The sequence below is a fragment of the Corallococcus sp. Z5C101001 genome (assembly GCF_007352635.1).
Taxonomy (GTDB): Bacteria; Myxococcota; Myxococcia; order Myxococcales; family Myxococcaceae; genus Corallococcus; species Corallococcus silvisoli.
The window spans coordinates 57,196-172,538 of record NZ_VKLU01000001.1; the positions used below are offsets into that span (position 1 = coordinate 57,196).

Annotated in this window: 95 protein-coding genes and 1 pseudogene (2 of these 96 only partly in view); 48 read left to right on the forward strand and 48 right to left on the reverse strand. The window is 71.1% G+C overall.

Translation table 11 applies throughout. The annotated features are described in order from the left end of the window. Positions 1–680 carry the 3' portion of an alpha/beta fold hydrolase gene (locus tag FOF48_RS00235; protein ID WP_186001708.1) on the forward strand. 442 nt of this gene lie to the left of the window's left edge, so only the last 680 of its 1,122 coding nucleotides appear in the window; its start codon lies off the left edge, out of view; it ends in the stop codon at positions 678–680. 21 nt (positions 681–701) lie between these two features. On the opposite strand, the gene dtd is transcribed toward FOF48_RS00235, so the two are convergent. The 4 genes from dtd to FOF48_RS00255 all read right to left on the reverse strand — a co-directional run bounded on the left by dtd (position 702) and on the right by FOF48_RS00255 (position 4,645). Beyond that, positions 702–1,163, reverse strand: a complete 462-nt coding sequence (gene dtd, locus FOF48_RS00240; protein WP_143897563.1) for a D-aminoacyl-tRNA deacylase — start codon at positions 1,161–1,163, stop codon at positions 702–704. Between the two features lie 53 nt (positions 1,164–1,216). Then, the gene (locus tag FOF48_RS00245; RefSeq protein WP_143897565.1) at positions 1,217–2,050 is read right to left on the reverse strand and encodes an ABC transporter permease; all 834 of its coding nucleotides are present in this window, start codon (positions 2,048–2,050) and stop codon (positions 1,217–1,219) included. Further along, positions 2,047–2,961, reverse strand: a complete 915-nt coding sequence (locus FOF48_RS00250) for an ABC transporter permease (RefSeq protein ID WP_143897567.1) — start codon at positions 2,959–2,961, stop codon at positions 2,047–2,049. The genes FOF48_RS00245 and FOF48_RS00250 overlap by 4 nt, the downstream gene beginning before the upstream one ends. Before the next feature lie 85 nt (positions 2,962–3,046). After that, positions 3,047–4,645 (reverse strand): ABC transporter substrate-binding protein, encoded by a 1,599-nt coding sequence (locus tag FOF48_RS00255; protein ID WP_143897569.1) that lies wholly within the window; start codon positions 4,643–4,645, stop codon positions 3,047–3,049. Between the two features lie 134 nt (positions 4,646–4,779). Between FOF48_RS00255 and dacB the strand changes: the two genes are divergently transcribed. Both dacB and FOF48_RS00265 read left to right on the forward strand, forming a co-directional pair. Continuing rightward, a complete protein-coding gene (dacB, locus tag FOF48_RS00260) occupies positions 4,780–7,017 on the forward strand; it encodes a D-alanyl-D-alanine carboxypeptidase/D-alanyl-D-alanine-endopeptidase (RefSeq protein WP_143897571.1) in 2,238 nt (745 codons plus the stop codon). 240 nt (positions 7,018–7,257) lie between these two features. Beyond that, positions 7,258–7,779, forward strand: a complete 522-nt coding sequence (locus FOF48_RS00265; protein ID WP_143897573.1) for a single-stranded DNA-binding protein — start codon at positions 7,258–7,260, stop codon at positions 7,777–7,779. 111 nt (positions 7,780–7,890) lie between these two features. On the opposite strand, the gene FOF48_RS00270 is transcribed toward FOF48_RS00265, so the two are convergent. Continuing rightward, positions 7,891–8,574: a succinate dehydrogenase gene (locus FOF48_RS00270; RefSeq protein WP_143897575.1), complete on the reverse strand. Its 684-nt coding sequence runs from the start codon at positions 8,572–8,574 to the stop codon at positions 7,891–7,893. A 273-nt stretch (positions 8,575–8,847) separates the two neighbouring features. On the opposite strand from FOF48_RS00270, the gene FOF48_RS00275 reads away from it, so the two are divergent. From FOF48_RS00275 to FOF48_RS00295, 5 genes are all read left to right on the forward strand, one after another. Beyond that, the gene (locus tag FOF48_RS00275) at positions 8,848–9,741 is read left to right on the forward strand and encodes an Hsp33 family molecular chaperone HslO (RefSeq protein WP_143897577.1); all 894 of its coding nucleotides are present in this window, start codon (positions 8,848–8,850) and stop codon (positions 9,739–9,741) included. Between the two features lie 165 nt (positions 9,742–9,906). Beyond that, entirely contained in the window at positions 9,907–10,602 is a 696-nt protein-coding gene (locus FOF48_RS00280) for a phosphoribosyltransferase (RefSeq protein ID WP_186001709.1), read from the forward strand. A 27-nt stretch (positions 10,603–10,629) separates the two neighbouring features. After that, positions 10,630–12,558 carry a selenocysteine-specific translation elongation factor gene (selB, locus tag FOF48_RS00285; protein WP_143897579.1) on the forward strand — a complete coding sequence of 643 codons (1,929 nt, stop codon included), beginning with the start codon at positions 10,630–10,632 and terminating at the stop codon, positions 12,556–12,558. Then, a complete protein-coding gene (locus FOF48_RS00290) occupies positions 12,555–15,074 on the forward strand; it encodes an ATP-binding protein (protein WP_143897581.1) in 2,520 nt (839 codons plus the stop codon). The genes selB and FOF48_RS00290 overlap by 4 nt, the downstream gene beginning before the upstream one ends. Then, positions 15,071–16,504: a sigma-54 dependent transcriptional regulator gene (locus FOF48_RS00295; protein WP_143897583.1), complete on the forward strand. Its 1,434-nt coding sequence runs from the start codon at positions 15,071–15,073 to the stop codon at positions 16,502–16,504. Before FOF48_RS00290 ends, FOF48_RS00295 begins: the two co-directional genes overlap by 4 nt. 613 nt (positions 16,505–17,117) lie before the next feature. Here FOF48_RS00295 and FOF48_RS00300 read toward each other — a convergent pair. From FOF48_RS00300 to nuoE, 7 genes are read right to left on the reverse strand one after another with little or no spacing between them, the layout of a single operon-like run. Further along, positions 17,118–18,677, reverse strand: coding sequence for an NADH-quinone oxidoreductase subunit N (locus FOF48_RS00300; RefSeq protein ID WP_143897585.1), 1,560 nt, complete (start codon positions 18,675–18,677; stop codon positions 17,118–17,120). A 15-nt stretch (positions 18,678–18,692) separates the two neighbouring features. Next, positions 18,693–20,384, reverse strand: coding sequence for a NuoM family protein (locus FOF48_RS00305; protein ID WP_143897587.1), 1,692 nt, complete (start codon positions 20,382–20,384; stop codon positions 18,693–18,695). Further along, positions 20,381–22,606 (reverse strand): NADH-quinone oxidoreductase subunit L, encoded by a 2,226-nt coding sequence (gene nuoL, locus FOF48_RS00310; RefSeq protein WP_143897589.1) that lies wholly within the window; start codon positions 22,604–22,606, stop codon positions 20,381–20,383. The genes FOF48_RS00305 and nuoL overlap by 4 nt, the downstream gene beginning before the upstream one ends. Before the next feature lie 25 nt (positions 22,607–22,631). After that, on the reverse strand, positions 22,632–22,934 hold the full coding sequence (nuoK, locus tag FOF48_RS00315; RefSeq protein ID WP_143897591.1) for an NADH-quinone oxidoreductase subunit NuoK: 303 nt from the start codon (positions 22,932–22,934) through the stop codon (positions 22,632–22,634). Between the two features lie 25 nt (positions 22,935–22,959). Then, positions 22,960–23,466, reverse strand: coding sequence for an NADH-quinone oxidoreductase subunit J (locus tag FOF48_RS00320; protein WP_143897593.1), 507 nt, complete (start codon positions 23,464–23,466; stop codon positions 22,960–22,962). Then, entirely contained in the window at positions 23,463–24,803 is a 1,341-nt protein-coding gene (nuoF, locus tag FOF48_RS00325) for an NADH-quinone oxidoreductase subunit NuoF (RefSeq protein ID WP_143897595.1), read from the reverse strand. The genes FOF48_RS00320 and nuoF overlap by 4 nt, the downstream gene beginning before the upstream one ends. A 40-nt stretch (positions 24,804–24,843) precedes the next feature. After that, positions 24,844–25,332: an NAD(P)H-dependent oxidoreductase subunit E gene (nuoE, locus tag FOF48_RS00330; protein ID WP_120559403.1), complete on the reverse strand. Its 489-nt coding sequence runs from the start codon at positions 25,330–25,332 to the stop codon at positions 24,844–24,846. 104 nt (positions 25,333–25,436) lie between these two features. Here nuoE and FOF48_RS00335 point away from each other — a divergent pair, with 104 nt between their 5' ends. The 19 genes from FOF48_RS00335 to FOF48_RS00425 all read left to right on the forward strand — a co-directional run bounded on the left by FOF48_RS00335 (position 25,437) and on the right by FOF48_RS00425 (position 47,396). Next, positions 25,437–26,189 (forward strand): TIGR02266 family protein, encoded by a 753-nt coding sequence (locus FOF48_RS00335; RefSeq protein WP_143897597.1) that lies wholly within the window; start codon positions 25,437–25,439, stop codon positions 26,187–26,189. Positions 26,190–26,258: 69 nt separating this feature from the next. Next, complete coding sequence (locus tag FOF48_RS00340) at positions 26,259–27,890, forward strand: serine/threonine-protein kinase (protein ID WP_143897599.1); 1,632 nt, start codon at positions 26,259–26,261, stop codon at positions 27,888–27,890. 75 nt (positions 27,891–27,965) lie between these two features. Beyond that, positions 27,966–29,171 (forward strand): phosphoserine phosphatase SerB, encoded by a 1,206-nt coding sequence (gene serB / locus FOF48_RS00345; protein ID WP_143897601.1) that lies wholly within the window; start codon positions 27,966–27,968, stop codon positions 29,169–29,171. Between the two features lie 554 nt (positions 29,172–29,725). After that, a complete protein-coding gene (locus FOF48_RS00350) occupies positions 29,726–30,484 on the forward strand; it encodes a hypothetical protein (RefSeq protein ID WP_143897603.1) in 759 nt (252 codons plus the stop codon). Between the two features lie 35 nt (positions 30,485–30,519). Beyond that, positions 30,520–31,362 carry a hypothetical protein gene (locus FOF48_RS00355; protein ID WP_143897605.1) on the forward strand — a complete coding sequence of 281 codons (843 nt, stop codon included), beginning with the start codon at positions 30,520–30,522 and terminating at the stop codon, positions 31,360–31,362. A gap of 126 nt (positions 31,363–31,488) precedes the next feature. After that, the gene (locus tag FOF48_RS00360; protein ID WP_186001710.1) at positions 31,489–32,412 is read left to right on the forward strand and encodes a beta-ketoacyl synthase N-terminal-like domain-containing protein; all 924 of its coding nucleotides are present in this window, start codon (positions 31,489–31,491) and stop codon (positions 32,410–32,412) included. Between the two features lie 9 nt (positions 32,413–32,421). Further along, positions 32,422–32,700, forward strand: a complete 279-nt coding sequence (locus FOF48_RS00365) for an acyl carrier protein (RefSeq protein WP_143897609.1) — start codon at positions 32,422–32,424, stop codon at positions 32,698–32,700. Next, positions 32,697–35,159: a hypothetical protein gene (locus FOF48_RS00370; RefSeq protein WP_143897611.1), complete on the forward strand. Its 2,463-nt coding sequence runs from the start codon at positions 32,697–32,699 to the stop codon at positions 35,157–35,159. Before FOF48_RS00365 ends, FOF48_RS00370 begins: the two co-directional genes overlap by 4 nt. A 3-nt stretch (positions 35,160–35,162) precedes the next feature. Continuing rightward, a complete protein-coding gene (locus tag FOF48_RS00375; RefSeq protein ID WP_143897613.1) occupies positions 35,163–35,663 on the forward strand; it encodes an SRPBCC family protein in 501 nt (166 codons plus the stop codon). After that, positions 35,650–37,872 (forward strand): hypothetical protein, encoded by a 2,223-nt coding sequence (locus FOF48_RS00380; RefSeq protein ID WP_143897616.1) that lies wholly within the window; start codon positions 35,650–35,652, stop codon positions 37,870–37,872. Before FOF48_RS00375 ends, FOF48_RS00380 begins: the two co-directional genes overlap by 14 nt. Positions 37,873–37,877: 5 nt before the next feature. Beyond that, positions 37,878–38,975 carry a S9 family peptidase gene (locus tag FOF48_RS00385; RefSeq protein ID WP_143897619.1) on the forward strand — a complete coding sequence of 366 codons (1,098 nt, stop codon included), beginning with the start codon at positions 37,878–37,880 and terminating at the stop codon, positions 38,973–38,975. After that, positions 38,972–40,807 carry a hypothetical protein gene (locus FOF48_RS00390; RefSeq protein ID WP_143897621.1) on the forward strand — a complete coding sequence of 612 codons (1,836 nt, stop codon included), beginning with the start codon at positions 38,972–38,974 and terminating at the stop codon, positions 40,805–40,807. Before FOF48_RS00385 ends, FOF48_RS00390 begins: the two co-directional genes overlap by 4 nt. Beyond that, entirely contained in the window at positions 40,804–41,580 is a 777-nt protein-coding gene (locus FOF48_RS00395; protein WP_143897623.1) for a cyclase family protein, read from the forward strand. The genes FOF48_RS00390 and FOF48_RS00395 overlap by 4 nt, the downstream gene beginning before the upstream one ends. Continuing rightward, positions 41,577–42,653, forward strand: coding sequence for a c-type cytochrome (locus FOF48_RS00400; protein WP_143897625.1), 1,077 nt, complete (start codon positions 41,577–41,579; stop codon positions 42,651–42,653). Before FOF48_RS00395 ends, FOF48_RS00400 begins: the two co-directional genes overlap by 4 nt. Continuing rightward, a complete protein-coding gene (locus FOF48_RS00405) occupies positions 42,650–43,897 on the forward strand; it encodes a beta-ketoacyl synthase (protein WP_143897627.1) in 1,248 nt (415 codons plus the stop codon). The genes FOF48_RS00400 and FOF48_RS00405 overlap by 4 nt, the downstream gene beginning before the upstream one ends. A 4-nt stretch (positions 43,898–43,901) precedes the next feature. Next, positions 43,902–45,056 carry a multicopper oxidase family protein gene (locus FOF48_RS00410; protein ID WP_161663636.1) on the forward strand — a complete coding sequence of 385 codons (1,155 nt, stop codon included), beginning with the start codon at positions 43,902–43,904 and terminating at the stop codon, positions 45,054–45,056. Between the two features lie 159 nt (positions 45,057–45,215). Continuing rightward, positions 45,216–46,175, forward strand: coding sequence for a sigma 54-interacting transcriptional regulator (locus tag FOF48_RS00415; RefSeq protein WP_161663637.1), 960 nt, complete (start codon positions 45,216–45,218; stop codon positions 46,173–46,175). Between the two features lie 72 nt (positions 46,176–46,247). Then, positions 46,248–46,766 (forward strand): SRPBCC family protein, encoded by a 519-nt coding sequence (locus FOF48_RS00420; RefSeq protein ID WP_143897632.1) that lies wholly within the window; start codon positions 46,248–46,250, stop codon positions 46,764–46,766. 93 nt (positions 46,767–46,859) lie between these two features. After that, a complete protein-coding gene (locus FOF48_RS00425; protein ID WP_143897634.1) occupies positions 46,860–47,396 on the forward strand; it encodes a DUF3052 family protein in 537 nt (178 codons plus the stop codon). Between the two features lie 15 nt (positions 47,397–47,411). Here the strand turns inward: FOF48_RS00425 and FOF48_RS00430 are convergent, their stop codons facing one another. Further along, positions 47,412–48,269 carry a general secretion pathway protein GspE gene (locus FOF48_RS00430; protein WP_143897636.1) on the reverse strand — a complete coding sequence of 286 codons (858 nt, stop codon included), beginning with the start codon at positions 48,267–48,269 and terminating at the stop codon, positions 47,412–47,414. Positions 48,270–48,351: 82 nt separating this feature from the next. Between FOF48_RS00430 and FOF48_RS00435 the strand changes: the two genes are divergently transcribed. Together FOF48_RS00435 and FOF48_RS00440 are read left to right on the forward strand one after the other, a co-directional pair. Beyond that, positions 48,352–48,546 (forward strand): CPXCG motif-containing cysteine-rich protein, encoded by a 195-nt coding sequence (locus FOF48_RS00435; protein WP_143897638.1) that lies wholly within the window; start codon positions 48,352–48,354, stop codon positions 48,544–48,546. Positions 48,547–48,787: 241 nt separating this feature from the next. Next, positions 48,788–49,231 carry an Hsp20/alpha crystallin family protein gene (locus FOF48_RS00440; protein WP_370456548.1) on the forward strand — a complete coding sequence of 148 codons (444 nt, stop codon included), beginning with the start codon at positions 48,788–48,790 and terminating at the stop codon, positions 49,229–49,231. Between the two features lie 148 nt (positions 49,232–49,379). On the opposite strand, the gene FOF48_RS00445 is transcribed toward FOF48_RS00440, so the two are convergent. The 6 genes from FOF48_RS00445 to FOF48_RS00470 all read right to left on the reverse strand — a co-directional run bounded on the left by FOF48_RS00445 (position 49,380) and on the right by FOF48_RS00470 (position 55,554). Then, positions 49,380–50,009: a response regulator gene (locus FOF48_RS00445; protein ID WP_143897642.1), complete on the reverse strand. Its 630-nt coding sequence runs from the start codon at positions 50,007–50,009 to the stop codon at positions 49,380–49,382. A gap of 44 nt (positions 50,010–50,053) precedes the next feature. Continuing rightward, the gene (locus FOF48_RS00450) at positions 50,054–50,629 is read right to left on the reverse strand and encodes an HAD family hydrolase (RefSeq protein ID WP_186001785.1); all 576 of its coding nucleotides are present in this window, start codon (positions 50,627–50,629) and stop codon (positions 50,054–50,056) included. Between the two features lie 23 nt (positions 50,630–50,652). Further along, positions 50,653–51,489 (reverse strand): 3-deoxy-8-phosphooctulonate synthase, encoded by an 837-nt coding sequence (kdsA, locus tag FOF48_RS00455; protein ID WP_143897646.1) that lies wholly within the window; start codon positions 51,487–51,489, stop codon positions 50,653–50,655. After that, the gene (locus FOF48_RS00460; RefSeq protein ID WP_143897648.1) at positions 51,486–53,135 is read right to left on the reverse strand and encodes a CTP synthase; all 1,650 of its coding nucleotides are present in this window, start codon (positions 53,133–53,135) and stop codon (positions 51,486–51,488) included. The genes kdsA and FOF48_RS00460 overlap by 4 nt, the downstream gene beginning before the upstream one ends. Before the next feature lie 87 nt (positions 53,136–53,222). Then, entirely contained in the window at positions 53,223–53,456 is a 234-nt protein-coding gene (locus FOF48_RS00465) for a hypothetical protein (RefSeq protein WP_120560722.1), read from the reverse strand. Positions 53,457–53,781: 325 nt separating this feature from the next. Further along, complete coding sequence (locus FOF48_RS00470) at positions 53,782–55,554, reverse strand: ABC transporter ATP-binding protein (RefSeq protein ID WP_143897650.1); 1,773 nt, start codon at positions 55,552–55,554, stop codon at positions 53,782–53,784. A gap of 117 nt (positions 55,555–55,671) precedes the next feature. Between FOF48_RS00470 and FOF48_RS00475 the strand changes: the two genes are divergently transcribed. Then, on the forward strand, positions 55,672–56,520 hold the full coding sequence (locus tag FOF48_RS00475) for an aldo/keto reductase (protein WP_143897652.1): 849 nt from the start codon (positions 55,672–55,674) through the stop codon (positions 56,518–56,520). A gap of 22 nt (positions 56,521–56,542) precedes the next feature. Here the strand turns inward: FOF48_RS00475 and kdsB are convergent, their stop codons facing one another. Beyond that, a complete protein-coding gene (gene kdsB / locus FOF48_RS00480) occupies positions 56,543–57,280 on the reverse strand; it encodes a 3-deoxy-manno-octulosonate cytidylyltransferase (protein WP_143897654.1) in 738 nt (245 codons plus the stop codon). 105 nt (positions 57,281–57,385) lie between these two features. On the opposite strand from kdsB, the gene wecB reads away from it, so the two are divergent. Both wecB and FOF48_RS00490 read left to right on the forward strand, forming a co-directional pair. After that, positions 57,386–58,507: a non-hydrolyzing UDP-N-acetylglucosamine 2-epimerase gene (wecB, locus tag FOF48_RS00485; RefSeq protein WP_143897655.1), complete on the forward strand. Its 1,122-nt coding sequence runs from the start codon at positions 57,386–57,388 to the stop codon at positions 58,505–58,507. A 109-nt stretch (positions 58,508–58,616) separates the two neighbouring features. After that, positions 58,617–59,663: an RluA family pseudouridine synthase gene (locus FOF48_RS00490; RefSeq protein ID WP_143897657.1), complete on the forward strand. Its 1,047-nt coding sequence runs from the start codon at positions 58,617–58,619 to the stop codon at positions 59,661–59,663. Positions 59,664–59,667: 4 nt separating this feature from the next. Here the strand turns inward: FOF48_RS00490 and FOF48_RS00495 are convergent, their stop codons facing one another. The 6 genes from FOF48_RS00495 to purF form a co-directional block, all read right to left on the reverse strand. Next, entirely contained in the window at positions 59,668–62,802 is a 3,135-nt protein-coding gene (locus FOF48_RS00495; protein WP_143897659.1) for an efflux RND transporter permease subunit, read from the reverse strand. 28 nt (positions 62,803–62,830) lie between these two features. After that, positions 62,831–64,024: an efflux RND transporter periplasmic adaptor subunit gene (locus FOF48_RS00500; protein WP_143897661.1), complete on the reverse strand. Its 1,194-nt coding sequence runs from the start codon at positions 64,022–64,024 to the stop codon at positions 62,831–62,833. Positions 64,025–64,123: 99 nt separating this feature from the next. Next, positions 64,124–65,449 carry a TolC family protein gene (locus tag FOF48_RS00505; RefSeq protein WP_235685273.1) on the reverse strand — a complete coding sequence of 442 codons (1,326 nt, stop codon included), beginning with the start codon at positions 65,447–65,449 and terminating at the stop codon, positions 64,124–64,126. Positions 65,450–65,616: 167 nt separating this feature from the next. Then, complete coding sequence (locus FOF48_RS00510) at positions 65,617–66,984, reverse strand: sigma-54 dependent transcriptional regulator (RefSeq protein ID WP_143897665.1); 1,368 nt, start codon at positions 66,982–66,984, stop codon at positions 65,617–65,619. Continuing rightward, the gene (locus FOF48_RS00515; protein ID WP_143897667.1) at positions 66,981–68,651 is read right to left on the reverse strand and encodes a sensor histidine kinase; all 1,671 of its coding nucleotides are present in this window, start codon (positions 68,649–68,651) and stop codon (positions 66,981–66,983) included. The genes FOF48_RS00510 and FOF48_RS00515 overlap by 4 nt, the downstream gene beginning before the upstream one ends. Next, the gene (gene purF, locus FOF48_RS00520) at positions 68,629–70,014 is read right to left on the reverse strand and encodes an amidophosphoribosyltransferase (RefSeq protein ID WP_143897669.1); all 1,386 of its coding nucleotides are present in this window, start codon (positions 70,012–70,014) and stop codon (positions 68,629–68,631) included. The genes FOF48_RS00515 and purF overlap by 23 nt, the downstream gene beginning before the upstream one ends. A gap of 167 nt (positions 70,015–70,181) precedes the next feature. Here purF and FOF48_RS00525 point away from each other — a divergent pair, with 167 nt between their 5' ends. Next, positions 70,182–71,498, forward strand: coding sequence for a neutral/alkaline non-lysosomal ceramidase N-terminal domain-containing protein (locus FOF48_RS00525; RefSeq protein WP_143897671.1), 1,317 nt, complete (start codon positions 70,182–70,184; stop codon positions 71,496–71,498). 151 nt (positions 71,499–71,649) lie between these two features. Then, the gene (locus FOF48_RS00530; RefSeq protein ID WP_143897673.1) at positions 71,650–72,507 is read left to right on the forward strand and encodes a neutral zinc metallopeptidase; all 858 of its coding nucleotides are present in this window, start codon (positions 71,650–71,652) and stop codon (positions 72,505–72,507) included. A gap of 10 nt (positions 72,508–72,517) precedes the next feature. Here the strand turns inward: FOF48_RS00530 and FOF48_RS00535 are convergent, their stop codons facing one another. Beyond that, positions 72,518–72,958 carry a hypothetical protein gene (locus tag FOF48_RS00535; RefSeq protein WP_143897675.1) on the reverse strand — a complete coding sequence of 147 codons (441 nt, stop codon included), beginning with the start codon at positions 72,956–72,958 and terminating at the stop codon, positions 72,518–72,520. A 348-nt stretch (positions 72,959–73,306) separates the two neighbouring features. Between FOF48_RS00535 and FOF48_RS00540 the strand changes: the two genes are divergently transcribed. Both FOF48_RS00540 and FOF48_RS00545 read left to right on the forward strand, forming a co-directional pair. Further along, complete coding sequence (locus FOF48_RS00540; RefSeq protein WP_143897677.1) at positions 73,307–74,851, forward strand: parallel beta-helix domain-containing protein; 1,545 nt, start codon at positions 73,307–73,309, stop codon at positions 74,849–74,851. A gap of 39 nt (positions 74,852–74,890) precedes the next feature. Then, positions 74,891–76,120 (forward strand): SO2930 family diheme c-type cytochrome, encoded by a 1,230-nt coding sequence (locus FOF48_RS00545; RefSeq protein ID WP_255441784.1) that lies wholly within the window; start codon positions 74,891–74,893, stop codon positions 76,118–76,120. 3 nt (positions 76,121–76,123) lie between these two features. Here FOF48_RS00545 and FOF48_RS00550 read toward each other — a convergent pair whose 3' ends face one another. Further along, positions 76,124–77,401, reverse strand: coding sequence for a dicarboxylate/amino acid:cation symporter (locus FOF48_RS00550; RefSeq protein ID WP_143897681.1), 1,278 nt, complete (start codon positions 77,399–77,401; stop codon positions 76,124–76,126). 325 nt (positions 77,402–77,726) lie between these two features. On the opposite strand from FOF48_RS00550, the gene FOF48_RS00555 reads away from it, so the two are divergent. The 3 genes from FOF48_RS00555 to FOF48_RS00565 all read left to right on the forward strand — a co-directional run bounded on the left by FOF48_RS00555 (position 77,727) and on the right by FOF48_RS00565 (position 79,466). After that, entirely contained in the window at positions 77,727–78,371 is a 645-nt protein-coding gene (locus FOF48_RS00555) for a hypothetical protein (RefSeq protein WP_143897683.1), read from the forward strand. Between the two features lie 146 nt (positions 78,372–78,517). Continuing rightward, a complete protein-coding gene (locus FOF48_RS00560) occupies positions 78,518–78,709 on the forward strand; it encodes a hypothetical protein (RefSeq protein WP_143897685.1) in 192 nt (63 codons plus the stop codon). A 40-nt stretch (positions 78,710–78,749) separates the two neighbouring features. Further along, complete coding sequence (locus FOF48_RS00565; RefSeq protein ID WP_143897687.1) at positions 78,750–79,466, forward strand: S8/S53 family peptidase; 717 nt, start codon at positions 78,750–78,752, stop codon at positions 79,464–79,466. Here the strand turns inward: FOF48_RS00565 and FOF48_RS00570 are convergent. After that, a complete protein-coding gene (locus tag FOF48_RS00570; protein WP_143897689.1) occupies positions 79,456–81,273 on the reverse strand; it encodes a S8 family serine peptidase in 1,818 nt (605 codons plus the stop codon). The genes FOF48_RS00565 and FOF48_RS00570 overlap by 11 nt on opposite strands. Before the next feature lie 120 nt (positions 81,274–81,393). After that, on the reverse strand, positions 81,394–83,508 hold the full coding sequence (locus FOF48_RS00575; RefSeq protein ID WP_186001711.1) for a catalase: 2,115 nt from the start codon (positions 83,506–83,508) through the stop codon (positions 81,394–81,396). Between the two features lie 340 nt (positions 83,509–83,848). On the opposite strand from FOF48_RS00575, the gene FOF48_RS00580 reads away from it, so the two are divergent. From FOF48_RS00580 to FOF48_RS37675, 3 genes and pseudogenes are all read left to right on the forward strand, one after another. Next, positions 83,849–84,403 carry a Uma2 family endonuclease gene (locus tag FOF48_RS00580; protein ID WP_143897691.1) on the forward strand — a complete coding sequence of 185 codons (555 nt, stop codon included), beginning with the start codon at positions 83,849–83,851 and terminating at the stop codon, positions 84,401–84,403. Between the two features lie 122 nt (positions 84,404–84,525). Continuing rightward, complete coding sequence (locus FOF48_RS00585; protein ID WP_143897693.1) at positions 84,526–85,083, forward strand: Uma2 family endonuclease; 558 nt, start codon at positions 84,526–84,528, stop codon at positions 85,081–85,083. Positions 85,084–85,326: 243 nt separating this feature from the next. Beyond that, positions 85,327–85,467 (forward strand): annotated as a pseudogene (locus FOF48_RS37675) (metallophosphoesterase); the annotation flags it as partial. Here FOF48_RS37675 and FOF48_RS00595 read toward each other — a convergent pair. Beyond that, positions 85,445–86,563: an alpha/beta fold hydrolase gene (locus FOF48_RS00595; RefSeq protein ID WP_143897695.1), complete on the reverse strand. Its 1,119-nt coding sequence runs from the start codon at positions 86,561–86,563 to the stop codon at positions 85,445–85,447. The pseudogene FOF48_RS37675 and the gene FOF48_RS00595 overlap by 23 nt on opposite strands. A 138-nt stretch (positions 86,564–86,701) precedes the next feature. Here FOF48_RS00595 and FOF48_RS00600 point away from each other — a divergent pair, with 138 nt between their 5' ends. Then, on the forward strand, positions 86,702–89,122 hold the full coding sequence (locus FOF48_RS00600) for a YfhO family protein (RefSeq protein ID WP_143897697.1): 2,421 nt from the start codon (positions 86,702–86,704) through the stop codon (positions 89,120–89,122). Between the two features lie 38 nt (positions 89,123–89,160). Here FOF48_RS00600 and FOF48_RS00605 read toward each other — a convergent pair whose 3' ends face one another. From FOF48_RS00605 to FOF48_RS00630, 6 genes are all read right to left on the reverse strand, one after another. Beyond that, positions 89,161–90,027: a ChaN family lipoprotein gene (locus FOF48_RS00605; RefSeq protein ID WP_143897699.1), complete on the reverse strand. Its 867-nt coding sequence runs from the start codon at positions 90,025–90,027 to the stop codon at positions 89,161–89,163. Between the two features lie 145 nt (positions 90,028–90,172). Next, entirely contained in the window at positions 90,173–91,060 is an 888-nt protein-coding gene (locus FOF48_RS00610; RefSeq protein ID WP_143897701.1) for a hypothetical protein, read from the reverse strand. After that, positions 91,057–91,275, reverse strand: coding sequence for a hypothetical protein (locus tag FOF48_RS00615; RefSeq protein ID WP_143897703.1), 219 nt, complete (start codon positions 91,273–91,275; stop codon positions 91,057–91,059). Before FOF48_RS00615 ends, FOF48_RS00610 begins: the two co-directional genes overlap by 4 nt. Positions 91,276–91,461: 186 nt before the next feature. Further along, positions 91,462–91,818 carry a ribosome assembly RNA-binding protein YhbY gene (gene yhbY / locus FOF48_RS00620; protein WP_143897705.1) on the reverse strand — a complete coding sequence of 119 codons (357 nt, stop codon included), beginning with the start codon at positions 91,816–91,818 and terminating at the stop codon, positions 91,462–91,464. Positions 91,819–91,851: 33 nt separating this feature from the next. Then, positions 91,852–94,566, reverse strand: a complete 2,715-nt coding sequence (locus tag FOF48_RS00625; protein ID WP_143897707.1) for a DnaJ domain-containing protein — start codon at positions 94,564–94,566, stop codon at positions 91,852–91,854. Positions 94,567–94,674: 108 nt separating this feature from the next. Next, positions 94,675–95,487 (reverse strand): hypothetical protein, encoded by an 813-nt coding sequence (locus FOF48_RS00630; RefSeq protein ID WP_143897709.1) that lies wholly within the window; start codon positions 95,485–95,487, stop codon positions 94,675–94,677. 86 nt (positions 95,488–95,573) lie between these two features. Here FOF48_RS00630 and FOF48_RS00635 point away from each other — a divergent pair, with 86 nt between their 5' ends. Then, entirely contained in the window at positions 95,574–96,359 is a 786-nt protein-coding gene (locus tag FOF48_RS00635; protein ID WP_143897711.1) for a TSUP family transporter, read from the forward strand. Between the two features lie 4 nt (positions 96,360–96,363). Here the strand turns inward: FOF48_RS00635 and FOF48_RS00640 are convergent, their stop codons facing one another. The 5 genes from FOF48_RS00640 to FOF48_RS00660 form a co-directional block, all read right to left on the reverse strand. Next, on the reverse strand, positions 96,364–96,885 hold the full coding sequence (locus FOF48_RS00640) for a YfbM family protein (RefSeq protein WP_143897714.1): 522 nt from the start codon (positions 96,883–96,885) through the stop codon (positions 96,364–96,366). A 35-nt stretch (positions 96,886–96,920) separates the two neighbouring features. Next, positions 96,921–97,430: a biotin/lipoyl-containing protein gene (locus FOF48_RS37470; RefSeq protein ID WP_143897716.1), complete on the reverse strand. Its 510-nt coding sequence runs from the start codon at positions 97,428–97,430 to the stop codon at positions 96,921–96,923. A 40-nt stretch (positions 97,431–97,470) separates the two neighbouring features. Beyond that, positions 97,471–98,985, reverse strand: coding sequence for an acetyl/propionyl/methylcrotonyl-CoA carboxylase subunit alpha (locus FOF48_RS00650; RefSeq protein WP_143897718.1), 1,515 nt, complete (start codon positions 98,983–98,985; stop codon positions 97,471–97,473). Positions 98,986–99,025: 40 nt separating this feature from the next. Continuing rightward, entirely contained in the window at positions 99,026–99,640 is a 615-nt protein-coding gene (locus tag FOF48_RS00655) for a hypothetical protein (RefSeq protein WP_143897720.1), read from the reverse strand. Positions 99,641–99,760: 120 nt separating this feature from the next. Beyond that, positions 99,761–101,323, reverse strand: a complete 1,563-nt coding sequence (locus tag FOF48_RS00660) for an acyl-CoA carboxylase subunit beta (RefSeq protein WP_143897722.1) — start codon at positions 101,321–101,323, stop codon at positions 99,761–99,763. A 165-nt stretch (positions 101,324–101,488) separates the two neighbouring features. Between FOF48_RS00660 and FOF48_RS00665 the strand changes: the two genes are divergently transcribed. Further along, the gene (locus FOF48_RS00665) at positions 101,489–102,637 is read left to right on the forward strand and encodes a site-2 protease family protein (protein ID WP_143897724.1); all 1,149 of its coding nucleotides are present in this window, start codon (positions 101,489–101,491) and stop codon (positions 102,635–102,637) included. Between the two features lie 7 nt (positions 102,638–102,644). On the opposite strand, the gene FOF48_RS00670 is transcribed toward FOF48_RS00665, so the two are convergent. Both FOF48_RS00670 and FOF48_RS00675 read right to left on the reverse strand, forming a co-directional pair. Next, a complete protein-coding gene (locus FOF48_RS00670) occupies positions 102,645–104,024 on the reverse strand; it encodes a hypothetical protein (protein ID WP_143897725.1) in 1,380 nt (459 codons plus the stop codon). A gap of 91 nt (positions 104,025–104,115) precedes the next feature. After that, positions 104,116–104,532, reverse strand: coding sequence for a hypothetical protein (locus tag FOF48_RS00675; protein WP_143897727.1), 417 nt, complete (start codon positions 104,530–104,532; stop codon positions 104,116–104,118). Between the two features lie 452 nt (positions 104,533–104,984). Between FOF48_RS00675 and FOF48_RS00680 the strand changes: the two genes are divergently transcribed. From FOF48_RS00680 to FOF48_RS00690, 3 genes are all read left to right on the forward strand, one after another. Beyond that, complete coding sequence (locus tag FOF48_RS00680; protein ID WP_143897729.1) at positions 104,985–105,980, forward strand: class I SAM-dependent methyltransferase; 996 nt, start codon at positions 104,985–104,987, stop codon at positions 105,978–105,980. A 95-nt stretch (positions 105,981–106,075) separates the two neighbouring features. Further along, the gene (locus tag FOF48_RS00685; protein WP_143897731.1) at positions 106,076–106,888 is read left to right on the forward strand and encodes a hypothetical protein; all 813 of its coding nucleotides are present in this window, start codon (positions 106,076–106,078) and stop codon (positions 106,886–106,888) included. Between the two features lie 47 nt (positions 106,889–106,935). Next, positions 106,936–108,462 (forward strand): WS/DGAT domain-containing protein, encoded by a 1,527-nt coding sequence (locus FOF48_RS00690; RefSeq protein WP_143897733.1) that lies wholly within the window; start codon positions 106,936–106,938, stop codon positions 108,460–108,462. Positions 108,463–108,468: 6 nt separating this feature from the next. Here the strand turns inward: FOF48_RS00690 and FOF48_RS00695 are convergent, their stop codons facing one another. The 4 genes from FOF48_RS00695 to FOF48_RS00710 form a co-directional block, all read right to left on the reverse strand. Continuing rightward, the gene (locus tag FOF48_RS00695) at positions 108,469–109,812 is read right to left on the reverse strand and encodes an FAD-binding oxidoreductase (protein ID WP_143897735.1); all 1,344 of its coding nucleotides are present in this window, start codon (positions 109,810–109,812) and stop codon (positions 108,469–108,471) included. A gap of 181 nt (positions 109,813–109,993) precedes the next feature. Further along, positions 109,994–111,376 carry a sigma-54 dependent transcriptional regulator gene (locus tag FOF48_RS00700; protein ID WP_143897737.1) on the reverse strand — a complete coding sequence of 461 codons (1,383 nt, stop codon included), beginning with the start codon at positions 111,374–111,376 and terminating at the stop codon, positions 109,994–109,996. Then, positions 111,373–112,905, reverse strand: coding sequence for an ATP-binding protein (locus FOF48_RS00705; RefSeq protein ID WP_143897739.1), 1,533 nt, complete (start codon positions 112,903–112,905; stop codon positions 111,373–111,375). Before FOF48_RS00705 ends, FOF48_RS00700 begins: the two co-directional genes overlap by 4 nt. A 16-nt stretch (positions 112,906–112,921) precedes the next feature. Continuing rightward, positions 112,922–115,343: the 3' portion of a FrgA protein gene (locus tag FOF48_RS00710; protein WP_143897741.1), read on the reverse strand. It continues 641 nt past the right edge of the window; the window shows 2,422 of its 3,063 coding nt (coding positions 642–3,063); its start codon lies beyond the right edge, outside the window; its stop codon occupies positions 112,922–112,924.

Consider the following 115,343-nt stretch of genomic DNA (forward strand, 5'->3'; position numbering starts at 1 on the left):
ACACGAGTCCGGAGGGCTTCGCGCGGGCCTACGAGCGGCCGCGGGACTTCACGGTCATCCTCGACCACCTGCTGAAGGACGCGACGTGGGGGCCGCGAGTGGATCCGGAGCGCATCGGCGCGTCGGGGCACTCCATGGGGGGCTACACGGCGCTGGCGCTGGTGGGGCTGAACCTGAACCTGGAGTGGATCGCGCGGCGCTGCAAGACGCCGGGCACCCGCGAGGAGATTGGCTGCGAGGGGTTGCGCGACGTGGACTACGACCGCATCGACATGAAGGTGTCGCGGGCTTCGTACCAGGACCCGCGCGTGAAGGCGGCCTTCGCGATGGCGCCAGGGATGGCGGCCTCCTTCGAGGCCCGGGACACCGCGGACATCCAACGGCCGGTGGAGCTGGTGCTCGCGAAGGGCGACGAGCTGATGCCGCACGCGCGGCACGGCCTCCACCTGTCCGCGCTGCTGCCGGTCGCCTCCACGACGACGGTGGTCCTGGAGGACGCGGGCCACTTCAGCTTCCTGCCCGAGTGCTACCCCAAGGGCTTCGACGTCATCGCCATGCTGTGCAAGGACCCCGTGGCCGGGACGCGCGCGGCTTCGCATGCGCGCACGAGCGCCGAGGGCGTGGCGTTCTTCCGCCGCACGCTGGACGTGCGCCAGCAGGCCGCCGGGGCGCTCCGCTGAGGCGGACGCTGGGGCCGGTGGCTAGGCCGGGGCCGCGGCCTTCGGCGGGCTCTCCAGCAGGAGGGTGACGGGCCCGTCGTTGACGAGCGCGACCTTCATGTCCGCGGCGAAGATGCCGGTGCCCACGGTGAGGCCGCGCTGGCGCAGCGCTTCGCACGCGCGCTCGTAGAGGGCCTTGGCCGCCACCGGCTCCATCGCGTCGGTGAAGCTGGGCCGGCGGCCCTTGCGCGCATCCCCGTAGAGGGTGAACTGGCTGACGACGATGAGGTGCTTGGAGGTGTCCTCCAGCGACAGGTTCATCTTCCCGTCGGCGTCCTCGAAGATGCGCAGCGTGGCCAGCTTCTCCACCATCCACGCGAGGTCCGCGTCGGTGTCGCCCTTGCCCACGCCCAGGAGCACGAGCAGGCCCGGGCCCATCTCGCTCACGCGCTGGCCGTCCACCGTCACCGACGCTTCCAGCACCCGCTGCACCACGGCCTTCATGTCTTCGTCACCTCCGTCCCTGCTTCCTGCCAGGGACGCCCGGTGCCTTCAAGTCACCGGCCTTCGTGGCGTGGATCCATCGCGTCGCGGAGCGCGTCGCCCAACAGATTGAAGCCCAGCACCGTGACCGCCAACGCGATGCCGGGGAAGAGCGCCACATGCGGCGCCACCAGCAGGTACTGCGTCCCCTGGTCCACCAGCGCGCCCCAGGACGGTGTGCCCGGTGGAACGCCCAGCCCCAGGAAGCTCAGCGAGGCCTCCGCGACGATGGCCCCCGGCAGCGCGAACGTCGCCTGGACGAGCAGGGGCCCCGCGGCGTTGGGCAACAGGTGCCGCACGAGGATCCGCCCCGGGCCACTGCCCAGGGCGCGCGCCGCCTGCACGTAGTCGCGCTCGCGCAGGGTGAGCACCTGTCCGCGCGTCAGCCGCGCGTAGCCCGTCCATCCCGTGAAGGAGAGGGCGAAGACGACGTTCGCGAGGCTGGGGCCCAGCACGGCGGTGATGAACAGCGCCAGCAGGATGCCGGGGAACGCGAGCAGCACATCCACCAGCCGCATCAGGCCCTCGTCCACGAGCCCGCCCGCGTACCCCGCGATGCCGCCCAGCGTGATGCCCACCGCGGCCGACAGCACCACCGCGAAGAAGGACACCTCCAGCGACACGCGCGCGCCGTACAGCACGTGGGTGAGCACGTCGATGCCATTCTCCCCCGTCCCCAGCAGGTGCCCCGACGTCGGCGGCGACAGCTCGCGCGTGAGGTCGATGGCGTCCGGCGAGGAGGGGCTGAGCCACGGCGCGAACAGCGCGGTGAACACCCAGACGCACGCCACGGCGAGCCCGAACTGGGCGCCCCAGGAGCGCAGCCGGAGGCCGCGGGGCCCGCTCACGAGCGCCTCCGCACGCGGGGATCCACCCACGTATAGGCCGCGTCGGTGAGCGTGTTGACCAGGACGTAGCAGAAGGTGAAGAGCAGCACCGTGGCGCGCACGGTGTTGTAGTCGCGCTTCTCGATGGCGGTGAGCAGCAGCGTGCCCATGCCCGGCCACGCGAACACCTTCTCCGTCACGATGGCGCCGCCCAGCAGCGCGCCGAACTCCAGGCCCAGCACCGTCACCAGCGGCAGCAGCGCGTTGCGGAACGCGTGCTTCCACAGCACCACGCGGGGGGACAGGCCCTTGGACCGGGCCACGGTGACGTAGTCCTCGCGCAGGGCCTCCAGCATCGTCGCGCGAGTCATCCGCGCGAGGAACGCGGCCAGCGCCGTGCCCAGCGTGAACGCGGGCAGCACCAGGTGCCGCCAGGACTCCGCGCCCGACACCGGCAGCCAGTCCAGCTTCAGCGCGAAGAGGATGATGAGCACCGGGCCCAGCCAGAAGCGGGGCAGGGCCACGCCCGCTACGGACACGCCCATCGCCGCCGCGTCCACGGGCGTGCCCCGCCGCGCCGCCGCCATCACGCCCAGGGGCAGCGCCAGCACCAGCGACACCGCCATCGCCGCCACCGTGAGCAGCAGCGTGTACGGCAGCGCCGCGCCCAGGGCCGGCAGCACCTTGCGCTGGAAGGGAGGCAGTGATGTGCGCAGCTCCCCCGTGGCCAGGTCCCTGGCGAACGTCCAGAGCTGCGCGTACCACGGCAGGTCCAACCCCACCGCCCGCCGCAGCGCCGCGCGGTCCACCTGGGTCGCCTGCTCGCCCAGCATCACGTCCACCGGGTCCCCCGGCACGAGGTGCAGGAACAGCGACACGAGCAGCAGCGCGCCCACCAACGCGATGACCGCCGACACCAGCCGCCGGCTCACGGGGCCCTCCCGGGGGGCATGGCTCGGGCCCGCGACGGTCGCGGACCGCCGCTCACGTGCGCGCTCCCCAGCACCAGGTGCCTGCTCACGGCGTCACCTCCCGCGCCTTCGCCAGCGGCAGCAGCAGGCCGTGCGCGCTGGGCTCGAAGTCCGCCAGCCTCGAGGACACCACCGCGATGCTCGCCTCGTGCCACAGCGGGATGACGGGCATGTCCGCGTCCAGCTCCCGCTGGGCCTGCGCGTAGAGCGCCCGCCGCTCCTCGGGGGACGCCTGCGTCGCCGCCTCCAGCACGCGGTCCAGCGTGGGGTCCTTGAGCGCGCCCCGGTTGAAGCCGCCCCAGTGGTTCTCCGGCCCGGGGATGTTCGCGGAATGGAACGCGCCCCGCAGCAGATCCGGCTCCATCACCGCGGCCCACTTCAGCGTGAACAGCTCGAAGCGGCCCCGGCGCACGTCCTCGAAGAAGGTGCCGAACTCCAGCGCCCGCACCTCCACGGCCACGCCGCCCTTCGCCAACTGCTCCTTGAGCACCAGCGCCACCGCGCGCCGGAAGCGGTCCGTGCTCGTCTTGAAGGTGAAGGACAGGCGCGGCCTTCCCCCGGGCCCGTCCGGATCCGGATACCCCGCCGCATCCAGCAGCCGGGCCGCCTCCTCGGGCGCGTAGCCGCACCCCGGCGTGGCCGTGAAGGCCCAGTGCTCGCGGGGCAGCATGCTGGAGGCGGGCTCCGCCAACCCGTGCAGCTTGTGCTCCACCAGCGGGCGCACGTCGATGAGGTGGCAGAGCGCCTGGCGCACGCGCACGTCCGCGAGCGGCCCTTCGCGCAGGTTGAGGCCCAGGTAGGTGAAGCCCGTGCCCGGCTTCGTCACCACGCGCAGGTGGGGCGCCTCGCGCAGCGCGGGCAGCACCGCTGGGGACACGCCGTTGACCACCAGGTCCGCCCGGCCCTTGAGCAGCTCCAGCACCCGGGTCGTCTCGTCCCGCACCACGCGGAACGTCAGCCGGGACATGGCGGGCGCTCCTCCGTGCCAGCCCGCGAAGGGGACGAGCGTCAGGTGCTCCTCGTCCGGCCAGGACTCGAAGCGGAAGGGCCCCGCGCCCACCGGGTGCGCCGCCTGCGCCTCGATGCCGCCCGGCCCGGCGCGCCCGGCGGGGAGGATGGCCGCGGACAGCTCCGCGAGCAGCGGCGCGTACGGCCGCTTCAGGTGGAAACGGACCGTGCGGGCGTCCACCACCTCCACCCGCTCCAGGGGCTCGTACCTTTCGCGCTTGGGGCTGCCCAGCTTCGGGTCGCGCAGGCTGTCGTAGCTGGCCTTCACGTCCCCGGCGGTGACGGGGCTCCCGTCGTGGAAGGTGAGCCCCGGGCGCAGGATGAACTCCACCACCGTCGGGGACACCTCCCGGAAGGACTCCGCCAGCTGGGGCACGGGCCGGCTGGCGTCGTCGAAGGTGAGCAGGCCCGGGCTGATGAGCTGCGCCAGGCGCTGTCCATGGGCCGTGAGGGCGAAGCGGTCATCCAGGCTGTCCGGCGGCGCCTCCAGCAGCATCGTGATGCCGGCCGGGGGAGTGGGGGCGCGGCAGCCGGCGTCAAGCACCAACGCCAGCGCGATGACGAACACCCACGGGCCGTGGGAGGGCAGGGGAGGCATGGCGTCTGTCACGGGGTGGATGTCAGGCGGAGCGCCCATGCTGCGACAGCCTTCTCTCTGTTTCCAGGAAGCAGGCAGGCGGGCAAGTTGAAGGCGGTGATGCATCCACCCCCCGCCCTTGCCGCCCCTTTCCTCCCTTCTTCATAATGGAACGCGACTTCCCCGGAGCGTGCGTGCAGGTTTTTCGAACCAGACCCTTCTGGGCAGCGGCCGCCATTGCCTTGTGGCTGCCGTCCGCCACCCTTGCCGCGCCGCCGTCCACCGACAAAAAGGCTGAACGCGAGGCGTTGAAGAACGCGCTCGTGCAGGTGATGCAGCGCACCGCGCTCAAGAGCAGCCGCGTCGGCGTGCACATGCAGAGCCTGGACGACGGCACGGTGGTGTTCAGCCACAACGCGGACGAGCTGCTCAACCCCGCCTCCAACGTGAAGCTCGTCACGTCCTCCGCGGCGCTCGTGTCCCTGGGGCCGGAGTTCCGCTACGACACGGAGTTCCTCGTCGAGCCGGAGCTGCCCGCCGACGGCAAGGTCAAGACGCTCTACGTGCGCGGCAAGGGCGACCCGACCATCACCACCGAGCGCCTCTACGGCATCACCTCCGAGCTGCTCCACGCGGGCCTCAAGGAGGTGCAGGACATCGTCGTGGACGACTCCTGGTTCGACGCCGAGCGCACCCCGCCCGGCTACGACCAGGAGGACTCCGACCGCGCGTACATGGCGCCCACCGGCGCGGTCAGCCTCAACTGGAACGCGGTGGCCGTCTATGTGCGCTCCGCTCCCGGCGGCAAGGCCGTGGTGGACATGGAGCCGCCCAGCGACTTCTTCATCGTGGACAACACCGTCACCAGCGGCCCCGGCCGCGCGCGGCGCGTGTCCGTGAAGTCCGACGCGTCCGGCGACAAGCAGAAGATCGTCGTGAAGGGCCAGGTGCCCGACGAGCGCGGCGCGGTGAGCGTGTGGAAGAAGATCGACAGCCCGCCCCTGTACTTCGGCGGCACGCTCAAGCAGCTGCTCGTCTCGCGCGGCGTGAAGGTGAAGGGGAAGGTGAAGCTGGGCCTCACGCCCTCGCGCGCGCGCATGGTGTACGTGTCCCAGTCCGACACGTTCGACATCGTCCTCAAGCGCCTCAACAAGCTCTCCAGCAACTTCGTCGCGGAGACGCTGCTCAAGACGATGGGCGCGGAGCTGCGGGGCGCGCCGGGCTCGTTCGCCAAGGGCATCGACGTGGTGGAGGAGTTCCTGGCCCGCGACGTGGGCATCGCGCGCGGCACCTACGTGATGAAGAACGGCAGCGGCCTCAACGACGCCAACCGCTTCTCCACCGCGCAGGTGGACCGGCTGCTGCGCCACATGTACGAGCGCTTCCCGCTGGCCCCGGAGTACCTGTCATCGCTGGGCATCGCTGGCAAGGACGGCACGCTCAAGTATCGCTTCGACGGCACGGACGCCGTGGGCCGGCTGCGCGCCAAGACGGGCACCCTGGAGGGCGTCTCCGCGCTCAGCGGCTACGTGCAGTCCGCGGGCGGGGAGAAGTTCTCCTTCTCCATCATGGTCAACGACTACGCGGGCCGCGCCGGCCCGGTCGTCGCGGGCATGGACGCCCTGGGCGCGGCGGTGGCCGCCACCGGCTCCACGCTGGGGCCGGGCACCGCGCTGGCGTCGCTCAATGACGGCCAGAAGGCCCAGGGCGGCGCGCCGGACATCGTCAACCGCGTGAAGACCTACCTGGAGCTGGGCAAGCAGCACGACCAGCGCAACATCGGCTTCCTGCGCACCGCGTGGCGCAGCGAGCGCGACCCCGCCGTGCGCGCCGTGCTGGCGGAGGGCCTCTACCAGTCCAACCCGCACGACTACCTGGGCACGCGCACGCTGCTGGACAGCTACTCCTCCACGGATGACGTCTACGGCCGGCTGCGCGAGGTGGCCCGGGTCCTGTCGGTGGGCGTCCCCGGCGTGAGCAGCATGGTGGAGCTGGCCGCCAGCGGGAACACGGAGGCCCTGGCCCGCGTGCTGGAGCTGTGCCGCGCGGCGGGCACGGCCCGCGATGCCCAGGCCCAGGATGAGCTCAGCGACGGCCTGGGCGAGGTGGCCCGCACCGCCCCCGAGGAGCTGGTGACCGCCCTGCGCACCGCGAGCGCCGGCGAGCGCGACGCGACCGTCACCCTGCTGGCCCAGGGGCTGGTGAAGGGCGGGGACACCACCCATCCCTTCTGGAAGTCCCTGCGCAAGCTGGGCACCGGCGGCGCGGATCCGCAGCTCACCGCCTTCGCCAAGGGGCTGGACTCCACCCTCACCATCAAGACCGCCGAGGCCCGCACCACCCAGCGCGCCCAGCCGGTCCAGGTGGTGGCGCCGGGCTCCGCCTCGCCCGACGCCGTGCCCGCCTCCGGCGTCCTCCGCCCGGGCGGGTAGGCTCCCGCCGCCGGCCTCCGCCGCCCGGGACGCACGGCCCCGGGCGGCCGCCCTCCCAGCACCCGCGCAACCCCCTGGAATCCCAGCGCCTCCCGACCAGGGAGCAGGCGGGCGTGCGCCCTGGCCGGAATCTGGCCGGGGGAATGTCAGTGGTGGATGCTATGGGCTGAAGGACCTGTCAGGGCGTCTGGCCCCGCGGGTTGTGCCGGGCCCTTGGTGGGCCGGGTTTCGGGAGGAAACATGGCTGGTGGCGTGAACAAGGTCATTCTCATTGGCAACCTCGGGGCGGACCCCGAAGTGCGCTTCACCCCGGGCGGTCAGGCCGTGGCGAACTTCCGCATCGCGACGAGCGAGAGCTGGAACGACAAGAACGGCCAGAAGCAGGAGCGCACCGAGTGGCACCGCATCGTCGTCTGGGGAAAGCTCGCGGAGCTGTGCGGCGAGTACCTCAAGAAGGGGCGGCAGTGCTTCGTCGAGGGCCGTCTGCAGACGCGTGAGTGGATGGATAAGGAGAACAAGAAGAACTACACCACCGAGGTCGTCGCCACCTCCGTCACCTTCCTCGGCGGCCGTGACGCCGGCGAGGGCTACAGCGGCGGCAGCGGTAGCGGCGGCGGACGCCGGCAGCAGCAGGGCGGTGGCAACGGCGGCTACTCGCAGGGCCGGGACGACTACGGCCAGCCGCCCCCCATGGGCATGGACGACGGCGGGAACATGGGCGGTGGCCACTCCGGCGGCACGGACGAAGACATCCCGTTCTGACGCGCGGGGGCCCACCCCTGAAAAGCGAACCGGCCGCTCCTGGACGTCAGGGGCGGCCGGTCGTGTTTTCAGGGGGCGCCCCGTCGGAGCGCCCCGGCCTCGGCGCTGCCTTCAGCCGACGTCCATGCCGCCCGGGCCGTACGCCGCGCCCGCCGTGTAGAGGGCGTAGATGGCGCCCCAGGACATGGCCAGCAGGACCAGGAAGATGAGGATGGTGAAGGGCTCGAAGCGGCGCATGGAGCGGTCGCTGGCGAAGATGCCCCAGCCCATGGCGAACGTCTGGAGGCCGTTGGCCAGGTGGAACGCGGTGCCCAGCGTGCCCAGCAGGTAGACCATCAGCGTGGGGCCGTGGAAGCGCATCTCCCGCGCGATGTCCGCGAAGGGCTCCGCGTGGCCCTCCACCAGGCGCGGGTGCAGGAAGGCCAGCCAGATGTGCGCGCCCAGGAACGCGAGCACGCCCAGGCCCGCCACGCGCTGCACGAGGAACTTGAGGTTGCCGTAGTTGTTGTAGGCGAGGTTGTTCGGCTTGAAGCTGAACATCCGCACCATGCCCCACGCGGCGTGGATGAGCAGCGGCAGGATGACGATGATGAACGTGAACGCCTGGGCGAACGGGTTCGCGTACTCCGTCACCGACTTTTCCCAGGCCGCCGCGCCGTAGAAGGCGGACAGGTTGTTCCACAGATGGTTGATGACCCAGATGCTCAGGGGCATCACGGCGAGGAACGACCCCAGCCGAGACTTCAACAGGGGCGTCCGGTCGGTGATGGCTTCGGCGGTGGCTTGGGTGCTCATCGAGTCTCCAGCGCGGGCACGCGGATGGGTGGGGTGGAGAACCCCCGCGAGCCCAAGTCAGGGCCGGTGATGACGGCCAGGGGGCGGTTTATAGCCGTTCCTTCCCTCCCGCTGGATTTCTTCCGCATCCGCCCGTGCCAGCCGGGGCACACCGACTCATAAGCGCTGGCGATGCCAGCCCCCCGCCCTGACTGCTGGCCGGCGAGCGGCCGTCCCGCCCCCGCCCCTCTTCCGTTGGCGGGCGCCACCGGCTGGGGCACGCTAACCCACCCTATGCCCGATGAGCTTGTCAGTGGATTGTTGAAGGCGTCGGACCTGCGTCTGGTCCTGGCCACCACCGGGGCCCTGTCCCGCCAGGCCCGCGCCTCGCACCAGAGCATGCCGGCCTCCGCCGCCCTCCTGTCCCAGGGCCTCACCGCCGCCGCCCTCATGGGCGCGCTCCGCAAGGGCACGGACTCCCGGATCAACCTGCAATTGGAGTGCGACGGCCCCCTGCGCGGCCTCTTCGTGGACGGCGACGCGAACGGCGTCGTGCGCGGCTACGTGAAGAACACGCTGGTGGAATACGTGGGCACCGAGGGCCACTACCACTGGCGGCCGGTGCTGGGGAACCACGGCTTCCTGTCCGTGCTGCGCGACCAGGGCGGCGGCGAGTACTACCGCTCCTCCGTGGAGCTGGAGCACTTCGACCTGGTGGCGGACCTGGAGCGCTACTTCCACCAGTCCGATCAGGTGCCCTCGCACCTGCTGATGACGCAGCTGCCCGGCGTGGTGGATGGCCAGGAGGACGCGCTGGGGACCGTGGTGGGGCTGCTCGTGCAGCCCCTGCCCAACGGGGACAAGGACGCCTTCCACGCGCTGGGCACCCGGCTGCGGGCGCAGTTCGAGACGGCGGTGCGGGCCCACGCCCGGGACGGGGCGCTGACGCTCCTGCGGTCACTGGTGCCGGAGGCGGACCTGGAGGTCATGTCGCGCTACCCCCTGCGCTTCACCTGTTCGTGCAGCCGCGACCGCGTGAAGCTCGCGCTGCTGGCCATGGGGCGCGAGGAGCTCCAGGACCTGCTGGAGAAGGAAGGCCAGGCGGAGGCCACCTGCCAGTTCTGCACGACGCGCTATGTCATCCCGGGCGCGGAGATCCAGCAGATGCTCACGGAGGGAAGCGCCTGACGGTGGAACCCGGGGGCAGCCCCCTGTCGTGAAGACAGACATCCCCCCGTCCCGGAGGATGTTTCAACGCTTCACACCGTTCAGGAAAGCAGGCGCGGCGGTTGTGGCGGGGTCGCGATGCTCGGGATATGACAGGGCCGCCTCACCTCACCCGGAGCTTTCGTCGTGGCCATCAAGCGGGCAGCGCCGCCGAAGTCCCAGGACCAGCGCAAGCCTTCCCCGAAGTCCGCCGTGCCCTCCGCGTCCCAGAAGAAGGACGCGGAGAAGCTGGTCTCCATTCCCACCGACCTGGTCCTGGCGCCGCAGGTGGAAGCGCCGCGCCAGCCCACCGGGCGCGACCAGTCCCGGCAGAAGTCCACCGGCGTGGTGGAGCTGTCGTGGGCGGAGTTCGACCGCTCGGTGCAGAAGCTGGCGCGCGCCATCCGTCAGGCGTGGGAGCCGCAGGCGGTGGTGGGCGTGGCCCACGGCGGCGTGTTCGTGGGCGGGGCGCTCGCGGGCGCGCTCGGCTGCGAGTTCTTCCCCGTGCGCATCAGCCGCCGCAGCCGCGACAAGGCCGAGCGCACCAAGGAGCGCGGGCAGCCCCAGGTGGGCGGGGAGATGCCCTCGGAGCTCAAGGGCCGCCGCGTGCTCATCGTGGACGACATCGCCTCCAGCGGGGACACGCTGGAGCTGGCGACGACGCTGGCGCGCAAGGTGGGCGCGAAGGAGATCCGCACGGCGTGCCTGGTGGCGCGGCCGGAGGGCTTCACGCCGGACCACGTGGGGCTGTCCACCGACTCGCTCTTCGTCTTCCCCTGGGACTACGAGCCGGTGATGGGCGAGGCCCACTTCGACGACGACCCGGACAAGGCCGGGGCTTGAGCCCGGGACCCGGGCGCTGACGCGGCGATGATCATCGGGACGGCGGGGCACATCGACCACGGCAAGACGTCCCTGGTGAAGGCGCTGACGGGCATCGACACCGACCGGCTCCCGGAGGAGAAGCGGCGGGGCATCACGCTGGAGCTGGGCTTCGCCCACCTGTCCCTGGCTGGCGGCCAGGAGGCGGGCGTGGTGGACGTGCCCGGCCACGAGCGCTTCGTGAAGGCCATGGCCGCGGGCGCGGGCGGCGTGGACCTGGCGGTGCTGGTGGTGGCCGCGGACGAGGGCGTCATGCCCCAGACCCGCGAGCACCTGGACATCTGCCGGCTGCTCGGCGTGAAGGCCGGCGTCGTCGCGCTCACCAAGGCGGACCTGCTGGACGCCCTGGGCGACGACTGGCGCGCGCTGGTGGAGGCGGACCTCGCCTCGCTCACCACCGGCACCTTCCTGGAGTCCGCTCCCGTGGTGCCGGTGTCCGCGAAGACGGGCGCGGGCCTGACGGACCTGAAGGCGGCGCTCGGCCGCGCGGGCGCCACGCTGCCGCGGCGGCCCTCCGAAGGGCCGGTGTTCCTCCCGGTGGACCGGGCCTTCACCATCAAGGGCTTCGGCACGGTGGTGACGGGCACGCTGCTGTCCGGCGCGCTGGCGGTGGATGAAGCGGTGGCGTTCCTTCCGGGGGCGCCCGGGGCCCGTCCGGGGCCGTTCCGCGTGCGGGGCGTGCAGGTGCACGGGCAGCCGGTGCCTCGCGTGGAGGCGGGGCAGCGCGCGGCGGTGAACGTGGCGGACGCGCAGACGGAGGACCTCCACCGGGGCATGGTGCTCACGCGCGCGGGTGAGCTGCCGGAGACGTCCATGCTGGACGTGGAGCTGACGCTGCTGCCCGCGGCCGAAGCGCCGCTCGCGAAGCGCCGCAAGCTGCTGCTGCACCTGGGGACCGCGCAGGTGGAGGCCACGGTGGCGCTGCTGGACCTGGACTCGCTTTCGCCCGGGGAGACGGGGCTCGCGCAGCTGCGGCTGGAGTCCCCGGTGGGGGCGCTCGTGGGTCAGCGCTTCATCCTGCGCGGCTCGCGCGCGCTGCCGGGGCGGGGCGCCACGGTGGCCGGGGGGCGCGTGCTCTCCATCACCCCGCCGCGCCGTCGCCGGGGCGCGTCCGCGGTGGTGCGGCCGCTGCTGGAGGCGGACGCGGCCGGACAGGTGGCCTGGCTGCTGCGGCAGGCGGGCTACGCGGGGCTCACGCAGACGGAGCTGTTCGGCCGCTCGGGGCTGGGGCCGAAGGTGCTCGCGCGCACGCTGGAGCTGCTGGGCGCGAAGGGGCAGGTGCTGCTGGTGGACCGCGACAAGCGGCTCTACGTGGCGCACGACGTGTTCGACGGGCTGCGCCAGCGCGCGCTCGCGTTGCTCGCCGCGTTCCACGAGCGCGAGCCGATGCGCGAGGGCCTGCCGCGCGAGGAGCTCCGCCAGCGGCTCTCCTCCGGGCTGGACGCGCGGCTGTTCCAGCGCGTGGTGCAGGCGCTGGTGGACGCGGGGCAGGTGGAGGCGGAGAAGGACGTGGTGCGCCTCCAAGGCCGGGGCCGCACGCTGACCCTGGGGGACGAGGCCGCGCGCACGCGCCTGTCCGCGGAGCTGTCCGCGGCGGGGCTGGCGCCGCCCACCGTCACGGAGCTGGCGCTGAAGCTGTGCCTTCCCCCCGCGAAGCTCCAGGAGCTCTTGAAGGTGCTGGTGGCCACGGGCACGGGCGTGCGCGTGAGCGAGGAGCTGTGCTTCGACGCGGGCGCGCTCGACGAGCTGCGCGCGCGGCTGGTGACGTACCTGAAGGAACAGAAGGAGATCACCACGCAGGACTTCAAGGAACTGGTGGGGCAGAGCCGCAAGTTCACCATCCCCCTGTCGGAGTACTTCGACCGGGAGAAGGTGACGCTGCGGGTGGGTGACAAGCGGGTCCTGCGTCGCGGATGAGTCCCAAGGCCTACAGCGTGGGGGCGTTGCGCGCCCTGGTGGAGCCCTTCTCCAATCCCATGTTGGTGCTGGAGGGGGAGGGGCGCGTCTGGGTGGCGAACGACGCGTACGCGCGGCTCCTGGGCCTGCCCCTGGAGCAGGTGGAGGGCCACTCCTTCCTGGACTTCGTGCAGCCCGAGGAGCGCAGCCGGCTGGCGGACCGCTACCAGCGGCTGGCCGCGGGCTCGCCGCTGGATGGGCGCATGCAGCTCTACCGGGTGAGCAGCCTCCAGGGCCAGCTGAACGAGGTCTGCGTGCAGGGCTCGCGGCTGCTGCTGGAGGGCGGCGGCCACGGCCTGCTCCTCAACTGCATCGTCCAGCCGGACCGCCCCCTGGAGCTGGCGGTGGCGGAGCGGCTGGTGGACACCTCCGCGGGGCTGGTGTCCGCGCGCTCGGAGGAGGCGGTGCGGCGCGTGGCGCTGGCGGGCCTGGAGGCCGCGGGCTTCCGGGCGCGGCTCCTGCGCTGGGAGGGCACGCGGCTGGTGGTGCGCGACGGCGTGCCCCCGCCCGCGGACGCGCACCTGGCGCTGGAGGCGCTGTCGGATGGCCGGCCGGTGTTCGGCGGCGCGGACCAGGCGCAGCCCACGCACGCGTACCTGCCGGTGGGCGGGCCGCGGTCGGAGGTGCTGTGGGTGACGGGCCCGTGGGTGGCGCCCCGGCACGGCTCGGTGCTGACGCTGTTCGCGAAGGTGGTGGGCGCGGCGCTCGCGGACGCGAACCTCCAGGCGGACGGCGTGCGCAGCCGCTGGGAGGTGGAGGCGGTGGCGGAGATGGCGCGCTTCGTGGCGCAGCCCGTGCCCCCGCCGCCGGAGACGTTCCTCGCGCGGGTGGCGGAGCTGCTCCAGGCCCGCGCGGTGGCGCTGCACGTCGTCCCCGAGGCCGGCCAGGGCCCCCGGCTCCTCGCCCACGTGGGGCTGGAGGAGGGGAGCCCCATGGGCGTGGACGCGGGCCGCATCACGGGCGTGCTGCTGTCCGCCTCGCTCCAGGAGGACGGGGGCGTGCTGTCCTCGGAGGCCCAGGGGCGCGCGCTGGAGATGCTGTCCGCGGGCCGCTTCGGCGGTGGCACGGCGGCGCGGCTCACCCGGGGCGGGGAGGCCGTGGGGGTGGTGCAGGCGCTGCGTCCGAAGGAGCGCCCCTTCGACGAGCGCGACGCGCGGCTGCTGGCCGCGCTCGCGGAGCTGCTGGTGACGCTGCTGGAGCAGCGCCGCCTGCGCGCGGAGGCCGCGCGCCAGCTCACCGAGTCGCGCCTGCTCTTGGACCTGGCGCGCACCACGGCCGGCGTGCTGGAGACGGCGAGCATCCTGGACGTCGCGTCCGACTTCCTGGTGAACCTGCTGGACGTGTCCAACTGCTTCATCCTGCTCTACGACGAGCAGGCCAAGCTGCTCCGCGGCGCGGCGGCGTCGGCGGCCCACCGGGACCTGTTCCGCACGGTGGTGGTGCCGCTCGACAGCCAGGACCTGGCCGCGCGCGTGGCCCGCGAGCGCAGGCCCATCGCCATCGAGGACCTGACGTCCGGGGGAGAGGCCGCCAGCGCCGCGCTCGTCGAGCGCCTGGGGGAGAAGGCCCTGCTGGGGCTGCCGCTCACCTCGCGCGAGGAGCTCATCGGCGTGGTGATGGTGGACGACGTGCGGGGGCCGCGCCCCTTCGGCCCGGAGCTCATCGACCTGGCGGAGGCGACGTGTGGCCAGCTCGCGCTGTCCATCGCCAACGCGCGCCTCTACGAGTCCCTGTGGGCGAGCTACGCGGAGCTGGCGGCCACCCGCGCGGAGATGGTGAAGCGCGAGCGGTTCACCGCGCTGGGCGAGCTGTCCGCCATCGTCGCGCACGAGGTGCGCAACCCCCTGGGCGTCATCTTCAACGCGGTGGCCTCGCTCCGGCGCATCATGAAGCCTGAGGGGGACGCCGCCATGCTGCTGGACATCCTGGGGGAGGAGAGCGACCGGCTCAACCGGATGGTGGGCGACCTGCTGGACTTCACCCGCCCGCGCAACCCGGTGCTCCAGCCGGAGGACCTGCAGCGCGTGCTCCAGGACGCGCTGGAGGCCGCGAAGGCCCAGGGGACCACGGAGCGGCCGGTGTCCATCCACCTGGACGTGGAGCCCGACATGCCTCCGGTTCCCATGGACCGGCGGCTCATCCGCCAGGCCTTGTTCGACGTGGCCGTCAACGCCATCCAGGCCATGCCCCAGGGAGGCCAGGTCCAGGTGCGTGCGCGCCGAGAGGCGCACGGCGGCCGCGAGCAGCTGCGCATCGACGTGGTGGATCAAGGCCCGGGCATCCCGGCCGAGCTGCTCCACCGCGTCTTCGAACCCTTCTTCACCACCAAGGCCCAGGGCACGGGCCTGGGGCTCGCGGTGGTGAAGCGCATCCTGGAGGAGCACCGCGGCGAGATCGCCGTGGAGAGCAGCGTCCCGGGGCGCGGTACGACCTTCACTTTCTGGCTGCCGCTCATGCAGCCCCTGTCCTTCCCATGACCGACGCGACCACCCCGATTCCCCGAGGACGCATCCTCGTGGTGGACGACCAGCGCAACATGCGCGCCACGACCGCGCTGCTCCTGCGCGCGGAGGGCTACACCGTCTCCGAGTCCGCCACCGGCGAGGAGGCCCTGGGCGTGCTCGCCCAGGGGCGCGTGGACCTGCTCCTCACCGACCTGAAGATGGAGCCCATGGACGGGCTCACGCTGCTGAAGCGGGCGCTGGAGGTGGCCCCGCGCCTCCAGGTCATCATGATGACGGCCTTCGGCTCCATCGACAGCGCGGTGGAGGCCATGCGCCTGGGGGCGTACGACTACGTCACCAAGCCCTTCAAGGAAGGGGAGCTGCGCTACCGCGTGGAGCGCGCCCTGGACCGGGCGAAGCTCCAGGCGGCGGTGGACAACTTCGCCACGGAGTTCAACCAGCGCCACGGCCTGTCCGCGCTGGTGGGCCGCAGCCAGGCGATGCGGGACCTCACCACGCGCCTGCTGCGCGTCGCGCAGAGCGACGCCACCGTCCTCATCCAGGGCGAGAGCGGCACGGGCAAGGAGCTGGTGGCCCGGGCGCTCCACGCGCACAGCCGCCGCAGCAACCAGCCCTTCGTGCCCGTCAACTGCGCGGCCATCAGCGAGACGCTCCTGGAGAGCGAGCTCTTCGGCCACGCCAAGGGCGCCTTCACCGGCGCGGTGAAGACGCGCCGGGGCCTCTTCGAGGAGGCGGACGGCGGCACGCTCTTCATCGACGAGGTGACGGAGACGAGCCCCACCTTCCAGTCCAAGCTGCTGCGCACGTTGCAGGACGGCGAGGTGCGCCGCGTGGGCGAGTCCACCGCGCTGCGCGTGGACGTGCGCATCGCCGCGGCCACCAACCGCGACATCGAGCTGGAGGTGAAGGAGAAGCGCTTCCGCCAGGACCTCTACTACCGCCTCAACGTGGTGATGCTGCGCGTGCCCCCGCTGCGCGAGCGCCTGGAGGACGTGCCCGCCCTGGCCGAGCACTTCCTGGAGCGCGCCAACGCCCGCAGCCCCCGGCCCCGGCGCCTGTCCGCCTCCGCCGTCGACCACCTGATGACGTACAGCTTCCCCGGCAACGTGCGCGAGCTGGAGAACCTGGTGGAGCAGGCCGCCGCGCTCGCGGAAGCGGACGAGCTGCTGCCAGAGGACTTCCCGCTGCGCCCCCAGGGTCGCGTGCTCCCGGCGTCCCCCGGCCTGCCGCCCACCGACGCGCGGTCGCCCTCCGCGGAGGCGACCGGCCCCACGCTGGCGGAGGTGGTGGAGGAGGCCGAGCGCCGCGCCATCGTCCAGGCCCTGGAGCGCCACGGCGTGGACCTGGCCCGCGTGGCCGACGAGCTGGGCGTCTCCTCCACGACGCTGTGGCGGAAGATGAAGCGGCTCAACCTCCGGCCGCCCGCCGGTGTCCGTGAGTAGGGCCCCGGCGGCGCCTCGCACCACCTTCCAGGGTGAGTGCAGATCCGAAATCCGCCACGTTCAGGGATGAAAAAAACAAGTCCCTGATTTCGTTCAGCGTTTTCATCCCTGAAACGCGATTGCAGCCTTGCAATGGGGGAGGGTGGGGGTGGGAGTGTCGTCCGGTCGTCCAAGTGCCTGAGAAGTCTGGAGTTTTGATCCGCGCGGGCACTGGCATGGCACCTGCTAAAGGTTACGGCGGGACGCATCGAAGCGAGGTTGAAAGTGGTTCCCCCCCACCCTTTCAGCACTTCCGGTGTGTCACCTTGAGAAGACCCGCGGCCCGACACCCTCACGGGTGCCGGGCCGCCTTCTTTTCCCCCTCCCTCCTGCCTCGCTTCCGCCGCGCGTGACGCCTCGGGCGTCCGGGAACGGGCTCATGACGCCGTGAGCCACGCGGGGGAGCCATTTCACTTCTGAAATGCGGCGCGGGGGCGGGTACTCCAGCCCTCCATTTCATTTCTGCAATGGACGTGGGTCCATGACGCCACGGGCCAGGCCCGCAACGACAACGCCCGCCAGGGCCGGGGGGGGCCGAGGCGGGCGTCGGGTGCCGCGAGCTGCCGGCGGGAGGCTACTGGCCGAACAGCGTGCCGGCCTGGGCGAGCCAGTCGGTGACGTGGCCGGGGAGGATGCCCAGCAGGACGACGGCGACGGTGGAGATGACCAGCGCGGCCTCGGTGCCCCAGTTGCGCTCCAGCGGCTGCGCGCCCTCGGGGATGGGGTGCATGAACATGTAGACGACGACGCGCAGGTAGTAATACGCGCCCGCGGCGCTGGAGAGCACCGCCACCACGGTGAGGCCCACGAGGCCCACGTCGATGGCCGCCTGGAAGATGAGCAGCTTGCTCATGAAGCCCACGGTGGGGGGGATGCCGCCCAGGGACAGCATGAAGGCCGCCATCGCGAACGCCCAGCCCGGACGGCGCTGCGCGAGGCCCGCGAAGCGCTCCAGGTCCCAGGCGGTTCCCTTCTCCTCGTCCTCGCGGCGCTCCAGCGCGGACACCATCGCGAACGCGCCCGCCGCGCTGAAGGTGTACGCCAGCAGGTAGTAGAGGATGCCGCGCAGCGCGTCGGAGCGGGCCACGTCCAGCGGCGTCCCACCCGACAGCGAGGACGCGGACAGCAGGCGGAAGTGCTCGCCCGGCGCCGCGACGAACAGCGCCGCCACGCCCAGCAGCAGGTAGCCCGCGTGCGCGATGGACGAGTACGCCAGCATGCGCTTCACGTTGCGCTGCGGGATGGCCATCAGGTTGCCGGCGACCATCGTGAGCAGCGCCAGCGTGGCGAACAGCATCAGCGGCAGCTTCGGGTCCATGCCCTTGCCCACCGTGAGGAACACGCGCACCAGCGACGCGAACGCCGCCGCCTTCACGCCCGCGCTCATCAGCGCCGTCACCGGCGTGGGGGCACCCTCGTACACGTCCGGCGTCCACATGTGGAACGGCACGGCCGCCACCTTGAACGCGAAGCCCGCGGCGATGAGCACCGCGCCCACGTAGACGAGCGCCGGCGACGTGGCCAGCGCCTGCTGCAGCGGGCCCACCATGTCGTTCAGCTTCGTCGTGCCGGTGGCGCCGTACAGCAGCGCCGTGCCGTACAGCAGGATGGCGGAGGAGAAGGCGCCCAGGATGAAGTACTTGAAGCCCGCCTCGCTGGGACGGGTGCCGCGGCGCAGGTACGCCGTCAGCGCGTACGTCGCGATGGAGAGCACCTCGATGTTGACGAAGATGGTGATGAACTCCGACGACATCGCCAGCAGGCTCATGCCCGCCGAAGCGAAGAGCATCAGCGCGTAGAACTCACCGCGCTCCGCGCCGCGCTTGCGCAGGAAGCCCACCGCGCTCAGCGCCGCCAGCGCCAGGCCCACGCTCACCACCAGGGTGAGGAAGCTGGAGAAGGGGTCCAGCACGCCGAAGCCGAGGAACACCTCGTGCGGCGGCTCGAACATCAGGCCCACGGCCACGGCGCCGCTGGCCGCCGCCGCCACGACGGTGAGCACCGCCTGGTAGCCGCGGGACGCCGTCGCGGAGAGGAACACCTCCGACAGCAGCAGGACGGAGGCCGCCACCACCATGATGATGGCGGGCAGCAGGGGGAGGAAATCCGCCAGGGTGAGATTTGGCAGGTTCATGGAGTCTTTCGGGGCCTACTCGCGCACGGCGAGCGGCGCGGCGGGAACGGAGGGGCGGGCCGCGGCGGCGGTGGAGGGCAGCGACATCACCTCCACGCGCAGCTGGTCGTCCTTCGCCTGAGGGGCGCTCGGAGCGCCCACGCTGGCGCGCGCCACGTAGCGGTCCGTGGACGGAGCGATGCGGTCCAGGAAGGGCTGCGGCATCAGGCCCATCACCGCCACCAGCACGATGAAGGGGGCCGTGGTGAGCATCTCGCGCAGGTTCATGTCGCGCAGGTGCTGGTTCTCCCGGTGCGTGATGCCGCCGAAGAACACCTTCTGCACCATCCACAGCATGTACGCCGCGCCCAGGATGACGCCCAGCGTGGCGAACACGCCGAAGGGCAGGGGCAGGGTGCTCTTGAAGGTGCCCATCAGCACCAGGAACTCGCCGATGAAGCCGTTGGTGCCCGGCACCGCCACCGACGAGAACGTGATGATGACGAACGCCGCGGTGAACACCGGCATCACCTTGGCGATGCCGCCGTAGTCCGACATCAGGCGCGTGTGGCGGCGCTCGTAGAGGAAGCCGAACAGGAGGAACAGCGCGCCCGTGGACACGCCGTGGTTGAGCATCTGGTACGCGCTGCCCGTCGCGCCCTCACCCGTGACCGCCAGCAGGCCCAGCATGCAGTAGCCCAGGTGGCTGACGGACGAGTACGCGATGAGCTTCTTGATGTCCCGCTGCGCCAGGCACATCAGCGCCCCGTACACGATGCCGATGACGGACAGCACCGCCAGCACCGGCCGCGCCGCGTGCGCCGCCACCGGGAACAGCGGGATGGCGAAGCGCCAGAAGCCGTAGGTGCCCATCTTCAGCATCACGCCGGCCAGGATCATGGAGCCCGCCACCGGCGCCTGCACGTGCGCGTCCGGCAACCAGGTGTGCACCGGCCACATGGGGACCTTGATGGCGAACGCCAGCGCGAACGCGGCGAACATCCACGGCCCGTAGGTGTACAGCGTGGCGGCCAGGCCCGTGAGCGACGCGCACGCGCCCTCCGGCCCGCTGCTGCACGCGGCCAGCTGCTGATTGGCGGCGAGCAGGTTGTTGTAGAGCTGCCCGTAGTCGAACGAGCGCGTGCCCGGCCCGCCGCTGATGAAGTACACGGCCACGATGGCCACCAGCATCAGCAGGGAGCCCACGAGCGTGTAGAGGAAGAACTTCACCGCCGCCATGCGCCGGTCCTCGGCGCCCCACACACCCACCATCAGGTACATGGGGATGAGCATGGCCTCGAAGAAGATGTAGAAGAGCAGGACGTCCATCGACGCCAGCGCGCCCAGCATCGTCGTCTGGAGCACCAGCAGCGCCAGGTGGAACTCCTTGATGCGGTGCTGGATGTACGTGGTGGAGGCGAGCACCACCAGCGGGCCCAGGAACACCGTGAGCAGCAGCAGGCTCACCGCCAGCCCGTCCACGCCCAGGTGGTAGCTCATCCCGAACTGCTGGAACCAGGGGACGCGGTACTCCATCTGGAACTCCGCGCCGGAGGGCTCGAAGCGGAAGTACGCCCAGACGCCGAACGCCAGGTCCAGCAGCATGCCCACGAAGGTGATGGCGCGCACCTGCCCGTGTTCGGAGGCAGGCAGCATCAGCACCAGCGCCGCGAAGACGAGCGGCAGGTAGATGACGACGTTCAACAGGTGGGTGTCGAAGAAGCTCATGAAAGCACCTGCAGGAGGGCGTAGACCGCGCCGCCCAGGATGGCGAGCGCCATGATGGCGGCGTAGGCCTGCGCGTCGCCCGTCTGGAGGCGGCGCAGCCCCAGGCCCACCTTCTCCGTGACGTAGGCGGTGCCGCGCACCAGCACCGTGTCGATGACCAGCGCGTCCACCACGCGGAAGAGGATGAAGGCCACGAACTTCACCGGCCGGATGAGGATGAACTCGTAGAGCTCATCCACGTAGAACTTGTTCTGGGCGGTGCGGCGCACCGCGCGGGCGAACGCCGGCACGGGCTGTCCCGCGCGCGAGGGGAAGTACTTCAGGTAGGCGAACGCCGCCGCCGCGCCGCCGGACAGCGCCACCAGCCACGCGAAGAGGTAGTCCGTGATGGCCGGCGTGCTGGTGTCCAGCTTCACCGTCTCCGCCGCGCGCGCCACCGCCTCCGCGGGGCGGAGCACGGGGCTGAGGAAGTTCTCGAACACCGGCTGCATCCCGCCGCCCGTGCGGGGCATCAGGGGCAGCGCGTAGGCGAACGTCACGAAGCTGAGGAACGCCAGGACGACCAGCGGCAGCGTCATGTGCCACGCGCTCTCATGCGCGTGCGGCACCTTGGCCTCCTTGGAGCGCGGGCCCGTGAAGGTCAGCAGGTACACGCGCGACATGTAGAACGCCGTGGACGCGGTGATGAGCAGGCCCATCACGTAGACGAAGGTGGAGACCCACTCCAGCCCGTGCAGGTGGTTGTGGTGCACGCCGTGGAAGATGGCGTCCTTGGAGAAGAAGCCCGACATGATGGGGAAGATGCCGGTGATGGCCAGCGTGGCGACGAGGAACGTGCCGTGCGTCCAGGGCATCTCCTTCCACAGGCCGCCCAGCTTCTTGATGTCCGTCTCGTCCGCGTTGCCGTGCATCACGCTGCCGGCGCCCAGGAAGAGGCAGGCCTTGAAGAACGCGTGCGTCATCAGGTGCATCTCGGCGGCCCAGAAGACGCCCATGCCCACGCCCATGAACATGATGCCCAGCTGCGACACCGTGGAGTAGGCGAGCACCTTCTTGATGTCGTCCTGCGCGAACGCGATGAGCGCCGCCAACAGCGACGTGAGCGCGCCCACGATGGCGATGGTCGCCATGGCCGTGGGGGAGAGCACCAGCAGCGAGCTCATGCGGCAGAACAGGTACACGCCCGCCGTCACCATCGTGGCGGCGTGGATGAGCGCGGACACCGGCGTCGGGCCGGCCATCGCGTCCGGCAGCCAGACGTACAGCGGCAGCTGCGCGCTCTTGCCCGCGGCGCCCAGCAGGAAGAGCAGCATGATGGCGGTCATCACGCCGCCGAAGGTGTAGCCGGACAGCGGCCCGGCCTCGATGGGCGTGGCCAGCGACACCGCGCCGCCCGTGCCCTCCGGCAGGGCCAGGGCCATCTTCTCCAGGCCCTTGAAGGTGACGGGCCCCTTCTGCTCGATGCCCTGCGCGTAGCGGGCCCGCGAGCTGCTGGCGGCGTTGAAGTCGCGCGCGTCCGCCTGGCGGTTGAAGGCGCCCACCGTGAGGATGAGCAGGAACGTGGCGATGAGGAACGCGAAGTCACCGATGCGGTTGGTGACGAACGCCTTGCGGCCCGCCCACGCCTTCGCGCTGTCCGTGTACCAGAAGCCGATGAGCAGGTAGCTGGCCATGCCCACGCCCTCCCAGCCCACGAAGAGCAGGACCAGGTTGTCGGCCATCACCAGCGTGAGCATCGCGGCGACGAAGAGGTTCAGGTACGCGAAGAAGCGCCAGTACCCGTCGTCGTGCTCCATGTAGCTCGTGGAGTACAGGTGGATGAGGAAGCCCACGCCCGTGATGATGAGCAGCAGGATGCCCGACAGGTGGTCCACCAGCAGGCCGAAGTTCACCCGGAAGTCACCCGCGGCGAACCACGTCCCATAGTCGTGCGCGATGGCGTAGCGGATGACGTCCCGCTCGAGGCCGAACGGGTTGGCCATGCTCACCACGCGCCCGCCGGCCGCGTCGCTGGTGGCCCAGAAGGCCAGCACGCTCAGCACGAAGGCGCCCGCGATGGCGGAGCACGCCACCAGGTGCACGTTGGCCCGGCCCAGCCACTTGCCGAACACGCCGCACACGAACGCGCCCAAAAGCGGCAGCAGGATGATCAACCCCAGCGATGGTGCGAACACATCGGGGGGGATGGGTGCCGTTCTGAAGAATTCGACGATTCCGTCCATGGATGGGCTCAGGGAGTGACGGGATTCAGTGCTTCATCGTCCGGATGTCGTCCACGTTCACGGAGCCGCGACTGCGGAAGACCGCGATGACGATGGCCAGACCGATGGCCGCTTCCGCGGCCGCCACGGCGATGACGAAGAAGGCGGACACGTGGCCCATGCCGTCGCCGTGCATGCGCGCGAAGGCCAGGAACGTGAGGTTGACCGCGTTGAGCATCAGCTCCACGCACATGAAGACGACCAGCGCGTTGGTACGCACCAGCACGCCGAACATGCCCATGCAGAAGAGCGCCGCGGCCAGCAGGAGGTAGTAGGTGATGGGGACCATTGGATTGTCCTGAAGGGCGCGAGGACTAGATGCGGGACTTGGCCACGACCACCGCGCCCACCATGGCCACCAGCAGGAGCAGGCTGACCGCTTCGAAGGGCAGCAGCCAGGTGGTGAAGATGGTCTCGCCGATGGACGCCATGGTGCCGAACGTCGCCTGGGCCTGCGGACCCAGGCGCGCGGGCTGCGCGTCGATGCGGCCCAGCGTCACGACCAGCACGGCGAGCAGGCCCAGCGCGGAGGCGCCTCCCAGGATGCGCGTCACCGTGGGCCGGCCGCGGTGGGCCGCGTCACCCAGGTTGAGCAGCATGATGACGAAGAGGAAGAGCACCATGATGGCGCCCGCGTAGACGAGCACCTGGATCACGGCCACCGTGTGCGCCCAGAGGAGCACGTAGATGCCGGCCAGGAAGAAGAACGTCGACACCAGGGCCATGGCGGAGTTGATGGGGCTCCGCGCGGTGATGACCAGCCCCGCCGACAGCAGCGTCATCACGGCGAACACGCCGAAGAGAACCAATTCGATGTTCAAGACCAGTCTCCGAAGGAACCCCAGGGGTGGTCACCGAACGGGCAGCGCTTCTCCCGAACGTGAGCCTCGAACTCGTCCCGGAACCGCATGAGGAACGAGTGCGTCGGCAGGGCCGCCGCGTCGCCCAGCGCGCAGATGGTGTTGCCCAGACCGATGGGCGGGTAGGGCGCGATGGAGGAGGCGACGTTCGACAGCATGTCGATGTCGCTCATGTCCGCGCGGCCTTCTTCAATCTTGCGCAGCAGGCGCGTCTGCCAGGGCGTGCCCTCGCGGCACGGCGTGCACTGGCCGCACGACTCCTCCGCGTAGAAGCGGGCCACGCGCCAGAGGCTGCGCACCATGCAGGTGGCGTCGTCCATCACGATGACGCCGCCGGAGCCGGCCATCGTCTGCTTCATCTTCAGCGCCTCGAACTCCAGCGCCACGTCCAGCTCGTCCGCCCCCAGCACCGGCGCGGAGGAGCCGCCCGGGATGACCGCCCGCACCTTGCGGCCCTTGGGCATGCCCTGGCCGTACTGGTCGTCGTGGATCAGCTCCAGGATGGTGGTGTGCATCCCCACCTCGTAGACGCCGGGGCGGTTCACGGAGCCGGACAGGCAGACCAGGTGCGTGCCGCCGGACTTGTCCGTGCCCAGCTTCGCGTACCACTCCGCGCCCTTGGCGAGGATGGGGGGCACGCTGGCGAGCGTCTCCACGTTGTTCACCACCGTGGGGCTGCCGAACAGGCCCACCACCGCGGGGAAGGGAGGCTTCAGGCGGGGCCAGCCCTTCTTGCCCTCCAGCGACTCCAGCAGCGCCGTCTCCTCGCCGCAGATGTACGCGCCCGCGCCGCGGACGACGTAGCAGTTGAGTTCGTAGTCCTTGCCCAGCATCGACTTGCCGAAGATGCCGGCCTTGTAGGCCTCGTCGATGGCCGCCTGGGTGCGCTCCGCCTGGAACTTGAACTCGCCGCGCAGGTACACGTAGCAGGTGTGCACGCCCAGCGCGTACGACGCGATGGCGATGCCCTCCAGCATCATGTGCGGGTCGTTCTCCAGGATGTAGCGGTCCTTGAAGGTGCCCGGCTCGGACTCGTCGCCGTTGACCGCCAGGTACTTGGGCTTGGGGCTGTCCTTGGGGACGAAGCTCCACTTCATGCCCGTGGGGAAGCCGGCGCCGCCGCGGCCGCGGAGGTTGGACTTCTTCACCTCATCGATGATGGCCGCGGGCTCCATCGTGAGGGCCCGCTTGAGCCCGTCGTAGCCGCCGCGTGAACGGTAGCTGTCCAGGGTCCAGGACTGGGGCTTGCCCCAGGCCGCCGAGATGACGGGTTCAACCGCCTTTGCCGTAGAGGCCATGGATGGATGTCCTAGGAAAGCGAGGGGGAGGAGGGGCGACTCACGACAGCCGGGCCAGGATGGCGTCCAGCTTCGCCTGGGTCAGGCGCTCGTGGTGGTCCTCGTTGATCTGCAGGCAGGGCGCCGTCCCGCAGGACGCCAGGCACTCCGTCTCGCGCAGGGTGAACTTGTCGTTCGTCTCACCGGCGGTGAGCCCCAGCTTCTGCTCCAGGTACGCGAGCATCTTCTCCGCGCCCCACAGTGAACAGGACAGGTTCGTGCAGACGTCGATGACGTACTTGCCCGGCTTCTTGAGGTGGTACATCACGTAGAAGCTGGCGACCTCGTAGGCGCGCTCCGGCGTGACCTCCAGGTTCTTCGCCACCAGGCGCAGACCGTCAGGAGGCAACCACCCCTTGAGGTCCTGCAGCAGGCGCAGCGCGGGAAGCATGCCGGCGCTTTTGCGATCAGGGGGGTAGTGCGAGAGGATTTCCGCGATCCCCGCGTCGAACTTCTTCTGCTCTTCAGGAGTGAACAGGGGCTCCGCCATGGCGGGCCGTACGTATTGCCGCAATGGCTTCGTTGTCAACATAAACCCTCGGCGGTAGACTGGACCGCCATCAGCAAATTTCCGAGCGATTTCAACCCCTTGTTATGAGCCCGGACCCTGCGGACCAGCGGCAGTACCCTCGTGTCCCCACCGTCCTCCGGGTGGACTACCCGCATGGGCGTCCACTCCGGGACGTGACGGAGAACCTCTCCGCCGGAGGCTTCTTCGTCCAGACCGAGCAGCTCTTCGCGGTGGGGGATGAGCTTCGGCTTGCTCTTTCTTTCCCGGGACTGCTGGATCCGGTAGAAGTCGCCGGGACCGTGGCGTGGGTGCGCCTGGCCGCTCCCGATCAGCCGGGCGGCGTGGGCATCCGGGTGGAGAGCGAGCAGGACCGGCGGCGACTGGGTGACATCTTGACTGCGGCGGGACCAGAGGAGAGCGCGACGACCCCTTCCGAGCAGGACGGGTACCGTGTGCTCATCGTCGAGGACAACCCCCACATCATCGAGATGTACAGCTACGTGCTGAAGAAGCTCGCGAGCAACGACCTGCACGGCAAGGTGCCGCTGGAGGTCCACTTCGCGCCGGACGGGCACCACGCGCTGCTGCGGCTGCGCGAGGACCGCTTCAGCCTGGTCATGCTGGACCTCTACATGCCGGTGATGGACGGCTTCGCCCTGGTGGAGCGCATCCGGGAGGAGGAGGCGCTCAAGGGCATCCCGGTCATCGCCATCTCCGCGGGCGGCAAGGAGGCCCAGGAGCGGGCGATGCAGCTGGGGGTGGATATCTACCTGCGCAAGCCCGTGCGGTTCGTGGAAGTGCTGGAGACGGTGAAGCAGCTCCTGCGCATCAAGTAGAGAAGACGCGGCTTCGTCGCACCAGACGTTGAAGCGCCGGGCAGGTGCCGCGTAGAGTCCGGCGCACCCATGACGAAGCCCGCCATCCATCGTGACACCGTCAGTGGCGAGGCGCTGCTCATCCTGCAGAATCTGCGGGAGAACGGCCGCCTGGGACGCTCGAACAAGCTGGCCGACGTGAAGGCCGCCCTCGAACCGTCCGTCTCGCTGGAGTTCGACAACTACTTCTTCTTCCTGCGCAAGTTCCACTACATCGCCATGGACCGCGAGGCCCAGCTCAAGCTCACCGAACAGGGTGAGCGGGTGGTGGAGGGGGACCTGCAGGACCGGTTCGCGTCGGAGGTCGACGACTTCTTCGCGGATCAGCTCCTCCCGGCGGAGGACGCGACGCACATCGGCCGTCCGTTGGACGAGGACGAACCGATGAGCGTGCCGCCGCCGCCGCCGGAGCTGCTGCTGGACGAGGCGGAGGTGGACCCGTCGTCGGCGGGGGGCCCCTCGCAGTCGCAGGTGGGGCCGCCGCCCGTGCCGCCGTCGCGCACGCACCGGGTGGCGATGCCGGCCCTGGACCTGGCGCAGGTCGCCCCTCCGATGCCGGCGCCGCCCATCTCCACGCCGCAGCCCATGGCCCGCCAGGATGGGCCCGCGGAAGGCCGCCGGGAGACCTTCATCGGGCTGCCGCCCGCGCCGGCCCCCCAGCCCGTGGCCGCGCCGGTCCCCAGCGCTCCCCAACCGCTCATCATCACCCCTCCGCTCGCCGCCGCGCCCGCTCCGATGCCCCCTCCCGCCACGACCCCCGCTCCCGCAGCCCCGGTTCCCAATGCCGCCGCCGCCGCGAAGGGCTCCAGCGACCTGGACCTGCGCTACCAGAAGTTCGACCCCATCGGCACGGGGCCGCTCGGCACGGTCTTCAAGGGTCGCTACAACGCCCTGGGGCTGGACATCTGCATCAAGGAGCTGAAGGACATCTTCGGCTACTTCTCCTTCCTCCAGCGCGGTGAGGTCCTCAAGCGCCTGAAGAAGGAGCTGTGCGCGCAGGCGCAGGTGCGCCACCCGGGCGTGGTGCAGATCATCGACCAGAACGTGGACTCCGGGCGGCCCTACTTCGTCGTGGAGCTGATGCGCGGCAGCCTGAAGGAGCGGCTGGAGGCGAGCGGCGGCAAGGGCATTGAAGTGCCGCACGCGCTGCGCACCTTCCTGCAACTGGCCTATGGCCTCCGGGCGGCGCACGCCGCGGGGCTCACCCACCACAACCTCAAGCCGGAGAACGTCCTCTTCGACGCGTACGGAAACGCGAAGCTGGCGGACTTCGGGATGAGCCGCGTGGTGGAGGTGGACGCCACCAAGGGCATGCCCCAGGTGTTCGTGGGCACCGGCGGCATGGTGTACATGGCGCCGGAGCTGATGAACCGGGGCGCCAAGGAGCCGGGCCCGTCCGCGGACGTGTACGGCCTGGGCATCCTGCTCTACGAGATGTTCACCGGGCAGATCCCGGGCCGCCGTTCGCCCCTGCCGTCGGAGGTGAACCCGGAGGCGCCCAGCGGCCTGGATCAGCTCTTCGACAAGGCCACGCAGGACAAGCGGGAGCAGCGCTACCCGGACGTGGACGCGATGCTGGAGGACTTCTACAAGGCCTTCCCGGAGCGCGAATACCAGGAGCGCGGCTCGCTCATCCTGTCCTCGGATCCGCAGCAGGAGTAGCCCCTCTCCGGGCAGGCGGGCCTCCACGCGAGGCTCGCCCGCTCCGGCTGGGACCTGTCAGACTGCGGCGCGCCCATGACCGCGCGCCCCTCCGACAGCGTCCTCCTCACCGTCACCGGAAGGGACGGCCCCGACACCACCGCCCGCATCACCGGCCTGCTCGCCGAAGCGGGCGCGGAGCTGTTCGACGTGGAGCAGGGGGTGCTCCGGGGAATGCTCACCCTGGCCCTCTGGGTGCGCCTGCCCGCGGCCCCTCCGGAGGTCGAGCCGCTGCTGCGGGCCCTGTCCGAGCTGCCCCGTGAGCTGGGCGTCACCGTGGACGTCCGCGTGGTGCCCGCCGCCGTGGAGCCCGCAGGGCCGGAGCCGCTGCGCTACGTCGTCACCGCCGTGGGCCGCGCGCTGGGCATGCGCGACGTGCATGCGCTGACGGCGCGGCTCGCTGCGGGCGGCGCTCGCGTGGAGCGCATCACCCGGCTGAGCGAGACGCCGCTGGCGTCGGTGGAGCTGCACGTCACGCTCCCTCCGGACGCGGACCCGGTGGCGCTGAAGGGCGCGCTCCTGGCGCTGTCCATGGAGAGCTCTACGTTCGACGTGGCCCTCCAGCGCGAGAGCCTCTACCGGCGCGGCAAGCGGATGGTGGTGATGGACATGGACTCCACGCTCATCCGCATCGAGGTCATCGACGAGCTGGCGCGGGCGTACGGCGTCCACGCGGAGGTGGCCGCCATCACCGAGCGCGCGATGCACGGGGAGATGGACTACGACGAATCCCTGCGCCAGCGCGTCGCGCTGCTCGCCGGACTGGACGCGCGGGTGCTGCACGAGCTGGCGGCGAACCTGCCGCTCACCGAAGGAGCAGAGACGTTGATCCGCGTGCTCAAGCGGCTGGGCTACCGCACGGCTGTCATCAGCGGTGGCTTCTCCGTGGCGGCGGAGGCGCTCCAGCGGCGGCTGGGCATCGACTTCGCGTACTCCAACGCGCTGGAGGTCCAGGACGGGAAGCTCACCGGGCGCACGGTGGGCACCATCGTCAACGCGCGCCGCAAGGCGGAGCTTCTGGAACTGCTGGCGAAGCAGGAGGGCGTCCTGCTGGAGCAGGTCATCGCCGTGGGAGACGGGGCCAATGACCTGCTGATGCTGGAGAAGGCGGGGCTGGGCATCGCCTTCCGCGCCAAGCCCCGGCTTCGCGAGGCGGCTGACACGTCCATCTCCGCTGGCGGGCTGGACACCATCCTGACCCTGCTGGGCCTCACCGCGCGCGAGCTGCACGAGGTGGGTTGAAGCAGGCGGCGGACGGGACCTGCTTCATCAATGCCTCGCGTCCCTGACGCGAGCCGGGGCGCCGGCGCGAAGCGCTTGAAGCCGCCCTGTGCAATGCCATCCAGCCATTCGTGGCGGTGAATGCCTGACAAGGGCATGGCACGCCCCGTGCGTCCGACAGGACCTGCTGGGTCCGCTCGGTCCTCGGCGGGCATCGGAAATGCCATGGATTGGCGCCGCGTTCGCCGGGCCTCCGCCCGTTTCCGGAGGGCGCCGCGTCGTGACGCCAATCCCAGCCCTCGGCCGAGGTCAAAATCATCCTAGGCACGCAGGGGGGAGTGCCCATGGAGCTGGACAAAAATATCCGACCTGGCAGGTCCGTCAGGTTAGTCCGAGAAAGACCAACATTGTGTAATTGCTTGTCTTTTTAGAAGGGCAGACGTTGGCCCCACGCTTGCTCATGTCCTGGCTGCCCGTACAGCGCGCCCGTACAGCGCAGTTTCCACCCACCGGAGGTATGGACCATGAGGCAGACGTGCAGTCCCACCTGGAAGCAAGCACTGCGATGGTTGGCGATGGCGCCAGCCTTGTTGTGCGGCACCCTCGCGCACGCGGATGAGCCCGTGTACGAGATGGAAGCCGCGGCGCTCGCCAGCTATTTCACCATCGACATCTACACCGTGAAGAAGGGCGGGGAGAGCGCCTTCCTGACCCAATCCCTGCGCTCCGGCCCGTATGACCGCATCGCGACGGGCTTCGGCAGCGAGAAGATCGTCGAGGTGCTGCCCGCGCACCGCGAGGCGGACCCGACGTACATCGTCCTCGGCCGCTACTTCGACCCGGACATGGGGACCTCCATCACCCGCTACCGGCAATCCAAGACGGACTCCCTCGCCAGCGCGTCGCCCACGCGCCTGCAGGGCAAGCTGGTGGATGTCATCCTCAGTGACTGGAGTTGGGAGCGCAACCACGCCAAGGGCGTGAAGAAGGCCGCCACCACGCTCGTGCGGGCCATGCCGTACCAGGACAGCAAGGTGTTCCAGGAGTACACCGCGTCGCTCAACTTCATGAAGATCGGCTACGTGGGCCAGACGGCGAGCGTGGAGTTCTTCGACGCCAAGACGCCGCTGGACGACATCCGCAAGGCCATCACCGGGCGCCCGGGCATGTCCGGCACCGCCATCCTCTCGCTGTCGGATGGGAATGGCTACGCGGCCTACACCGAATACTACGAGCTGCCTTCCACGCTGAAGAGCGCGCAGCTGTCGCGCGCCGGCAGCCGTGTGGCGGGAGTGGCTTCGGGCGTCGTCATCGAAAACTACATGGCGCGCTGAGTCCGCCCTCCGACTCCGGAAAGGAAATCCCAACCATGCGAAAGTTGATTCCGCTGTTCACCTTCGCTTGCGCGCTCGCGATGTCCGCGCCAGCCGCCGCCCAGCCGCCCGGGGAGCAGCAGGGGCCCGTGGCGCAGATCATCGTCTATGACGTCGCGCCAGAAGCCCAGCAGCAGTTCAAGGAGGCCCTGGCGTCGACGCGCGTCGCGTACCAACGCGAACCCGGCTTCATCAATGAGCGCGTGCTCGACAGCCTGGACACGCTGGCGCTCAAGTACGCCACCTACGCCCGCTTCTCCAACGCCGTCGCGGCGGAGAACATGCTCAAGCGCCGGCTGGACGCCGTGGCGCCGTATGTCCGCCGTGCCCCGGAGGTCCACACGGCCGTCCTCACGCAGGCCTTCACCCCGCAGGCCATCAACCGCAAGCCCAAGGGCAATGAGTTCGCCGAGGGCAAGGTGAACCAGGTGGCCCACCTGGGCATGTTCATCCCGTTCCCCAAGTACTGGGAGCAGTACGAGAAGGCGCTGGATGACGTGAAGACCGTGACCCGCGGCCGCAAGCCCGCGGGCTTCCTGGGGGATGACGTGCTCGTGGAGACGACGGCTCCCGCCCCGGAGCGGCAGACGCCGTACTCGCCTCGGGCCGCCGAGGCCTCGCGGATGTCCTTCAACTACGGCGAATACAACACGTTGGAGGACGCGGAGAACTCGTACGTGCGCCGGCATGGGCCCGTCGAGGATCCGAAGATCGCCGCGCTCGCGCGAGTGTTCTACGGGTCGCTCCAGGTGCCCGCCCGCTTCTACATCTTCCGGGTGGTCGACAACTACGGACCCTCCTCCGCCAACGTCCGTCAGGGCCGCTCCAAGCCCCGCTAACCGCACCGCATTCCAGCCATGTCCTCTCCTGACATCTCCCGGCAGGGCGGTGAATGCCCTGTCTTTGTCCAATCACATGCCGCCTTCACCCCGAGATGGAGGACGCTGGGGGAGATTCTCTCCGCGGTGCGAAGCCATCACCGCTTCGACCCGGAGCGGGATCGCCTGGTTTCTGAGCAGGACCTCGCGGCGGGAGCGAACCTCCCGCCGCGGGAGTTCCGCAAGATGGACCGCTTCTCGCTGCTCACGCTGTCCGCCGTGCAGCCGTTGCTCGCGCCGCTGTCCGCCGAGGAGCGGACGGCGTGCGGACTCTTCGTGGGCAACATGCTGGCGGGCTGGACCTTCACCGAACCGCAGATCCGCACGTTGCACACCCAGGGCGCCGGGGCCGTGAGCCCCTATCTGGCCACCGCCTGGTTTCCCGCCGCCGCCCAGGGACACACCACCATCGCGCTGGGGATGCAGGGCATCGCCAAGACGGTGACCACGGACCGGTGCTCCGGTGGGCAGGCCATTGGGATGGCCTATCACCGGCTTCGCCACGGCGCGTCCGGCTCACTGATGCTGGCGGGGGGCGCGGAGGCACCCGTGACCCCGCTGGTCCTGGCCGCGCTTGGTGATGACGAGCGGCCGGCCCCGCTCGTGGAGGCGTCCGCGTTCCTGTTGCTGCGCAAGGGGGCCGCCCCGGTGGGCGCTCCTGTCATTGGCGCTCATGCGAGCTTCCGGCTCACCACGGCGGTCAACGCCGAGGCGCGGCTGCGCGGGTTCCTGGACCGGCACGTCCGGGACCGGCCGCTCGAAGCGGTGGTGTGTGACGCCCCTCCCTGGAGCGGGACCGAGCGGGTCCTGCATGGGCTCCTCCGGCGCACCCGCGGAGAGGGCCTCCGCCTGTTCGACGTGTGCCGCACGGTGGGCGATGCGCTGGGGGCTGGCAGCGCGCTCGCGGCGGCGCTCGCCTGCGAGCTCCTTCAATCCCTTTCCCCAGGCCGGTCGGTGCTTGTCCTGTCGTTGGGACATCAGTGCGTCGACCTGCTGTGGCTCTACACCTGAGGAACCCCCATGGCGCTCCCAACCCCTGACGTGATCGAAACCATCTTCCAGTCCCTCCACTCGCTCGGGCACCCGCCCGGCACCGTGAAGCCTTCCACCCATCTCCAGGATGAGCTGGGCATCGACTCGCTGGAGACCGTGGAGTTGTCCGCGGTCGTCTGCCAGCGGCTGGGATTGCCGTCGCGGGTGGCCGCGGACGTGCGCAACGTCCATACGGTCGAGGAGCTCGCGGCGCGCATCACGCCGCTGCTGGCGGAAGGCAATGGCGACACGGGGGCCTCGCCGTGACCCTGGGTTCCTCCTCGCGTGGCCTGCTGCTGCTCATGGGCCTGCTCCTCGCGGTGCAGGCTCGCGCTGGCCAGACGCACGTCATCGACCTCACGGATGCGCCGCCGTACATGACGCCGCTGTCGCTGCGTGCCCGGGTGGGCGACACCATCACCTTCAAGAACCACGGGCCGGAGATGGTGCACTCCATCACCGACGATGCCCTCATCCTCTTCTCCGGCGACCTCGCCGTGGGGGCGGAGTGGAGCTACACGTTCAAGCGCGCCGGGGTGTACCCCTACGTCTGCTTCCGCCACCACTTCATGCGCGGAGCCGTGACGGTGGAGAACCCGGACGGCACCACCGACTCGCCTCCTGAGTTCCCCTACCACGCGGCGTTTCGCGAGTTCGTCATCCCGACCCTGCGCGCAGTGCCCCGGATGATCATCCCCAGCCGCAAGGACGACACCTTGTGGTTCACCGAGGGAGGCGGGGACTTCTATGGGTTCGAGAACATCCCCGCCAACAACAAGCTGGGCCAGGTGGATGACCAGGGGCGGATCATCGAGTTCGCCACGCCCACGCCCGGCAGCGACGGCAGCACGGTGGGCGTCGACTCGCTGGTGATGGACGCCTCTGGCGCCGTCTGGTTCACGGAGCGCCTCACCAATCGCATTGGCCGCCTGGACCCCTCGGGCACCATCCGCGAGTTCCCGCTGCCCAGCCCCAAGGGATACGCGCTGGGCATCGACCTGGACGCCAAGGGGCGCATCTGGTTCGCCGAGCGGTACGCGAACCGCATCGGGTTCATCACTCCCGATGGCAAGGTGACGGAGGTGGAGCTGCCCGGCAAGGACTCCGAGCCGCGCACGGTGTACGTCGATCGCCGTCAGCGCATCTGGTACACGGCGCGCACCGCGAACGAGATTGGCTATTACGAGCCAGCGCGCCGCCGCTTCGTGCGGCTGAAGATCCCCACGGAGAACGCGCGTCCCACGGGCATCGCGGAGACGAGCGACGGCACCGTCTGGTTCGTGGAGATGGTGGGCAACAAGCTCGCCAAGGTCGTGGGTGACCAGATCATCGAGTACGCGCTGCCCACGCGCTTCTCCGCGCCGTTCAAGATCGTCGCGGACGCGAAGGACCGGCTCTGGTTCACCGAGGTGTTTGGCAATGCCATCGGGATGATGGACACCCGGACCGGGAAGATCCTCGAGTACAAGATTCCCACCCCGGACAGTCGGCCGGGCGGCATCACCGTGGACCGCAAGGGCCGCGTCTGGTTCACGGAGCAGACGGGCAACAAGATTGGCATGGTGGTGCCGGAGGAGCTGGCCCGCTACCCGGATCCCGTCCCCGGGCCTTCCCTGGGGCCCGTGCAGGCTTCGGGGCGTGAGAAGCCCTGGGCGCCCCCCCCAGGCGGCCCCCCGGCGCCCGGGGATGGAGATGGCGCGCCGCGCGTGGCTCCCCCCGCGGGGACGCAGGGGACTCGCGGTGGGGTGCCTGCTCCGGGGCCCAGCCCCAAGCCAGAGGGCCCCCAGGCGCTCCTGGGCCAGGAGGACTTCGCGCTTCCACACGCTGGAAGTGGCCCGGGCAACGAGCTCATCGAGGACGCGGAGGGGCTGCTCTGGTTCAACCAGCTCTACGGCAACCGCATTGGCGCCTTCGACCGGCGCACGCAGCGCTTCCGCGAGTACGCGCTGCCGAGCGTCTCCAGCATGCCGTCGGGCATTGCGATGGATCGCTCGGGCCAGTTCTGGATCGCCCAGTTCCGCACCAACGCGCTGGCGCGGCTGGAGCCGCGCACGGGCCATGTGGATGAATATCCCCTGCCCATCGATGCCGCGCTGCCCTCCAGTGTGGTGGTGGACGAGCACGACGCGGTCTGGCTCACGCTGCTGGGGGCCAATCGCATCGCACGCTTCGACAGGGCCGAGCGCCGCTTCGACCTGTTCGAGATGCCACGCGAAGCCAGCAGCCCGCTCCACCTGGCGGCGGACCGCCGGGGCGGGCTGTGGATCTCCGCCTCGGAGGAGGCCGGGAACTACGTGGCGCGGTTCGACACCGTCCGTCACACCTTCGAGGTCCACGCGATGCCCACCCCGGACAGCTCGCCCATTGGCGTGCTGGTGGACGACGCGGCGGTCTGGGTGGCCGAGGGAGGCGCCGGCAAGCTGGCGCGCCTGGACCTGGGGACCCGGCGCTGGGAGGAGTTCACGGTGCCGGCGAGCGACGCGGAGCCCGTGCGGCTGGCCAAGGATGCGCGCGGTCGCATCTGGCTGACGGATGGCGGCGGCCTGGGGGGCGTGGGCGGCAATCGCATCGCGGTCTTCGATCCGCGGACCCGGGCCTTCGAGCTCATCCCCATGCGCATCGCCAGCGCCAAGCCGCGCGGAATCCTCGCGTCCGCGGACGGAAACATCTGGTTCACGCAGCAGAACGCCAACCTCCTCTCCCGCATTCACTTTCGAGGTCAATGAACAATGGAAACGTTTTCCGTGGGCATCCGCATCGCCCGTGACGCTCGCACCGTGCTCGACGCCTTCTGGCGGTTGGAGTCCTGGCCGGAGGTGGCGCCGCACGTGCTGAAGATCGACATGCTCTACGCCGACGCGCAGACGCAGGTGTTGAAGATGACCGTCCGGAGCCGGGGCCGCACGGATGTCTTCAAGACGATGCGGGTCCTCCAGGGGGACTGCATCTTCTATTACCAGCCGGAGCCGCCGCCGTTCCTGCGCCGGCACTACGGCTGGTGGGAGGTGGCGAGCGAGCAGGACGCCACCATCATCACCAGCCGCCATGAGGTGGACCTCCACCTGGACGTGGCCACCCGCTACCTGACGGAGACGGGGGCGGCGCTCACCGGGCCGGACGACGTCCGCGCCCAGATGCTGGAGCTCATCCGCAACAACAGCCTGCAGACGATGCTGGGCCTCAAGCGGCGCATGGAGAACCTGGAGGAGGTGGCCCATGCGAGCCGTTAGGGCATGGCTGCTGGCCGGGCTGGGCTGGGCCCTGGGGTGCTCCGCGTCGTTGGCGACGCAGGCCTCCGACCTGGCTCCGGCCGCGGTCGCTCGGAGCCCGGAGTCCTCCGAACCGGGGCGCGCGCCCAGCGCCGCCGCCACCGACGCGTATGTGGAGTCCGCGGTGACGAAGGTGCAGGCCCGCCTGCACCAGCTGCGCTCCAGCGCGAAGCGTCCCTTCTCGCTGTTCGCGTATGACGTGCCGACTCCCCACGCGGTGCCGCACATCATCGCCATCGACGAGAAGGACCGCGTCTGGGTGACGGAGAGCGGCGGGCGCTTCGCTCGCAACTTCATTGACGTGCCAGCGGTCAACAAGGTGGCCCGCCTGGACCAGGGGGGCACCATCACCGAGTGGACCACCGGGACCGAAGGCTCCAGCCCCATGGGCATCCTCTTCGGTCCGGATGGAGACATGTGGGTGGCCGAGCGTCTGGCCAACCGCATCTCCCGGCGCAGCGCGGACGGCACCCGGCTGGTGCGCTACGACATCCCCACGCCCGACGCGTGGCCCACCGCCATCGTCCTGGACTCCCAGGGCAATGGCTGGGTGACGGAGACGATGGCGGACAAGCTGGCCCGCATCGACGCGAAGACGGGGCAGGTGACGGAGGTGCCCCTGCCCGCGACGAAGACCAAGTCCACCGGCATCGCCGTGGACCGTCAGGACCGCGTCTGGGTGGCCATGCGCGATGTCGGGACGCTGGGCCGCTACGACCCGCGCACGGGCACGTTCGACCAGTTCAAGCTCCCCACCCCGGACTCCAAGCCGTGCGGCCTGGTGGTGGACGGCGCCGGACAGGTCTGGTTCTCCATGCGGAACGCGGGGAAGATCGGCCTCATCCACGAGGACGGCTCCATCCAGGAGTTCGCCACGGACAACCGCCACGGGGGGCCCTTCTTCCTGGCGGCGGACAAGCGCGGGGACATCTGGTTCAGCGAGCTGTTCTCCAACCGGGTGGGCCGCTTCGAGCCGAAGACGCGCACGTTCGAGTACTTCGAGCTGCCCGGCAAGGACGCGTTCCCGGCCGGCATCGCGCTCGACTCCAAGGGCAACCTCTGGTTCGCGCAGCAGGGCTCCAACGTGGTGGGCGTCATCGTCCGCACGGACCTGTCGTATCTGGCCGGGGAGACGCCCGGCGCGGGGCCCGGTGGGAAGATCGTCAACGCGCGGCATGAGTTCGTGGAGCTGGAGGTCCCCACGCCGCAGTCGGTGCCGGGCATCGTCGCGGTGGATGCGCGCGACACCGTCTGGTTCACGCAGATGGGTGGAGGCTGGGTGAGCCCGGGCTTCCCCCCTGGGCCGGGCGGCAGCGCCATCGGGTATTACAAAGATGGCGCCCTGCACGAGCTGAAGACGCCCACGCCCGAATCCGGCCCCACGTCCATGTCGTTGGATCCGTGCGGCGATGACGTCTGGGTCACGCTGCGCACGGCGAACAGGATCGCGCGCATCCGCGACTTCAAAATCACGGAGTACGCCATCCCGCTGCCCGGCGCGCTGCCCGTGGGCATCGCGGTGGACCTGGACCACAACGTGTGGGTGGCGCTGAGCGACGCGAACAAGCTGGCGCGGATGACGCCCGAGGGCGAGTGGCGCTTCCTGGACATGCCCAATCCCAAGGCGGAGCCGCGCACCATCTTCGTCGACAGCGCGAACGAGGTCTGGTTCGCGCAGAAGACGGGCAACCGCATTGGCCATCTGGACAAGGACCGGTGGACGGTGGAGACGTGGGAGCTGCCCACGCGTCTGGGTTGGCCGCTGTCGCTGATGGAGGACGCGGACGGCAACATCTGGTTCGCGGAGATGCGCAGCGACAAGCTGGGCATGTTCGACCGCAAGACGAAGAAGATCACCGAGTACGCGCTGCCCGTTCAGTCCGCGCCGTTCAAGGTGAACTACGACAAGGCGTCCAACGCCATCTGGGTGTCGACGGTCTTCTACAACGCCATCCTGCGCTTCGACCTCACGAAGAAGCAGGTGGTGTCCATCTACAAGATTCCCGCCGAGGGCGCGTGGATGGGAGGGCTGGACCGCGACAGCCAGGGCTGCCTGTGGTTCTCCGAGCAGTTCGCCAACAAGTTGGGGCGGCTGTGCATCGAGGGCGTGTCCAGCGCGACGTTGGGGCCGGGCGCGACGCCGGGCACTGGCGCGTCCGCGGGACGGTAGACGCCATGGAGCCACGTCGATTCATGGTGTTCCGGGCGGCCTTCGCGGGGGTCCCCTTCGGCGCCCTGGAGGCGGCCACCCGGAGGATGGATGCGGGCCAGGAGTGGACCGCGGCGCTCCTGGGCTCCGCCATGGACCTGCGGCAGCTGGCGGATCAGGCCTCGCGCGAGGGGCGGGCGCGGTCCGCGGCCCAGGCCTGGCTGTGGACGGCGAGCACCTATCAGGCGGCGTCGCTGGGACTCCACCTGGTGGCGTCCGGCACGCCGTGGTGGCGGAGCGCGCTGCGGCTGCGCCACCGGGCGCGGCTGGCGTACCGGCGGGCGCTCGCGCTGCAGCCGGGGCTGGGCCGCGCGGTGCGGCTCGCCACGCCACGGGGACCGGTGACGGGCTACCTGCGCCTGCCGGCGACGGGACCGGCGCCGCTGGTGGTCCTGTTCAACGGGTTGGACTCGCTGTGCGAGGTGGAGCTGCATGCCTTTGGAGAGCCGCTGCTGGCCCGGGGGATGGCGGTGCTGGCCTTGGACCTGCCAGCGGCGTTCGGCGCCCGGCCCCGGACGCCCTTGTTCGAGGTGGAGGCGGTGGCGCCCGCGCTCGCGGACTGGGCCGCGCGGCAGCCCGGGTTGATGGCGCGCGGGCTGGGCGCCCTGGGGGTGAGCTTCGGAGGGCACCTGGTGGCGCGTGCGCTGGCGGGCGAGCCGCGCTTCGTGGCGGGCGTGGCGGTGTCACCCAACGCTGGCATGGATGGACCGCTCATGGCGCTGGAGCGCATGCGCCGGATGCTGTCGCTGTCGTTCAACCTCCGGGGCGATGCGGAGGTGGAGGGCTTGGCCTCGCGCATCCACCTGGGGGGACTGAAGGCGCCGGAGGGACGGCTGCTGTTGTTGCACATGGAGCAGGACCGCCTGTTCGGCCCGGAGCACGCGGAGGCCTTCGTGGCGTGGGGAGGCTCGCGCGTGGAGCTGCGCACCTGGAACGCGGAGCACGTGGGCACGAGCCGCGTCCACGAGTGGCTTCCGCAGTCGGTGGATTGGCTCCTCGAGCGCATCAAGGCAGCGGACCCGGACGTGGAGAGGACGACGAACACATGGGGGGCACGGAAATGAAGCGTGGAGGATGGACGTGGACGGCGGCGCTGCTGGCGCTGGCGGTGGGTTGCAAGCAGGGCACCTCGGAGCCGACGCCGGAGGCCCCCGCGGGGATGCCCACTCCCTACTTCCAGGAGTTCGCGCTGGATCATCCCGGCAGCGGCCCGGCAATCGTCGCGGTGGACGAGCAGGACGCGGTGTGGGTGGCGCTGGCGAAGACGGGCAAGCTGGCGCGCTTCTCCAACGGCTCGCTGGAGCTCTTCCCGTTCGGTCCAGAGAGCCGGCCGGTGGGGGTGGCCGTGGGCGCGCCGGGGACGGCGCACGAGGCCTCCGTGTGGGTGGCCGCCAGCTACGACAACAAGCTCATCCGCTTCGACCGGACCACGCGCGAGAAGAAGGAGTTCCCCCTGGAGGGCAAGAACACCTGGCCCTTCAACGTGGCGCTGGGGCCGGACGGGTCGGTGTGGTTCACCCAGCGCTTCGCGGGGCAGGTGGGCCGGTTGGATCCCGCGTCCGGGAGCGTCCGGAACTATCCGCTGCCCAACCGGCAGTCGGGCCCCGCGGGGCTGGCGGTCGACGCGCGCAGCGGCCGGGTCTGGTTCACGGAGGGCTTCACCGACACCGTGGGCAGCCTGGATCCCGCGACGGGGGCGATCCGGGAGTGGCGCCTGGGCACGGAGAGCACGGGCGTCGTCAGCGGACCGGCGGGATTGGCGGTGGATGCGCAAGGCGGCGTCTGGTTCGCCAAGCTGGAGGGCCGCCTGGGCTATCTGGCTCCGGACGCGCAGACGCCGCGGATCATCGAAGTGCCCGCGGAGGCGCGGCGCCCCGCTGGCATCGCCGTGTCGCCGTCCGGTGACGTGTGGACGCTGGCGCTGGATGGGAACCTGGCGCTGCGCTACCGGCCGTCCACCGGGGCCTTCACGTCATTCCCGATGCCCACGGGCGCGCCCGACCTGGAGCCCGGGGTGCCGCCCACCGCGCGCAGCTCCCGGCCCTTCGGTCTGGGCTTCGACAAGCAGGGCAATCTCTGGTTCTCCGAGCAGTACGCCGGGAAGCTGGGCGTGCTGGACCTGGCGCCCCCGTCCATCCAGGTGCTCTCTCCCGCGGGGGTCGCGGAGGGAGGCCGGACGATGCTGTCGGTGCGCATCACCGACCGCGTCTCCGGGGTGCGCGACACCGAGTACCGCATCGACGGCGTGCCGGTGACGCCCGTGCAAGGGTTCCTGGAGCTGGTATCGCTCACGCCGGGGCCCCACATCCTCAGCGTGCAGGCGACGGATGGCGCGGGGCAGCGCGCCTCGGTCGAGTCCCGCTTCGAGTACCGGCCAGGACGGCTCGCGCTCCAGTACGCGCTGTCCCGCCTGCGGCCCGTCGACCTGGAGGGGCAGCAGGTGCGGGACCGGCTCGTGACGGAGGCGGAGCGGCTTGGGGAGCAGGACGTGCGCGACGGGCTGACGCGCATCCGTCGCACGCTGGGGGAGGAGGCGGCCCGCTTCCATCCGTTCCCTCTGTCCGCGTACCAGGGGCTGGTCGACTTCATCGCGAACACCTCCGCTGGCGACGTGGAGGTGCGCGTGCTCGACACCCCTCCGTACTTCGACCGCAGGGAGCTGGTGCTGCGCCCCGGAGACAGCGTGCGGTGGCGGTATGACTCGCCCAACACCGGGCACACGGTGTCCACCGCCACGCACGCGCTGACGGTCGAGGGCGGAGGCCAGTTGCTGTCCTCGGGGCTCCTCAAGTCCGGAGACCGGTTCACGTTCAAGTTCGAGCGGCCCGGGCAGTACGTGGTCAAGGCGCCGGAGTCGCCGGACGCGGTGCTGGCGGTGAAGGTGGGCGAGCCATGAGCGGCTTCGCGCGGCTGGTGGACTTGAGCGCGCCCTTCGGCCCCAATCCGGGCGAGCGCGTGCCGGTGGTGCTGGAGCGGCTGCCACACGAGGCGGGGGGCGCCCATCTGGCGAGCCTCGTGGGCATGGATCCCCAGCGGTTGGAGGGGGGACGCGCCTGGGCGAGCGAACGCATCACCGCCATCACCCACGCGGGGACGCACATGGACGCGCCGTTCCACTACGCGCCCAGGGTGAACGGGGTGCCCGCGCGCACCATCGACGAGATGCCGCTGGAGTGGTTCTGGAGCGAGGGGTGCTGCGTCGACGTGGAGGCGGGGCCCGCTGACGCGCTGGTGACGCCCGAGGAGCTGCTGGACTGGGAGGAGCGCCAGGGCCACCTGATTGTCGAGGGAGACATCGTCCTGTTCCACACCGGCGCCGGGGCCTTCTTCGGGCAGGAGGGGTATTCGGACCGGGGCCGGGGGCTGTCCGCGGACCTGGTCCGGCTGCTGGTCGCGCGAGGCGTGCGCGTGTTCGGCACCGACGCGTGGAGCATCGACCCCGCGTATGGCGTCATGCGCCGGCGGATGGAGGAGCAGGGGGCGGACACCGTGTGGGCGGCGCACTTCGTGGGCCGCGAGGCGGAGTTCTGCGTGATGGAGAAGCTGTGCAACCTGGAGCGCCTGCCCGCGGCGGGCTTCCGGGTCGCGTGCTTTCCCATCAAGGTCCACCGGGGCAGCGGAGGCTGGGTCCGCCCGGTGGCCTTCCTCGACCCGGAAGTGGCGTCATGAAGCGCGTGATGCGGGGGACGTTGCTGTTGGGGCTCTTGCTGGCGGGCGTCGCGAAGGCCGGGGGCCCGGCCCGCGCGGCGAGGACGCGGGCCACCGAGGGCCCGGGGGCGGCGCTGTTTCGCGACCGGTGCCAGGGCTGTCATGTCCCCCGGCCCGCCGGCACCGGCGACGTGTTGGACGCGGAGAAGGCCGAGGGGCCGGACCTGTCATACGCGGGCACGAGGCTGCGGCCGGAGTGGGTGGAGTCCTGGCTCCAGGCGCCCACCCGGGTGCGGCCCGCGGGCTGGCTCCCCTACCGCTACGTGGTGCCCACGGCGGAGGGGGACCGGGTGGACGTGGCCCGTCTGCCAGCGCATCTGGCGTTGTCCGCGAAGGACGCGCGGGAGGTGGCCGCGCATCTGGGAGGGCTCAAGCGGGAGCTCAACCCGTACCCCATCGCGGAGCCCCACGGCGCCATCCGCGCGCAGGTGCACTTCTCCAAGCTGTTGCCCTGCGGCGGCTGCCATCAGTCCGGGGCAGGGCAGGGCGGGGTGTCCGGACCGGAGCTGTCCACCGCCGGTGCTCGCCTGGAGCGAGAGTGGATGGCGGCGTACATCGCGGATCCGGGCTACTGGCTGCGCAGCCTGATGCCCCGGTCGGATGCGCGCAGCGATCAGATCGCCGCGATCGTCGACTACCTGGCCCAGCCCCCCGCCGCCGCCGCGCAGGCTCCGGTCGTGAAGGCGGAGGCGTGGGTGGCGGTGGAGACGGTGCCCGAGCCGAAGCGTCGCGCGCAGCGGCTGTACCGGCTCCTGTGCACGCAGTGCCACGGCGTGCGGGGCGACGGGCGCGGCATCAACGCGCGCCACCTCTTCGTGGCGCCGCGCAACCACCGCTCCGCGCAGGAGATGGGGATGCTCACGCGCGACAGCATCATCACCGCCATCCGCTCCGGCGGGAGCGCGGTGGGCAAGTCGTCCCTGATGCCCGCCTGGGGGGCCGTCCTGGACCGCCCGGACATCGAGCTGCTCGCGGACTACGTGATGACCTTGAGCGGAGGGGCCGCCCCTTCGCGAGGAGACCTCCAGCCATGAACTCGAACCGTCGTCGTGTCGTCATCACCGGGGTGGGGCCGGTCTCTCCGGTGGGAGTGGGCCGGCAGGCCTTCTGGAACGGCATCCGCGAGGGCCGCAGCGGGACGGTGGCCCTGACGGAGCTGCCGGGAGGCTTCCCGGTGGAGACGCTGCGCTCGCGGGTGGCGGGCCGCATTCCGGACGCGTTGCTGCCCGAGGATGAGCGGCGCCACACGGACCGCCGCTCGTTCCTGGCGGAGCTGGCGCTGGACCTCGCGCTGAAGGACGCGGACCTGCGAAGTCTGCATGAGACCCGCTCCGCGCTCGTCCTGGGCAACGCGGTGGGCGCGCCCATCGAAGTGGAGGCGGCCTTCCTGCGACGCGAGCGGGGGGAGCTCGGCGCGCCGTCCGTGGCGCCCCCGGCCCTGCTCCGGCAGCTCTCCTTCCACACCGTCGCGGACGAGCTGGCGGCCCGCTGTGGCTGCGAGGGATTGGTGCTGACGGTGTCCACCGGGTGCACGGCCTCGCTGGATGCGATCTCCACGGCGTTCGACCTGGTGCGCACCGGCGTGGCGGACGTGGCCCTGGCGGGTTCAGCGGAGGCTCCGCTCACCTCCATGGTCTTCGCCTCCTTCGACGTCATTGGCGCCACCACCCGCCGCAACGACATTCCCACCGCCGCGTCCCGCCCCTTCGACCGCCAGCGGGACGGCTTCGTCCTGGCGGAGGGGGCGGCGCTGCTGGTGTTGGAGGAGCGGGAGCACGCCCGCGAGCGTGGGGCGCCCATCTACGCGGAGGTCACCGGCTTCGCGTCCTCCAGCAATGCCTACCACATGACCCAGCTGGCGGCGGATGGGCTGTCGTTGGCGCATTGCCTGCGGCTGGCATTGGAGGACGCGCGGTTGCCTCCGGAGGCCATCGACCATGTCAGCGCGCACGGCAGCTCCACGCCCCAGAACGACCTGTGTGAGACCAACGCCATCAAGGCCGTCCTGGGGGCGCGCTCCCGAGCCATCACCGTCAACTCGCTCAAGGCGATGCTGGGGCACGCGCTGGGGGCGTCCAACGCGCTGGAGGTGGCTGCCTGCGCGCTCTCCCTGCGCCACCAGTTCCATTTCCCCACCATCAACCTGGACGAGCCAGGACCGGGCTGTGACCTGGACTATCTGGCGCACGCGGGCCGCGCAGCGGCGTGCGGCCACCTGGTGAAGCTCAGCAATGGCTTCTCGGGCATCCACTCCGCCCTGGTCATGGCGGCGGTCTGACGCGATGACAGCCATTGCCAAGGCCCTGCGGCTCTCCTGTGTCGCGCTGGTCCTGCTGTGGGCGGGAGGTCCGGGGCATGCCCAATCGCAGGAGGAGCTGATGGAGGAGACCCTGCCACCGCCTTCCGCCCGGCTGGACCTGCTGCGCGCGAAGCTGAAGCCGCGGATGGAGAACGGTCAGGCGGTCTGGGAATACGAGCTCGTCGTGAGCGAGCGCAAGCTGAGGCTGGCGGACGGCACGATGTACAAGGTCTGGTCCTTTGGCGGGAGCATCCCCGGGCCCACGCTGGTGGCGCGGGAAGGGGACCGGGTGCGGATCCGCCTGGTGAACGAGACCTCCAACCCGCACTCCCTCCACTCCCACGGCCTCTGGGTGCCGCACCGGATGGATGGCGCTCCCCATCCGCACCCCGCGGGGCAATCCCACGAAGGGATGGAGCTCCCCGTCTGGGCGAACCCCGTCCCGCCGGGCCAGAGCTACACCTACGAATACATCGCGCGGCCGGCGGGGACGCACTGGTACCACTGTCACGTCAACACCAACGAGCACCTGGACCGAGGCATGAGCGGGGCGCTCATCATCCTCCCCCGCACGGCCGAGCCCGCGGTGGACCAGGACCTGGTGATGCTGCTCGACGAGTGGAACCGCGACTACGCGGACATGGGCACGCCGGGGCATCCGCGCGACTCCGGGCTCTATGACATCTTCACCATCAATGGCCGCTCCTATCCGGAGACGGAGTCCTTCCATCCGCGCCTGGGGGACGTCGTGCGGGTGCGCTTCATCAACGCGGGAGCGCTGTCGCACTCCATGCACCTGCATGGGCATGAGTTCCTGGTGACGCACAAGGATGGACAGCCATTGACCGACCCGGCCCTGATGGACACGGTGACGCTGGGGCCAGGGGAGCGGGTGGACATCGTGTTCGTGGCGAACAACCCGGGGGACTGGCCGCTGCACTGTCATTCGTCCCCGCACGTCACGAACGCGGGGCGCTATCCGGGAGGGATGATGGCGCACTTCCTGGTGGGCCCCGAGCGCTTCCCGAAGAAGGGAGAAGGCCCGGTCGGGCCCGGCATCCGGAGCTTGCGAGAGCTCTGGCGCGCCTCGGCCCTGAGAGCCCTCAAGGTGGATGTGGAAAAGGGCCCGGCGCCCTGAGCCGGAAGAGACGGCCCGCTCCTGGCGCGGATCCTGGGGGCGGCGGGAAGTTTCGCGAGCATCCCCGTACGAGAAGGTCGGGGAGGTCCACTGGCAATGACGCCCGGCGCGTGTGCCGGGGATGTTTCGAGCGACGCCGAATCGAAGAGCCTCATGGAAATGGTTGGTCGGAGTCCGGAGCATCGACGGGTGCTCGAGCAGTTGACGAAGGTCGCCCCCACCCTCACCGAGGTGTTGATTACCGGACCCACGGGCGTGGGCAAGGAGCGCTATGCGCGCTTCCTGCACGAGCAGAGCCGGCAGCGCGGTGCGTTCGTCGCCATCAATTGTGGGGCGCTGCCCGCGGAGCTGCTGGAGAACGAGCTGTTCGGCCACGTGTCGGGGGCCTTCACCGGGGCGCGCCTGCAAAGCGAGGGATTGGTCGCGAGCGCCGAGTCCGGGACGCTCTTCCTCGACGAGGTGGACTCCCTGGCGCTGGTGAGCCAGGTGAAGTTGCTGCGCTTCATCCAGGAGCGCGAGTACCGCAGGCTGGGGGAGAACAGGACGCGCAGGGCGGACGTGCGCATCGTGGCCGCGACCAACGCGGACCTGCAGGACGCCGTGCGCCGGGGAATCTTTCGCGCGGACCTCTACTTTCGTCTGCGCGTCGTGCCCGTGCGGGTGCCGCCCCTGAAGGAGCGGCCCTCCGACATCCTCCCCCTGCTGCGTGCCTTCACGGAACACTACGCGGAGGCCTACCGCCTCTCGCGGGCCGAATACTCGCCCCGCGCGGTGAAGTGGCTTCAGGAGTACTCCTGGCCGGGCAACGCGCGGGAGCTGGAGAACGTCGTTCGCTACCTCACCGCGCTTCAGCTGGGCAGGCTTGTCGAACCGGAGGACATCGACCTGATGGATCCGGAATCCAACAGGCAAGAGGAGTTGCCTGGAATGCGTCTGGATTTGACATTCCAGCGCGCCAAGCGCGACCTGATAGATCATTTTGAACGGCGCTACATCACCGAGGCGCTCCGCCGCCATCGAGGCAACATCTCTCAGGCCGCGAGGGCCAGTGGCAAGGCGCGGCGGGCCTTCTTCGAACTCATGCGCAAACACGGCATCCAGGGCAGTGAGCTGCGCTGACATCCAACCCGTCGGGTTGACGCCATCGGCGGGTCTGGTCTATCTCTATCTTTCGTGAATAAGAGGATTGTCATGTGGATTGTCGGCATCCTGGGTTCGCTGCTGGGGCTGGTTGGCATCATGGCTGTCGTTGGGGCAGTCCTTCCCCAGGACCATGTCGCCACGCGAAGCATTGTCCTGAAGCAGCAGCCGGAGGTGGTCTGGCCGGTGATCGCGGACATCGCGCAATGGCCTTCATGGAATGCCAATCTCAAACGCGTGGAGCGCCTGCCGGACAGGGAGGGCCGGTCGGTCTACCTGGTGGAGGACTCGAGCGGGCCCATCCCCTCCGAGGTGATGCAGGTGGCGCCTCCTCCTGGGGCGACGCTGGTCACGCGCATCGCGGATCCCCAGCTGCCGTTTGGTGGGACCTGGACCTGGAAGGCGGAGCCCCACGCCGAGGGGTGCCGGGTGTCCATCACGGAGAACGGTTCGGTGACCCATCCGTTCTACCGCTTCGTGTCGCGCTTCGTGATGGGGCATCACCGCAACATGGATGCGTATTTGAAGGAGCTGGGCCGCAAGTTCGGTGAATCGGTGCAGCCGACGTGATGCGCGGGGGGGCACATGGGTTCAGAGGCGCAGTGCAAGGTTTCCTTCCAGGGGAAATCCGGCGAGGGCAGGGCCTACCTTGAAAGTGAGGGCTTGAGCTTCCGTGGCGCGTTTCGCTTCAACATCCCGGTGAAGAACGTGCTCGGGGTGACGGTGGAGCAGGGGACGCTGAAGGTGTCCACGGCGGAGGGCGTGGCGAGCTTCGCGCTGGGCCCGGAGCTCACCGGGAAGTGGGCCCACAAGCTGAAGAACCCGCGCAGCCTCCTGGACAAGCTGGGGGTCAAGGCGGGCCAGAAGATCGCGACCGTGGGGATGAAGGACGAGGCCTTCCGGGAGCAGCTCACCGCGAAGGTGGGCGCCGCCCCGTCCACGCGGGTGGGCAAGGACAGCGACATCATCTTCTTCGCGGTGGAGACGGCCTCCGACCTGGAGCGGCTGACGGCCCTTCAGCAGGGCCTCAAGCGTGATGGCGCCATCTGGGTCGTGCGGCCCAAGGGCAAGGCGTCGCGGCTCACCGACGGCGAGGTGATGGGCGCGGCGAAGGCCAGCGGGCTGACGGTGGTGAAGGTGGCGAAGTTCTCCGAGACGCACACCGCGGAGAAGCTGGTCATCCCGGTGGGCCTGCGCTGACGGGGCCTGGGCGCGTCAGACGCGCATCCGCGCGGCCAGCTCGCGCTGCTGCACGGCGCCCTTCTCGAAGATGAGCTCCAGCAGGGCGCGGAGGATCTTCGAGCTCTTCTCCTGGTTCTGCTGCACCGTCTGCAGGCGGGCGAGGTCCTCCTCCGTCCACTCGGAGGTGGGCGAGCCGCCCGCGAGGATTTCATCCAGGATGTCGGACGCGCTGGAGCCCGCGCTCGCGGCGGGCGCGGGGGCGGCGCGCGCGGCGGGGGCGGCGGCCGCCGCCGGGGGCGCCGCGTTCGGGTCGACGATGTCGCTGATGCGCTTGACCACCGTCTTGCCGCTCATGTCGACGACCTTGAACTCCTCCTCCTCCGGGAACTCGTCCGAGGCCTGCTGCTGGCGCGTGTCGGGCTTGAAGCGCTTCTTCTCCACCGGCTCCTGGCCGCGGTAGTGGCGCAGGATGGCGTGCTCGATTTCACGGTCGCCCGCCACCATGGGAATCACGCGAGCGCGGCTGCGCGCCGCCACCTGGTCCAGCGTGGCCAGGTCCGTGGGGTCGGACATCGCCAGCACCAGCGTCTTCCCGTTGTCCTTGAGCTGCACCGGGAACACGCCCTTCTGCTCGGCGAGCCCCACGTCCACGCGCGCGAGCGCGGCGGCGTCCTTCGTCAGGTTGCCCAGCTGCACGCGCGGCATTCCCAGGCCCTGGCAGATGGCCTGGGTGATGGTCTCCTCGGACGCCAGCCCCAGGTCCGCGACGACGCGCGACACGCGTCCGCCCCACTGGTCCAGGGACGCGAGCGCGCTGCGAAGCTGCAACTCGTCGATGACGCGCGCCTTGACGAGGATGTCCGCGATGCGATTCCGGGAAGGGGGAGCCATGGGGTGGGGATTCTAGCGTCTGATGGCGCGGACGCTCAGTCCACGTCACCGAACATGCCCTGCGAGCAAGGAGGTTGGGACCATGCAGCCCTTCGCGGACGCCGCTGCGCAGATGTGCCCGTACTGCGGTGAAGAGGTGGAAGTCGACGTGGACTCACTGGGCGCCTCCGCCGAGTCCTACGTGGAGGATTGCCCCGTCTGCTGCCGGCCCTGGGAGGTGCGGGTGACCCGGGACGAGGACGGCGCGGTCGTCACGCTGGGCCGCGACGACGACTGACGCGCGCGCGAACGGCCCTCCGGCCGGGGAGCAGGCAGGCGGGCGCGGGGCCTTCCACGGAGGCGCCGCGACGGCCGGGGCCGTTGCTTGACACGTCCCGAAGCATGGTTCTCTTGAGTCTTGTGAGGCGCCGCCGGGCCCCGCCGGAACACCGGGACGGGGCACGGCCGCTCATTCAACAACGACTGTGAACCCGCACGACGTGCGTCCGAACGGACGTCACGAACAGGAGAAGACCATGCTGAACGCCCGCAATCCCTACAACGCCGCCGTCGCCCTGCCGCTGCTGCGCGACTTCGACTTCCTCTTCCGCGAGCTGGCCTCGCCCGGCGTCCGCGACAACGCGGAGCGCACCGTGACGCCCGCGGCGGACATCCTGGAGGCCGAGTCCGGCATCACGCTGCGCATCGACCTGCCGGGCCATGACGCCAAGTCCATCCAGGTGAAGGTGGAGGATGGCGTGCTGACCGTGCGCTCCGAGCGCAAGGCGGAGGCCGTGGCGGAGGGCACCACCCTGCGACGCCAGGAGCGCGCCACGGGCGTCGCCGCGCGCCAGTTCCGCCTGCCGGACACGGTGGATGCCACCCGCGTGGAGGCGCGCTACGACAACGGCGTGCTGTCCCTCACCCTGCCGCGCCGCGAGGAGACCAAGCCCCGCGTCGTCGAGGTGAAGGTCCAGGGTTGATGCGCATGCATCAACGCCATGGGCTGATGCGCAGGCATCAACCAACAGGGAGGCCGCTGCCCTCGCGTGAGCGAGGCGCGGCGACTCCCGCAAGCATCCTGTCGACCCGAGGGCTTCCGCGTTGGGCTTGGCGGAAGCCCCCGTCCCCTCACTTGCGGGTAGCGCTGGTGTTGAGCGCCAGCGGCACCCGGAACAGCTCCATCACCTGCGTCACGTCCAGCGGCTTCGCCAGGCACGCCACCGCGCCGGCCTGCTTGGACTGCTCCACGACGTCAGGCGTGTGATTGCTCGTCATGGTGATGAGCCGCACGCCCTCCATCTGCTTGCGAGCGCGGATGCGCTTGCAGACCTCGATGCCGTCGATATCCGGCATGTTGAGGTCGATGATCATCCCGTGCGGCTTCTGCTCCGACACCAGCAGCAGCGCCTCCACGCCGCTCGTCGTCGTCTGAAGCTCCACCTGGTTCGCGTGCGGCTTGAACGCGCGCTTGATGGCGTCCAGCACCGGGCGCTCGTCGTCCACGACAAGCAGGCGCACCGTGCTGCTGCCCAGCTCCTCGGGCACGGGCATCTGGTGGGTGACCAGGAAGGTGCGCAGGTCGGTCGAACGCACCCGGCGGTGGCCACCCGGCGTGCGGAAGGCCATCAGGATGCCGCGGTCAATCCACTTGCTCACCGTCGACGGGTCCACCTGAAGCAACCGACTGATGTCGTGCGTCGTGTAGAGCTGGTCCGTCATCGCCGTACTCCCCTCGGACTGCATCGTTCCACTAGCCATGGAAATAAACACCTACCTTGAATGCGGGGTTTGATCAACCCACCCTACGACGTGCTGCGTTTACCTGTGCTTCGCATCAGACCCACGGCGTCATCCCAACGGCCACTGGCACGGAGGCACAGCTCGACCAGCTCCCGGGCGGCTCCGTGACCGCCCACGTTCTGCGTAACGAAGTGTGCCTCCTGGCGCACCTCAGGAACAGCATCCGCCGGACAGGCGGAAAGCCCGGAGAGCGACATGGGGTCCAGGTCGTTGAGGTCGTCGCCCATGTAGGCGCACGCGTCCGCGGGCACCTGGAGCTGGGCGAGCAGCTCCTGGAGGGCAGGGCCCTTCTGCTTGCGGCCCTGGAAGACCGCGGCCAGGCCCAGCTCGCGCCCGCGCGCCTCCACGATGCGCGAGGTGCGCGCGGTGAGGATGGCGGCGGGCAGCCCCACCAGACGGGCCATGACGAGCGCATGGCCGTCCTTCACGTTGAAGCGCTTCATCGCCTCGCCGTTGTCGCCGTAATACAGCCCGCCGTCGGTGAGGACGCCGTCCACGTCGAACACGAGCAAGCGCACGCGCGACGCACGGGACGTCAGCTCTTCCTTGCCCGGCTTGGAAGGCGCTTCCGTCTGCATGGCCTCCTCACCTTTCGCGTCCATCAACCTGCTTCGTGGCCCAGCGCGCGGCGGATGCTGAGCACATCTCGTACCACGTCCTCGAACATCTGTGGATTGAGCGAGCAGGGACCGTCACACAGGGCACGGTCGGGGTCTTCGTGGACTTCTGTGAATAAAGCGTCAATCCCGGCAGCCGCCGCGCTCCGGGCAAGCAGTGAGACGAACCTGCGCTCGCCGCCTGTCTTCCCGTCGCTGGAGCTGGGCAGCTGCACGGCGTGGGTGGCGTCCATGCACACGACGAGACCCGCCTCGCGCATCTGGGCGAGGCCGCGCATGTCGACGACGAGGTTGTTGTAGCCGAAGGAGGAGCCCCGCTCGGTGACGAGCACGTTGGGGTTGCCTGTCTCCACGGCCTTCCTCGCCGAGTGGACGATGTCCTTGGGGGCCACGAACTGTCCCTTCTTCAAGTTCACCCCCTTGCCCGAACGGGCGACCGCCTCCACCAGGTCCGTCTGCCGGCAGAGGAACGCGGGTATCTGGATGATATCCACGACTTCAGCGGCTGGCCCGACGTGGCTGGTTTCATGGACGTCCGTGAGGACGGGCACTCCCACCTCCCGTCGCACGCGGTCCAGGATGCGCAGGCCTTCCTTCAGCCCCGGGCCGCGGAAGGACTTGCCGCTGGTCCGGTTCGCCTTGTCATAGGAACATTTGAAGGCATACGGGACGCCCAGCCGGGTGGTGATGTCCTTGAGCAGGTGCGCGTGGCGCAGCGCCATCTCCTCGGACTCGATGCTGTCCGGACCGGCGATGACGAAGAGGCGCTGGCCGGGGCCGACGGTGTGACCGCACAGCTGGATGGAGGGCGTGGGGCTCATGCGCGCACCGGGGTGGCGGGGGGCTGGCCGTGGGCGGCGTCCCGCTGGGCGAGCGCCGCGCCGATGAAGCCGGAGAAGAGGGGGTGGGGGGCGAAGGGCTTGCTCTTGAACTCCGGGTGGAACTGGCAGCCGACGAAGTACGGATGATCCGACAGTTCGATCATCTCCACCAGATTCAGCTCCGGGTTGTGGCCGGAGATGACGAGCCCCGCCTCCTGGAGCCGGCCGCGGTAGGCGTTGTTCACCTCGTAGCGGTGCCGGTGGCGCTCCTGGATGGCGTCCTGGGCGTAGAGCTTGTGCGCGACGCTGCCCGGCTTGAGGGCGCACGCGTAGCTGCCCAGGCGCATGGTGCCGCCCTTGTCCTGCACCTTCACCTGGCTCTCCATCAGCGTCACCACGGGGTGCGCGGTGTGCTCGTCGAACTCCAGGCTGTTGGCGCCCTTGAGGCCCAGCACGGTGCGGCTGAACTCCACCACCGCCATCTGGAGGCCCAGGCAGATGCCGAAGAACGGCAGCTTCTTCTCGCGCGCGTAGCGCACGGCGGCGATCTTCCCCTCGGTGCCGCGCACGCCGAAGCCGCCGGGGACGAGGACCGCGTCCACGCCCGCGAGCGTCGTCTCCGGGCCCTGCGCCTCCACGTCCTGGCTGTCCACGAAGCGCAGGCGCACGCGCACGTCGTTGGCGATGCCGCCGTGGAGCAGGGACTCGTTGAGGCTCTTGTAGCTCTCCGTGAGGTTCACGTACTTGCCCACGATGGCGACGGTGACCTCCCCGCGCGCGGGCTCGTAGATCTTCCGGACGATGGTCTCCCACTTCTCCAGGTGGGGCGCGCGGCTCCAGATGTTGAGCACCTCCGCCAGGCGCTCATCCAGGCCCTGGCGGTGCAGCTCCAGGGGCAGCTCGTAGATGCTGCGCACGTCGGGGGACGTGAACACGTTGCCGTTGTCCACGTTGCAGAACATCGCGATCTTGTCCTTCAGCTCGCGGGAGATCTCCCGGTCGGTGCGGCACAGGAGGAAGTCCGGCTGGATGCCAATCTCCCGCAGCTTCATCACCGAGTGCTGGGTGGGCTTGGTCTTCACCTCGCCCGCCGCGCCGATGTACGGCAGCAGCGTCAGGTGGATGTAGACCGCGTTCTGGCTGCCCACGTCGTAGCGCATCTGGCGGATGGCCTCGAGGAAGGGCAGGGACTCGATGTCGCCCACCGTGCCGCCGACCTCCACGATGACGACGTCCACGTCCTGCGAGGCCTGGCGGATGCTGGCCTTGATCTCATCCGTGATGTGGGGAATCACCTGGACCGTCTTGCCCAGGTACTCACCGCGACGTTCCTTGGTGATGACCGCGTTGTAGATGCGGCCGGAGGTGAAGTTGTTGAGGCGGCTCATCCGGGCGTGGGTGAACCGCTCGTAGTGGCCCAGGTCCATGTCGGTCTCGCCACCATCCTCGGTGACGAAGACCTCGCCGTGCTGGAAGGGGCTCATCGTGCCCGGATCCACGTTGATGTAGGGATCCAACTTGATGAGCGTGATGTCGAGCCCGCGGTTCTCCAGGAGGGCGCCAATGGATGCGGAGGCCAGTCCCTTCCCCAGCGAGCTGACCACGCCGCCCGTCACGAAGATGAACTTGGTTTTCTTGGAGCGCATGTCCCTTCCTGCCAAGAGGGCCAGGGGGCGTCAAATAATCTCTGCCGGCTGGATGGCCGGCTGGCCCTGACCGGTGAGGTCAGCCCTTCACTGCGCGTCCCAACCCCCCGGACGGGCGACCGCGAACTGCTGGGCGGTCGGCTGGCCCACACGGAAGCGGCGCAGGTCGCACCCCCGGCAACTCCAGCCTTCCCAGCCTTTCTTCACGACCTGATGCAGGCAGGCGTCGTAGTTGGGACAAAAAAGGTTGCGCTGGTCATCCACCGTCTCCTCGTCACGGAGAGCGGAAGGCAGGGGGATGGGACACGGTGTGATGGACACGGAATTTCTCCGGCAGGCGGCCACGGCAGTCGTGGACGGCGCTTCCCCCCCGGCGGCACGAACCGGTGGATGGCGAGGACATTCCCGGGATGGGAGGGGACGAAAAAAGTCGCCCCCGTCGGCAAGGACGGGGGCGACTCGGTACCACGGGCGTCGACATCCGCCGGGGTGACGCTGCGCTAGCCGGCCACCGCGACGGAGGTAGACGCCTTGATCATGCTGTCGTTCAAGGCATCACCTCCTTTCTTGCGGCAGCAGAGATAATGCGCGCGACAATTTTCCGCCACGGTACGGCGGGGTGGGGGCTCGTTCGGGGAACGAGCGTTCAGGCGGCGACGACCTGGCGCTCCACGAGGCGGCGGTACAAGCCATCCTGCGTCATCAGCGTGGCGTGCGTGCCGCTCTGCACCACGCGGCCGGCCTCCAGCACCAGCACGCGCTGGGCGTTGGCCACGGTGGACAGGCGGTGGGCGATGATGAGCGTGGTGCGGCCCTGCATCAGCCGCTCCAGGGCGTCCTTCACCAGGTGTTCGCTCTCCGCGTCCAGGGCGGAGGTGGCCTCGTCCAGGATGAGGATGCGCGGATCCTTGAGCACCGCCCGGGCGATGGCGACGCGCTGCTTCTGGCCGCCGGACAGCTGCACGCCGCGCTCGCCCACGGTGGTGGCGTAGGCCTCCGGGAAGCGCTGGATGAAGTCGTGCGCGTGCGCGGCCTTCGCGGCGGCCTCCACCTGCGCGTCGGTGGCGTCCGGGCGTCCGTAGCGGATGTTGTCCGCGATGGAGCAGGAGAAGAGCAGGGGCTCCTGGGCGACCATGCCCACGTGGCGCCTCAGCCAGCTGGGGTCCAGCGAGGCCAGCGGGCGGCCGTCCAGGAGCAGCCGGCCCTGCTGCGGGTCGTAGAAGCGGGACAGGAGGCCCGCGAGCGTGGACTTGCCGGCGCCGGAGGAGCCCACCACGGCGACGACCTCGCCGGCCTGGAGGGTGAGGTCGATGCCCTGGAGCACCGGCACGTCCGGGCGCGTGGGGTAGGCGAAGCGCACGTCCTGGAAGTCCACCCGGCCCTCGATGGTGGCGGGGCGCTCACCCTGGTCCGGCGCGATGGCGGGCTCGCGGTCCATCAATTCGAAGACGCGCTCGGCGGCGCCCGAGGCGCGCATGAAGTCCGCCCAGAGGTCCGCCAGGGAGCCCAGGGAGAGGGCGACGAGCATCGTGTAGATGAGGAACGAGGTGAGGGCGCCCACGGTGAGCTCGCCGTCCACCACCAGCCGGCCGCCGTACCAGAACACCACCACCGCCGCGACGTAGCCCGCGCTGCTGGCGCCGCCGAGGAACGCGGCGGACTGACGGGCGCGGTTGCGGGCGACCTCGAAGGCGTGGCGCACGGTGGCGCCGTAGCGGGCCACCTCCGACGGCTCCGCCGCGAAGGAGCGCACGGTGCGCATGCCGGACAGGCTCTCCTCCGCGACCTCGCTGGCCTTGGCGAGCGCGTCCTGCACGTCGCGCGACAGGCCCCGCACGCGCCGGCCGTACATCACGCCGCCCACCGCCACCAGGGGGACGATGGCGAGCATCAGGAACGTCAGGGAGGGCGAGGTGTAGAAGAGCAGCCCCAGCCCGCCCAGCGCCTGCACGGCGTTGCGCAGCCCCTGGGAGATGTTCACGCTCACGGTGTTCTGCAGCACGGTGGTGTCGGAGGCGAGCCGGCTGGTGAGCTCCCCCGTGCGGTGCGTGTCGAAGAAGGCGACCTCCTGGTCCATGAGGCGCCGGAAGAAGTCGTGGCGCAGGCGCATGACCACGCGTTCGCCCGCGGTGCTGAAGTAGTAGTAGCGCAGCGCGGTGGCGATGCCCTGCACCACGAAGACGGCCAGCATGATGAGCGCGGACCGGTCGATGAGGTCGCGGTTCTTCGCGTTGAGGGCCTCGTCGATGAGGATGCGGACGCCCTGGGGATACACGAGGCTGGCGCCGCTGCTGATGAGCAGGAAGACCGTGGCGAGCAGCAGCGTCCCCCGTTCGGGGCGGGCCAGCGACAGCAGACGGCGGGCGGTGACGCCCGAGGGGCGTCGGGAAGGTGTCGGAGCGGTAACGGAAGAAGTCACCCGCGGAGCCTACTGGACTGTCCGGGTAAGCGCAGCCCGGACCCTGGGTGCAGGGCCGGGATGCAGCCAGCGGAGCTGGGTGGTATTCCAGGGCCCGTTCCACGCGAGGGAGGTGCCATGGAGACGCGCGTCTTTGGCAACACCGGGGTGGCGGTGCCGGTCATCGGACAGGGCACCTGGCAGATGGAGGACGACGACGCGGACGGGGTCCTCCGCGCCCTCCGCGCCGGGCTGGACCTGGGGCTCACGCACCTGGACACCGCCGAGCTGTACGGGCAGGGCCGGGTGGAGGAGGCGCTCGTGGCGAAGGCCATCGCGGGCCGGCGCGACGAGGTGTTCCTCGTCTCCAAGGTCATGCCGTCCAACGCGACGCGGAAGGGCACGGTGGCCGCCTGCGAGCGCAGCCTGCGGCGCCTGGGCACGGACAGGCTGGACTGCTACCTGCTGCACTGGCCCGGGTCGCACCCGCTGGAGGACACGGTGCGCGCGTTCGAGGAGCTGGTGAAGGCGGGGAAGATCCGCTCCTGGGGCGTGAGCAACTTCGCGGTGGACGAGCTGGAGGAGGCCCTGGCCATCGCGGGGAAGGGGCGCATCGCGTGCAACCAGGTGCTGTATCACCTGGGGGAGCGTGCCATCGAGCACGCCGTCGTGCCGTGGTGCGAGTCCCAGGGGGTGGCGGTGGTGGCCTACAGCCCCTTCGGCAACGGGCACTTCCCGTCGCCCACCAGCGCCGGAGGCAAGGTGCTGGCGGACATCGCGCGGGCGCACGGCGCGACGCCCTATCAGGTGGCGCTCCAGTTCCTCGTGCGCCGGCCGTCGCTCTTCGCCATTCCCAAGGCGAGCGACGTGGCCCACGTGCGCGACAACGCGAAGGCGGCCTCGCTGAAGCTCACCCCGGAGGAGCTCCAGCGCATCGACGCCGCCTTCCCCCGGGGCGACGAGCCGGCCGCGCTGCCGGTCATCTGAGCGGGGACGCGGGGGGCGGGGCTCAGCCGCGCTCGCGCATCAGGGCCTCCACGCGGGCCACGTCCTCCGGCACGTCCACCGCCACGGTGCGCCAGGACACGTGGGCGCAGCGGATGCGCAGGCCGTGCTCCAGGGCGCGCAGCTGCTCCAGCTTCTCCGCCTCCTCCAGCGGGGTGGGGCTGAGCGTGGCGAGCTGGAGCAGCGTGTCCCGCCGGTAGCCATAGAGGCCCAGGTGGGCCCAGCGGTGCAGGGGGGCGCCGGGGTCGCGGACGTGCGGCACCGGGGCGCGGCTGAAGTAGAGCGCGTCGCCGTTGAGGGCGAGCACGGCCTTCACCACGTTCGGGTTCTCCAATTCGTCCGGCTCCAGGGGCCGCACCAGCGTGCCCATGCGCACGGCGTCGTCCCGGAAGAGGTCCGCCAGCACCTTGAGCGCGGCGGGGTCCACCAGCGGCTCGTCGCCCTGCACGTTCACCCAGACGTCCACGTCCGGACGTGCGCGGGCCACCTCCGCGATGCGGTCCGTGCCGGTGGGGCAGGCGGGGCTGGTCATCACCGCGCGGCCGCCGAAGGACTCCACCGCGTCGCGGATCCGCGCGTCGTCGGTGGCCACCCACACCTCGTCGAACGCGCGGGCTTCCTGACAGCGGCGCCAGACGTGTTCAACCATGGGGCGACCGGCGATGAGGGTGAGCGGTTTGCCAGGGAAGCGGGTGCTGGCATGGCGTGCGGGGATGACGGCCACGGTCCGGGAGGCGGGCATGGGCCCCCATCTATCAGATTCAGGACGCCCCGCTCCGTCCGGTGGACGGCTGTGGGCCCCCTGCCACTGGCCGGAAATCGCCACGTGCCTATTTTCCGGAGCGACATGAAGAAGGTCATCCATATCGTTGGCGCGCGTCCGAATTTCATGAAGGTGGCCCCCATCCACCGGGCCATCTCCGCGCGCACTTCCCTTCAGCAGCTCGTGATGCACACCGGGCAGCACTACGACGCGAAGATGAGCGACGTCTTCTTCGCGGACCTGGGGCTGTCTCCACCGGAGATCCACCTGGGCATCGGCTCCGGCAGCCACGCCGAGCAGACGGCGCGGATGATGGTGGAGATGGAGCGCGTCTTCCTCAAGGAGAAGCCGGACCTGGTCTCCGTGGTGGGCGACGTCAACAGCACCATCGCCGCGGCGCTCGTCACGTCCAAGCTGGCCATCCCGCTGTCCCACGTGGAGGCGGGCCTGCGCAGCTTCGAGCGGCACCAGCCGGAGGAGATCAACCGCGTCGTCACCGACCGGCTCTCCGACCTGCTGCTCACGCCGTCGCGCGACGCGGACGCGAACCTGCTCAAGGAGGGCATCGACCCGAAGCACATCCACCTGGTGGGCAACGTGATGATCGACTCGCTCCTGTCGTCCAAGGAGAAGGCCGACCAGCTGCCCACGCTGAAGCAGCTGGGGCTCACGCCGAAGGGCTACGTGGTGGCGACGCTGCACCGCCCGTCCAACGTGGACAACCCGAAGCTGCTGGCGGGCCTCCTGGGCGTGCTGATGGACGTCGCGAAGCGGCTGCCCGTCGTGTTCCCGGTGCACCCGCGCACGCGGAAGATGATCGCCGAGCAGGGCCTGGGGACGCGGCTGGAGCAGACGCCGGGGCTGAAGCTGGTGGACCCCATGGGCTACCTGGAGTTCCTGTCCGTGACGTCGCAGGCGATGCTGGTGATGACGGACTCGGGCGGCCTCCAGGAGGAGACCACGGCGCTCAACGTGCCGTGCCTCACGATGCGCGAGCAGACCGAGCGCCCCATCACCGTGGAGGTGGGCTCCAACGAGGTGGTGGGCACCGACCCCCTGCGCATCCGCGAGGCCGCCGAGCGCGCCCTCTCCGGCAACGTGAAGAAGGGCCGCGTGCCGGAGCTGTGGGACGGCCGCACCGGCGAGCGCATCGCGGACCTGTACGCGCGCGTGCTGGGCGTGGAGACGAAGCGCGCCTTCGGGTGAGCGCGGCACCGCGTCCGTGAAGCAGTCAGGCCGCCGGGTGCTCGCGCCTTCGCGCGCGGGGCCGGGCGGTCGCCTTCGTCGCGAAGCGTGCTAGAGCGGCCGGTACGCCATGCGTGAAGATGTGGACCCGACTCCCAGCGCCATCCCCGACGGCTACGTGGACATCCCGTTCGTCGTCGAGCCGAACTACGCCGGCTGGCGGCTGGACCGCTACCTCTGCGAGAAGATCCGCCGCATGGACCTGGAGCGCGTGCGGGGCATCATCCTGCGCGGCGTCCTGTGCGACGAGTACCGCCTCAAGCCCTCCACGCCCGTGTACCCGGGGCTGGCCTTCCGGATCCGCCGCCCCGCGAGCCAGGAGCCCGCGACGCCCACGGCGCTGCCCGTCGTCTTCTCCGACGACTGGCTGCTGGTGCTGGACAAGCCCGCGGGGCTGCCCATCCACCCCACCGCGCGCTACCACAAGGGCACGCTGGTGACGCTCCTGCGCGAGCGCTTCGGAGAGCGCTTCGCGGAGCCCGCGCACCGGCTGGACCGCGAGACGAGCGGGTTGGTGGTGTGTGGCCGCACCACCGAGTCCTGCCGCGTGCTGGGCGGGCTGTTCCTGTCGCGCGACGTGCACAAGGAGTACCTCGCGCTGTGTGAGGGGCACCCGCCCGAGGACGCCTTCCTCGTGGACGCGCCCATCGCGGAGGGCACGGACCTCATCCGCATCGCGGTGCGCATCGACCCGGTGGCGGGCAAGCCCAGCCGCACGCGCTTCCAGGTGCTCCAGCGCTTCGAGCACGGCGGCGCGCCGTTCGCGCTGCTGCGCTGCTTTCCCCAGACGGGCCGGCAGCATCAGATTCGCATCCACCTGCGCGAGGCCGGCTTCCCGCTGGTGGGCGACAAGATGTACGGGCCGGACCCCGGCTACTTCGACCGCTTCAGCAAGCACACGCTGGAGCCGGAGGCGTGGGCGCGGCTGCGGCTGCCCCGGCACGCGCTCCACGCGGAGCGCATCTCGTTCCCGCACCCGGGCACCGGGGAGCGCGTCACCTTCGCCTCGCCGCTGCCCGACGACTTGAAGGACTTCATCGCCGGGAAGACCCCGGCCCCCGCGCCCACCTCCGAGGAGTCGGTGGACGGGGAGCCGGAGCCTTCCACGACACCGTGAGGCGCTAGCCCGCCTTGCGCAGCCCCTTGGCGCCGGGCACCACTCGCAGGAGCTGCGCGGGCATCCGGTCCACGAACTGCTCCGTGAAGCGGGCGAAGATGCGGAAGAGCACCGGCAGCAGCACCAGCGTCAGCGCGCACGCGGAGATCGTCCCGGACACGATGACGATGGCCAGGGGCTTCTGCATCTCCGAGCCAATCCCATTGCTCAAGCACGCGGGCACCAGCCCCAGCGCCGCCAGCGCCGCGGTCATCAGCACCGGCCGCAGGCGCTCCCGGCTGCCGTGGAGGATGGCGTCGTCCAGCGACTCGCCCGCCTCCCGGCGCTCCGCGATGGCGCTCATCACCAGCACGCCGTTGAGCGACGCCTGTCCGATGAGCGCGATGAAGCCCACCGCCGCCGCCACGCTCAGCGGCATCCCCGCCCAGTACAGGCCGAACACGCCGCCCATCAGCGCGAAGGGCACGTTGATCAGCGTCACCACCGCGCGCCCGAACGAGTTGAACGCCTTGAAGAGCAGCAGCAACGTGAGCACCAGCGCCACCGGCAGCACCGTGAGGAGCCGGTCCATCGCGCGCTCCTTGCTCTCGAACTCACCGCCCCATTCGATGCTCGTGCCCGCGGGGGCGGGGGCCTCCTTGTCCACCATCGCCTGCGCGTCCTTCACGAAGGAGCCCAGGTCCCGGCCGCGCACGTTCATGCGCACGCCGATGTAGCGCCGGCCGTTCTCGCGGTTGATGGAGGCCCGGCCGAAGCCCGTCTTCACCTTGGCCAGCTCGCTCAGGGGCACCAGCACGCCGCCCTCCACGGGCACGCGCAGGCGGGAGATCTTCTCCACGTCGTCGCGGCTGGACATGGGCAGGCGCATCACCACGTCGAAGCGGCGCTCGCCCTCCCAGAACTCGCTGAGCGGCCGGCCGCCCACCGCCGTCTGGAAGACGTGCTGGAAGTCTCCCAGCGACATGCCGTGCCGGGCCAGGGCCACGCGGTCCGGCGTCACCTGGATGCTGGGCACCTCGCCGCTCTTCACGATGCCCAGGTCCGCGACGCCCTCCACGCGCGCCAGCACGCTCTTCACCTTCTGCGAGTACGCCTGGAGCACCTGGAGGTCGTCGCCGAAGAGCTTCACCGCCAGCTGTCCCTGCTGGCCGCTGATGCTCTCGTTCACGTTGTCGCCAATGGGCTGGCTGAAGCCGACCTCCATGCCCGGCACCTCCGACACCGACCGCTGCAACACCGCCAGCACGTCATCCAGCTTGGGCGTGCTCTTGGGCCACTGCGCCGGCGGCTTGAGCTTCACGAAGAACTCCAGGTTGTTGGTGAGCTTCGCGTCGGTGCCGTCCTCCGGGCGGCCCAGCTGGCTGAGCACGCCGTCCACCTGCGGCGCCTGGCGCAGCAGGGCTTCGATGCGCGGCACCAGCTTGCGGCCCTCCGACAGGGAGATGTTCGAGGGCATGGTGAAGGTCAGGTAGAGGCTGCCTTCGTTGAGCGCCGGCAGGAACTCGCTGCCCATGCGCGGCACCAGCGCGCCCGCGAAGAGCAGGCCCGCGGTGCACACCGCGACCACGATGGCCGGGTGCTTGAGGCTCCACGCCAGCACGGGGCCGTAGGCCTTGTCCGCCGCGCGCAGCACCGGCGACTCCTTGTGCTTCACCGGCTTGCGATAGACGAACGACGCCAGCACCGGGATGAGCGTGACGGAGAAGACGAGCGCGCCCAGGAGCGCCGCCACCACCGTGTTCGCCATGGGCGCGAAGATGCGGCCCTCCACCCGCTGCAACATGAAGATGGGCAGGTACGCCGCGATGATGATGAGCAGCGAGAACACCGTGGGGCGCACCACCGCCTTCGTCGCGCGCTGGATGCGCTCCATGGGGGTCTCCCCCTCGAACTGGTGGCCGGACATGCGCGCCAGGATGCTCTCGATGATGACCACGCCGCCGTCCACGATGACGCCGAAGTCCACCGCGCCCATGGACAGCAGGTTGGCCGACATGCCCCGCATCTTCAGGTAGATGAACGAGGCCAGCAGCGAGAGGGGAATCAGGACGCCCACGACGATGGCCGCCCGCAGGTCCAGGAGGAAGATGAAGAGGACCAGCGTGACGAGCAGCGCGCCCTCCAGCAGGTTGTGGCCCACCGTGCGCAGCGTCGTGTTCACCAGGTCCGTGCGGTCGTAGAACGGGTCGATGCGCACGTCGTCGCCCTCCAGGCGCACGTTCACGGACGCCACCGCGTCCCGCACGCGGGAGAGCACCAGGGAGGGGTTCTCTCCCCGGCGCATGAGGACGATGCCCTGCACCACGTCCCCGTCGCCGTCGCGGCTGACCACGCCCTGGCGGGGCGACCAGCCCTCGTTCACGTCCGCCACGTCCTTGAGGAACACGGGCGTGCCCTCGTGCGTGGCCACCCGCACGTCGCGGATGTCGTCCAGCGTGTGGAAGAGGCCCTCGCTGCGGATGACGAACTGTTCGGAGCCGCGCTCCAGCACGCCGCCGCTGGCGTTCTCCGAGCCCTCCTTCAGCGCGTCCTCCACGGTGTCCAGCGTGAGGCCGAACGCGGCGAGCCGCGCGGGGTCCGGCTGGATGTGGATCTCCTTGAGCAGGCCGCCGTAGCTGACGACGTCCGCGACGCCGTCCACGCGCAACAGGCCCGGCCGCACCACCCAGTCCTGGAGGGTGCGCAGCTTCATGGGGTCGCCCTTCGCGCCCTTCAGCGTGTACCGGTAGATTTCACCGATGGGCGTCGCCAGCGGCCCCAGCGACGGCGTGAGCCCCTCCGGCAGCTCCGCGTCGCGCAGGCGCTCCAGCACCTGGGCGCGGGCGAAGAGCACGTCGGTGTCGTCGTTGAAGCTCAGCGTGACGAACGACAGGCCGAACATGGACAGGTTGCGCAGGCGCGTCAGGCCCGGGATGCCGTTGAGCGCGCGCTCCAGGGGCAGGCCAATCTGGCGCTCCACCTCTTCGGACGGCTGGCCCGGGTAGAGGGTGATGACGTTGACCTGCGTGTCGGTGGGGTCCGGGAAGGCCTCCACCGTGAGGTCGCGGAAGCAGAAGTAGCCCCAGATGGCGGTGAGCAGCGTGAGGAACACCACCGCCGCGCGGTTCTTCAGACTGAAGTCGACGAGTTTCTCGAACATGGGCGTCTCTTGGTTTTCGCGGGGGGCCTCAGTCGGCCAGTTCGATCTGGTTCTCCAGGAGCAGGGCGCCCCGGGCGACGAACCGGTCTCCGGAGGCCAGGCCCCCGCGCAGCTCCACCTCGCCGTCGCGGCGGCGGCCCGGCGTCACGGGGACGCGCTCCAGGCGGTTGGAGTCGCGCGCGACGAAGACCACCGAGCGCGCGCCATCCGTCACCACCGCGCTGTCCGGCACGCGCACGCGCCTGACGCCCGTGGGCGGGGTGGGCGTCACCTCCACGAAGGCGTTGGGCCGGAAGCGGCGGTCGTCATTGGGCACGCGCACGCGCACCTCCACGGTGCGGCGCAGCGGGTCCACCACCTCCGCGACGCGGTCCACCTTGCCCGCGCGCACGATGCCGTCGCGCGTGGTGACCGTGACGTCCTGGCCCGGGGACATGTCCAGCGCGTCCGACTCCTGGAGGTCCGCCACCACCATCACCTGATCCAGGTCCGACAGGCGCACGAGCGGCCGCTCGCGGTCCGGCGTCACCTCCTGGCTGGCCACCACGTCCAGGTCCACCACCGTGCCCGAGCGCGGCGCCGTCACCCAGAAGAGGTTCTCCCCGCGCGAGGACACCCGGAGGCTGCCCTGCTTCGCCTTCGCGGCCTCCAGGGACAGCTCCGCCTGACGCAGCTCCGTCCGGGCGGCGAGCAGGTCCTTCTCCGGGGCGGCGCGCAGGGCCACCAGCTCCTGGAGGCGGTCCGCGTTGCGGCGCTTCTCCGCGAGCTCCGCCTCCGCGCCGCGCTGCTCGCGCAGCAGCTCCGCGTAGGCGCCGGAGCGCACGCTGAACAGGTCGTCGCCCTGCTTCACGCGGTCCCCGGCCCGCACGCGCACCTCCTGCACGCGGCCCGCGAGCGGCGCGCCCACGGACGCGGTGCGGGCCTCGTCGAACTGCACGCGCGCGGGGGAGGGCAGGGGGGTGAGGGCGCTGCCCTCGGTGGCCACGGCGAGCTGCACGTAGTGCCACTGCGGCGCGCCGTCCGGCAGGTGCACCGTCTCTCCCTTCACCGTGGGGCCGGGGAGGGCCGTCTCGCTCTCCGCGCTCGAATCAGTGGGGGCCAGTGCGTAGAACAGCACGCCGGTGCCCAGCAGGCCCGCGCCCGCGAAGGCCATCCAGACCGGGGTGCGGCGGGCGGGGGCGGGGGTGGACGTCGGGGCGGCGGCGGGGTCGTGGGGATTCATGGTGGTTCCTTCAGGAAGGGTTGGAGATGGGGGCCGACGGGGGCGGTGAGGCGGGTGCCGGGGTCGGCGGTCGTTGAGAGGTGGGCGCGCGGGGGATGCTCAGGAGCGGGGATTGGCCAGCGCGTCCGGGGCGCGGGGGCCCGCGGCGCTCGCCCGGTCGATGGCGACGGCGAGGTGGTAGGCGGTCTGGTCCAGGTCGGCCGCGTGCAGCACCAGCTCGCCGTAGGTGCGCCGCGCGAGGAGCAGGTCCTGCAACGCCGCGCCTCCCGCCTTCACCGCCGCGTCCAGGCGCTGCACCACGCCCTCCGCGAGCGGGAGCGTCTGCGTGTGCAGCCGTTCGCGGCGCTGCTGCACCGCGCGCAGCTGCTGGCCCAGCACGTCCGCCTCGCGCGCGGCCTGGGCGGTGAGCAGCTCGCGGGCGACGCGCGCGGACTGCGCGCTGGCGCTGGCGGCGTGCGCGTCCGCCTGCCCGTGGTCGAAGAAGGGGAGCGGGATGGACAGGCCCACGAAGAGGGAGTTCTTCTGGTTGCCAGAGATCATGAACTGGTCGCGCGTGTAGCCGGCGCGCACCGTCGGATCCGGAATCCACCGGCGCTTCGCGAGCGTCAGCGCGGACTGGGCCGCCTCCTGCTGCGCGCCCAGCGCCCGCAGGTCCGGCCTGGACTCGATGGCGGCCGGGGCGGACGCCCGGTCGAGCCGGGTCTTGAGGAAGGCCGCCGCCAGCTCGCGGCCCCCGAAGGGCTCACACGGCAGGCCCGCGAGCTGCGAGCACGCGAGCAGCGCTTCCGACAGCCGCGCGCGCTCCTCGCCCAGGGACGTCTCCAGCGCCTGCGCCTCCAGCGTGGAGCGGTCCACGTCCAGCCCCGCCGCGTCGCCGTGCTGCTGCCGGGCGCGCTGCAGGTCCGTGAGCTTCAGCGCGTCCTCGGTGAGCTTCTCCAGCTCCGAGATGCGCACCTCCGTGGTGGCCACGTCCGCGGCGCGCTCCAGCACGTCGTAGGTGCGCGCGCGCAGGGCGGCGTGCACCCCCAGCGTGGTGGCCGCCAGCGCCGCCTTCGCCGAGTCCTGACGGGGGCCCCGCTTGCCCAGCTCCACCAGCTCCGACAGGCCGACGACGTAGTTGGGCACGTCGGTCAGCCGGCGCAGGCCCGGCGGGTTGGTGGCGCCAATGGGGATGGTGTTCATGGACACGTCCAGCTCCGGGTTGGGGAGCAGGTGCGCGCGCTGGAGCTCCGCGCGGGACGTGGCGATGTGGGCCCGGTCGTCCGCGAAGTCGGCGGAGCGCTCCCACAACAGCTCCGCCAGCGCGTCCTCGTCCGGCAGGGTGGCGAGCAGCAGCGTGGCGGGGGAGGCGGGATGCTGCTCGGCACTGGCGGTGAGGCCGAGCAGGGTGCCCAGGGCAGCGAGGACAGGGAAGGAACGGCGCAAGCGGCAGGCTCCGGTGAGAATCCGGAGGGCCCCCATCGCAAGCCGTGTGCCCGGCCCAGCCCCAGCAAATCCGCGCGGATGCGACGCGGTGCGACTTCAAGAAATTTTCATCGACCCGGTGACTTCAAAAACCTTTCATCGCTCCCGCGCGGGCACTGCAAATCCCTTCAAGCGTCGCCCAGGCGCTTGAGGAAGGTCGGGTAGGACAAGCCGAGCGCCTTCGCGGCCTCCATGCGCCGGCCGCCCATCCGCTCCAGGACCCACCGCGCGTAGGCGCGCTCCACGTCCTCCATGGCCAGCGGCTCCTGCACGCTGAAGGCCCCGGGCGCCACGGCGGCCGGGCTCTCCGTTGGCGCCGCGCCGCCGGTGGGGGCGCCGCCGCCAATCACCTCCAGCTCCAGCCCGCTTCCGGACTCCAGGACCAGCGCGCGCTCCAGGATGTTGCGCAGCTCGCGCACGTTGCCGGGGAAGGCATAGGCGGCGAGCCGTGCGCGGGCCTTCGCGCCCAGGCTGACGTCGCGCCGGCCCAGCTCGCGGCCCAGGTCCGCGAGCATGCCTTCGGCCAGCGGGAGGATGTCCTCGCGCCGCTCGCGCAGCGGGGGCACGTCGATGCGGAACACGCCCAGGCGGAACCAGAGGTCCTCGCGGAAGTTGCCGCCGGTCATCTGGGCGGGCAGGTCGCGGTTGGTGGCGGCCACGATGCGCGCGGTGCTGGTCTGCTCCGTGGTGCCGCCCAGCCTCCGGAAGCGGCCGGAGTCCAGGAAGGTGAGCAGCTTCGCCTGGAGGGGCAGGGGCAGCTCGCCCACCTCGTCCAGGAAGAGCACGCCGCCGTGGGCCACCTCCACCAGTCCGCGGCGGGCGGTGCGCGCGTCGGTGAAGGCGCCCTTCTCATGGCCGAACAGCTCGCTCTCCACCGTCTGTTCAGGCAGGGCCGCGCAGTTGATGTGCACGAAGGGCGCGCCCCCGTCCTTCGACGCGAGCGCGTGCAGGTGCCGGGCGAGCTGCTCCTTGCCCACGCCCGTCTCGCCCAGGAGCAGCACCGGGCTGCGCGGCGACGCGGCGATGCGCTCCAGCATCGCGAACACGCGCTGCATGGCGGCGGACGCGGGCGGCACCAACCGGCGGCGGCCGGACAGCTCCGCCTCCGCCATCTCCAGGCGGTCGCGCAGGCGGCTGGCGTCCACGGCCCGGCGCGCGCGCAGCACCAGGTCCGCCAGCTCCACGGGCTTGGCCACGTAGTCCGCCGCGCCCATGCGCACCGCGTCCACCGCGCTGGCGATGTCCCCGTGCGCCGTCACCATCACCACCGCCACGCTGGGCGCGTGCGCCTTCAGCTCCGGGAGGAACGACAGGCCGTCGCCGTCCGGCAGGCGGCGGTCCAACACCACCAGTACGGGCGTGGCCTTCGCGAGTTCGGCGCGGGCCGCGTGCAGCGAGTGCGCGACGGTGAGGCTGAAGCCCTCTCGTTGGAGCGCCACCGCGGCGATGGAGGAGAAGGCGCGGTCGTCATCCACGAAGAGGGCGGGGAGGCTCATGGCCGGGGCGCTCGGGGAAGCTGGAGGAGGAAGCGGCTGCCGTCAGGGAGGCGTTCGAAGGTGAGCTGTCCGCCCTGATGTTCCAGCGCCTGCCGCGTCATGGCCAGTCCCAGGCCGATGCCCTTCGGCTTGGAGGTCCGGAAGGGTTCGAAGAGGTGGGCCTCCACGTCCGCGGGGGGACCCCCGCCGTTGTCGTCCACCGTCACCGCCGCGGCGTCCTCGTCGAGCCGGACCTGCACGCGCACCAGGGGGTGGGTCACCTTCCCCAGGTCCTTGGCCGCGACCGTGGCCTCCATCGCGTTGCGCACCAGGTTGTCCAGCGCGGTGGTGAGCAGCAGCGGGTCGCACGACAGGGGCACCGGGCCCAGGGGCAGCGTCACGTCCACCCGCACCTCGCCCGCCTCCGGCAGCGAGCGCAGGCCCTCCACCACGTCGCGCACCAGCTGGGACAGGTCCACGTCCACGCGGCGCACGACGGGGGGCTTGCCGAAGTTGAGCAGCGACGTGGCCAGGTGGGCCAGCCGGTCGATCTGCCCGTGCAGCGTGCGCACCACGAGCCCGCCCTCGCCCTCCGGGGAGACGAGCCCGGCGGCGGCCTTGAGGCCGTTGAGGGAGTTCTTCACCTCATGGGCGATGAGGCTGGCGGCGCTGCCCAGCGCGGCCATCTTCTCCTGCTGCGCGGAGCGGACCTCCACCTCGCGGAACAGGCCATAGACGCGGCGCCAGTGGACGGTGAAGAGCACCAGCGTGCCCACCTGGAGCAGCGCCAGCACCAGCAGCTGCACGAGGAAGCGGTCGCGCAGGTTGGCGAGCAGCGCCGACTCGTCCGCGGCGAGCACCAGGTGCAGTCCCGTGCCGGGCACGGGCGTGGCGGTGAGGAAGGTCTCCGGCATCGCGTCCAGCGACGGCGGGCGGGTGCCCTCGCGGATGAACTCCCGCAGCTCCCCGGACGCGCGCGACACGCTGGCCCACGAGGGGGGCGCGTTGGGCAGGAAGAGGTCCCCGGAGGCGTTGAGGACCAGCAGCTCCAGGTCGTTGCTCAAGGGACGTCCGCCCGGCAGCGCCGTCTCCGTGTCCAGCAGGCCCGCGAACACCGCGGTGGTCCGCCCTTCGCGCACCACCGGCACCGCGACGACGAAGAGGGACGCGCCCGGCGCGATGGCGTCCACCACCGACGTCTGGCGCGCGAGCACCTGCTGGAACCAGGGGCGCGTGGCGAAGCTGTCCTGGGCCTGCTCCTCCGCGAGCGGCGGGTCGCTCCAGCGCAGCTTGCCCTGCGCGTCCAGCACCATCACGCCCGCGTGGAAGAGGCCGGCGCGGGGCGTGGTGAGGTCCTGGAGGTCCTCCGTGGGCAGCTCGCGCTTCACGTCCGGGCCCACGCCTTCGGACACGCGCAGCAGCTCCGTCTGGAGCAGCTTCAGGTGCAGGCCCAGCGCCTCCGCGTAGACGCGCGCCTCGCGCGTCATCCGCGTCTGGAACTCCGCGCGGGCCCCCGCCACGTCGCTGCGGTAGGAGAGGAGCGGACCCGCGACGGCGACCGCGCCCAGCAGCAACAAGCCCGCCAGCACGGAGCGGACGAACTGCCGCTCCGCCTGCGCGAGCCCGGGCCGACCCGGGGCCGGGGACAGGTCCGGCGCGGGTGACTCAGGCGCTGAGCTTGGCGTCACCGGTGCCCTGGTGGGACAGCTTCTCGGTGAGGTACTGGCCGGAGAAGCACGCGGTGCAGTAGGTGGCGCGCTTCGGATCATCCACCGCGGTGCCCAGGCCCTCCAGCGACAGGTAGCCCAGGGAGTCCGCCGTCACGTACTTCGCGATCTCCTCCGTGGTGTGGCTGGCGGCGATGAGCTCCGTGCGGCTGGGCGTGTCGATGCCGTAGTAGCAGGGCCACTGCGTGGGCGGCGACGAGATGCGCAGGTGCACCTCCGACGCGCCCGCGGCCTTGAGCATCTTCACGATCTTCCGGCTGGTGGTGCCGCGCACGATGGAGTCGTCCACCACCACCACGCGCTTGCCCTTGAGCACCTGGCGCACGGCGGACAGCTTCAGCTTCACGCCGAAGTGGCGGATGGACTGCTGCGGTTCAATGAAGGTGCGGCCCACGTAGTGGCTGCGGATGAGGCCCACGTCGTAGGGGATGCCGCTCACCTGGGCGAAGCCGATGGCGGCGGGCACGCCCGAGTCCGGCACCGCGATGACCAGGTCCGCCTCCGCGGGCTGTTCACGGGCCAGCTGCATGCCCAGGCGCTTGCGGACCTCATAGACGCTGGTGCCGAAGAGCACCGAGTCCGGCTTGGCGAAGTAGACGTGCTCGAAGATGCAGCGGCCCAGCCGCGCGGCGGGCTTGAAGGGCATGCTGGCGCGCAGCACGCCGTTCTCGATGACGACCAGCTCGCCGGGCTCCAGCTCTCGGACGACCTCCGCTTCGATGAGGTCCAGCGCCGTCGTCTCGCTGGCGAGCACGTAGGCGCCCTCCTTCATCTTGCCCAGCACCAGCGGCCGGAAGCCGTTGGGGTCGCGCACGGCGATGAGCTTGTTCTCCGTGAGGAGCAGGATGCTGTAGGCCCCCTCCACCCGGCGCAGCGCCTCCACCAGCCGCCCTTCGAAGGACGGGAGCTTGGAGCGGGCGAGCAGGTGCATCACCACCTCCGTGTCCGCGTCCGACTGGAAGAGGGCGCCCTCCGACTCCAGCTCCGCCTTGAGCTCCGCCGCGTTCACGATGTTGCCGTTGTGCGCGATGGAGAACTGGCCGCCCGCGTAGTTCACGAACAGCGGCTGGGCGTTCTTGAGCTGGCTGCCGCCCGCCGTGCTGTAGCGCACGTGGCCGATGGCCGCCTCTCCCGGCAGTCCCTCAATCACCGGAGCGGTGAAGATGTCCGCGACGAGCCCCATCTGCCGGTGCGCGCGCAGGGTGTGGCCGTCGGACGAGACGATGCCTGCGGACTCCTGTCCGCGGTGCTGCAGGGCGTGCAACCCCAAGTACGTCAGGTTGGACGCCTCTCCGTGACCCACGATTCCGAAGATGCCGCACATGGCGCGCTGCCTTACCCCTTTCGACCGCGAAGCGGAACAGGAACGCACGCCTCGACGTGAGGTATTCCACCCGCAGTCGACGTCGGCCCCTGTAGGCCAGGCAAGGTGGCGTGGGCCGAAAGGTAGGCGCCGTCTGGAAAGAGGGGAGCGGTTAGGCTCCCCGCGGCATGTCCACCTTCCGGCGCTCCCTCCTCCGCACCCTGCTGCCCTCCGCCTTGCTAACGGCGGGGGCTGCGTACGCGCTCGCCTCCTGGAACTGGTGCGGGCGCTGGGAGGAGCGGGCGCCCCAGGTCCTGTCCCAGGTGCGGGGCGAAGGCTCCTTGCGTGCGGGCGCGGCGAAGGTGGCCCTGTCCCCGCCCTTCCCGGTGGTGTTGGCCGGCTATCCGCCACCCAGGCCCGAGGCGAGCCAGGCCGAGCTTCCCCTCCACGCCAGGGCCGTGGTGCTGGAGGCGGGCGGTGCCCGCGTGGGCGTGGTGTCGCTGGAGCTGCTCTTCGTCACCCCGGAAATCGTGGATCAGGTGCGGGAGCGCGCCGCGCGGGCGGGGGTGAGGGAGGTGCTGGTGGTGGCCACGCACACGCACTCCGCCTTCGGGGGTTATGACTCACGGTGGGTGGCCCAGCTCTCCGGGACGGGGCGCTACCGGCCCGCGTCGGTGAACGCCGCGGTGGCGGGCGCGAGCGAGGCGCTGGAGAAGGCCGTGGCCTCGCTGGCGGACGTGACGCTGGAGGTGGGCGGGGCGGCGGACGCGGGCCTCGTCTATTCGCGCACGGGCGGAGAGGTCCCCGACGGCCAGCTCACGCGCGTGGTGCTGCGCGGGGCGGACGGGCCGGTGGCGGAGGTGCTGGTGTTCGCCGCGCACGCCACGCTCCTGGGCCGCCGGCAGGCGCTGGTGGATCCGGACTACCCGGGCCGCTTGAGCGCGCTGCGCGAGGAGGCGGGCCAGGGCGTGACGCTGTTCGTGCAGGGCAGCGAGGGCAACGCCTCCGTGGCCTTCTCCGAAGGGGAGGGCGCGGGGCGGGCCATGGGGTTCGCGCGCAAGCTGTCGGCGCTGGTGGACGGCGCCACCCCGGGGCCCGTGGCGGGGCCGGTGCGGCTGGCGTTCGCGAGGGTCCAGGTGGCCTTGCCCCGTCCGGACGCCTCGCGGCTGGTGCCCGCCTTCACCCGGGCGGCGGGGGACAACTTCCTGTGCGGCTCCTCGCCGCGCGAGGCGGAGGTGGACGCGCTGGCGCTGGGGCCGCTGGCGCTGCTGACCGTTCCCGGGGAGCCCACCACGGGCGCGGGACGGGCGCTGGCGTCCCTCTCGGGCGCGACCCATGTGCTGGGGCTCGCCAATGGCTACGTGGGCTACGTGGACACGCCGGAGCAGGTGAGCGGAGGAAAGGGGGAGTCCCGGCGCCAGTACTTCGGCCCCTCCCTGCTGGAGCGCCTGGGCACCGCCGCGCGCGTGGCGTCCGGCGCGGTGGGGTTCGCTCCCGGGACCTGAGCCGGGCCTGCCCGCCGACGGCCCGTCCACCCGCCTGCCCCTGCGCCTTCCTGGCGGCCGGTCGTCCCGGGGCCGCGCCGTCGCCGACGGAGGGCCCGCTGCCTACCTTGGTCCTCGGGTCGTCGCGGCGCTTGAGCGGAGGGGGCACGGGATGAGGTGGCAAGGCGGGCGTCGCAGCTCGAACATCGAGGACCGGCGCGGAGGCGGCTTCGGGCGCCCGCTCGCGGTGGGCGGTGGCGCCGCGTCGCTGGTGGTGGCGCTGCTGGTGATGCTGCTGGGCGGCGACCCCTCCGACGTGCAGGTGGGTTCGCGCGCTCCGTACTCGCAGCCGGGGACGGGCGGGTCGGGGCAGGCGGTGGATCCCCAGCAGGAGCAGATGAAGGACTTCGTCTCCGTCGTCCTCGCGGACACGGAGGACACCTGGCCCGGCCTGCTGGAGCCCCTGGGCGTGCGCTACGTGCAGCCGCGACTGGTGCTCTTCACGGACGCGGTGCGGTCCGCGTGCGGCTTCCAGCAGAGCGCGGTGGGCCCCTTCTATTGTCCGGGCGACCAGAAGGTGTACCTGGACCTGGGCTTCTTCGACGAGCTGGAGCGCCGCTTCGGCGCACCCGGTGACTTTGGCCGCGCGTACGTCGTCGCTCACGAGGTGGGGCACCACGTGCAGAACCTGCTGGGCATCTCCCGGAAGGTGCGGTCGCTGCGCGGCCGGGTGAGCGAGGCGCAGGCCAACCAGCTCTCCGTGCTGACGGAGCTCCAGGCGGACTGCTTCGCCGGCATCTGGGCCCACCACGCGCAGCAGGAGCGCGGCCTCCTGGAGAAGGGCGACGTGGAGGATGGCCTGGGCGCGGCCAGCGCCGTGGGGGATGACACGCTCCAGAAGCACGCGCGGGGCTACGTCGTCCCCGAGTCCTTCACCCATGGCTCCTCCGCGCAGCGCATGGCCTGGTTCAAGCGGGGCCTGGACCAGGGAACGCTGGAGGCGTGCGACACCTTCAACGCCCGGCGCTGAGGCCCCGCGCTCAACGAGCCCGAGGAGGCCGTGAAGTGCCCGTGCCGTTCAAGGGCTGCTGGAGCTGGTACGTCCCGTTCAGCGGCTGCCGGAGCTGGTACGTCCCGTTCAGCGGCTGCTGGAGTTCATACGTCCCGTTCAGCGGCTGCTGGAGCTGATAGGTGCCTTCGAGCGGCTGCTGGAGCTGGTACGTCCCAATCAGCGGCTGCTGGAGCTGATAGGTGCCTTCGAGCGGCTGCCGGAGCTGGTAGTCGACGGCGGGGGGCTGATACCAGTAATTGTCCCAGAAGGTGCCCTCGTCGGAGCTGTTTGTCAGTGATTGCGGGTCATCCAGGCTCTGTGAGTCATTGCCCCCGGGGGCAGCCTCCGCTTCGTCCTGCTGCGCCATGGCCGCCGTGGCCTGTCCGACGGCGAGCGTCACCACCAGGGTCATCAAGGTACGGGTGCGCATGGAATCCTCTTTTTTCCGTCGCGGGAGAGGGAGCCGCGCCGCGACCTGCCCCATGAAGATGACCGCCCGGGTGGGCGGAGGGGAGCACCGGTGGAGGCCGGCTCGGGCCCGTCCGACCGGCCGCCTTGGAACCCTGCGTCAGTCGCGTTCCGAACACATTGCGGACGAAAGGCTTACCGCGTGCGCGTGCTTTTTCCGCGTGGCCAAAGGGGCGCTGCGTCAAATCACAAACGTGTAACTTGTGCTTGTCGTCAGTGTGTCTTTGCTCCGAGCATGCCGGCTTCCTGCTGCTTCGCGGGCCCGGGTGCTTCCTGGGGACCGGGCGGGGCGGCCTCTCGGAGGAAAGACATGCCCCGTTCGCAGTGGATCCGCGCCTCGTGCGCGACCGTTCTGGCCCTGGTGGGGGCCCTGTCGATGACCGCCTGCTCGGATGATCCGGATCCCACGCCGGACTCGGGCGTGAAGGTGGATGCGGGCACCGACGCCGGCACCGATGCGGGCACCGACGCCGGCACCGACGCGGGGTCGGTGGACACGGGCATCCCCTGGGATGGCGGCAGCGCGGGGACCTTCTCCTGCGAGGGCAAGGCCCAGGCGACGCTGAGCTTCGCGCCGGGCCAGGAGGAGGCGCTCCAGGACCAGGTGAACACGCTGGCCGAGTGCACCACCATCCAGCTGGCGGCGGGCACGTACACCTTCGACAACGCCATCACCGTCCGTCAGAACGGCATCACGCTGGTGGGCGCGGGCAAGGGCGTGAAGGGCGAGGGCACGGGCACGGCGAACAGCACGGTGCTGGTGTTCACCAACGCCGCGGCGAACTCCAACGGCCTGGACGTGGTGGGCAACCGCTTCGAGGTGCGTGACCTGGCGGTGTGGAACGCGAAGAAGGACGCCATCCGCGTGGAGTCCTCCACGGACGTGGTGATGCGCCGGGTGCGCACCGAGTGGGCGGAGGCCGACAAGGAGAGCAACGGCAAGTACGGCCTGTACCCGGTGAAGTCCAAGTACGTCCTCATCGAGGACTGCGAGGCCTACAACGCCGCGGACGCGGGCATCTACGTGGGCCAGACGGAGTACGCGGTCGTGCGCAACAACGTGGCCCGGCAGAACGTGGCGGGCATCGAGATCGAGAACACGAAGTACGCCTACGTGCTGGGCAACACCGCGAAGGACAACACCACGGGCCTGGTGGTGTTCGACCTGCCGGGCAACCCCATCAAGGGCACCGACATCCGCGTGAAGAACAACACCATCACCGGCAACAACCGGAACAACTTCGCGTCGGTGGCGGCCAGCAGCAGCACGGTGTCGCAGGTGCCGGCGGGCACGGGCACGTTCATCCTGGCGTCGCGCCGGGTGGAGCTGACGGGGAACACCTGGGGTGACAACAACTCCGTGGACGTGGCGGTGCTGAGCGGGCTCGCCATTGAGTCGGACCCCGCGCAGTGGGTCGCCGGTGGCATGAACTTCGACAGCGCGGACATCAGCATCCACGGCAACACCTTCACCGGTGGCAGCGGCGACTCCGTGGACAACGGCAAGCTCAACCAGCAGCTCCGTCCGCTGGGCGCGCTCCTGGCGACGCTCTACGCGTACGGCGAGACGCAGGGCACGCGCGGCGTGGAGCACCTGCTGTGGGACGGCCTGGATCCGTTCGGCCACGACCGCTCGCGGGTGAACCCCATCAACATCTGCTTCAGCGGCAACACGCTGCCCCAGGGCACCGCCACGGCCATCGTGGACCTGGACCTGCTGACCGCCGGGACGCTCGCGACGGAGGGGAACCTGCCCGGCGCGTGGGCGAAGACGCGGCACTACGCCGCCACGGGGACCGCGTTCGACTGCGCGGGCTTCAACCCCGCGCTGACGATTGGCGACTTCATCAAGTAACCGCGGTCAGGGAGCGTGACACCCATGTGGACGCCGTTCGTGAGCCCTCGTTTCTCCGTGGTGCTGCTGGCGCTGACGCTGGCGGCCTGCGGCTCCTCCGACCCGGAGGTCCCCGGGCCGTCACCCGACTCGGGCATCCTCGTGCCGGATGCCGGTCTGGAGGATTCGGGGGTTCCCGACGCGGGCGTGCCGGATGCCGGTCCCGTGGACGCGGGCGTGCCGGATTCCGGGACACCCGACGCGGGTGCGCCGGACGCCGGCCCGATGCTGGCCATTCCCACCGAGCTGTCGGGCTTCGGGTTGTTCACCGGGAGCCCGGCGGACGGGGGCTGGGCCCCGGTGGAGGGCAACATCCCCTACACCCTGTCCACCGCGCTGTTCTCCGACTACGCGGTCAAGTCACGCACCCTCTACATCCCCCCCGGCAAGACGGCGCACTACCAGCCGAAGGACGTGCTGGACCTGCCGGTGGGGACGCTCATCACGAAGACGTTCGCCTTCCCCGCGGACCTGCGGGCTCCGGACCAGGACGTGCGCCTCATCGAGACGCGCGTCCTGGTGCGCCAGCCCACGGGGTGGGAGGCGTGGCCCTACGTCTGGAACACGGAGCAGACGGAGGCCACGCAGGCCACCGGGGGCCGCTCGCGCGACGTGACGTTCATCGACCTGGAGGGGCAGACGCGGTCGTTCAAGTACTCGGTGCCCTCCAAGAACCAGTGCCAGCAGTGCCACCACCTCCAGGACGACACGGGGGCGCAGGTGATGCACCCCATCGGGGTGAAGGCGCGCTACCTGCACCACGAGAACACGTACAGCGCCGTGGCGCGCGACCAGCTGGAGTACCTGGCGTCGCTGGGCAAGCTGGACGGGCTGCCCTCGCTCGCGGAGCTGCCCAGGGCTCCGGACGCGTTCGACCCGCAGGCGGCGGACCTGTCCACGCGGGCGCGCACGTACCTGGACATCAACTGCGCGCATTGCCACAACCCGAAGGGGACGGCGGGCATCACCAGCCGGCTGTTCCTCAACTTCGACAACCCGGACCTGTTCACGCTGGGCGAGTGCAAGCGCCCGGGGTCGGCGGGCAGCGGCGTGGGCGGCGAGTTCGACATCGTCCCCGGCAACCACGCCGAGTCCATCCTCTGGTACCGGCTGGACACGGAGGAGTCCGGCAAGATGATGCCGCAGATTGGCCGCACCGTTCACCACGCGGAAGGCTCGCGGCTCATCGCGGACTGGATTGATTCGCTGCCGGCGAAGAGCTGCAAGTAGGGCTCAGGCGGCGGGCGACGGGGGCTCCTCCAGCCCCACGTTGCTGGACGCGCGGTTGTAGACGTCCAGGTCCAAGAGGCCCTCCTCGCGCGCGACCAGCACTGGCACCAGCATCTGGCCGGTGACGTTGGTGAGGGTGCGCATCATGTCCAGCACCCGGTCGATGGCGAGCAGGTAGCCCAGCCCCTCCAGCGGCAGCCCCGCGGCGCTGAGGACGACGGTGGTCATCACCACCGCCGTGCCGGGCACGCCCGCGGTGCCGAAGCTGCCCAGCACGGACGCCAGCAGGATGATGAAGAGCTGGGGCGCGGACAGCGACAGGCCGAAGTACTGCGCGATGAAGAGCGACGTCATCGCGGGGTAGATGGCGCCGCAGCCGTCCATCTTGATGGTGGCGCCCAGCGGCACGGCGAACGCCGCGTAGTCCGCGTTGACGCCCAGGTTGTGGGTGACGCTGCGCAGGGCCACCGGCATGGACGCGAAGCTGGAGGAGCTGACGAACGCCACCTGCATGCCGGGCGCGGCGCCCCGGAAGAAGCGCAGCGGGTTGAGCCCGTGCGCGAGCAGCAGGCCCCCATACACGAACACGACGTGCACCGCGCACGCGAGGTACAGCGTGAGGACGAAGGTGCCCAGGGGCAGCAGGCGTTCGAAGCCGTAGGTTCCCACCAGCGCGGCGATGAGGCCGAAGGTGCCCAGCGGCGTCAGCTCCAGCACGAAGCGGGTGACTTGGATCATGGCCGCGCTGGCCTCGCCCACCAGCTCCCGCAGGCGGGCGGTGCGCTCGCCCAGCTTCACCAGCGCGAAGCCCAGCAGGCCCGCGAAGAAGATGACCTGGAGCATCCGGCCCTCGGCCAGCGCGGCGAAGGGGTTGGTGGGCACCACGTCCAGCAGCACCTGCACCGGGCCGGGCACCTGCCGGGGCTTGTAGTCGGAGGCCACCTGGAGCTGCCCCACGCCCACGCCGGGTCTTGTGAGGGCGGCGGTGCCCAGGCCCACGCCCACGGCGAGCGCGGCGGTGACGGCGAACCAGAGGAAGGTGCGGCCGCCCAGCGCCGCCACGCTCTTCTGGCCGCGCAGCGCGGACACCGCGTGGATGACGGCGAAGAACACGAGCGGCGTGGCGATCATCCGGATGAGCTGGACGTAGAGCGTGCCCAGGGGCTGGAACCATGTGCCCGCACGGTCGCCCAGCGCCCAGCCCGCGAGCGCGCCCAGCACGAAGGCGCCCAGCACGCGCTGCCAGAAGGGGATGCGGAACCAGCGGGCCCAGGGCTTCATCGCGCGACACCTCTCACGGCGGTGGACCGGCAGACCCTAACCGCCCCGCGGCCCGCGCGCCGCATCGCGCCGGGGGCTCCCGGGCCATCGCGGTGGGTCTCCCGGTCTCCAGGGCTTCGCGCTGGATGACGCCCCGGGCGCTGTGGCGGGGAGTGTCACGACCGGCCCACGGCCGTGGCGGATTGAGTTACAGCGCCTTTGTCATTGGTGGAAAATTGCAATGAATTGCATGCCGAGTGGACAGGGCGGAGGTGGGGCGTGGCTTTTGCAGAATTCCAGGCCAAGTCGGGAATCATCCTGGCTGTGATTGCCTCCGAGACCATCCATGAACCGCCACTTCCGCCTGTCCTCGACGCTCTCCGCCTCCCTGCTCCTCGCATCGGTTGGCGCGTGGGCTGGCGAGCCCCGCGCGGCCCCCACCCCGTCACGCGCGGAGCGTCCTACCTCGGCTGCCGCCGCCTGCGTGGATCTCCGGGGGGACCTCGTCCAGGCCGCCGGGGCCGCGGGGGTTCCCATCCATGCGGAGCAGTTCGGCATGACGACGACGGAGGACTTCTCCTTCGCTGGTTTCAGCATCGCGGGCAATGAGCAGACCCCCGCCACGCAGTTCGGCACGGGGGTCGAGTCCGCCTTCGTCTATCTGAACGCGCCGGGCTCCGGCATCCCGGCCGGCTTCTACCGCCTGGTCGCCCGCGCCGATCCGCGGGACATCCGGATTGGCAATTACTCCGGCTTCGTGGACTTCCAGGCGCTGGATGGCAGCACGTCCGCGAGCGTCGTCGCGACCTTCAACACTCCTTCGCTCTCCGCCCCCAATCAGCCGAACGTCCCCTTGGTTGGTTATTCGAGTGGGATTTCGGTCGGGAGCGGCTTCCTGACCATCAACGCCAAGTCGTACAGCTCCGTCTGGCTCAGCCTCCTCTACTCCAACGGCACGGTGCTCCAGCTCGTCGTGGCCATCAATGGCTGAGCGCTCCGAGGTGGGAGCCGGTCCGGGGCCAGCGAGGTTGGGACAGGGGACGGCGCGGACTCCAACTGCTTGCCTCGCCCCGCTCCGGGATCGGCTCTATGCTCCTCGTCGCTTTTTTCAATCAATCCAATGCTTGGAGTGCTCCCGTGAAATTCACGAGCAGGGATGTGTCTCAGTTGCTGGCGGAGGTGAGTGGCTCCGAGGACCTGGTGGGCTACGCCTGCGCCACCTCGATGCTCAACGGCTACGCCTTCACCTGGAACGGCAACCAGTGGGTGGGGACCTACTACCCCCAGCTCACGCTCCCGGTCGGTGAGGACTCGCGCGGCGCCTGCTAGCGCGGGGGCGTTCGTCGGGAATCAGGAGGCCCGGTCCAACGTGAAGGTCGCCGTCGTGGACAGCGGCGTGTCGGTGGGGTTCCTGCGGGGGCAGTCGTTGGCCCTCGCGGGAGCCGCCAGCTTCACGCTGGACCGGGAGGCCCGGCGGCTGGAGTCGCGCATCCATTCGCGCGAGGAGTTGGATGCGTGGCGGGGCGGGGACTCGTGCCTGGATGACCTGGAGGATGCGCACGGCCATGGCACGGCGGTGCTGAGCATCCTGCTGGATTCGGCCCCACCTGTTCCTGGCGTGGAGTGGTACGTCGCGCGGGTGCTGGATGGGCGGATGCGCGGGGATTCGCTGTGCCTGCTGGAGGCGCTGGAGTGGCTGACGGCGGACGTGCGCCCGGACCTCATCAACCTGAGCCTGGGCACCGTGAGCCGCGCCTTCGAGGCGCCGCTGACCGCGCTGCTCCAACAGGCCGTGGAGCAGGGGAGCGTCGTGCTGTGCGCGGCGGGCGCCGTGCCGGGCCTGCCCGCGGGGTTGCCGCCGGTGGTGACGGTGGCGGACGCGCAGACGGCCCGGGCGCTGGGGGACAGGGGCACCGTGGACCACGTCGAGGACGCGCCCACGGTGCGGCTGTTCACGGGCGGCGCCTGGGTGGAGCGCCCGATGACGAGCAGCTACGCCTGCGCGCTCGCGGGAGCGCGCGTGCTGCGTGAAGGCTGCCCGCCGGGATGGCGGCGTCACCGACCGGGGCCGGCCGTCACGGATTGACGAACAGGCCCGCGGTGCCGGTGTCGCAGTCCGAGAAGAAGCGGTACGAGTAGAAGGTGGGCGGGGCGCTGGTCAGCGCGGGGTACTGGAGGGTCCAGATCTTCCGCTGGGTCGTGTCCAGCAGGCTGCTGGCGGGATAGGACGGAATCAGATAGCTCGCCTGGGTTACGTTGCAGCCGCCCGACGGCGCGCCCACCGAGTCGAAGCTCAGCTGGAACAACTCGTTGTTCGCGAGCGTGATGTTCGCGCCCACCGACTCCACGTGGAAGGGCCCGTTGTTCGCGGACACGACGGCGAACTCGGCCCGTGGCTGCGCGGGGACGGAGGGGGGATTGAGCGTGGGCAGGAAGAGGGGCCGGAGCGTCTTGTCCACGGAGCCGAGCGAATGGAAGCGCGCGCGCACCGCGGCTTCGATGAGCGAGGGCGTCCCGGCTGGCACGGCGTCCACGAGGTGCGCCGCGAGCCCCGCAACGAAGGGCGCGGACATGGACGTTCCCGACAGGTATTCATAGGTATTGGAGGTCGTCGTGCCGGACTGCGGGTATGCGGCGAAGGTGGAGCGGATGGCGAGGCCCGGCGCCCACGCCTCGACGCAGGTGCCGTAGTTGGAGCCTGGGCCGGAGCCTGCCACCGTCCCGTTGCGGAAGCCGTCGACGCACATCTGTCCCGGCTTGCAGTGCAGCGGTGTCACGGGCTGCCCCCGGTCATCGATGGCGCCCACCACCATGATGCCGTCCGTCGTGGAGGCGGGACCGTAGGCGCGGGTGCATGCGTCCACGGAGTCGTTGCCCGCCGAGTTCACGATGAAGGCCCCTTTGTAGCCCGGTGCGGGCTGGGACACGGTGACCATGCGCGAGCCCACGGTGCCGGTGGACGCGAGCACGCCCGAGCCCAGGTTGAAGGAGAGGTTGATGATCCCCACCTTCCCGTGGGAGGTGATGTCCATCATGGTCCAGTCGAGCGCCTGGATGGCGGCGGCGGCCGTGACGTTGCCCGGGTTGCAGTGGTGCACCGTGTCCAGGGGCTCAGGTCCCATCACCGACACGGAGACGAGGGAGATGTCGGGCGCGACGCCCACGACGCCGGTGCTGTTCTGCTTCGCCCCGATGATGCCCGCCACATGGGTGGCGTGCGCGTAGCAGCCCACCAGTCCGTCCGCGGCGTTGCCTCCCGCGGGCCAGACGCGCTGCACGACGTTGAGGTCGGCGTGGAGCCCGATGCCGCTGTCCAACACGTAGACCTTCGTGGGGATCTTCGCGGTGGTGGTGGACGACGTGTTCTCCGCCACGGCGCGCTTGCCCCAGGTCTTCATCTCCGTGCCCGTGGAGTTCGTCCACAGGGCGCCGCTCGGAGAGGTGGCCTCGTCGGGAGTGATGCGCTCGACGCGCGGGTCCGCGCGAAGCCGCTCCACTTGTTCTGGCGTCAGGAAGGCCATGAAGCCCAGGCCCGCCCAGCTCGTCAGCCCGGTGGCCTGGAGGCCGTACTGCCGCTCCAGCTCGCGCACCAGGTGTCGCGCGGGCGTCTTGTGCCAGGACGCGAACCCGTCGAGCGGTGGCGCGGCCTGGGTGAAGCGGGCCTCGGAGCCCCGGCGCAGGTCGACGAGGTAGTGCACCCGACCGGACTCGTCCCGCACGAGTGAGGGACGCTCATTGTTCACCGGCTGGCCCCAGGCATCCGCGGGGTGGAGCAGGTCCTGCGTCACCACGACGACTCCGGGTGTCTCGGAAGCTGCGAGTCCCTGGGACAGCGCGGGAGCAGCGGACAGCACGCACGCGAGCGCGGCGGCGCGAAGATGGACGGCTTTCATGGACTTCCCCCTCTTTGAGAGGCGGTCATCCTGCGCGCAACGCAAGCGGGCTGGACAGTACGCCAGGAGTGGGGCGCGACCTCCGGAGCTTGGAGGTCGCGCCCGTGTCAGGCAGTGGACTCAGGCCGGGACGCGGTCGTGGTCCTGGCGGTCCCAGTGCCGGTGCTTCGCGAGCGCCTGGGCGAGCGCGGTGGCCAGCGCCTTGCCTGCCCCGGCCTTCGAGCCGGCGACGATGCCGGGCGCGGCCGGGTCGATTTCACACGCCTTCAGCACGTCCTCCGCGTCCTTGGACGCGCCCACCGTCTTGCAGTGCAGGTAGGCCTCCTGCACGAAGTGGCGTGCCTTGCCGTCCTTCTTCAGCACCGCGACGCTCGCGGCACCGCCGGGGATGAAGACGCCGTCGTATTCGATGGAGTCCGTGGTCAGCGCGCTCTTGTCCACCGGCACGTCCTGTCCGTTGGCGGCCTTCACCGTGCCCAGCCACCTGGCGATGACCTTCACCTGCGCGCCCTGGGCCTCCAGCTCCTTCTTCACCGCCATCAGCTCATCCGCGTCCACGCCGTTGGCGACCAGCGCGGCGATCTTCCGGGTCTTGATGGACGGGGGCATGGCGGCCTTCATCGCCTCCATGCTGAGGGCCTTGGAGGTGGCGGGCCCCTTGGGGGTGACGGGCGTGGCCTTGGGCGCGGGCAGGCCCAGCCCCTCCGCCACGGCGGTCACGAGCTGGGTGTCGATCTTCGCGAAGTGCTCCAGCGCGCGCTCCTGCACGGCGCGCGTCTCCACCTTGCCCAGCTCGAAGCGGCACGCGTCGATGAGGTGGGCCTGCTCCGGCGCGGAGAGGCTGCGGAAGAACAGCGCGGCCTGGCTGTAGTGGTCGTTGAAGGAGGGGGAGTGCTCGCGCACCTTCTGGCCGCTCACCTGCTCCGGGTGGTGCACGAAGCCGCCCTGCTGCTGGGACGCGAGGAACGGGCAGCCGCCGCCCAGCGAGTTGGGGAAGTAGTTCGCGCGTCCCGCGTTGCTCGTGTGCCGGCCGAAGCCGTCCTGCTGGTTGTTGTGCACCGGCGCCAGGGGGCGGTTGATGGGGAGCTCCGCGAAGTTCGGACCGCCCAGGCGCGTGAGCTGCGTGTCCAGGTACGAGAAGAGGCGCGCCTGCATCAGCGGATCATCCGTGAAGTCGATGCCCGGCACGATGTTGGACACGCAGTAGGCCACCTGCTCCGTCTCCGAGAAGTAGTTCGTCGGGTTGCGGTCGAGCGTGAGCTTGCCCACGGGCCGCACGGGGACGACCTCCTCCGGGATGAGCTTGGTCGCGTCCAGCAGGTCCACGCCCAGCTTCTGGGCGTCCGCCTCTTCCACGAGCTGCACGCCCAGTTCGTATTCGGGGAAGTTCCCCTGTTCGATGGCTTCGTAGAGGTCGCGGCGGTGGAAGTCCGGGTCCTTGCCCGCGAGCTTCTGGGCCTCATCCCAGACGAGCGAGTGCGTGCCCAGCAGCGGCTTCCAGTGGAACTTCACGAAGCGCGAGACGTTCTTCTCATCCACGAAGCGGAAGGTGTGGACGCCGAAGCCCTGCATCATCCGGAAGCTGCGCGGGATGGCGCGGTCGGACATGGCCCACATGACCATGTGCAGGGTCTCCGGGACGAGCGACACGAAGTCCCAGAACGAGTCATGCGCGGTGGCCGCTTGGGGGATTTCATTGTGGGGTTCCGCCTTGGCGGCGTGGATGACGTCCGGGAACTTGATGCCGTCCTGGATGAAGAAGACGGGGATGTTGTTGCCCACGAGGTCGAAGTTGCCCTCCTCCGTATAGAACTTCACGGCGAAGCCGCGCACGTCGCGCACGGTGTCCGCGGATCCGCGCGAGCCCGCGACGGTGGAGAAGCGCACGAACACGGGGGTCTTCTTGTTGGGATCCTGGAGGAACTTCGCCCGGGTGTACTTCGCCTGGGATTCATAGACCTGGAAGTAGCCGTGGGCGGCGGCGCCGCGCGCGTGGACGACGCGCTCGGGGATGCGTTCGTGGTCGAAGCGGGTGATCTTCTCACGGAGGTGGAAGTCCTCCAGCAGCGTGGGGCCGCGTGCGCCGATGCGAAGCGAGTCGTCCGTGTGTTCGACGCGGACGCCCTGGTCCGTGGTGAGGAAGTTGCCCGTGGGCTCCGAGCGATCCCGGGCGAGCTGCTGCTCCTTGCTCTGCTCGTCGACGTGCACCGCGTCCGGCTGCTTCTGTGAGGTCATCGCACCGCCTCCTTCAAGGGGCGTGCAGCGTGCTCATTGGCGCGGAGGGCGCACGCCTCCACGCGCCTTGTCTGGAAGGTGCCGGACGGAGCGCGGCGAGGGTGTCTGGTGGCGCGCGTTCTGGACGTTGGCCAGCGAGCGTCAGGCGTCCTTCGCCGGACGCACCAACATCCTGCCGGGGTCGTGCCGTCGGGAGGCGGGCTCGGGGGCCGGAGAGGGGTGGGTTATCGGGAAGACGTGTGAGGTAGGTGTCATGGCTGACGCCCTGTGATGTCGGATGGGCGTGCTACGTCTTCCGCTCATGGATAGAGTGACGGGCGGCGAGGAGTGGAGGGAGTCCATGGGAAAGAAGCCCGCGACATACGCGGACCTGGAGGCGCTCCCGGAGCATGTCGTGGGAGAGCTTGTCGCGGGGGAGCTGTATGCGAGCCCACGGCCGGCGATGCGGCATGCCGTGGTGTCTTCACGGCTTGGGGGCGAGCTCATGGGCCCGTTTGGGAGGGGCAGGGGAGGGCCTGGAGGCTGGGTCATCCTGGACGAGCCCGAGCTGCACTTCGGTGATGACGTCCTGGTGCCGGATGTCGCGGGCTGGAGGAAGGAACGGATGCCTGTCGTTCCCGACACGGCGGCGACGTCTCTCGCGCCGGACTGGGTCTGTGAGGTGTTGTCCCCGTCCACCCGGACGCTGGACCGGGAGGCGAAGCTGCCTGTGTACGCGCGCGAAGGTGTGCGGCACGTCTGGTTGATGGATCCGAGGACACGCACGCTGGAGGTGTTCGGCTTGAGGGATGGACGGTACACGGGACTCCTCACGCATGTCGGGGCGGCGCCCATCCGGGCGGAGCCGTTCGACGCAGTGGAGCTGGACCTCGCGTTCCTCTGGGGGGCGCAGTGAGCCGACGGTGGGAATAGACCTCTGAGGTCCAGTGGACTTCGAACGCCCCTGGACGTCAGACGGGCGTGCTACGTCTTCCGCTCATGGATAGAGTGACGGGCGGCGAGGAGTGGAGGGAGTCCATGGGAAAGAAGCCCGCGACATACGCGGACCTGGAGGCGCTCCCGGAGCATGTCGTGGGAGAGCTTGTCGCGGGGGAGCTGTATGCGAGCCCACGGCCGGCGTTCCCTCATCTCACGGCGGCCTCGTTCTTGATGGCGATCCTTGGCAATCCCTTCGTCTTCGGACTGGGTGGGCCTGGAGGCTGGTACATCGTGACCGAGCCCGAGCTCCAACTGGGAGACGACGTCCTCGTGCCAGACCTCGCGGGTTGGCGGCGCGAGCGGCTCCCCAGGGCGCCGAAGGTCGCGGCGCTGGCCCTGCCACCGGACTGGGTCTGTGAGGTGCTGTCTCCCTCCACGCGACTCCTGGACCGCAAGGCGAAGCTGCCCGTGTACGCGCGCGAGGGCGTGCGGCATGTCTGGTTCATCGACCCGGTCTTCCGCACCCTGGACGTGTTCCGATGGGAGTCGGGGCAATACGTGCCGCTCGCGACCCACACGGGAAATGGCCCGGTGCATGCCGAACCCTTCGAGAGCATGGCATTGAAGCTCGCCACGCTCTGGGACGAGCCGGGCTGACAGTGGACCGCTGCTTCCTGGCAGCGCATGGGGCAGGCGGACGGCCGTGCACCACGGATTCAGGTGCGCCTGGGCGCGAGGTACGGGAGGCTGAGGCCCATGGCGCTGTCTCCGTTCTCGATCCTCATCGCGCTGGGTGCCGTGTTGGGGCACCTGTCGCTGTTCCGGCGGCTCGTGTGGAACATCCCCCCGCGCCGTACGCCCCGGCTCGTCGCGTCGCGCGGCGACCTCCAGGCACGCTACGGGTGGAGCCGGGAGCACTCCGCCGGGCACTACCGGCACGGCGATTCACACATCTACGTCAGCCGGGGCTGCGGCTTCTGGGGCCCGCCCATGCGCCTGGGCAGCCCCCCGGAGCTGGTCAAGCTGGTGCTGACTTCTTGAGGAATGCGTCCAGCGCGGCGTTGACCGCGTCCGGATGGTCCAGGTGGATCCAGTGTCCGGCGCCCTCCACCAGCTGGTGCGCCACGCCCTCGCCCAGCCGATGGAGGCTGCGCGGCGAGTCGTTGTCCGGCGCGATGAGCGAGAACTTCGGCCCCGGGTAGCGTGCGAGCGCGGCCGTCAGGTCGAAGCCCACGCTGGAGCGCTGGACCGCCACCACGGCGGACACCGGCGTGGCCTCCAGGTCCGCGAGCAACCGCTCGCGCACGTCCGCGCGCGGCCCCGCCATCTGCGCCCAGTCCTGCCGCAGCGCCTGCGCCACGTCGGGCGCGTCGAGCGAGGCGAGGTAGGCCGTCACCTGCTCCTGGGGATACAGGTGCAGGTCCGTCATCGGATCCACCAGGAACAGACCCACCACCTGCCGGGGGTTGTCGCCCGCGTAGGCCAGCGCCACGCCCGCGCCGATGCTGTGCCCCACGAGCACGAAGCGGCGAAGCCCCAGCGCCCGGACCCCGGCGGCGATGTCCCCCGTCAGCGACTCCACCGTGTAGTCCTGTGGCTCCGGCGGCGTGGAGCCTCCGTGGCCGCGCAGCTCCAGGGCGATGCCCCGGCGTCCCACCGAGGACAGATGCTCCAGCTGCGCCTGCCAGTGCGACGCATTGCCCGCGAGCCCGTGCACGAAGACGACGGGCAGGCTCGTTCCGCCGCCGCCCGTGTCCACCAGCCGCAGGTCGCCAGAGGGCCCCGCCACGCGGAAGTCGTCGAAGCGGACGCGGTGGCCCACGAAGGCCTGCCCTTCCGCGAAGGGGACCTCGTAGTGCGTGACGTGCAGGTCACGGTCGATGAGGTAGCGGTCATCCTCGGGGAAGAAGAGGGCGCGCTCTGGCGCGTCGCCCGCGAAGCGCTTCACCGCGTCCATCGACTCCCAGAGGGTGACGAGCAGGAACTCCGCCTTCCCCTCCGCCACCTTGCGCAGGCAGTACGCGGCCAGGTTTCCGGGCGTGCGCCGGTAGTGCGCGAGGCCCGTCTGGTGGAGATAGGCGAGGTAGGCGTCGGCGTCCTCCGCCTTCGTTACCCCGCGCCAGGTGCGTGCGAGCATGGGTGGGCCTTTCGTGCTGGAAGAAGGGAGCCCCGGATGTAGCGCGCCCGGTGGGAGGTCGGCCACCCTGGGAGGGGCTCGACGCGACAAGACGACACTTGGCGGGAGGCCGCCCGTCGTCGACGATGTCCGGCACACGTGGACGCGAACCCTGGCGCACCGATTTCCGCGGAGCCCGCCCAGCGGGTGGACGAGGTCCGGCCCGGCTGGCGCTGGATGCTCGGAGGTCTGTCGCTGGTGCTGCCGGCGCTCTTCTTCTTCCGGGCGACGTTCTCCTCCGACGTCTTCCTGGCGGGGGACACGCTGCGGGCCTTCTACCCGATGCGCGCCTACTGGGCGTCGCGCGTGTCGCGGGGCGAGTTCCCGGACTGGTTCCCCTACGACGGCTTCGGGCAGTCGTTCCCCGCCATCTTCATCTCCGGCGTGTTCCACCCCACGACGCTCCTGCACCTGGTGCTGCCCTTGGGCGTGGCGGTGAAGCTCACCGTGCTCCTGTGCTTCCCGGTGGCCTTCCTGGGAACGGCGGCGCTGCTGCGCGAGTGGGGCGTCCCCCGAGCAGGCGCGCTGTTCGGGGCGCTGACGTTCACCTTCAGCGGGTACCTGGTCTGCATCACCAACAACCCCACGTACCTGCTGCCCGCCAGCACCGTCCCCGCCGCGTTGTGGGGCGTGCTGCGCTTCGTGCGGCGCCCCACGCCCGCGCGGCTGACGGTGGGAGGAGGGTTGCTGGCGCTGGTCGCGTTCGGCGGGGATGCACAGGCGTTCGCCGTCACCCAGGCGCTCGGGGTGCTGATGGCCCTGGCGGAGCCCGTGACGGCCCCCGGGACCTGGGCCCGGCGCCTGGGGGCCTGTCTCCTGATGGTGGCCACGGGGGGGCTGCTGGCCGCGCCTCAACTGTTCCCCGCCGCGGGGTTGCTGCTGACGGGGGAGCCCGGGGCACGCTCGGTGACGGAGGCGCAGTACTTCTCGCTGCACCCGCTGCGGGTGGGGGAGCTGCTGCTGGGCCCGTTCCTCACGGATCCGGTCGGGGTGCGCGGCATCCCTGAGGTCGCGGTGCGCAAGCTCATCTTCGTGGGGGGCTTCACCCGGGCGTGGGTGGACTCGCTCTACGTGGGGACGCCCGCGTGCGTGCTCGCGCTGGCGGGGCTGGGGGCGTCGTGGCGCCGGGGGCGGACCTGGGTCTTCGTGGGTGCATGGCTGCTGCTGGTGTTGCTGGTGCTGGGCTCGGCGCTGCCCGTCTACGGCTGGGTGTACCAGCTGCTGCCGCTGTGGCGGCCCTTCCGCTACCCGGAGAAGCTGGCGTCCTTCGTGGTGCTGGGGCTGGCGGTGGGCGCGGGGCTGGGCTGGCGGCGGTGCCTGGGGCCAGGAGGTTCTTCGCGCGCGGTCATCGTCGCGGGCGTGGGCGTCGCGGCGCTCTGCGCGGCCGTCGCGCTGGGGGAGGCGCTGGGCGGGGTGTGGACGCGGGGCTGGGTGCTGCCGCACTGGCCGGACATTCCGCGGGCCGCGAGGGAAGGCCTGTCGGGCAACGTGGTGCGCATGGGGAGCATGGCGGCGGGGCTCGCGCTGGCGTGCGCGGTCCTGGCGTGGCGTCCCCGGCTGGGCGCGGGGTGGCTGGTGCTCCAGGGCGCGGCGCTCTTCCTGGAGAACGCGCCGCTCTATCAGGTGTCTCCGGTGGAGATCCTGGAGACGCCGCCTCCGCTGGTGGCGCGGATCCGCGCGCTCGTGCCGGAGGGGGAGCCGGTGCGGGTGAACACGGTGGTGAAGGCCTACGGTGCGCCACCCCTGGCCGGCTACGAGTTCCGGGACCGGTTGAGCCTGGGGCAGGTGGCGGTGCTGGCGCCGGACACGTCGGTGTTCTGGGGCATCGAGAGCGCGGCCAGCTATCTGCCCGGGAGGAGCACGCGGCTGCTCCGGTTGATGGCGGATTCCCGCCGCTGGGCGGGGGAGCTGGCTCCGCGCCTGTCCACGCCCTACTCGGTGGTGCGCACGGAGGAGCTGCGAGGGGCGGGGCCGCCACCGGGAGGACGGGTGGTGGCGGAGGATCCGCTCTTCGGGTTGTCGTTGATGGCCCACGCGCAGGCGCCCGCGCGCATCCATCTGGCCCGGCCGGAGTGCGTGGCCTCGCTCGATGAGGCGCTGCGGCGGATGCTGGCGCCGGAGCTGTTCGCGCCCGGCGACGCCATCGTGGAGTGCGCGGCGCCGCTGGAGGCCGGCGCGGGGACGGGCTCGGTGCGCGTCACCCGCGAGTCGCCGGAGCGCTTCACGGTGGAGGTCGCGGCCGACGGACCTTCGGTGCTGGTGATCAACGACGCCTACCAGCCCGGCTGGTCCGCGACGCTGGATGGCGCGCCTGTTCCCATCCTCCCCGCCAACGTGGCGGTGCGCGCGGTGGCGGTGCCGACAGGCAGCCACACCGTGATGCTGCGCTACCGGACGCCGGGGTTGCTCCCGGGGCTCTGGGTGGGCGCGCTGACGCTGGGCGCGCTGGCGGTCGCGATGGGCGTGACGCGGCGCCGCGCGGGCAAGGGGAGCGCCGTGCCGTCCGGCGTCTCCGGCTGACGCATCGGTGGGGCCTCCGCGCGGCTTCCTGGCTGCTGCTAGTTCGGCGCGGGCGTCGCGGTGGAGGCGGCCCCGTGCGCGGGCGGCGAGGCGTGAAGGGCTCCGACGGAGTAGGTGCCGTCGTAGCCATCCGGGTCGTCGGCGCTCTTCTGGAGCGTGATGCCCAGGGGCTGCTCCTCGGCCGGGCCGCGCAGCGGCTGCGGGCCACAGGTGTCCGGCGTCATGCCCCGGCAGATCCACGCGCTCCCCCCGGCATTCGCCAGGTCGAGCGACACCAGCCCGGGCTCCGCGTCGAGCAGCTGGTGCGTCATGAACCGGAGCTTGCTGTCCCAGGGCGCTCCCATGTCGCGGCGCGCGTGCAGGTTTCCCACGAGCACGATGAAGGTGTCCCCGCGCGCCTGGCTCCGCGCCTGACGGAGCTGGTCGGCCATGGTGGTGTCGCGGTCACTGCCGCCTGGATCGAACGCCACCACCCGCACGGACAGCCCCGCGTGTCGCAGCTCCCGCACGCGCTCCAGCAGTTGCCGCATGGCCTCGCTGCCGCGGCCGTCCTGAACAGCGCGGTTCCAGAAGGCGCTGTCGGTCGGCATCCCCGCCGTCCCCGCCTCCCCCTCGACGAAGGTGTCGATGCGCGCCTGTTCCTCCACGGGCAGCTCCAGCGCCAGCCGCACCGGCTGCCCCAGGGCCGCCGCGTGACACGCCAGCCGCGCCGCGAAGGCCGGCGCCTCCTGCGTGCCGTGGATCTCCCCCAGCACGACGAAGGCGGAGGGCTTGAGCACCGCCTCCATGCCAGCAATGGTGGGACCGCAGTCCGCGCGCACGGGGGCCGTCGCCGTCTCGCGTGCCGTCCGGCATCCGGTCAGGACGCAGGCGGCCGCCAGCAGGGAACGCAGGGACAGTCGCATGGGATGGAACCTCCTTGGGACAACCGTGAGGCCGCAGTCTCGCTTGGCTCCCCAGGCGTTCGGGGGGCGAAAACACGATGGCCCGCCCCCAGGTGGGAGCGGGCCGGTCCTGGCCGCGTGCGTCAGCTCGACGCGACGGGTCGTGTCAGGCGGTGGGGACGACGACCCCGGTGCTCGACGCGGGCTGGGCCGCGGTGAGCGCGGAGCGCTGCAACCACCCGGCGAGCCCCAGCATCGCGAGCCCCGAGGTGCGCAGCGTGCGCAGCAGCTCCACCGCTTCGGCGGGGTTGCCGGGCAAGAGCGGCGCCAGCCACTCGCGCGCATCGTAGAAGAGCCACACCGCGCCGGACATGCCCATGGCCCACCACACCCACGCCAGCCGTCCGCCGCGCAGCATGTACGCGACGCGGAGGATGGGCGCGACGAGCAGGATGGTCATCATGTCCGCCAGCGTGGACGCCAGCGCGATGACCGCGGTGCACGTGGTCGCGAAGTCCTGGCCCAGGTGCCCCACCGCCGCGACGAGCGCGGGCCCACCCACCGCGAGCGCGGCCACCGCGGACACGGCCCACAGGAGCGTCGCGCGAGGGCTGGGCGGCGGCTGCAGGCCGGACTGCCGGTAGGTCCGCGCCAGCAGCACCAGCGCGAACGTGGTGCTCACGTTCGCCAGCACCACCACGCCCATGCGCACCGGCAACAGCGGCGAGTTCGTGAAGGGCACGTCCGGCACCGCGTGCATCCAGTAGCTGCGCAGCGCCGTGCTCACGAGCGACAGGCCCGCGCCCACCGTCAGCAGGCCCCACACCCGGCGCAGGTAGTCGCCCCGCGCGAACGACAGCGCCGCCGCCGCCGTGCCCAGCACCGCGAGCAGGCCCACGGTCCAGCCCGCCGCGTCGCCCACGAGCGCCAGCTGGCGCCCATCCTGGAAGGACGTGGCCACCGCGGCCAGGTGCACCAGTTGGAGCACCACGACGGTGCCCATCCAGGGGGCCACCCTGCTGGCGGCGCGACCCGAAGGGGGGTGAGGGCTCATCGCAGCTTCTCCATGGCCGTCGAAATCTCCGTGAGGATGACCTTCGTGTGCAGTGCACCGATGAAGGTGTTGAGCATCGGCTTGAGGCCCTCCAGGAGCTGCGGCAGCTCCTGCACGACCACCTGCTCCGGAGGTCGCTTGAGGGCCCGCAGCGCGGCGGTGTGGATGGCCATCTTGGCGGTGAAGCCGCCAAGGAGCGGCTCCAAGTGCTTCATCAGCACGTCGTGCCAGCCGGGTGGGGGTGGGGGGGAGGACGAGGGAGTCTGCACGTCACCTCCGCGGGGGGAAGACCCCCAGCGTAGTGACATTTTGGGATCAGCACGAGGGCCTGGCTGCCCTCGAACCCGCACAAAACGCTCGGGTCGGCCTGTTTTCCCCGCGACCTCTGGAAAGCGGTGCGGCTAACGGCGGCGCGGCTTCTTGTCCTCGGCCGGCTTGGCGACCGGCTTGGGCTCGTGCGGGCCCTTGAGGATGTCCTCGAAGCGGGACTTCTCCTTGCGCTTCTTGAAGAAGAGGGCGGTGCGGCCCAGGAGCTGCGCGAGCTCCGAACCGGTGGCCTCCGCGATGCGGTCGGCGCCTTCATGGCGGCCATCCGGGCCTTCGTTGATCTTGACCTTGATGAGTTCGTGGTCGTGCAGCGCCTGCTCGACGGCGGCGATGACGCCCTCGGTGACGCCGGACTGTCCGACGAGGACCACGGGCTCCAGGTGGTGCCCGAGGGCTCTCAGGTGGCGTCGCTGTTTCCCGGTGAGGGGCATGGGGGGTGTCTCCTTGAAGAAAAGGGGCGCACCCTACTTCTTTTGGGACGCCATGCGGATCTCCCGCATCGCATCGATGTGGTCCGGTTGCAGCTCGACCGTCCGCTTGAAGTGCTTGAGGGCCCCGGCCGCGTCGCCGCTCAGCTTGGCGATGACGCCCAGGAAGTAGTGGGCGGGGGCGCACCGCTCGTTGCGCTTGATGGCGGCCTGGATTTCGCGGAAGGCCTCCGGCTGGGCGGCCTTCTTGTCCGGGGCGGCCAGGAAGCGCGCGTAGCCCCGCCAGGCGAAGAACTCCGGCTCCTCGGCGTTGAGGGCGATGGCCTCGTTGAGCATCTTCACGGCTTCTGGGTACTTGCGCGCTTTCACCAGGATGCAGGACTTCTGGAAGAGCTCCTCGGCCTGGAGGATGGCCTGGACATCCACGCCGTCCCCTCCGCCGTTCTTGAGCTCCTCCAGGTAGGCCGCGCGGCTCTTGTCGTCCGTGAGCGTCCGGTACGCGTCCCCGACGTAGGCGAACACCTCCGCCTTGAGCTTCTCCAACTCGGGCGGGGCGCCCTGGGGCAGGGTGTCCGGGTGGTAGAGCTTGGCCAGACGGAAGTAGGCGATCTTCACCGCGCTGCCTTCGGTCTGTTCGGTGAGGCCGAGCCGCTGGAAGTGGTTCTGCCCCTTCATGGTCACGGCGAGCTGGCGCAGCGCGGGCAGCTCGTCCGACCCGGGCGCGGCGCTCGACGCCGCGGGGGCGGCGGCTGGAGCACCGACGACGGGCGGCGCGGGCCGTGCGACAGGGGCGGCACCGGGAGGGCGGGGCGCTACACCCGGGCCGGCCGTGGGCGCGGCGCCAGCGGGGGCTCCCGCAGGCCGAGGCGCGGCACCCGGGCCCGCGGCGGGTGCGGCGCCAGGCGCACGGGGCGCCGCAGCCGCGGAGGCGGCACCGGGAGGACGGGGCGCTGCACCCGGGCCGGCCGTGGGGGCGGGAGTGGCGCCAGGAGGGCGGGGCGCTGCACCAGGGCCGGCCGTGGGGGCGGCACCGGCGGCGGGAGCGGCGCCAGGAGGACGGGGGGCTGCACCGGGGCCGGCCGTGGGGGCGGCGGAGCCAGCGGGACGGGGCGCGGCACCGGGGCCGGCCGTGGGCGCGGGAGTGGCGCCAGGAGGACGGGGAGCCGCGCCAGGACCCGAGGCAGAGGCTCCGGCCGCCGTGGCGGGCCCTGCGCCAGGACCGGCGGACACGCCTGGAGGCGTCATGGGCACGGCGCCCGGACCCGCGGCGGGCGCAGCCGAGCCCACCGTGGGCACGGTCCCGGACGGACGGACCGGCGCCCCAGGTCCCTGGGCGCCGCCAGCCTCGGGGCCGGGACGCGCCGCCGCCGTGGGGCCGGAGGCGGGCGGAGGCGGGGCCGCCTGCGTGCGGGTCGCCGCCGCGAACGAGACGCCGTTCAGCTCCTTCAGCAGGAACGAGACGCGCAGCAGATGCTCCGCGTCCTGGGGCACGTCCTGCAGCAGCTGCCCCAGCGAGCGCACCCCGTCGATGAAGGCGAGCGCGCGCACCTCATGCGGCGTCAGGCGCAGCTCGCTGGAGGCCACGCGCCCTCCGGACTTCATGATGGGCATCGGCAGCACGTACGCGAGCCGCCGCTTGAGGTCCGCCGTCGGCACGCGGCGCACCTGGTCGCTGAGCAGGGCCCAGCGGTTGCCCAGCGGCATCGCCTTGTGCGCGGGCAGGTCGCGAAGCTCGAAGGTGAAGGTGCCGGCCTCGGCGCGCAGCGCCTTGCCCAGGATGCCCAACGCCCGCTGCGCCAGCTGCGCGAAGGCCGTCGCCGGCTGGAGCAGACCCAGCCCGAAGAGCGCCGCCAGCAGGTCTCCCCCGAAGCGCTCCCGCGCGCCTTCCGCCTGCTGGAGCTGCTCCGCCGTCAACAGCCGCGCGCCCAGGAGCGACACGCCCAGCGCGTCCTCCGCGTGCGACGAGTCGACGAACTCCGGGCTGCCCTTGCGGAAGTGCACCGACAGCGCCCGGTCCGAAAGCCCCAGCGTCAGCAGGCCCGTGTGTTCGCCCGCGGCGATGCGACCGTAGAGCTGCATGGGCGGGCACTGCGCGAGCTGACCCTGCGGCGGCACGGTGTTGGAGCCGTCATCCACCGGCCCCTGTGGCGCCTGCGCGGGGGGCGCCGCCGCGGTGGCCGGAGCCCCCTCCGGACGGGCCGCCGCGGCCGGAGGCGCGACGGGGGGACGGGCCGGAGCCCCGGGACCCGGAGGCCGCGTGGCGACAGGCCGCCCCGAGGCGTCCACGGCCGCGCGCGCCACTGGCGCCGGACTCCGCATCGCGCCGGGACCCGCCATGGGCGTGGCACCCGGGCCCGCCATGGGCACCGCGCCAGGACCGGCCATGGGCACGGCGCCCGGACCGGCCATGGGCACGGCGCCAGGACCGGCCATGGGCACGGCGCCCGGACCGGCCATGGGCGCGGCGCCAGGACCCGTGGGCGGCGCGGCGGGGCCGGGCGGTGGCGGAACGACGGGCGCGGTCCTCAGCGACGCGGGCGCGCCATCCCCCCACAGCTCGCGCGGGAACACGTCCCGCACCTCCGGGAAGCGCCATGGGAAGGCGAACTGGAGACCGTCGGTGGAGACCTGGAGCTTGCCCTGGATGGAGCCGCTGTCGATGAGCAGCTCGATGGTGGGCCCGGTCAGCGGCCCCCACGTGGTGCCCCGATCGTTCCGCACCCAGTACTGCCGGACCTCACCCTCCGCCATGTGCCGTCCTGCTCCCATTCCCGCGTGACTGCCGGGAAGCCGGAATTTTACCGCCGCCCGCGCCCACCTCCAAGCGGACGCTCCATTCCAAGGGAGCGGGCAGGCGCCTCAGGGCGTGGCGCCCTCCAGGGCCGCCAACCCCACGTTCGCGAGACACGCCGCGTCGGCCTGCTGTTCGGCGGGCGGGTCGAAGCAGAACACCTCGCTGTCGAACACCTTGCAGATGCCGGCGGGGGTGCCCGAGCACGCCACCTTGCCGTACGCCGTGGTGCAGTTGTACCCGCACACCGGGCCCGTCTCGCTCAGCTTGCACTGGGGCGCCGGCAGGTCGCGGCCCCACGCGCAGAGCGCCGCGGGCGACGGGTCGAAGCAGGTGACGCTGCCGTTCTGCGCCTTGCACACGCCCATGGGCGTCTTCGCGCACCGCACGCCCTCGGAGGCGTTCACGCAGTTGAAGCCGCACGCCAGCTGCAGGCCGTTGCTGACACACTGCGCGCGAGGCACCTGCTTGCCGAACACCGCGAACACCGCGGCGGGCGGGTCGAAGCAGGTCACGTTGCCACCCTGGCTCCGGCACACGCCCGACGGCGTCTTCGCGCACTTCACCTTGCCGAAGTCGGTGACGCACCCGTAGCCGCAGCCCACCACCCCGTCGATGGTCTTGCACTCCGGCTCCGGCAGCGCGGCGCCGTACGCCTTCACCACGTAGGCGGGCGGATCGAAACAGACGGCCTGCCCGTCGATGACGGTACAGCGGCCCTGGAGCGTCTGGGCGCACCGCACGCGCTGTCCATCCGACTTGCACCCGTAGCCACAGGACACGTGCCCGTCCAGGGCGCGGCACGTGGCGGTGGTCGCGTCGGGCGGTGAGGGCGGCGCGGCGAGCGTCAGCGCCAGCACGGTCATCAGGGTCGCGAGCATGGACCGCATTGACCCCCAAGCTTCGACCGCGCGCAAGTAAGGGTGCTAAGCGGGCGCCACCCGCGACGAGGAGGCGGGCCCCCACCGTGGACCTGGACGTCGGCGCGTTGAAGCTGGTGCTGCTGTGTGTCGCCGCGTTGAGCGCGGGCTTCGTGGACGCCATCGCGGGAGGCGGCGGCCTCATCACGCTGCCCGCGCTGCTGACGGCGGGCCTGCCGGCGCACGTGGCGCTGGGCACCAACAAGGGCCAGTCCGTGTTCGGCTCGGGCGCGGCGCTGGTGCGCTTCGCGCGCGCGGGCCTGGTGGACGCGAAGCTGGGGAAGGTGACGTTCCCCTTCGGCCTGCTGGGCGCGTTCGGCGGCGCGGCGCTGGTGCTGCTGCTGCGCCCGGAGGTGCTCAAGCCGCTGGTGCTGGTGCTGCTCATCGCGGTGGCGGTGTTCCTCGCCTTCCGCCGCGCGCCGCCGAAGCGCGACGGCGTGGAGCCCTCGCCCCGGCCGCGCGCGCAGGCCATTGGCGCGCTCATCGCGCTGGTGCTCGGCACCTATGACGGCTTCTTCGGGCCGGGGGTGGGCACCTTCCTCATCGTGGCGTTCTCGTCGCTGCTGGGCCACGGGCTGGCGCGCGCGTCCGCGGACGCGAAGGTGGTGAACTTCGCCTCCAACCTGGCGTCGGTGACGCTCTTCGCGCTCCGGGGCGTGGTGCTGTGGAAGGTGGCGCTGCCCATGGCCGCGGCGCAGTTCACCGGCGCGTGGCTGGGCGCGCACGCGGCGGTGAAGGGCGGCGACCGGCTGGTGCGCGTCGTCGTGCTGGGCGTGGTGGCCGCGCTGGTGCTGAAGCTGGGGCGCGACGTGTGGCTGGGCTGGGCGGCCTGACGCCTCAGCCGATGTGCACGAGCAGCGCCAGGCCCCGCTTCGCCACGGCGGCGGTGAACTTCTGGAGCTCCACGAAGTAGGAGAGCAGCTCCTCCAGCGGATCCACGTCCTCCGCCGGCTCCTCCTCGTCCCAGGTGCCCGGGTAGATGTCCTCCGCCTGGAGGCGCGCCGGGTCGAAGCGCCCACGCAGGTCCTGCTCGGAGGCCTTCTTCAGCGCCTCCGCCAGCGCCTTCACCCCGGCCGGGTCGAACACGCGCGCGGTGCCCTCATCCGACGGGATGTCCCCCACGTCGTCGCCGCCGCGCACCAGGAAGTCCAGGGGCGGGGTGCCCTCCCAGGCCGTGCCGGTGAGCAGGAACTGGAGGCCGTGCCACGCCTCGCCAATGTCCAGCTCCAGGAACGCCGCGCCCTTCGCGTCGCCGAAGTCCTCCTCGTCCTCCAGGAAGGGCTCCAGCGCGCCGGGCGTCTTGAGCAGGGCCTGGCGCTGCGTCTCGGTGGCGCTGCGCAGGGTGCAGAGCATCTCCATGGGGCGTCGACCTCGGGGGCTCGCGAAGCGGGGGGTTACTCGACGACGATGAGCTTCGCGTTGTTCTCCACGGCGGTGCCTTCCTTGGCGAACACCTCCGTCACCTTGCCGGCCTTGGGGCTCTTGAGCTCGTTCTCCATCTTCATGGCCTCCACGACCACGAGCCCCTGGCCCTCCTTCACCTCTTCGCCGACCTTGACCAGCACCTTCACCACCTTGCCGGGCATGGGCGCGAGGATGACCTGCCGGCCCTCCACGGAGAAGCTGCCCGCGGCGGCGCGCATGCGCAGCTTGCGCTCATCCGCCACGTCGGTGCGGTTCACCTGCCCGCGCACCAGCGTGCCAATCTCGTCGCCGTTCTCCTCGAACTCGACGTTGTACGACTGGCCGTCCACCAGCAGCGACAGCGTGCCCTGGTCCACGGACAGCGCGTCCACCTGGTACGACTGGCCATTCACCGTGAGCCGGTAGCGGTCCTGGCCCAGCGCCTCCAGGTCCACCGGCACCGCTTCCTTCTGGCCCTGCTGCTTCGTGAAGTAACGCATGTGGAAAAGGTCCTTCCGGGTGCTTGCGGCAGGATGACGGTCAGCGGCGGCGGCTCTTCAGCGCCAGACGCCACGGGCTGATGCGGCCGTTGCCCCCCGCGCTGGCTCCCGCGGGCAGCGTCTTCGCGCGCTTCTGGTCGCGCTGGAAGGCGTGGAGCGTGCTGGCCAGCAGCGCCACCTCGCTCAGCTTGGGGTCCTCCGCGCCCAGCAGCGCGGTGTGCTCGCGCGTGAGGAAGCTGGTGTCGTAGTCGCCCGCCACGAACTCCGGGTGGGACAGGATGCCGTGCAGGTAGCGGATGTTGGTGGTGATGCCCTTCACCACGTACTCGGAGAGCGCGCGCTTGGCCCGCGCGATGGCCTCCTCGCGCGTGGCGCCCCACACGGACAGCTTGGAGATCATGGGGTCGTAGAAGTTGGGCACCGTGAAGCCCGCGAACACGCCCGAGTCATCCCGCACGTTCGGCCCGCTGGGCACGCGCAGCGCCTGGATCTTCCCGGGGCTGGGCATGAAGTTGCGCGCGGGGTCCTCCGCGTACACGCGCACCTCGATGGCGTGACCGCGCGGCGCGGGCGCCTCGAAGAGGGGCAGCTTCTCCCCCTCCGCGGCCTTGATCTGCATGGCGACCAGGTCCAGGCCCGTCACCCACTCCGTCACCGGGTGCTCCACCTGGAGGCGGGTGTTCATCTCCAGGAAGTAGAAGTTGCGGTGCACGTCCACCAGGAACTCCACCGTCCCGGCGCCCACGTAGTTGACGGCCTTGGCCGCCTTCACCGCGACCTCGCCCATCTTCGCGCGCATCTCCGCCGTGAGGATGGGGCTGGGCGTCTCCTCCACCACCTTCTGGTGACGGCGCTGCGCGGAGCACTCGCGCTCGTTCAGGTGGATGGTGTTGCCGTACTGGTCCGCGAAGACCTGGATCTCCACGTGGTGGGGCTTCTCCAGGTACTTCTCGATGTAGACCGAGTCGTTGCCGAAGGCGTTGAGCGCCTCGCTCTTGGCGGAGCGCCAGGCGGAGTCGAAGTCGCCCAGGCCCTCCACGCGGCGCATGCCCTTGCCGCCGCCGCCGCCGGCGGCCTTGAGCATGATGGGGAAGCCGATGTTCCGCGCGTACTCGCGCGCTTCCTCGATGGTGGCGATGGGCTCGGTGGTGCCGGGGACGACGGGCACGCCCGCCTTGATCATGTTGGCGCGGGCGCGGGTCTTCTCCCCCATGGCGTCCATGGCGGCGGCCGGCGGGCCGATGAAGGTGATGCCGGCCTTCTCGCAGGCGCGCACGAAGGACGCGTTCTCGGAGAGGAAGCCGTAGCCGGGGTGGATGGCGTCCGCGCCGGACTGCTTCGCGACCTCCAGGATGCGCTCCTGCACGAGGTAGCTCTCGCGCGAGGGCGGGGGGCCGACGAAATAGGCCTGGTCTGCGGTGCGCACATGCAGCGCGGAACGGTCTGCTTCGGAGTACACCGCCACCGTGGCGATGCCGAGGTCCTTGCAGGTGCGCATCACCCGGATGGCGATCTCGCCGCGGTTGGCGACGAGCACTTTGCGGATCTTGGGCATGGGCGCCCGTCTACCATGGGGCGCCCCTGATTGCCTGCCCCTACTTGCGCAGGTTCAGGTACTGGTCCATCAGCTGCTTCGCCTGGGCGAGCTTCGCTTCCACGAAGCGGTCCTCCTCGTCCGGCTCCGGGGGCGGGGCGGGGTGCGAGGGGGCCTCCACGGGCTTGCCGTCCGGACCGAAGTCCACCGCGGCCGCCAGCAGGTTGCGCGCGGCGTTGCCGCTGAAGAGCCGGGCGAGCGCCGTCGTCTCCACGTCCAGCCAGCGCGCGGCCTGGCGCAGCACGTCCAGGTACTCGCCTTCCATGGCGCGCGGCGGGCGGCTGGGGGCGGCCATGCAGACGCGCGCGTAGCTGTGCTCCCGGTCCACGTACATGCCCATGGCGCGGTCGCGGAAGTCCCGGGCCAGGGCCTGGGCCATGGCGTCGACGTGCTCCTCGGGAGAGGGCACCTTGCCGGAGGTCTTTCCGGACACGAGCGGGATCTCCGCCACGTGCCAGCCGCTGTCGGCCAGCGCCTCGGGACGGGGCTCCACCCAGCGGACCTCCGGTGGGGGCAGGTCCAGGCCCTCGCACACGCCCTTGAGCGTCTGACGCAGGGCGGTGAGATGACCTTCGACGTCGGAGAGGAAGAGAACGAGTCTTCGCTGCTGGGACACGGGGGGTGGCTCCTTGGGTGGCCCCGTGAAAGCCCCGGCGTTAGCTGAGAATTTCCGGATGTGCCCGTGCCCGCCTGCCCTCCGTGCGGGGGAGGGCAGGCGTGCGAGCCGCCGGGACTGCTACAGCGGGATGTTGCCGTGCTTGCGCGGCGGGTTCTCCTGGCGCTTGTCCTTGAGCATCTCCAGGGCGCGGATGACCTTGGCGCGGGTCTCCTCCGGGCGGATGACCTCGTCGATGTAGCCCAGCTCCGCCGCCTTGAACGGGTTGGCGAACTTCTCGCGGTAGTCGTCCGTGAGCTTCTTGCGCTCCGCGTTGGCGTCCTGGGCCTTCAGGATTTCATTGCGGAAGATGATGTTCACCGCGCCCTCGGGACCCATCACGGCGATCTCCGCGGTGGGGTAGGCGTAGTTGATGTCCGCGCGGATGTGCTTGGACGCCATCACGTCGTACGCGCCGCCGTAGGCCTTGCGGGTGATGAGGGTAATCTTCGGGACGGTGGCTTCCGCGTACGCGTAGAGCAGCTTGGCGCCGTGGGTGATGATGCCGCCCCACTCCTGGTCGGTGCCGGGGAGGAAGCCGGGCACGTCCACCAGGGTGAGCAGGGGGATGTTGAAGCAGTCGCAGAAGCGCACGAAGCGCGCGGCCTTCACGCTGGCGTCGATGTCCAGGCAGCCGGCGAGCACCGCGGGCTGGTTGGCGACGATGCCCACGCTCCGGCCGTTCATCCGCGCGAAGCCGACGACGATGTTCTTGGCGAAGTGCTCCTGCACCTCGAAGAAGTGCTTCGAGTCGACGATGGCCCGGATGATCTCCTTGATGTCGTAGGGCTTGTTCGGGTTCGCCGGGACGATGGACTTGAGCGACTCCTCGGCGCGGAACGGGTCGTCGTCACACGGCTGGGCGGGCGGATCCTCCTGGTTGTTGGAGGGCAGGTACGAGAGCAGCTCGCGGGTCATCGCGATGGCGGCCTGCTCGTTCTCCGCAGCGAAGTGGGCGACGCCGGACTTCTGGTTGTGCGTGAGCGCGCCGCCCAGGGCCTCCTTGGAGACCTCTTCGTGCGTCACCGTCTTGATGACGTCCGGGCCGGTGATGAACATGTACGACGTGTCCTTCACCATCATGATGAAGTCGGTGATGGCGGGCGAGTACACCGCGCCGCCCGCGCACGGCCCCAGGATGAGCGAAATCTGGGGCACGACGCCGGAGGCCAGCGTGTTGCGCAGGAAGATGTCCGCGTAGCCGGCCAGGCTCTCCACGCCTTCCTGGATGCGCGCGCCGCCGGAATCGTTGAGCCCGATGACGGGCGCGCCCACGCGGGTGGCCATGTCCATGATCTTGCAGATCTTCTGGGCATAGGCGCCGGACAGCGAGCCGCCGAAGACGGTGAAGTCCTGGGCGAAGACGAACACCTGGCGGCCTTCCACGGTGCCGTAGCCGGTGACGACGCCGTCGCCGAGGATCTTCTTGTCGCCCATGCCGAAGTCGTGGCTGCGGTGGGTGACGAACTTGTCCAGCTCGCTGAAGGAGCCGGGGTCGAGGAGCAGGTCGATGCGCTCGCGGGCGGTGAGCTTGCCGGCCTCGTGTTGCTTGGCGATGCGCTCGGTGCCGCCGCCCTGCTCGGCCTGCTGCTCCATCTGCTGGAGCCGTGCGCGGAGAGGATCCTTCTCGGAGGTCGCGTCCATGGGGGGCCGCTCTAACACGATTGGCAGGCGGTGGCAGCGCTTCCCGTGCCCCTGGAGGGGGGGCCGGACGGGCGGGCCCGGGGTGCACGGGGCGGGGACGGGACGGAAGTTCAGGATTTCCGACACCGCGTCCGCGAGGGGCGCGAGGGACCAGGGAGGCTGGCGATGCGTGCGAGGCCAGGGGCACTGCGGGTGGGGTCGTTCCGGGGGGTTCCCATCCGCGTCCATTTCTCGCTGCTCGTGGTGCTGCCGCTGTTGGCGCTGTCGTTCGGAGGGGCGCTCCAGCGGGCGGCGGACGCGGCGCACGTGCCGCCGGAGGCGCTGGGCGGGCATCCGTGGGCGTGGGGGCTGGCGGTGGCGGTGGGGCTGTTCGTGTCGGTGCTGCTGCACGAGATGGCGCACACCTTCTATGCGCTGCGCCATGGCGGGCAGGTGAACGGCATCACCCTGATGATCGTCGGCGGTGTGTCGGAGCTGACAGAGGCGCCGAAGCGGCCTCGGGACGAGGCGCTGATGGCGCTGGTGGGGCCGTTGACCAGCCTGGGGCTGGCGGCGTTCCTGGGCGGGGTGACGTGGTTCCTGCATGGCCTGGGGATGTTCCAGGTGCAGTTCGCGTGCTTCACGCTGGCGACGCTCAACGGGGTGCTGGGGGTGTTCAACCTGCTGCCGGCGTTCCCCATGGATGGGGGGCGCATCGTGCGCGCGGCGCTGACGCCCCGGTTGGGGGTGTGGCGGGCGACGCGGGTGGCGGTGGGGCTGGGGCGGCTGTTCGCGCTGCTGTTCGGCGTGTGGGGCGTGGTGTCGCTGAACCCGTTCACGTTGGTGGTGGCCTTCGTCGTGTGGATGGGCGCGGAGAATGAGTGGCGGCAGGTGCGGATGCGGGCCGTGCTGGAGCGCGTGAAGGTGGAGGCGCTGATGACGCCGAGGGCGGTGGGCGTGGACCTGGACCTGTCCATGCAGGACGCGCAGTGGGCGCTCCGGCGCGAGCGCGTGAGCATGCTGCCGGTGACGAGCACGGGGCGGCCGGTGGGGCGGGTGACGTGGGCGGCGGTGCAGGCGGTGCCGGAGGCCGCGCGCGAGGCCTCCTGGGTGCGCGACGCGATGGAGGAGGGCGCGGTGGCGGAGCTGCGCGAGGACGGGTGGACGGTGCTGCGCCGGATGGCGGAGGCGGGCGTGCCGATGGCCGCGGTGGTGGACGAGGACGGGCTGCTCGCGGGCACGCTGGACTGGAATGACATCCAGCGGGCGATGACGCGCGCGGAGGAGGCGGAGCGGAGGACGGGGACGGGCTGGCCGCGCGAGCGGCCGGCGTAGGCCTCCGTCAGTTCTTCTCCGGCAGGGACCAGTTGAGCTGGAAGCGGTGCGCGCCGTTGGGGGCGCTGTCCAGCCAGCCCGTGATGCGGTCGCTCTTCATGAGCAGGGGGCCCAGCTCCGTGCTCACGCCGAAGAACGCGGCCAGGCGCTCGTCGCCCATCACGTCCATCAGCGACACCTGGGACAGGCCGCGCGCCACCTTCTTCGGATCCAACGTGAACTCCACCGCGCGCGACAGCGGGGCGCCCTTCTCCGGCAGCGACGCCAGCACCGTCTGCGTCACCGCCGAGTCATTGCCGAACACCAGCTGCCTGCCCTTGAGCCGCACGTAGACGCTGCCGCCCTTCGCCTCCATCGCGTAGCCGTCGTCCAGGGCCTTCGCGCCCGGGAACTTCGCCAGCGGGGCCAGCGCCGCCTTCACCGCCGCCGCGTCCACCACCTCCGCGGCCAGCGCCTGCTTCGCCGCGAAGAAGCGCACCTCCGGCTTGCGCAGCGACCCCTTCACCGCCACCGAATCCACCCCGAACAACAGCTGGCCCGTGAGCTGCTTCGCCAGCGCGTCCGTCACGCCCCTCACCTGCTCCGCCGGACACGTGGGGCACACCGCCTGCACCGCGTCCCGCACCGAGTCCACCGCCTGCGTCACCCCCGTGGGCGCCACCTGCGCGCGGGCGAACAGCAGGCCCGAGGGCGCCATCGCCCCGTAGGGGCTGGTGCCCTTGGACTGGAAGGGCGGCAGCGGCAGCTTCGTCGCGGTGCCCTCCACCTTCAGCGCCGTCGCGGTGCCGTCCAGCGCCACCACGCCCTGCTGCGTGGCCACGTACAGCGCGCCGGGCATCCCGCCCATCCGCGCGTCCGCGGCGGGCGCCTTGAGCGCCACCAGCTTCGCCGCCTCCTTGCGGAGCGCGTCATCCGAGTCCGTGCTCAGGAAGGCGCACGCCTCCTGGCCCTTGAGCACGTAGCCCGCGAAGCCGCCCGCGGGGGCCGGCGCGCGCAGCGTCGTCACGCCCTTCACCGTGCCCGCCTTCACGTCGCCGTTGCGCGCGAGCACGCTCGCGGTCGCCTCCTGGAAGGCCTTCGCGTCCTTCACCCGCGTGCACGCCAGCCGGCCGTCCTGCCGCATCGACACGGACAGCGGCCCCGTCGCGTCGATGCCCAGCGCCTCCAGCGCCTCCGGCCGCGCGAGGTCCAGCTGGAGGATGGGGTGCAGCTCCGCGCTCCACGACGCCGGGTTCAACATCTGCGAGTACGCCCCCGCCCGCGACATGAACGCGGTGAGCCCCTGGAGCTTGTCGAGCTGCGGGACATGGAGGACCGTCACCGTCGAGGCGGCGACGCGGGGCGCGGGTGCGGCCGCCAGGGTGGCGGCAAGTGCGAGGGCGAGCATGGCCCCCACCTGAAAGCGCCCCACCGTCCCTGTCAAGGCACTCCCACTCCGGACGCCCTCCAGCGACGCCCGGCGAGGTGCCTCGCTCGCCCTACGCCGGCAGGCGCCCCGTGTTGGCCCAGTCGATCATCCGCTCCGCCAGCTCCTCCGCGTTGCGGCGCAGGTAGGCCAGCTGCAGCACCTCGTCGTCCGAGCGCGCCTGCGTCAGCCGCAGCCTCAGGCCGTCCGCGAAGCGCACCACCTGCCCGATGCTGATGGACGCCCGGTCCTCCATCGCCCCCGCGAACCGCGCCACGTCCGCCTCCACCGAGCAGCCCTCCGACAGCAGCGCGTCCACCAGCGCGCCGCGCGCCACCCGCTGCTCGTGCGCCCGGGGCACCTGCAGTTGTCGCCGCCAGGGCTGCGCTTCCCAGCGCGCCATCGACACGTCACCCCGCGCCGCGTCCTCCAGGGGGAACGCCTGCTGGCCCTCGTCCTGCGTCCGCCGTGACTCCATCGCTCGGTTCATCCGTGTCCCCCTTCAAGACCCGGGTCCATCCACGGGCATGGCCGGCACCGGGACTCCGCGCCGAAAACCGTCGTCGCGGGTTGGAAGCTTCACTGGAAAAACGATTTAGACCCGTTTTCTTGACGGCCCGGAGGGATGCTTGAACTGTCATTGGCGGACACCCCATCCGGTGGGAAAAACTCCTCTCGCTGGCTGATGATCCAAGGCGTTGGAACTGGCTTCGGTCCTCCACGGGCTGGGTGTTGAAGCCGCTCCAGGGAGGTGTCGCGAGCGTCCTCGCCCGGCGCGGGCCCCGCGGGAGGGGACGCGTGTTCAACCGGGGACAGACCGTTGCCCCAGGGACGGATGGGCCGGGTCTGGGTTCTCCCTCATGGTACGAGATTCAGGTTCCCGGGGGACGGGGTTGGCCGCGCCGTGTCTTGGGACCATCACGGGTCTTCCGGGGGGAAGCCATGTCGAACCTGCTCGACCTGCCACGGCAGGCGTTGATGGACCTGCGCTCGCGCCTCAGCCACCTGCCGCTGGTATCGCACCTGCATCGCCGTCACGCGCCCAACAGTCTGGCCCTCTCCAGTCCTTCACCGCAGGACTCGGTGCTGGCGGATCCGGAGCGCGTGGACACCTGGCGTCGCGCGGTGGAGCGCTACGTGCGCCCGAACCAGGTGGTGGTGGACGTGAAGGCCGGCACCGGCCTGCGCACCTTCCTCGCCGCGCACCAGCAGCCGCGCCGGCTGTACGCGGTGGACGACTCGCGCATGTTGGATACCGCGCAGTGGGTGGCCCGGCGCAACCGCCTGGACCGCATCGACTTCGTGCGGGAGCCCATGTGGCAGTTCCAGCCCCCAGAGAAGGCGGATGTGTTGTTGCATGAGCTGTTGGGGGACGCGCTGTTGGACGCGGGGCTCGTGCCCCGGATGCTGGACTTGCGGACGCGCCTGCTCAAGCCCGGGGGGCGCATCCTGCCCAACCGCTTCGAGGTCTTCGTGGAGCCGGTGCAGCTGCGCGACGAGGCGTGCGTCCCCTTCATCTGGACGCAGCACCTGCCCCACGTGGACTTCCGCTGCCTCCAGTCGCTGCGCGAGGCGATGAGCCCGTCGTACTTCAAGCGGCTGGTGCGCTCCTACGAGGTGGACCACCTCTTGTGCGAGCCGGAGCCCGCGTTCCAGTTCGACCTGGAGACGATGCGCGCGGATGGCCTGCCTTCGCGCGTGCGCATCCGGCGGCCGGTGGAGGAGGACGGACGGGTGGATGGCTTCTGCCTGTTCTACAAGGTCGCCTTCGACGCGGAGCTGGACTTCAGCGTGTCCCCGCTGCGCGAGCGCAACGCCACGGCGATGACGCTCTTGCGCGTGGAGCCTCGCGAGTTCAGCCGGTACGACACGCTGGACTTCGAGCTGGAGCTGCCGAACCCGTCCGACCCGCGCACCTGGCGGTGGCAGTTCACCTGACGGACACGCCGGGGCCTGGAGGGATGTCGGGTGGACAGCCTTTCTTCCGCCCGGTGGTCGCCGTGGGTGGGGGCACTGCCTAGCTTGCACCCCGCATGCGACCGCTCCGGCTCCTCGCCCTGCTTCTCGTGTCCGCCGCCGCCCTGCCCGCGGCGGGCCAGGCTCCGCAGCCCCCCAGCACCGTGGCGGGGGTGTGCGGGCGCACCAACTGGGCCTGCGTGGCGGAGTGCATCGACGCGGACTGCGTCGACACGTGCCTGCGCGAGGGGTGTGACCGCTCGCTGAAGCGGCTGAAGGCCTGCACCAGCAAGGCGGAGTGCGCACCGGATGACACGCAGTGCGCGGTGAAGGCCTGTGGACAGACCTGTGAGGAGTCCTTCGAGCCCGCGCCGAAGAGCCCGGAGCCGCGGATGGAGAACCCCTGCGAGGGTCCCCAGGCGCTCCAGGGGGCGGGGGTCCCGAAGGTGCTGGTGGGCACCTGGGTGCTGTCCGCGGCGAGCCTCCCGGACGTGGAGCAGGGGAAGGAGCACCGCCTGGAGGTTCAGCCCCGGTCCGACTACGCGCGCTCGTTGCAGGTGACGCCGTCGGGGTGCTTCGTGCTGAGGACCCGGCTGGACTCCGTGACGCTCGGGCGCGGCAGCATGCTGGACGTGCGCGCGTGGGGCACGATCGAGCTGAAGGACAAGAAGGGTCTGGTCCTGCACACGCGGGATGGCCAGGCGGTGGGGCCGGTGTGCGGCAAGGAGCGCGTGGTGCCGCTGTCGAAGGGCCGGTTCAAGGGCGGAGAGTTCACCTGGCTCGTCGAGGAGAAGAAGTCGCTCATCCTCACGGTGCCGGGCGCCACGCGGCAGACCTTCCAGTTCGAGCGCGAGAAGCCCGGGGCCCCGGTGCCGGAGCCCAGGCCGTAGGGGCGGGGGGCTTGCCCGGACGGGGGCGCGCGGGTGAGAAGGACGCCATGGCAGGCCGCGAGCGGATGGCGAGCATGGACGCGGCGTGGCTCCAGATGGAGGAGCCCGCGAACCTGATGATGATCACCGCGGTGCTGTGGTTCGACGGCGCGGTGGACCGCGAGCGGCTGCGCGAGGTGGTGCGCGAGCGGCTGGTGGAGCGCTATCCCCGGTTCAAGCAGCGGGTCGTGTCTGGAGCGCTGGGCTCGCCGCACTGGGAGGAGGCGCCGGACTTCCAGTGGGATGAGCACCTGTCCACGCTGTGCGTGCCGGCCACGGCGGGGCGCGCGGGGTTGGAGGCGCTGGTGGGGGACTGGCTGGGCGTGCCGCTGGAGCGCTCCCGTCCGCTGTGGCACCTGCACCTCGTGAAGGGCGCGGCGGGTGGGGACGTGCTGCTCGCGCGGCTGCACCACTGCATGGCGGACGGCATCGCGCTCGCGCGGGTGCTGCTGTCGCTCACGGATCCGGTGGGGCATGGCTCCTCCGAGGGCGCGCGGCCGGAGGCAGGGGATGCCAGGGCCCGCGAGGACTCGCGGTCAGGCGCGGGCTTCGAGGGCGCGCGGCCGGAGACAGTGGACGCCGGGGCTCGCGAGGACTCGCGGTCGCCCCCGGAGCTTCGGACGGCTTCGGAGACAGAGGCCGCTCCCCCGTCGCGGACGCCGGCCCGCGAGGCCGCTCCGCTCCTCGACTCGACTCCGGGCTGGATGCGGTGGGCCCGGGGGGCTCGCGCGGTGTTGCACAAGGGCGCGGAGCTGGTGCGCGAGCCCATCCTCGCGGGCGACCTCGTTCGCGACGGCGCCCGGGGCGCGGCGGCGCTGGGGAAGCTGCTCGTGCAGCCTTCCGACCCCTCCTCCCCGCTGCGTGGCCCCCTGGGGCTCCGCAAGGTCGCCGCGTGGTCGGAGCCCCTGCCCTTGGAGCGCGTGAAGGCCGTGGGCCGGAACCTGGGCGGCACGGTGAACGACGTGCTGCTCACCGCCGTGACGGGCGCGCTGCGCCGCTACCTGTCCTCGCTGGAGGCCCCGCTGGAGGACGTGCATGCGCTGGTGCCGGTGAACCTGCGGCCCCTGGATGCGCCCGTGCCTCGCGAGCTGGGCAACCGCTTCGGCGTGGTGTTCCTGCGGCTGCCCATCCACCTGGAGGACCCCCGCCGCCGGCTTCGAGAGGTGGCGAAGCGGATGGAGGCCCTCAAGCGCTCACCGGAGGCCGTGGTGACGTCCAGCGCGCTGGAGCTGCTGGGGCGCACGCCCGCCGCCGTGGAGCGCGTCGCCGTGGACGTCATGGGCTCCAAGGCGTCCCTCGTCGCCACCAACGTGCCCGGTCCCCGCCAGCCGGTGTCGCTCGCGGGCACGCGGCTGGAGGGCCTCACGTTCTGGGTGCCCCAGGCCGGCCACGTGGGCCTGGGCATCAGCCTCTTCAGCTACGCGGGCCAGGTGACCGTGGGCGTCGCGTCGGATGCGTCGCGAGTGCCGGAGCCCGGGGCCCTCGTCGCCGCGTTCCAGGACGAACTGGACGCGCTGGCGACGACGGCCCCCTGAGCCTCGCTACTTCGCGGAGGCGAAGAAGTGCTGCGGGTCGTACTTCTGGCGGATCTCCTTGAGCTTCGTCCGCGTGGCCTCCGGCCAGGCGCTGTCGTACTGCTCGGCCGAGCGCGGCCGGCCCATGAAGTTGATGGTCATCTCGGGCGACAGCCAGGGCTTCAGCTCCGCGCGCAGGCCCTGCTCGGCGCCGGGCAGGACCGTCTCGAACAGGGGCGGGTGCATGCCCACCAGCCCGGCCACGAAGTTGGCGCCGCGGCCTCCCACCGCCGAGCCGCCCTCCACGTCGCGCTGGCTGGGGCCGCCCAGGTGCCGCAGCTCCAGCATGAAGAAGGGCGTCTGCACGCCCGCCCCCACGTGGCGCAGCACCGTGGACGCGAAGTCCTGGTCCACGTGGGTCAGCATCATGCCGCTGGTCCACACGGGGCTGGGCTTGTCCGGATCATTGTGGATGCGGGCGATCTGCGACGCCGGCAGCTCGCCCAGCATGTCCAGGTAGATGGGGGCCAGCGCGCGCAGCGGCGCCGCGTGCTTCGCGCCCTCCTCGGTGGAGCCCGGGAAGGCGAAGCGCAGGTTGAGCACCGTGCGGCCGCGCAGCGGGGGCGGGATGAAGTCGAACGGCGGGAAGCGCATGACGGCGACGCTCGTCGACACGCGCGCGTCGGCCTCCGCCGTCCACTTCACCCAGCCGCGCAGCGCGGCCTCGATGTGCTCCTCCGCGAAGAAGAGGCCCCCCGCGTAGAGCGACGGCAGCTCCACGAGGCGCACCTTCACCTGCGTCACGATGCCGAACCCGCTCTTGCCGCCGCGCAGGCCCCAGAACAGGTCCGGGTGATGCTCCGCGCTCGCCTCCAGGGTCTCCCCGTCGCTCGTGACCACCGTGAAGCCGGTGACATAGTCGGAGCTGATGCCGTGGCTGCGCACGAGCGGCCCCAGGCCGCCGCCCAGCAGGTAGCCCACCACGCCCACGTTCGTCGACGAGCCCGCGACCGGCGCGAGCCCATGCTTCGCCGCCTCCGCGACCACGGGCTCCCAGCGCGCGCCCGCGCCAATGGTGGCCGTGCGCGACGCCACGTCGATGCTCACCTGGTTCAGCGCCTTCGTGGAGATGAGGATGCCGGAGGTGATGGACGCGTATGTCCCGTGTCCGGTGGCCAGCACGGAGACGGCGAGCTGGTTCTCCCGGGCGAAGCGCACCGTCTCCGCGACGTCCTGCGTGGACTGCGCCGCGACCACGAACTGCGGCGAGTGCGTGATGAGGACGTTGAAGCCGGCGCACTCCGGCGCATAGCCCGCGTCGGACGGGGTGTAGACAGGACCGCTCACGCGGCCAGCGAGGGACTGGGACATGGGGCGTTGCTCCTTCGTGTCGGCCAACCCATGCGGGTCGGGAGGGGCTTCGGTGGGATGCGGTGTCGCTTCGAGGGAGTCCGAGCGCGAAGCAGCATAAACCTGGAAGTCAGGCGCGTACACGGAAGCTGTCGTCGAAAACTGGTTCCAGCCGCCTGGGGCTTGGAGGCGCGCGGGGCGCCTACAGCAGGCCGTGCTCTTCCAGCTTGTTGTAGAGCGTGCGCCGGCTGACCCCGAGCAGCCGGGCCGCGAGGGTGCGGTTGTCGCCCGCGCGCTTCAGCGCATCCGCCAGGGCCTCCTTCTCCACGTCCTTGCGCCGTGACTCCAACGTCACGGAGTCGGAGGCGGCGCGAGGCGGCGGCGCGGCGACGGGCGGCGGCGCGATGCCCGGCTGGCGTGCCAGCTCGCGCGCCACGTCCGCGCCGGTGAGCACCGGCCCGTCGGAGAGGACCACCAGCCGCTCCAGGAAGTTCTGCAACTGGCGCACGTTGCCGGGCCATGGCTGGGCCTGGAGCGCCTGGAGCCCGTCCTCGCTCAGGGTGAACCGCGGGCGGCCATTCGCCCGCGCGTGCACGTCCAGGAAGTGGAGGGACAGGGACGCGATGTCCTCCGGCCGCTCGCGCAGCGTGGGCAGCCAGAGGGGCACCACGTTGAGCCGGTAGAAGAGGTCCTCCCGGAAGGTGCCCCGGCGCACCCCGTCCTCCAGGGGCTGGTGCGTGGCCGCGACGAACCGCACGTCCACCTTCACCGTCTGCGTGCCGCCCAGCCGCTCGAACTCGCGCTCCTGCAATACGCGCAGCAGCTTCACCTGCACGCTGGGGGACACGTCGCCAATCTCGTCGAGGAACAGCGTGCCGCCGTGCGCCAGCTCCACGCGGCCGGGCTTGCGCGTCGCCGCGCCGGTGAAGGCGCCCTTCTCGTAGCCGAACAGCTCGCTCTCCAGCAGCGTGTCCGGCAGCGCCGCGCAGTGCAGCTTCACGAACGGCCCGGAGCGCCGGGGGCTGCCCTCGTGCAGCGCCCGCGCGGCCAGCTCCTTGCCCGTGCCGGACTCGCCCCGGAGCAGGACCGTGGCGGTGCCCTGGGCGGCCTTCGCCAGCAGGGCCTTCACCTCCGACATCGCGCGGCCCGTGCCCACGAAGAGGCCGTCCTGCGCCTTGCCCTGCGCGCGCGCCGGCCCTGGCGCCTCCTGCGTGTGGAGCAGCGCCTTCTTCAGCGTGAAGAGCAGCTCCTCCCGGTCGAAGGGCTTGAGCACGAAGTCCGCGGCGCCCGCCTTCATCGCCTCCACCGCCAGCGGCACCGTGCCGTGCGCGGTCATCAGGAGGACGGGCACGTCCGGCCAGCCGCGCCCCACCTCCGCGAGCAGCTCCATGCCGCTCATGCCGGGCATGCGCACGTCGCTCAGCACCACGTCGATGGGGCGGCGCGCGAGCAGCGTCAGGGCGTCCTTCGCGCTCGGGGCCGGGTGCGGCGTGAGGCCCGCCTGGGTGAGCAGCGCGCCCAGCACCTTGAGCAGCGCCGGGTCGTCATCCACCACCAATACGTGGCCCTTCAGTGCCTCGCTCACGCGGCTTCTCCCTCGGACGCCGGGGCCCGGGGGACGGGTGTCGCGGGCAGGCGCAGGCGCAGGATGGTGCCACGGCCCTCGCCGCTCGTCAGGGATGCCGTGCCGCCGTGCGCCTCCGCCACGCGCCGCACGAAGGCCAGCCCCAGGCCGCTGCCCGTCGCCTTGGTGGTGAAGAAGTCGTCGAAGGCCCGCTCCCGCGTGCGCGCGTCCATGCCGCCGCCGGTGTCCTCCACGCTCACCTCCACCGCGTCGCCGTCCCCCTGCGTGCGCACGGTGAGGGTGCCTCCGGCGGGCATGGCCTCGAAGGCGTTGCGCACCAGGTTCTCCAGCGCGTTCGCGAGCAGGTCCTCGTCCCCCGCGCACTCGGGCAGGCCGGGCGAGAGCTCCTTCTTGAGCACGACCTCTCCTGGCGTGGCGAAGGCCTGGAGCGACAGGACGCCCTCCACCAGCCGGTTCACGTCCAGCGGCCGGCGCAGGGGCTCCACGCGCGCGAGTCGCTGGTAGGTGTCCGCCACCCGGTCCAGGCGCTCCACCTGCTCCAGCAGGAGGTCCAGGAAGTCTCCGTGCGCGTCCCAGGAGTGGCCGCGCGCGTGCTCCTCCTTGAGGTACTGGGCGGCGCCCTTGAGCGCGGCGAGGGGGTTCTTCAGGTCGTGGGCCATCTGCGCGGAGAAGCGCCCCAGCGTGGCCAGCTGTTCCAGGCGCTCGCGCCGGGTGACGAAGCCGGTGACGACCCGCCGCGCCGCCAGCAGCAGCGAGAAGGTGATGGCGGTGGTGCCCACGACGAGCGCCCCCGACTCCGCCGCGAAGACGCGGAAGAGCGTCAGGTACGCGAGCACGCCCGCCAGCGCGAGCACGACGGCGTGCACCGCCGCGCTGGTGGCCCGCGCGTCCCGGCCGAAGAGCTGGAAGCGCAGCGACGCGGTGGCCATCACCGGCAGGCCCAGCAGCGTGCCCACGTTGCCCAGCCTGGGCACGGGCAGCGCCATCTCCGCGGCCAGGTCCGTGAGCAGCAGCGCGACGAGCAGGGTGAGCCCCAGCAGCATCAGGCCCGCGCGCGCCCGTTCATCCGCGGAGCCCGCGCGGCGCAGGTGGCGCGCCAGCAGCACGAAGCCCGTGGCGAGGATGGGGATGGCCCCGGCGGCGACCGCCAGCCCGAAGCGGAAGGTGTTGATGCGCTCCTCCAGCGCGGGCACGCCCATGGCCACGAGCAGGGTCAGCGCCAGCGCGCTCATCCCGGCGTAGGTGGCGTACAGGGCCCAGGCGGAGCGGCGCCGGCGGCCCACGAACGCGAGGATGAAGTGCACCGCGCACGGCAGCGTCATCAGCGCCGCGGCGAAGCCCATCAGCCGCCAGTCGGAGTCCCCGGAGCGCGCCAGCCCGAAGGCGGCGAAGTTCCAGGTGGACAGCACGATGGACAGCAGCGACAGCGGCAGCGCCAGGGGGCTCTTCCCCACGCGCGCGAGCGCGATGCCGGCGAGGGCCAGCTGCCCCGCGCATGCCAGCAGGCTGACCCACATGGCGCCCGTCATCGCGCGCCTCCAGACGTCAGAGCATGCCCAGGCGCCGGGCGTTGGCGGGGTCCACCGCCGCGGACTCCCAGCGCCGCACCGCCGCTTCGCGCTCCGCGTCCGGCGCGTCCGCGTAGTAGCCGAGCGTGTCGTGCAGGGCGCGGCTGAGCTCCTCGATGGCCGCGAGCCGCACGTCCAGCTCGCGGTGTCGCAGCGCGGCCACCAGCCAGTCCGCGCGGCGGCGGCTGCGGTTCTCCGCCCACCACCCCGACCACTGGCGCGGCTGGAGGCCCAGCGTGGCGCGGGTGACCTCGCGCAGCGCCTCCGCGGCGGCCTGCGCGCACATCGCGTCGTCGCTGCCGGTGAGGTTGATGAGGCCTTCGATGGCGTCGCGGTCGTGCAGCGTGCCCAGGGCCCGGGCGGCCAGCGAGCGGCGCAGCGCGTCCCGGCTGGTCATCTCCTGGCGCAGGTCGCGCAGGGACGCGTCCAGGCGGGGCAGGTGCTTGAGCGCGGCGGCGGCCACGCGCGCGGCGCTGGAGATGTCCGGCTCCATGTCGAACAGGCCGCGCAGCACGCCGTCCACCAGCTCCGCGTAGGGCAGGTTGCCCGCGGTGAGCAGCGCCAGGTAGCGCGTGTCCGCGTCGTTCGAGTCCAGGAGCGGCGCCAGCGCGACGGCCGCGGGGCGGCCCAGGCGCGACAGGGCGGCGGGGATGGGGCCCAGCTCGTCCGCCTCCGGCAGCTCCACCACCGGCAGGCGGCTCCAGGCGGTGGGGCCGGGGAAGTGCTGCGCGAGCACGCGGGCGCTGGCCTCGGGCGAGCGCGCCAGCTCCGCCATCGCGCTGGAGCGCTGCGCGGCGTCCGGGCCGGTGAGCCGACGCAGGAGCGGCGCGAAGTCCGGGGGCGGGCGCTCCTCCGGGGACAGCACGCGCGGGGGCATGGCGGCGGCGCGGCCCAGGTTGGCCACGCCGCCCCGGCCGAACACGGGGTTCCAGCCGAGTCCCGCGACCACGGCGGGCGCGGGGGCGGGCTGGGCCGAGGCCGGGAAGCCGGGCACGTCCACGTCGATGGTGATGTCCTCTTCGGGCGTGCGCAGCGCGGCCACGCGCTGCTTGCGGAAGAGGATGAGCTCCTGGAAGGCGGCGGGCAGGTCCTGGCAGAACAGGATGTAGTCGCTCAGCCGGCGCTGGCTCATCGGCTTCTGGCCGCAGTCGCCGTAGAGGATGGACACCAGCCGGCCCTTCACCTCGACCGGGTACAGGAAGACGGTGCGAGGCGCCTGACGGCCGAAGAGCTCCAGGTAGTGCCGCGTGAGCGCGTCCGGGGGCAGCGGGCCCGCGTAGCTGCCGCGCGTGACGGCCACGGTGCGGAAGACGCTGCTCGCGTCCAGCGGGATGGAGACCTGGGACAGGGCGTTGGCGTCCAGGCCGTCGCCGCGCGCGTCCCAGCCACCGGCCGCGCCGCGCACCACCGCGAAGGCGGCCACGTAGTCGAAGGTGCGGCGGCCGAAGCGCAGGGCCACGTCCAGCAGCCGGTCCAGGTCCCGCGTCGACTCGCGCAGCGCGGCCCGGGCCTGGGGCAGCGTCCAGTCCGGCACGGCGGCATCCGGCGCGTTGGAGGCGCCCGGCACGGAGGCGGGCTCCGGCGTGGCGCGCGGACGGCTCGCGCCCGGGCTCGACGCCGGGTTGCTGAAGATGATGAACGACGGCTCCCCGCGGGGCGGCGTCGGAGGCACGGGCGGCGGAGTCGGCGTGCCAGTCGGAGCCGCGCGGTTCTGCTGCTCGGGCGCGGGCGGCCACACGGGAGGACGGGCGCCCGTGGCCTGCGGCGCCTGGGCGGCGGCGCCCGCGCGGGGCTGCGCGGTAGAGCCCGCTCCCTGCGCCGTCGTCGCGGAGGGGCCCTGCGGGGCCGCGGGGCCCGGGTGGGTCGCGCTCTGAAGCGTGGTGCCCTGCCGGCCCGAGGCGGCGGCCGAGTCGGATGCGCCCTGCGCGGAGGTGCCCGGCCGGCTGGAGCCCTGCGCCGCCGTCGTGGAGGGGCCCTGCGCGGGGGCGCCCGCCTGGGGCGCGGCGGTGCGAGGCGTCTGCGTGGCGGTGGGGGCCAGTCCCTGGGGCGCGGCTCCTGGCCGCGAAACCGCCTGCGCTCCGGGGGGCTGGCCCTGCGGCTTCGCCCCGCTGGGCGCGTCCACGGGCAGCAGCACGGGCACGGGTTGCGGCGGCGGCAGGGGCCGCTCTCCCGGCGGGTAGAGCGTCGGCGGTTCGGTGTTTCCGGACGCGCCCCGGTTCGGCGCCTGCGCGGCGGGCGGGGTGGGGCGGGCGGGCGTGCCCGGCATGTTCAAGCGCAGGGGTTCGCGCGTGTAGGCGGGGGGCGGGATGTCCGCCGGCGCCGGGGGCGGAGTGGGGCGCTGGACGGCGCGGGCCGTGGTGACGGGGCCCGCGGAGGTGTTGAGGCGCAGCGGCTCCCGC

Coding starts and splice junctions, on each gene's coding strand:
- FOF48_RS00265 (WP_143897573.1), top strand. CDS start 7,258: ATGGCTGGTGGCGTGAACAAGGTCATTCTCATTGGCAACCTCGGGGCG.
- FOF48_RS00670 (WP_143897725.1), bottom strand. CDS start 104,024: ATGCTCGCCCTCGCACTTGCCGCCACCCTGGCGGCCGCACCCGCGCCC.
- FOF48_RS00625 (WP_143897707.1), bottom strand. CDS start 94,566: ATGGCGGAGGGTGAGGTCCGGCAGTACTGGGTGCGGAACGATCGGGGC.
- FOF48_RS00605 (WP_143897699.1), bottom strand. CDS start 90,027: ATGCGACTGTCCCTGCGTTCCCTGCTGGCGGCCGCCTGCGTCCTGACC.
- FOF48_RS00615 (WP_143897703.1), bottom strand. CDS start 91,275: ATGAAGCACTTGGAGCCGCTCCTTGGCGGCTTCACCGCCAAGATGGCC.
- FOF48_RS37470 (WP_143897716.1), bottom strand. CDS start 97,430: ATGCGTTACTTCACGAAGCAGCAGGGCCAGAAGGAAGCGGTGCCGGTG.
- FOF48_RS00650 (WP_143897718.1), bottom strand. CDS start 98,985: ATGCCCAAGATCCGCAAAGTGCTCGTCGCCAACCGCGGCGAGATCGCC.
- FOF48_RS00450 (WP_186001785.1), bottom strand. CDS start 50,629: ATGCAGACGGAAGCGCCTTCCAAGCCGGGCAAGGAAGAGCTGACGTCC.
- FOF48_RS00575 (WP_186001711.1), bottom strand. CDS start 83,508: ATGACCTCACAGAAGCAGCCGGACGCGGTGCACGTCGACGAGCAGAGC.
- nuoF (WP_143897595.1), bottom strand. CDS start 24,803: ATGGCCTCTACGGCAAAGGCGGTTGAACCCGTCATCTCGGCGGCCTGG.
- FOF48_RS00705 (WP_143897739.1), bottom strand. CDS start 112,905: ATGACGGGCGCCATGTGGGTCAGCCTGCTGGCATGCGCGGGGCAGCTG.
- selB (WP_143897579.1), top strand. CDS start 10,630: ATGATCATCGGGACGGCGGGGCACATCGACCACGGCAAGACGTCCCTG.
- FOF48_RS00300 (WP_143897585.1), bottom strand. CDS start 18,677: ATGAACCTGCCAAATCTCACCCTGGCGGATTTCCTCCCCCTGCTGCCC.
- FOF48_RS00410 (WP_161663636.1), top strand. CDS start 43,902: ATGACAGCCATTGCCAAGGCCCTGCGGCTCTCCTGTGTCGCGCTGGTC.
- FOF48_RS00435 (WP_143897638.1), top strand. CDS start 48,352: ATGCAGCCCTTCGCGGACGCCGCTGCGCAGATGTGCCCGTACTGCGGT.
- purF (WP_143897669.1), bottom strand. CDS start 70,014: ATGTGCGGCATCTTCGGAATCGTGGGTCACGGAGAGGCGTCCAACCTG.
- FOF48_RS00525 (WP_143897671.1), top strand. CDS start 70,182: ATGTCCACCTTCCGGCGCTCCCTCCTCCGCACCCTGCTGCCCTCCGCC.
- FOF48_RS00390 (WP_143897621.1), top strand. CDS start 38,972: ATGAAGCGTGGAGGATGGACGTGGACGGCGGCGCTGCTGGCGCTGGCG.
- FOF48_RS00680 (WP_143897729.1), top strand. CDS start 104,985: ATGTCGAACCTGCTCGACCTGCCACGGCAGGCGTTGATGGACCTGCGC.
- FOF48_RS00305 (WP_143897587.1), bottom strand. CDS start 20,384: ATGAGCTTCTTCGACACCCACCTGTTGAACGTCGTCATCTACCTGCCG.
- FOF48_RS00275 (WP_143897577.1), top strand. CDS start 8,848: ATGCCCGATGAGCTTGTCAGTGGATTGTTGAAGGCGTCGGACCTGCGT.
- dtd (WP_143897563.1), bottom strand. CDS start 1,163: ATGAAGGCCGTGGTGCAGCGGGTGCTGGAAGCGTCGGTGACGGTGGAC.
- FOF48_RS00540 (WP_143897677.1), top strand. CDS start 73,307: ATGCCCCGTTCGCAGTGGATCCGCGCCTCGTGCGCGACCGTTCTGGCC.
- FOF48_RS00490 (WP_143897657.1), top strand. CDS start 58,617: ATGCGTGAAGATGTGGACCCGACTCCCAGCGCCATCCCCGACGGCTAC.
- FOF48_RS00255 (WP_143897569.1), bottom strand. CDS start 4,645: ATGGGCGCTCCGCCTGACATCCACCCCGTGACAGACGCCATGCCTCCC.
- FOF48_RS00385 (WP_143897619.1), top strand. CDS start 37,878: ATGGAGCCACGTCGATTCATGGTGTTCCGGGCGGCCTTCGCGGGGGTC.
- FOF48_RS00665 (WP_143897724.1), top strand. CDS start 101,489: ATGCGTGCGAGGCCAGGGGCACTGCGGGTGGGGTCGTTCCGGGGGGTT.
- kdsB (WP_143897654.1), bottom strand. CDS start 57,280: ATGCCCGCCTCCCGGACCGTGGCCGTCATCCCCGCACGCCATGCCAGC.
- nuoE (WP_120559403.1), bottom strand. CDS start 25,332: ATGGCGGAGCCCCTGTTCACTCCTGAAGAGCAGAAGAAGTTCGACGCG.
- FOF48_RS00495 (WP_143897659.1), bottom strand. CDS start 62,802: ATGTTCGAGAAACTCGTCGACTTCAGTCTGAAGAACCGCGCGGCGGTG.
- FOF48_RS00375 (WP_143897613.1), top strand. CDS start 35,163: ATGGAAACGTTTTCCGTGGGCATCCGCATCGCCCGTGACGCTCGCACC.
- FOF48_RS00415 (WP_161663637.1), top strand. CDS start 45,216: ATGGTTGGTCGGAGTCCGGAGCATCGACGGGTGCTCGAGCAGTTGACG.
- nuoK (WP_143897591.1), bottom strand. CDS start 22,934: ATGGTCCCCATCACCTACTACCTCCTGCTGGCCGCGGCGCTCTTCTGC.
- FOF48_RS00395 (WP_143897623.1), top strand. CDS start 40,804: ATGAGCGGCTTCGCGCGGCTGGTGGACTTGAGCGCGCCCTTCGGCCCC.
- FOF48_RS00555 (WP_143897683.1), top strand. CDS start 77,727: ATGAACCGCCACTTCCGCCTGTCCTCGACGCTCTCCGCCTCCCTGCTC.
- FOF48_RS00630 (WP_143897709.1), bottom strand. CDS start 95,487: ATGCTCGCGACCCTGATGACCGTGCTGGCGCTGACGCTCGCCGCGCCG.
- FOF48_RS00640 (WP_143897714.1), bottom strand. CDS start 96,885: ATGGAGATGCTCTGCACCCTGCGCAGCGCCACCGAGACGCAGCGCCAG.
- FOF48_RS00475 (WP_143897652.1), top strand. CDS start 55,672: ATGGAGACGCGCGTCTTTGGCAACACCGGGGTGGCGGTGCCGGTCATC.
- FOF48_RS00595 (WP_143897695.1), bottom strand. CDS start 86,563: ATGCTCGCACGCACCTGGCGCGGGGTAACGAAGGCGGAGGACGCCGAC.
- yhbY (WP_143897705.1), bottom strand. CDS start 91,818: ATGCCCCTCACCGGGAAACAGCGACGCCACCTGAGAGCCCTCGGGCAC.
- FOF48_RS00500 (WP_143897661.1), bottom strand. CDS start 64,024: ATGAATCCCCACGACCCCGCCGCCGCCCCGACGTCCACCCCCGCCCCC.
- FOF48_RS00510 (WP_143897665.1), bottom strand. CDS start 66,984: ATGAGCCTCCCCGCCCTCTTCGTGGATGACGACCGCGCCTTCTCCTCC.
- FOF48_RS00550 (WP_143897681.1), bottom strand. CDS start 77,401: ATGAAGCCCTGGGCCCGCTGGTTCCGCATCCCCTTCTGGCAGCGCGTG.
- FOF48_RS00430 (WP_143897636.1), bottom strand. CDS start 48,269: ATGGCTCCCCCTTCCCGGAATCGCATCGCGGACATCCTCGTCAAGGCG.
- FOF48_RS00350 (WP_143897603.1), top strand. CDS start 29,726: ATGGCGCCAGCCTTGTTGTGCGGCACCCTCGCGCACGCGGATGAGCCC.
- FOF48_RS00685 (WP_143897731.1), top strand. CDS start 106,076: ATGCGACCGCTCCGGCTCCTCGCCCTGCTTCTCGTGTCCGCCGCCGCC.
- FOF48_RS00690 (WP_143897733.1), top strand. CDS start 106,936: ATGGCAGGCCGCGAGCGGATGGCGAGCATGGACGCGGCGTGGCTCCAG.
- FOF48_RS00660 (WP_143897722.1), bottom strand. CDS start 101,323: ATGGACGCGACCTCCGAGAAGGATCCTCTCCGCGCACGGCTCCAGCAG.
- nuoL (WP_143897589.1), bottom strand. CDS start 22,606: ATGGACGGAATCGTCGAATTCTTCAGAACGGCACCCATCCCCCCCGAT.
- FOF48_RS00695 (WP_143897735.1), bottom strand. CDS start 109,812: ATGTCCCAGTCCCTCGCTGGCCGCGTGAGCGGTCCTGTCTACACCCCG.
- FOF48_RS00335 (WP_143897597.1), top strand. CDS start 25,437: ATGAGCCCGGACCCTGCGGACCAGCGGCAGTACCCTCGTGTCCCCACC.
- FOF48_RS00380 (WP_143897616.1), top strand. CDS start 35,650: ATGCGAGCCGTTAGGGCATGGCTGCTGGCCGGGCTGGGCTGGGCCCTG.
- FOF48_RS00580 (WP_143897691.1), top strand. CDS start 83,849: ATGGGAAAGAAGCCCGCGACATACGCGGACCTGGAGGCGCTCCCGGAG.
- FOF48_RS00290 (WP_143897581.1), top strand. CDS start 12,555: ATGAGTCCCAAGGCCTACAGCGTGGGGGCGTTGCGCGCCCTGGTGGAG.
- FOF48_RS00340 (WP_143897599.1), top strand. CDS start 26,259: ATGACGAAGCCCGCCATCCATCGTGACACCGTCAGTGGCGAGGCGCTG.
- FOF48_RS00270 (WP_143897575.1), bottom strand. CDS start 8,574: ATGAGCACCCAAGCCACCGCCGAAGCCATCACCGACCGGACGCCCCTG.
- FOF48_RS00365 (WP_143897609.1), top strand. CDS start 32,422: ATGGCGCTCCCAACCCCTGACGTGATCGAAACCATCTTCCAGTCCCTC.
- FOF48_RS00585 (WP_143897693.1), top strand. CDS start 84,526: ATGGGAAAGAAGCCCGCGACATACGCGGACCTGGAGGCGCTCCCGGAG.
- FOF48_RS00535 (WP_143897675.1), bottom strand. CDS start 72,958: ATGCGCACCCGTACCTTGATGACCCTGGTGGTGACGCTCGCCGTCGGA.
- FOF48_RS00445 (WP_143897642.1), bottom strand. CDS start 50,009: ATGGCTAGTGGAACGATGCAGTCCGAGGGGAGTACGGCGATGACGGAC.
- FOF48_RS00610 (WP_143897701.1), bottom strand. CDS start 91,060: ATGAGCCCTCACCCCCCTTCGGGTCGCGCCGCCAGCAGGGTGGCCCCC.
- FOF48_RS00400 (WP_143897625.1), top strand. CDS start 41,577: ATGAAGCGCGTGATGCGGGGGACGTTGCTGTTGGGGCTCTTGCTGGCG.
- FOF48_RS00355 (WP_143897605.1), top strand. CDS start 30,520: ATGCGAAAGTTGATTCCGCTGTTCACCTTCGCTTGCGCGCTCGCGATG.
- wecB (WP_143897655.1), top strand. CDS start 57,386: ATGAAGAAGGTCATCCATATCGTTGGCGCGCGTCCGAATTTCATGAAG.
- kdsA (WP_143897646.1), bottom strand. CDS start 51,489: ATGAGCCCCACGCCCTCCATCCAGCTGTGCGGTCACACCGTCGGCCCC.
- serB (WP_143897601.1), top strand. CDS start 27,966: ATGACCGCGCGCCCCTCCGACAGCGTCCTCCTCACCGTCACCGGAAGG.
- FOF48_RS00530 (WP_143897673.1), top strand. CDS start 71,650: ATGAGGTGGCAAGGCGGGCGTCGCAGCTCGAACATCGAGGACCGGCGC.
- FOF48_RS00460 (WP_143897648.1), bottom strand. CDS start 53,135: ATGCGCTCCAAGAAAACCAAGTTCATCTTCGTGACGGGCGGCGTGGTC.
- FOF48_RS00570 (WP_143897689.1), bottom strand. CDS start 81,273: ATGAAAGCCGTCCATCTTCGCGCCGCCGCGCTCGCGTGCGTGCTGTCC.
- FOF48_RS00405 (WP_143897627.1), top strand. CDS start 42,650: ATGAACTCGAACCGTCGTCGTGTCGTCATCACCGGGGTGGGGCCGGTC.
- FOF48_RS00675 (WP_143897727.1), bottom strand. CDS start 104,532: ATGAACCGAGCGATGGAGTCACGGCGGACGCAGGACGAGGGCCAGCAG.
- FOF48_RS00420 (WP_143897632.1), top strand. CDS start 46,248: ATGTGGATTGTCGGCATCCTGGGTTCGCTGCTGGGGCTGGTTGGCATC.
- FOF48_RS00295 (WP_143897583.1), top strand. CDS start 15,071: ATGACCGACGCGACCACCCCGATTCCCCGAGGACGCATCCTCGTGGTG.